General features: G+C 64.5%; 98 protein-coding genes and 1 pseudogene (2 of these 99 cut by a window edge). 57 read left to right on the top strand and 42 right to left on the bottom strand.

Annotated features, from left to right (window positions below; all coding sequences use genetic code 11):
• The 3 genes from IGS61_RS07345 to IGS61_RS07335 all read right to left on the bottom strand — a co-directional run.
• A protein-coding gene (locus IGS61_RS07345; protein WP_230538987.1) for a cytochrome-c peroxidase crosses the window boundary here: on the bottom strand, positions 1 to 494 show its 5' end (the start). The gene continues 649 nt to the left of window position 1, outside the view; the window shows 494 of its 1,143 coding nt (coding positions 1–494); its start codon is at positions 492 to 494; its stop codon lies off the left edge, out of view.
• A 216-nt stretch (positions 495 to 710) separates the two neighbouring features.
• Entirely contained in the window at positions 711 to 2,420 is a 1,710-nt protein-coding gene (locus tag IGS61_RS07340) for a methyl-accepting chemotaxis protein (protein ID WP_230538986.1), read from the bottom strand.
• Positions 2,421 to 2,786: 366 nt separating this feature from the next.
• Entirely contained in the window at positions 2,787 to 3,911 is a 1,125-nt protein-coding gene (locus IGS61_RS07335) for a M14 family metallopeptidase (RefSeq protein WP_086137170.1), read from the bottom strand.
• A gap of 141 nt (positions 3,912 to 4,052) precedes the next feature.
• On the opposite strand from IGS61_RS07335, the gene IGS61_RS07330 reads away from it, so the two are divergent.
• Positions 4,053 to 4,307 (top strand): hypothetical protein, encoded by a 255-nt coding sequence (locus IGS61_RS07330; RefSeq protein ID WP_230538985.1) that lies wholly within the window; start codon positions 4,053 to 4,055, stop codon positions 4,305 to 4,307.
• 235 nt (positions 4,308 to 4,542) lie between these two features.
• Here IGS61_RS07330 and paaX read toward each other — a convergent pair whose 3' ends face one another.
• Positions 4,543 to 5,472 (bottom strand): phenylacetic acid degradation operon negative regulatory protein PaaX, encoded by a 930-nt coding sequence (gene paaX / locus IGS61_RS07325; protein WP_230538984.1) that lies wholly within the window; start codon positions 5,470 to 5,472, stop codon positions 4,543 to 4,545.
• A 267-nt stretch (positions 5,473 to 5,739) separates the two neighbouring features.
• Here paaX and paaA point away from each other — a divergent pair, with 267 nt between their 5' ends.
• The 20 genes from paaA (at position 5,740) to IGS61_RS07225 (ending at position 26,056) form a co-directional block, all read left to right on the top strand.
• Positions 5,740 to 6,729 (top strand): 1,2-phenylacetyl-CoA epoxidase subunit PaaA, encoded by a 990-nt coding sequence (gene paaA, locus IGS61_RS07320; protein ID WP_230538983.1) that lies wholly within the window; start codon positions 5,740 to 5,742, stop codon positions 6,727 to 6,729.
• Positions 6,730 to 6,754: 25 nt separating this feature from the next.
• Positions 6,755 to 7,039 (top strand): 1,2-phenylacetyl-CoA epoxidase subunit PaaB, encoded by a 285-nt coding sequence (gene paaB / locus IGS61_RS07315; RefSeq protein ID WP_070224239.1) that lies wholly within the window; start codon positions 6,755 to 6,757, stop codon positions 7,037 to 7,039.
• Between the two features lie 14 nt (positions 7,040 to 7,053).
• Positions 7,054 to 7,806, top strand: coding sequence for a 1,2-phenylacetyl-CoA epoxidase subunit PaaC (gene paaC, locus IGS61_RS07310; protein WP_230539264.1), 753 nt, complete (start codon positions 7,054 to 7,056; stop codon positions 7,804 to 7,806).
• Positions 7,806 to 8,339 carry a 1,2-phenylacetyl-CoA epoxidase subunit PaaD gene (paaD, locus tag IGS61_RS07305; protein ID WP_230538982.1) on the top strand — a complete coding sequence of 178 codons (534 nt, stop codon included), beginning with the start codon at positions 7,806 to 7,808 and terminating at the stop codon, positions 8,337 to 8,339. The genes paaC and paaD overlap by 1 nt, the downstream gene beginning before the upstream one ends.
• Before the next feature lie 40 nt (positions 8,340 to 8,379).
• Complete coding sequence (gene paaE / locus IGS61_RS07300; protein ID WP_230538981.1) at positions 8,380 to 9,459, top strand: 1,2-phenylacetyl-CoA epoxidase subunit PaaE; 1,080 nt, start codon at positions 8,380 to 8,382, stop codon at positions 9,457 to 9,459.
• 51 nt (positions 9,460 to 9,510) lie between these two features.
• Positions 9,511 to 10,302 (top strand): 2-(1,2-epoxy-1,2-dihydrophenyl)acetyl-CoA isomerase PaaG, encoded by a 792-nt coding sequence (gene paaG, locus IGS61_RS07295; protein WP_230538980.1) that lies wholly within the window; start codon positions 9,511 to 9,513, stop codon positions 10,300 to 10,302.
• A gap of 1 nt (position 10,303) precedes the next feature.
• A complete protein-coding gene (gene paaH, locus IGS61_RS07290) occupies positions 10,304 to 11,869 on the top strand; it encodes a 3-hydroxyacyl-CoA dehydrogenase PaaH (protein ID WP_230538979.1) in 1,566 nt (521 codons plus the stop codon).
• Entirely contained in the window at positions 11,862 to 12,314 is a 453-nt protein-coding gene (gene paaI, locus IGS61_RS07285) for a hydroxyphenylacetyl-CoA thioesterase PaaI (RefSeq protein WP_230538978.1), read from the top strand. The genes paaH and paaI overlap by 8 nt, the downstream gene beginning before the upstream one ends.
• 47 nt (positions 12,315 to 12,361) lie before the next feature.
• Positions 12,362 to 13,690: a phenylacetate--CoA ligase PaaK gene (gene paaK, locus IGS61_RS07280; RefSeq protein WP_230539263.1), complete on the top strand. Its 1,329-nt coding sequence runs from the start codon at positions 12,362 to 12,364 to the stop codon at positions 13,688 to 13,690.
• Positions 13,691 to 13,712: 22 nt separating this feature from the next.
• The gene (gene pcaF / locus IGS61_RS07275) at positions 13,713 to 14,918 is read left to right on the top strand and encodes a 3-oxoadipyl-CoA thiolase (protein WP_230538977.1); all 1,206 of its coding nucleotides are present in this window, start codon (positions 13,713 to 13,715) and stop codon (positions 14,916 to 14,918) included.
• Between the two features lie 84 nt (positions 14,919 to 15,002).
• A complete protein-coding gene (locus IGS61_RS07270) occupies positions 15,003 to 16,154 on the top strand; it encodes an ABC transporter substrate-binding protein (protein ID WP_230538976.1) in 1,152 nt (383 codons plus the stop codon).
• A 72-nt stretch (positions 16,155 to 16,226) separates the two neighbouring features.
• Positions 16,227 to 17,105, top strand: coding sequence for a branched-chain amino acid ABC transporter permease (locus tag IGS61_RS07265; RefSeq protein ID WP_230538975.1), 879 nt, complete (start codon positions 16,227 to 16,229; stop codon positions 17,103 to 17,105).
• The gene (locus IGS61_RS07260; protein ID WP_230538974.1) at positions 17,102 to 18,085 is read left to right on the top strand and encodes a branched-chain amino acid ABC transporter permease; all 984 of its coding nucleotides are present in this window, start codon (positions 17,102 to 17,104) and stop codon (positions 18,083 to 18,085) included. The genes IGS61_RS07265 and IGS61_RS07260 overlap by 4 nt, the downstream gene beginning before the upstream one ends.
• Before the next feature lies 1 nt (position 18,086).
• Positions 18,087 to 18,842 carry an ABC transporter ATP-binding protein gene (locus IGS61_RS07255; RefSeq protein WP_230538973.1) on the top strand — a complete coding sequence of 252 codons (756 nt, stop codon included), beginning with the start codon at positions 18,087 to 18,089 and terminating at the stop codon, positions 18,840 to 18,842.
• Positions 18,842 to 19,573 carry an ABC transporter ATP-binding protein gene (locus IGS61_RS07250; RefSeq protein WP_092796538.1) on the top strand — a complete coding sequence of 244 codons (732 nt, stop codon included), beginning with the start codon at positions 18,842 to 18,844 and terminating at the stop codon, positions 19,571 to 19,573. Before IGS61_RS07255 ends, IGS61_RS07250 begins: the two co-directional genes overlap by 1 nt.
• A gap of 91 nt (positions 19,574 to 19,664) precedes the next feature.
• Complete coding sequence (gene paaY / locus IGS61_RS07245; protein WP_046684302.1) at positions 19,665 to 20,279, top strand: phenylacetic acid degradation protein PaaY; 615 nt, start codon at positions 19,665 to 19,667, stop codon at positions 20,277 to 20,279.
• A gap of 23 nt (positions 20,280 to 20,302) precedes the next feature.
• The gene (paaZ, locus tag IGS61_RS07240) at positions 20,303 to 22,354 is read left to right on the top strand and encodes a phenylacetic acid degradation bifunctional protein PaaZ (RefSeq protein WP_230538972.1); all 2,052 of its coding nucleotides are present in this window, start codon (positions 20,303 to 20,305) and stop codon (positions 22,352 to 22,354) included.
• Between the two features lie 393 nt (positions 22,355 to 22,747).
• Positions 22,748 to 24,010, top strand: a complete 1,263-nt coding sequence (locus IGS61_RS07235; RefSeq protein ID WP_230538971.1) for a hypothetical protein — start codon at positions 22,748 to 22,750, stop codon at positions 24,008 to 24,010.
• A gap of 10 nt (positions 24,011 to 24,020) precedes the next feature.
• Positions 24,021 to 24,425, top strand: a complete 405-nt coding sequence (locus IGS61_RS07230) for a hypothetical protein (protein ID WP_230538970.1) — start codon at positions 24,021 to 24,023, stop codon at positions 24,423 to 24,425.
• A gap of 59 nt (positions 24,426 to 24,484) precedes the next feature.
• A complete protein-coding gene (locus tag IGS61_RS07225) occupies positions 24,485 to 26,056 on the top strand; it encodes a methyl-accepting chemotaxis protein (protein ID WP_230538969.1) in 1,572 nt (523 codons plus the stop codon).
• A gap of 107 nt (positions 26,057 to 26,163) precedes the next feature.
• On the opposite strand, the gene IGS61_RS07220 is transcribed toward IGS61_RS07225, so the two are convergent.
• The 12 genes from IGS61_RS07220 to IGS61_RS07165 all read right to left on the bottom strand — a co-directional run bounded on the left by IGS61_RS07220 (position 26,164) and on the right by IGS61_RS07165 (position 38,872).
• On the bottom strand, positions 26,164 to 27,387 hold the full coding sequence (locus IGS61_RS07220; protein WP_230538968.1) for a M24 family metallopeptidase: 1,224 nt from the start codon (positions 27,385 to 27,387) through the stop codon (positions 26,164 to 26,166).
• 45 nt (positions 27,388 to 27,432) lie between these two features.
• The gene (locus IGS61_RS07215) at positions 27,433 to 27,969 is read right to left on the bottom strand and encodes a type II secretion system protein (RefSeq protein WP_230538967.1); all 537 of its coding nucleotides are present in this window, start codon (positions 27,967 to 27,969) and stop codon (positions 27,433 to 27,435) included.
• A complete protein-coding gene (locus IGS61_RS07210; protein ID WP_230538966.1) occupies positions 27,956 to 28,339 on the bottom strand; it encodes a type IV pilin protein in 384 nt (127 codons plus the stop codon). Before IGS61_RS07210 ends, IGS61_RS07215 begins: the two co-directional genes overlap by 14 nt.
• Positions 28,340 to 28,344: 5 nt before the next feature.
• The gene (locus IGS61_RS07205) at positions 28,345 to 28,827 is read right to left on the bottom strand and encodes a type II secretion system protein (RefSeq protein ID WP_329958044.1); all 483 of its coding nucleotides are present in this window, start codon (positions 28,825 to 28,827) and stop codon (positions 28,345 to 28,347) included.
• Positions 28,824 to 30,716, bottom strand: coding sequence for a secretin and TonB N-terminal domain-containing protein (locus IGS61_RS07200; protein ID WP_230538965.1), 1,893 nt, complete (start codon positions 30,714 to 30,716; stop codon positions 28,824 to 28,826). Before IGS61_RS07200 ends, IGS61_RS07205 begins: the two co-directional genes overlap by 4 nt.
• A complete protein-coding gene (locus IGS61_RS07195) occupies positions 30,713 to 31,252 on the bottom strand; it encodes a hypothetical protein (protein WP_230538964.1) in 540 nt (179 codons plus the stop codon). The genes IGS61_RS07200 and IGS61_RS07195 overlap by 4 nt, the downstream gene beginning before the upstream one ends.
• Positions 31,249 to 31,869, bottom strand: a complete 621-nt coding sequence (locus IGS61_RS07190) for a hypothetical protein (RefSeq protein WP_230538963.1) — start codon at positions 31,867 to 31,869, stop codon at positions 31,249 to 31,251. Before IGS61_RS07190 ends, IGS61_RS07195 begins: the two co-directional genes overlap by 4 nt.
• The gene (locus IGS61_RS07185) at positions 31,857 to 32,411 is read right to left on the bottom strand and encodes a hypothetical protein (protein ID WP_230538962.1); all 555 of its coding nucleotides are present in this window, start codon (positions 32,409 to 32,411) and stop codon (positions 31,857 to 31,859) included. The genes IGS61_RS07190 and IGS61_RS07185 overlap by 13 nt, the downstream gene beginning before the upstream one ends.
• A complete protein-coding gene (locus IGS61_RS07180) occupies positions 32,402 to 33,190 on the bottom strand; it encodes a hypothetical protein (RefSeq protein WP_230538961.1) in 789 nt (262 codons plus the stop codon). Before IGS61_RS07180 ends, IGS61_RS07185 begins: the two co-directional genes overlap by 10 nt.
• Positions 33,177 to 34,874 carry a GspE/PulE family protein gene (locus IGS61_RS07175; RefSeq protein ID WP_230538960.1) on the bottom strand — a complete coding sequence of 566 codons (1,698 nt, stop codon included), beginning with the start codon at positions 34,872 to 34,874 and terminating at the stop codon, positions 33,177 to 33,179. Before IGS61_RS07175 ends, IGS61_RS07180 begins: the two co-directional genes overlap by 14 nt.
• A gap of 22 nt (positions 34,875 to 34,896) precedes the next feature.
• Positions 34,897 to 36,090, bottom strand: a complete 1,194-nt coding sequence (locus IGS61_RS07170; RefSeq protein ID WP_230538959.1) for a type II secretion system F family protein — start codon at positions 36,088 to 36,090, stop codon at positions 34,897 to 34,899.
• A 250-nt stretch (positions 36,091 to 36,340) separates the two neighbouring features.
• Positions 36,341 to 38,872: a M4 family metallopeptidase gene (locus IGS61_RS07165; RefSeq protein WP_230538958.1), complete on the bottom strand. Its 2,532-nt coding sequence runs from the start codon at positions 38,870 to 38,872 to the stop codon at positions 36,341 to 36,343.
• 671 nt (positions 38,873 to 39,543) lie between these two features.
• On the opposite strand from IGS61_RS07165, the gene IGS61_RS07160 reads away from it, so the two are divergent.
• On the top strand, positions 39,544 to 40,200 hold the full coding sequence (locus IGS61_RS07160; protein WP_230538957.1) for a hypothetical protein: 657 nt from the start codon (positions 39,544 to 39,546) through the stop codon (positions 40,198 to 40,200).
• A gap of 52 nt (positions 40,201 to 40,252) precedes the next feature.
• Here IGS61_RS07160 and argH read toward each other — a convergent pair whose 3' ends face one another.
• Positions 40,253 to 41,650: an argininosuccinate lyase gene (gene argH, locus IGS61_RS07155; RefSeq protein WP_230538956.1), complete on the bottom strand. Its 1,398-nt coding sequence runs from the start codon at positions 41,648 to 41,650 to the stop codon at positions 40,253 to 40,255.
• 265 nt (positions 41,651 to 41,915) lie between these two features.
• Between argH and IGS61_RS07150 the strand changes: the two genes are divergently transcribed.
• Positions 41,916 to 42,113: a hypothetical protein gene (locus IGS61_RS07150; protein ID WP_077408563.1), complete on the top strand. Its 198-nt coding sequence runs from the start codon at positions 41,916 to 41,918 to the stop codon at positions 42,111 to 42,113.
• Positions 42,114 to 42,333: 220 nt separating this feature from the next.
• Here the strand turns inward: IGS61_RS07150 and IGS61_RS07145 are convergent, their stop codons facing one another.
• The 3 genes from IGS61_RS07145 to IGS61_RS07135 are packed head-to-tail and all read right to left on the bottom strand — an operon-like array spanning position 42,334 to position 45,553.
• Positions 42,334 to 43,881: a HEAT repeat domain-containing protein gene (locus tag IGS61_RS07145; protein WP_230538955.1), complete on the bottom strand. Its 1,548-nt coding sequence runs from the start codon at positions 43,879 to 43,881 to the stop codon at positions 42,334 to 42,336.
• Positions 43,881 to 44,297: a BlaI/MecI/CopY family transcriptional regulator gene (locus IGS61_RS07140; RefSeq protein WP_230538954.1), complete on the bottom strand. Its 417-nt coding sequence runs from the start codon at positions 44,295 to 44,297 to the stop codon at positions 43,881 to 43,883. The genes IGS61_RS07145 and IGS61_RS07140 overlap by 1 nt, the downstream gene beginning before the upstream one ends.
• Entirely contained in the window at positions 44,294 to 45,553 is a 1,260-nt protein-coding gene (locus IGS61_RS07135) for an alpha/beta fold hydrolase (protein WP_230538953.1), read from the bottom strand. The genes IGS61_RS07140 and IGS61_RS07135 overlap by 4 nt, the downstream gene beginning before the upstream one ends.
• 314 nt (positions 45,554 to 45,867) lie before the next feature.
• On the opposite strand from IGS61_RS07135, the gene IGS61_RS07130 reads away from it, so the two are divergent.
• A complete protein-coding gene (locus IGS61_RS07130; RefSeq protein WP_230538952.1) occupies positions 45,868 to 46,071 on the top strand; it encodes a hypothetical protein in 204 nt (67 codons plus the stop codon).
• A gap of 168 nt (positions 46,072 to 46,239) precedes the next feature.
• Positions 46,240 to 46,665 (top strand): GNAT family N-acetyltransferase, encoded by a 426-nt coding sequence (locus tag IGS61_RS07125; RefSeq protein WP_230538951.1) that lies wholly within the window; start codon positions 46,240 to 46,242, stop codon positions 46,663 to 46,665.
• A gap of 24 nt (positions 46,666 to 46,689) precedes the next feature.
• Here IGS61_RS07125 and IGS61_RS07120 read toward each other — a convergent pair whose 3' ends face one another.
• A complete protein-coding gene (locus IGS61_RS07120; protein ID WP_230538950.1) occupies positions 46,690 to 48,078 on the bottom strand; it encodes a YfcC family protein in 1,389 nt (462 codons plus the stop codon).
• A gap of 18 nt (positions 48,079 to 48,096) precedes the next feature.
• Positions 48,097 to 49,233, bottom strand: a complete 1,137-nt coding sequence (locus IGS61_RS07115) for a succinylglutamate desuccinylase/aspartoacylase family protein (RefSeq protein WP_230538949.1) — start codon at positions 49,231 to 49,233, stop codon at positions 48,097 to 48,099.
• Positions 49,234 to 49,433: 200 nt separating this feature from the next.
• Between IGS61_RS07115 and IGS61_RS07110 the strand changes: the two genes are divergently transcribed.
• From IGS61_RS07110 to IGS61_RS07100, 3 genes are all read left to right on the top strand, one after another.
• Positions 49,434 to 50,435: a MurR/RpiR family transcriptional regulator gene (locus IGS61_RS07110; RefSeq protein ID WP_230538948.1), complete on the top strand. Its 1,002-nt coding sequence runs from the start codon at positions 49,434 to 49,436 to the stop codon at positions 50,433 to 50,435.
• A 32-nt stretch (positions 50,436 to 50,467) separates the two neighbouring features.
• Positions 50,468 to 53,254, top strand: coding sequence for a TonB-dependent receptor (locus IGS61_RS07105; protein ID WP_230538947.1), 2,787 nt, complete (start codon positions 50,468 to 50,470; stop codon positions 53,252 to 53,254).
• A gap of 162 nt (positions 53,255 to 53,416) precedes the next feature.
• Positions 53,417 to 54,670 carry a cyanophycinase gene (locus tag IGS61_RS07100; RefSeq protein WP_230538946.1) on the top strand — a complete coding sequence of 418 codons (1,254 nt, stop codon included), beginning with the start codon at positions 53,417 to 53,419 and terminating at the stop codon, positions 54,668 to 54,670.
• Here the strand turns inward: IGS61_RS07100 and IGS61_RS07095 are convergent.
• Both IGS61_RS07095 and IGS61_RS07090 read right to left on the bottom strand, forming a co-directional pair.
• A complete protein-coding gene (locus IGS61_RS07095; RefSeq protein ID WP_230538945.1) occupies positions 54,661 to 55,863 on the bottom strand; it encodes a DUF418 domain-containing protein in 1,203 nt (400 codons plus the stop codon). The genes IGS61_RS07100 and IGS61_RS07095 overlap by 10 nt on opposite strands.
• Positions 55,864 to 55,871: 8 nt before the next feature.
• A complete protein-coding gene (locus IGS61_RS07090; protein WP_230538944.1) occupies positions 55,872 to 56,474 on the bottom strand; it encodes a TetR/AcrR family transcriptional regulator in 603 nt (200 codons plus the stop codon).
• Positions 56,475 to 56,676: 202 nt separating this feature from the next.
• On the opposite strand from IGS61_RS07090, the gene IGS61_RS07085 reads away from it, so the two are divergent.
• The 13 genes from IGS61_RS07085 to IGS61_RS07025 all read left to right on the top strand — a co-directional run bounded on the left by IGS61_RS07085 (position 56,677) and on the right by IGS61_RS07025 (position 74,453).
• On the top strand, positions 56,677 to 58,119 hold the full coding sequence (locus tag IGS61_RS07085; protein WP_230538943.1) for an IgA Peptidase M64: 1,443 nt from the start codon (positions 56,677 to 56,679) through the stop codon (positions 58,117 to 58,119).
• A 422-nt stretch (positions 58,120 to 58,541) separates the two neighbouring features.
• Positions 58,542 to 58,727 (top strand): hypothetical protein, encoded by a 186-nt coding sequence (locus tag IGS61_RS07080; RefSeq protein WP_230538942.1) that lies wholly within the window; start codon positions 58,542 to 58,544, stop codon positions 58,725 to 58,727.
• Entirely contained in the window at positions 58,724 to 59,509 is a 786-nt protein-coding gene (fabI, locus tag IGS61_RS07075) for an enoyl-ACP reductase FabI (RefSeq protein WP_230539261.1), read from the top strand. Before IGS61_RS07080 ends, fabI begins: the two co-directional genes overlap by 4 nt.
• A gap of 10 nt (positions 59,510 to 59,519) precedes the next feature.
• On the top strand, positions 59,520 to 60,968 hold the full coding sequence (locus tag IGS61_RS07070) for an efflux transporter outer membrane subunit (RefSeq protein ID WP_230538941.1): 1,449 nt from the start codon (positions 59,520 to 59,522) through the stop codon (positions 60,966 to 60,968).
• An 18-nt stretch (positions 60,969 to 60,986) separates the two neighbouring features.
• Complete coding sequence (locus IGS61_RS07065; RefSeq protein WP_230538940.1) at positions 60,987 to 62,060, top strand: HlyD family secretion protein; 1,074 nt, start codon at positions 60,987 to 60,989, stop codon at positions 62,058 to 62,060.
• Between the two features lie 2 nt (positions 62,061 to 62,062).
• Positions 62,063 to 64,810: a ribosome-associated ATPase/putative transporter RbbA gene (rbbA, locus tag IGS61_RS07060; RefSeq protein ID WP_230538939.1), complete on the top strand. Its 2,748-nt coding sequence runs from the start codon at positions 62,063 to 62,065 to the stop codon at positions 64,808 to 64,810.
• A gap of 1 nt (position 64,811) precedes the next feature.
• Positions 64,812 to 65,936: an ABC transporter permease gene (locus IGS61_RS07055; RefSeq protein ID WP_230538938.1), complete on the top strand. Its 1,125-nt coding sequence runs from the start codon at positions 64,812 to 64,814 to the stop codon at positions 65,934 to 65,936.
• A 100-nt stretch (positions 65,937 to 66,036) separates the two neighbouring features.
• Entirely contained in the window at positions 66,037 to 68,247 is a 2,211-nt protein-coding gene (locus tag IGS61_RS07050) for a DUF3141 domain-containing protein (protein ID WP_230539260.1), read from the top strand.
• 9 nt (positions 68,248 to 68,256) lie between these two features.
• The gene (locus IGS61_RS07045; RefSeq protein ID WP_230538937.1) at positions 68,257 to 69,672 is read left to right on the top strand and encodes a bifunctional enoyl-CoA hydratase/phosphate acetyltransferase; all 1,416 of its coding nucleotides are present in this window, start codon (positions 68,257 to 68,259) and stop codon (positions 69,670 to 69,672) included.
• A complete protein-coding gene (locus IGS61_RS07040) occupies positions 69,669 to 70,886 on the top strand; it encodes an acetate/propionate family kinase (RefSeq protein WP_230538936.1) in 1,218 nt (405 codons plus the stop codon). The genes IGS61_RS07045 and IGS61_RS07040 overlap by 4 nt, the downstream gene beginning before the upstream one ends.
• 215 nt (positions 70,887 to 71,101) lie before the next feature.
• The gene (locus tag IGS61_RS07035) at positions 71,102 to 71,578 is read left to right on the top strand and encodes a hypothetical protein (protein ID WP_230538935.1); all 477 of its coding nucleotides are present in this window, start codon (positions 71,102 to 71,104) and stop codon (positions 71,576 to 71,578) included.
• Between the two features lie 164 nt (positions 71,579 to 71,742).
• A complete protein-coding gene (locus tag IGS61_RS07030) occupies positions 71,743 to 74,079 on the top strand; it encodes a M43 family zinc metalloprotease (protein ID WP_230538934.1) in 2,337 nt (778 codons plus the stop codon).
• 26 nt (positions 74,080 to 74,105) lie between these two features.
• A complete protein-coding gene (locus IGS61_RS07025; protein ID WP_230538933.1) occupies positions 74,106 to 74,453 on the top strand; it encodes a hypothetical protein in 348 nt (115 codons plus the stop codon).
• Here IGS61_RS07025 and IGS61_RS07020 read toward each other — a convergent pair.
• The 5 genes from IGS61_RS07020 to IGS61_RS07000 form a co-directional block, all read right to left on the bottom strand.
• A complete protein-coding gene (locus IGS61_RS07020) occupies positions 74,450 to 74,638 on the bottom strand; it encodes a helix-turn-helix domain-containing protein (RefSeq protein ID WP_035822224.1) in 189 nt (62 codons plus the stop codon). The genes IGS61_RS07025 and IGS61_RS07020 overlap by 4 nt on opposite strands.
• A 184-nt stretch (positions 74,639 to 74,822) precedes the next feature.
• Positions 74,823 to 77,177 carry a DNA topoisomerase IV subunit A gene (gene parC / locus IGS61_RS07015; RefSeq protein ID WP_230538932.1) on the bottom strand — a complete coding sequence of 785 codons (2,355 nt, stop codon included), beginning with the start codon at positions 77,175 to 77,177 and terminating at the stop codon, positions 74,823 to 74,825.
• A 48-nt stretch (positions 77,178 to 77,225) separates the two neighbouring features.
• Positions 77,226 to 79,031: a J domain-containing protein gene (locus tag IGS61_RS07010; RefSeq protein ID WP_230538931.1), complete on the bottom strand. Its 1,806-nt coding sequence runs from the start codon at positions 79,029 to 79,031 to the stop codon at positions 77,226 to 77,228.
• A 12-nt stretch (positions 79,032 to 79,043) separates the two neighbouring features.
• Positions 79,044 to 80,753, bottom strand: coding sequence for a molecular chaperone HscC (locus tag IGS61_RS07005; RefSeq protein WP_329958043.1), 1,710 nt, complete (start codon positions 80,751 to 80,753; stop codon positions 79,044 to 79,046).
• Positions 80,753 to 82,750, bottom strand: coding sequence for a DNA topoisomerase IV subunit B (locus IGS61_RS07000; RefSeq protein WP_230538930.1), 1,998 nt, complete (start codon positions 82,748 to 82,750; stop codon positions 80,753 to 80,755). The genes IGS61_RS07005 and IGS61_RS07000 overlap by 1 nt, the downstream gene beginning before the upstream one ends.
• A 463-nt stretch (positions 82,751 to 83,213) precedes the next feature.
• Here IGS61_RS07000 and kdpF point away from each other — a divergent pair, with 463 nt between their 5' ends.
• The 7 genes from kdpF to IGS61_RS06965 all read left to right on the top strand — a co-directional run bounded on the left by kdpF (position 83,214) and on the right by IGS61_RS06965 (position 92,183).
• A complete protein-coding gene (gene kdpF, locus IGS61_RS06995) occupies positions 83,214 to 83,303 on the top strand; it encodes a K(+)-transporting ATPase subunit F (protein WP_034746483.1) in 90 nt (29 codons plus the stop codon).
• Positions 83,303 to 85,108, top strand: a complete 1,806-nt coding sequence (gene kdpA, locus IGS61_RS06990; RefSeq protein WP_230538929.1) for a potassium-transporting ATPase subunit KdpA — start codon at positions 83,303 to 83,305, stop codon at positions 85,106 to 85,108. The genes kdpF and kdpA overlap by 1 nt, the downstream gene beginning before the upstream one ends.
• 9 nt (positions 85,109 to 85,117) lie before the next feature.
• On the top strand, positions 85,118 to 87,196 hold the full coding sequence (gene kdpB / locus IGS61_RS06985) for a potassium-transporting ATPase subunit KdpB (protein WP_230538928.1): 2,079 nt from the start codon (positions 85,118 to 85,120) through the stop codon (positions 87,194 to 87,196).
• A gap of 10 nt (positions 87,197 to 87,206) precedes the next feature.
• On the top strand, positions 87,207 to 87,782 hold the full coding sequence (gene kdpC / locus IGS61_RS06980; RefSeq protein ID WP_230538927.1) for a potassium-transporting ATPase subunit KdpC: 576 nt from the start codon (positions 87,207 to 87,209) through the stop codon (positions 87,780 to 87,782).
• A 58-nt stretch (positions 87,783 to 87,840) separates the two neighbouring features.
• Positions 87,841 to 90,594, top strand: a complete 2,754-nt coding sequence (locus tag IGS61_RS06975) for a DUF4118 domain-containing protein (protein ID WP_230538926.1) — start codon at positions 87,841 to 87,843, stop codon at positions 90,592 to 90,594.
• Entirely contained in the window at positions 90,591 to 91,289 is a 699-nt protein-coding gene (gene kdpE / locus IGS61_RS06970; protein WP_230538925.1) for a two-component system response regulator KdpE, read from the top strand. The genes IGS61_RS06975 and kdpE overlap by 4 nt, the downstream gene beginning before the upstream one ends.
• A gap of 147 nt (positions 91,290 to 91,436) precedes the next feature.
• The gene (locus tag IGS61_RS06965; protein WP_230538924.1) at positions 91,437 to 92,183 is read left to right on the top strand and encodes a TorF family putative porin; all 747 of its coding nucleotides are present in this window, start codon (positions 91,437 to 91,439) and stop codon (positions 92,181 to 92,183) included.
• A gap of 73 nt (positions 92,184 to 92,256) precedes the next feature.
• Here IGS61_RS06965 and IGS61_RS06960 read toward each other — a convergent pair whose 3' ends face one another.
• Genes IGS61_RS06960 through IGS61_RS06950 form a run of 3 tightly spaced genes read right to left on the bottom strand, consistent with a single transcriptional unit; the run spans position 92,257 to position 94,119 of the window.
• Entirely contained in the window at positions 92,257 to 92,766 is a 510-nt protein-coding gene (locus IGS61_RS06960; protein ID WP_230538923.1) for a cobyrinic acid ac-diamide synthase, read from the bottom strand.
• A 10-nt stretch (positions 92,767 to 92,776) separates the two neighbouring features.
• Positions 92,777 to 93,814: a 4-hydroxy-tetrahydrodipicolinate synthase gene (gene dapA / locus IGS61_RS06955; RefSeq protein ID WP_230538922.1), complete on the bottom strand. Its 1,038-nt coding sequence runs from the start codon at positions 93,812 to 93,814 to the stop codon at positions 92,777 to 92,779.
• The gene (locus tag IGS61_RS06950; protein ID WP_230538921.1) at positions 93,811 to 94,119 is read right to left on the bottom strand and encodes a hypothetical protein; all 309 of its coding nucleotides are present in this window, start codon (positions 94,117 to 94,119) and stop codon (positions 93,811 to 93,813) included. Before IGS61_RS06950 ends, dapA begins: the two co-directional genes overlap by 4 nt.
• A gap of 216 nt (positions 94,120 to 94,335) precedes the next feature.
• On the opposite strand from IGS61_RS06950, the gene IGS61_RS06945 reads away from it, so the two are divergent.
• The gene (locus tag IGS61_RS06945; protein WP_230538920.1) at positions 94,336 to 95,337 is read left to right on the top strand and encodes a gamma-glutamyl-gamma-aminobutyrate hydrolase family protein; all 1,002 of its coding nucleotides are present in this window, start codon (positions 94,336 to 94,338) and stop codon (positions 95,335 to 95,337) included.
• The gene (locus IGS61_RS06940) at positions 95,334 to 96,413 is read left to right on the top strand and encodes an alginate lyase family protein (protein WP_230538919.1); all 1,080 of its coding nucleotides are present in this window, start codon (positions 95,334 to 95,336) and stop codon (positions 96,411 to 96,413) included. The genes IGS61_RS06945 and IGS61_RS06940 overlap by 4 nt, the downstream gene beginning before the upstream one ends.
• Here IGS61_RS06940 and IGS61_RS06935 read toward each other — a convergent pair whose 3' ends face one another.
• From IGS61_RS06935 to IGS61_RS06900, 8 genes and pseudogenes are all read right to left on the bottom strand, one after another.
• A complete protein-coding gene (locus tag IGS61_RS06935) occupies positions 96,414 to 98,882 on the bottom strand; it encodes a TonB-dependent siderophore receptor (protein ID WP_230538918.1) in 2,469 nt (822 codons plus the stop codon).
• A gap of 95 nt (positions 98,883 to 98,977) precedes the next feature.
• Positions 98,978 to 99,784: a FecR family protein gene (locus IGS61_RS06930; RefSeq protein WP_230539258.1), complete on the bottom strand. Its 807-nt coding sequence runs from the start codon at positions 99,782 to 99,784 to the stop codon at positions 98,978 to 98,980.
• 27 nt (positions 99,785 to 99,811) lie between these two features.
• Positions 99,812 to 100,294, bottom strand: a pseudogene (locus tag IGS61_RS06925) (sigma-70 family RNA polymerase sigma factor); the annotation flags it as partial.
• A gap of 275 nt (positions 100,295 to 100,569) precedes the next feature.
• Positions 100,570 to 101,700 (bottom strand): YbdK family carboxylate-amine ligase, encoded by a 1,131-nt coding sequence (locus tag IGS61_RS06920; protein WP_230538917.1) that lies wholly within the window; start codon positions 101,698 to 101,700, stop codon positions 100,570 to 100,572.
• A complete protein-coding gene (locus tag IGS61_RS06915; protein ID WP_046684256.1) occupies positions 101,701 to 102,888 on the bottom strand; it encodes a cation:proton antiporter in 1,188 nt (395 codons plus the stop codon).
• Positions 102,889 to 103,201: 313 nt separating this feature from the next.
• The gene (locus IGS61_RS06910) at positions 103,202 to 104,371 is read right to left on the bottom strand and encodes a vWA domain-containing protein (RefSeq protein WP_230538916.1); all 1,170 of its coding nucleotides are present in this window, start codon (positions 104,369 to 104,371) and stop codon (positions 103,202 to 103,204) included.
• A complete protein-coding gene (locus tag IGS61_RS06905) occupies positions 104,365 to 105,003 on the bottom strand; it encodes a GNAT family N-acetyltransferase (protein WP_230538915.1) in 639 nt (212 codons plus the stop codon). Before IGS61_RS06905 ends, IGS61_RS06910 begins: the two co-directional genes overlap by 7 nt.
• Before the next feature lie 9 nt (positions 105,004 to 105,012).
• Positions 105,013 to 105,882: an AAA family ATPase gene (locus IGS61_RS06900; RefSeq protein ID WP_219888207.1), complete on the bottom strand. Its 870-nt coding sequence runs from the start codon at positions 105,880 to 105,882 to the stop codon at positions 105,013 to 105,015.
• Between the two features lie 233 nt (positions 105,883 to 106,115).
• On the opposite strand from IGS61_RS06900, the gene IGS61_RS06895 reads away from it, so the two are divergent.
• Positions 106,116 to 106,445: a c-type cytochrome gene (locus IGS61_RS06895; protein ID WP_046684254.1), complete on the top strand. Its 330-nt coding sequence runs from the start codon at positions 106,116 to 106,118 to the stop codon at positions 106,443 to 106,445.
• 11 nt (positions 106,446 to 106,456) lie between these two features.
• Entirely contained in the window at positions 106,457 to 106,798 is a 342-nt protein-coding gene (locus IGS61_RS06890; protein ID WP_230538914.1) for a c-type cytochrome, read from the top strand.
• Positions 106,799 to 106,938: 140 nt separating this feature from the next.
• Here the strand turns inward: IGS61_RS06890 and norR are convergent, their stop codons facing one another.
• Entirely contained in the window at positions 106,939 to 108,498 is a 1,560-nt protein-coding gene (gene norR / locus IGS61_RS06885; RefSeq protein WP_230538913.1) for a nitric oxide reductase transcriptional regulator NorR, read from the bottom strand.
• Between the two features lie 150 nt (positions 108,499 to 108,648).
• Between norR and nirK the strand changes: the two genes are divergently transcribed.
• The 3 genes from nirK to IGS61_RS06870 are packed head-to-tail and all read left to right on the top strand — an operon-like array spanning position 108,649 to position 113,126.
• On the top strand, positions 108,649 to 110,133 hold the full coding sequence (gene nirK, locus IGS61_RS06880) for a copper-containing nitrite reductase (protein WP_230538912.1): 1,485 nt from the start codon (positions 108,649 to 108,651) through the stop codon (positions 110,131 to 110,133).
• Positions 110,134 to 110,163: 30 nt separating this feature from the next.
• Positions 110,164 to 110,841, top strand: a complete 678-nt coding sequence (gene ytfE, locus IGS61_RS06875) for an iron-sulfur cluster repair protein YtfE (RefSeq protein ID WP_230538911.1) — start codon at positions 110,164 to 110,166, stop codon at positions 110,839 to 110,841.
• Positions 110,842 to 110,855: 14 nt separating this feature from the next.
• Positions 110,856 to 113,126 carry a nitric-oxide reductase large subunit gene (locus IGS61_RS06870; RefSeq protein ID WP_230538910.1) on the top strand — a complete coding sequence of 757 codons (2,271 nt, stop codon included), beginning with the start codon at positions 110,856 to 110,858 and terminating at the stop codon, positions 113,124 to 113,126.
• Between the two features lie 5 nt (positions 113,127 to 113,131).
• On the opposite strand, the gene IGS61_RS06865 is transcribed toward IGS61_RS06870, so the two are convergent.
• Positions 113,132 to 113,554 carry a DUF1841 family protein gene (locus IGS61_RS06865; protein ID WP_070218599.1) on the bottom strand — a complete coding sequence of 141 codons (423 nt, stop codon included), beginning with the start codon at positions 113,552 to 113,554 and terminating at the stop codon, positions 113,132 to 113,134.
• Between the two features lie 178 nt (positions 113,555 to 113,732).
• Between IGS61_RS06865 and IGS61_RS06860 the strand changes: the two genes are divergently transcribed.
• Together IGS61_RS06860 and mqo are read left to right on the top strand one after the other, a co-directional pair.
• Positions 113,733 to 114,005 (top strand): hypothetical protein, encoded by a 273-nt coding sequence (locus IGS61_RS06860; RefSeq protein ID WP_230538909.1) that lies wholly within the window; start codon positions 113,733 to 113,735, stop codon positions 114,003 to 114,005.
• Positions 113,998 to 114,273 carry the beginning of a malate dehydrogenase (quinone) gene (gene mqo / locus IGS61_RS06855; RefSeq protein ID WP_230538908.1) on the top strand. 1,323 nt of this gene lie beyond the right edge of the window, so 276 of the gene's 1,599 nt are visible here — the first part of the coding sequence; its start codon is at positions 113,998 to 114,000; the stop codon falls past the right edge of the window. The genes IGS61_RS06860 and mqo overlap by 8 nt, the downstream gene beginning before the upstream one ends.

Raw genomic sequence — 114,273 nt, 5'->3', positions numbered from 1 at the left:
TAGGTGATACGGCGGAATGCCTGTTGCGGTTGCGCAAAGATGGCGTCGCCAAAGACGTGCCGGAATGCTTCTGCGTAACTGCCGTTGCGCAGCCGTTCCACCACTTCATCCGTGCTGGCATTGGCCATTTCGTGAGCTGCCAGGAAAGGCCGTTCCGCCTGTTCCGCCAGGCTGGCGGCGCGGCCGTCGCGGTTGATGCCGCCGTTGGGCGCGCCCTCCTCGTCAAAACGGAAGGGCGGATTGTGTTCCAGGTAGCGCAGCGATGGCGTGGCGCGGTAGCCGTGCGTCTGGCCATCGGCCCCTCCCAGTTGCACGGCCAGCTTGTTGGCTGGCGCGTAAGCATGGGCCGGGTCATGGCAACTGGCGCACGACTGCTTGCCCGAGGCGGACAGGCCGGCATCGTGGAAGATGCGCTGCCCCAGCTGTGCGGCAGGGCTGAGTTCGGCCGCCGTGCCCGGCATGCCGTACGCGCCAAGAAACAAGAATATGCACACGTGTGCAAATCGGGTCGGTGAAAATCGCGCCTCAGCGCGTGGCTGGTCTTTGATGGTCATAGGTGGGGTCGCTATCGGCAAGGGGAGGGACAGGCAATGCTGCGCCCAGTATAGGCAGCAATGGCCGGTGTGGCAACGATTTGCGATGCTGCGCTGCGCCATGGCGGTGCCGCCCGCCGTGCCAGAGGGCGGCACGGGCGGCTGGCTGCGGCTCGGTCAGTATTGTTCCCACTCGCCTTCCTCCGCCATGGCGGGTGCGGCGCTCTTGCGGCTGGCGGGCGCCTGGGCGACGAGACGGGGCCGGACCGCCTTGGTGGCTGCGGGCTGTGGCGCCGGCTTTGGCGCCGGCCGCGATGCTGGCGCGGTGGCTGGCAGCGCCTGCGTGCCGTCGAGCTTGAACACGCTGACGGCTTCGGCCAGGATGCCTGCCTGATCCTGCAGCGCTTCGGAGGCGGCAGCCGCTTCTTCCACGAGGGCGGCATTTTGCTGGGTCACGGCATCCATTTCCGTGATGGCCTGGTTGATCTGTTCAATCCCCGCTTCCTGTTCGTTGCTGGCGGACGTGATCTCGGCCATGATGTCCGTGACGCGCCGCACGCTATTGACGATCTCTTCCATCGTGCTGCCCGCCTGGTTCACGAGGGTGCTGCCGAGACTGACCTGGTGCACGGAATCATCGATGAGGATCTTGATTTCCTTGGCGGCGGAGGCGGAGCGGTGGGCCAGGTTGCGCACTTCCGTGGCTACCACGGCAAAGCCCCGTCCCTGTTCGCCCGCCCTGGCCGCTTCCACGGCCGCATTCAGGGCCAGGATATTGGTCTGGAAGGCAATGCCGTCGATGACGCTGATGATGTCGACGATTTTCTTCGACGAGGCATTGATGGAGTCCATGGTCGTGATCACTTCCGCCACCACCTGGCCGCCCTTGCTGGCCACGCTGGAGGCCGATTGCGCCATCTGGTTGGCCTGGCGCGCGTTTTCGCCATTCTGTTTGACGGTCGACGTCAGTTCTTCCATCGACGAGGCCGTTTCTTCCAGCGAGCTGGCTTGCTGTTCCGTGCGCGAGGACAGGTCCATATTGCCGGAGGCGATTTCACGCGAGCCATGGGCGATGGCATCCGTGCCATGGCGCACGCGGGCCACGATGCCTTGGAGATTGTCGTTCATGTCTTTCAGGGCGCGCAGCAGCAGGCCCGTCTCATCGCTGCCGCGCGCGTCGATGCTGACCGACAAGTCGCCGGCCGCCACCCGTTGCGCCACCTTGACGGCTTCGGCGATGGGCCGGCTGATGGAACGGCTGATCAGGACGGCCAGCGCGATGGCAATGGCCGTCGCCGCGATGGACAGGGACAAGGTCAGGATGATGGCCATGCGCCCATCGGCGGTGGCTTGCTTGCCTTCGCTTTCCATCAGCGATTCCTGGAAGCTGGCCATGGCCGCCAGAGCCGTCAAGAATTTTTCTTGCGGATAGCGCAGCTGCGTCAACAGGAAGATGCCCGCCGTTTCCGATTTGCCTTCTTGTAACAGCTTGATATTCGCATCGCGCGTCCTGGCATAGCTTTCGCGGCTGGTCATCACGGCCTGGAGCAGTTCCTGGCCCTTGGGCGTATTGATCATGGTTTTCAGGCGCGCCAGCAGCTCCGCGTTCTTTTTGATCGAGGCCTGAATCTTGGTCACGGAACTGCTGACTTCGTCGGCATCGTTGGCGCCGATGATGGCGATGCTCAGCAGGCGGGCCTGGATATTGACCTCGGACTGTATCGTATTCGACAGCATGACCTTGACGTAGCGGTCGTTGAGAATTTTTTCCGTCGAGGTGTTGATGTTGCGAATGCGGCTGACGGAAACAAATGCCACCATGGCAAGCAGGACAATGATCAGGCCGAAACTGCAGGCCAGGCGGGTGCTGATTTTAAGCTTAGACATAGGTCATTCATCCTCGGCGAAAAGCGGAAAGCGTGCGCAGGGAATCGTCCCGCGGACAGGCGGTGTCCATTCAAGACGATGCTGATGCGGTCAGTTTGCGTTACAGAAAGCTAATTCGGCAGGGACAAGGCCGTGGATGCGTATTGCCGGTGGCCGGGAAGTCATGGCGACCCGCCCGGCGAGATATTCTTGCGGGGCCGCGCAGCGTGGCGCGGCCCGATTCTGTTGCTTAGTGTAGGACGATAATTTCTGGCAAGCAAGATGTTAAGAAAAAAATCTGCTCGGCCAGCAACGCTTGTCGTGCGGTCAAAAAAAAGCCCCGGCGAGCGGGGCATGGGATCAGGCGGGCCGTATCGGCCCTGGCGCTCAGGCGCGCAAGGTGGACAGGATAGGCTGCAGCACGGCCGCGCCCAGTGCGGCGCTGCGGGCGCCGCTCCAGCCCGTTTGCGGGTCGGGATCGTTGGCGTTGTCCTTGAACGGCAATTCCAGGGTCAGCGACAGGCAGCCGAAAGCGTGCGTGATGTGGGGCGAGCCCATGGTCAGCACTTCCGGCGTGAACGGGCCGTCTTCATAGCCATGCTCATCCTGGAAGTCGGGGCTGGCCACCTTGAAGTCGGCGATGAAGCGCTCTTGCTCGGCTTTTTGTGCTGGCGTGAAATTTTCCAGCGCATCGCTGCCGGCCACGAAGACGTAGGGCAAGCCTTCGTCGCCATGCACGTCGAGGAACAGGTCGCAACCGATTTCATGCATTTTCTGTTTCACCAGGAATACTTCCGGGCTGCGCTCCATGGTCGGCGTCATCCATTCGCGGTTCAGGTTGGCGCCGGCCGCGTTGGTGCGCAGGTTGCCGTGCACGGAACCGTCCGGGTTCATGTTCGGCACCACGTAGAAGACGGCGTCCTGCAGGCACTGGCGGGCAAAGGGATTGGCCTGGTCCAGCAAGGCTTCAAGCATGCCTTCGACAAACCACTCGGCCATCGTCTCGCCCGGATGCTGGCGCGCGATGACCCAGACTTTTTTCTCGGCATCGGCGTCGCCGACGACCAGCAGATTCATGTCGCGGCCTTCCACCGTGCTGCCCAGGTCGATCAGGCGCACGAGCGGCGACGCTTGCGCGCTGTCGATCAGGGCCAGGTGGCGGTCCCATGGGTACGGTTCGAAATAGGCGTAGTAGACGCTTTCTTCCTCGGGGGTGTGTTCGATGGTCATCACCGTGCCGTCAAAGCTGGTCGGCACGCGGAACCAGGTTTCGCGGTCGTAGCTGGCCACGGCCTGGTAATCTTTCCAGCCGTCCGGGTAGGCTGACTTGCCTGCGTTCATGAAGCGGATCGTGCACGCCTCGCCTTGCGCGCCTTGCAGGCGGAAATAAAACCACTGCGTGATGTCGGCGTGGGAATCCTTGCGGATGTTCAGCTCGATGGATTGGGCATCGTCGGCGCGCAGCACCTCGATCGCGCCGGCGTCGAATTGCTGGCTGATTTTAATGGTCATGAGTGTTCCTGATAAAAACATATGGGTTTTGCATCGTGTGCAATGGCGCGATGATACCCGTTTTAGCCACGCCTTTGTGCTGGCGCAAACGACGACGGACGTGCTTTGCTAACGTGGAAGCTCCGACATGGGGAGATCATCATGGACGACCATAGCAACCACATACGCGAACTGGAAAAGAAAATCAGCGCCCTCAGCGACGCCCTGGCGCACCTGGGCAAGGGCACGACCTTGCAGGAATTGCTGCGCATCATACGTTTCCCCGGCTATACCACGCCTGCCGAGTTCACCTTCAACGCCGCCATCCTTGACACCATGCTGGTGCAGGCCAATGCGTTGGAAAAGCTAGGGCAGGATTTGCTGGCAGGGGCCAAGCAGGTGGTGGCAAAACAGTGAGCAGGCGGTGACTTACAACACCTAGTAAAACCGTAGCGAGCGGAAGGGAGTTGTGGTTGAGAAGCGCAACTGTACGAAGGTACAGTGAGCATCGCAGGCCGCAAATACCGACGCGCAGTAGGTTTTGATAGGTGTTCTTATTCCTGAACGCCTGAAAAATGGCCAGGGCAAGGCGCAGGGCCGCAGGCAGTACGAACGTACGCCCAGGCCCTGCAACGCCGCCATGGACGTTTTATCAGGTGTTCAGTCCGCCAAAACGTTCAAAAAACCACGGCTCCACGTCGGGCACATGCTCATCCTCGCGCCGCAGGGTGGCCAGGATATGTTCCTCGGCGGCCGCATGGGTGATGCGGTACAGGTCGCGCGCCAGCGCATAGGCTTGCGTGCCGGGCCACGGTTCGGGCAGCAGTTCGACGGGCAGTTGCGGGTCGTGTAATTGCACGCGACGGTAGGCGTGCGTCAGCAGCGAGCGGATGACGAAGGCTTGCTCCGCATCGAAGACGGGCGCTTCCTGTAGCAGGGTCAGCAGGGGCAGGAAGCTGGCGATGAATTTTTCGTAGCCGGCCATCACTTCCGACAAGTCCCAGCATTCGCCCACCATGTCGCGCAGGGGGCGCGTGCTCACGCCAGGCAATTCGGTGGTGTGGCAGACATACAGCTTGCCCTGTACCTCGTTGCGCACGAGGATATCTTCCAGCGCTTCCGTATTGCTGGCCGGGTGGCCGAAGATGCCCGGGGAGATCAAGCCATAGCCGGCCCATAACAATTCCTTGCGCAGCGCCCCCCGTTCGGCCGCGCCGATGCTGCCGGCCGGGCCGATCACCAGGGTCCAGCTGCCATCCCAGTGCACCACCAGCGGCGCATAGATGCGGCGGTAGGCGCGTTCGAAGCGGGCCAGCGCCTCCGGGCGTATCGTATAGGCGCTGCGGCGGCCGTCGCGTTGCGAGCTGAGCCAGCCTTCCTGCGCCAGGCGGAACACGCTGGTGCGTAATAAACGGTCATTCACGCCGAACGGCGCCAGCAGTTCGATCAGGCTGCCCAGCCAGATGGCGCCGCCGCGCGGCACGATGGCGTCGCCGAAAATCGTCATCACCAGGGACTTCGAGCGCGGTGGGTCGCTTTCCAGGAAATCGGCTATCCATGCCGTGCAGCGGGTGTTCTTCATGTGGTTCCGGTCTGGCCGTGTTGCGGTCGGTTCAATAAAAGCAGCAGTTTACTTGGCTGCGCGGGTAGCGCGGCAATAATTTGCCGGAAGCGCAGGGGGCGCTCCGTAGTGTTTTCTGATAAGCAATATCATACGCACAAAAAAGCTGCACAAGATACGATTTTTTAAAATGACTCACATCAAGTGTATGCAAATCGTTTTTTGTATCGTATTATCTGTTCATCGCACCGCGTTACTGCGCAAAATCAAAGACATGGGAGACAGATCATGTACGCACAAATGGTTGAAACCGGCCTCAAGAACGTCCGCTCCATCGACGACATGGGCCAGGAAGAGCGCGCTTTCCAGGCGCGCATCGACGAAGGCATCAAGATCGAGGCCAAGGACTGGATGCCGGACGCCTACCGCAAGACCCTGATCCGCCAGATTTCGCAGCACGCGCACTCGGAAATCGTCGGCCAATTGCCTGAAGGTAACTGGGTCACGCGCGCGCCGACCCTGAAACGCAAGTCGATCCTGCTGGCGAAGATCCAGGACGAAGCGGGCCACGGCCTGTACCTGTACAGCGCTGCGGAAACCCTGGGCGTTTCGCGCGACGACTTGCTGGCCGCCTTGCACTCGGGCAAAGCCAAGTATTCCAGCATCTTCAACTATCCCACCCTGTCGTGGGCCGACATGGGCGCCATCGGCTGGCTGGTCGACGGCTCCGCCATCATCAACCAGATTCCCCTGTGCCGCTGCTCCTACGGTCCGTATGCGCGCGCCATGATCCGCGTCTGCAAGGAAGAATCGTTCCATGCGCGCCAGGGCTACGACATCATGATGTCGCTGTGCAAGGGCACTCCCGAGCAGAAAGCCATGGCGCAGGATGCCTTGAACCGCTGGTGGTGGCCATCGTTGATGATGTTCGGCCCGTCCGACGCCGCCTCCGTCAACAGCGCCCAATCGGCGCAATGGCGCATCAAGCTGTTTTCGAACGATGAATTGCGCCAGCGCATGGTCGACCAGACCGTGCCGCAAATCGAATACCTGGGCCTGACCGTGCCCGATCCCGACCTGAAGTTCAATGCGGAAACGGGCCACTATGAATTCGGCGAGATCGACTGGTCCGAGTTCAACAATGTCCTGAAGGGCAATGGCCCGTGCAACAGCGAACGTTTGCAAACGCGCGTGAAAGCGTATGAAGACGGTGCATGGTTCCGCGATGCCTTGGTCGCGTATGCAGACAAGCAAGCCGCTAGCAAAGCGGCAGCCTGAAATATCTATAAAAGGGGATAGCAACATGAGCAAAGAATGGCCATTGTGGGAAGTGTTCATCCGCAGCCAGCACGGCCTGGCGCACAAGCATGTGGGCAGCCTGCACGCTTCCGACGCCGCCATGGCGGTCAACCATGCGCGCGACGTTTACACGCGCCGCAATGAAGGCGTGAGCATCTGGGTGGTGCGCGCGGCCGATATCGTCGCCAGCAGCCCCGGCGACAAGGGCGCCCTGTTCGAACCGTCGAACAGCAAGGTGTACCGCCATCCCACCTTCTTCCCGATGCCGGAAGAAGTCAAGAATCTGTGATGGGAGCGCCTGCAATGGATGACAAGGTCAACTACCTCCTGCGTCTGGGCGACAATGCCCTGATCCTCAGCCAGCAGCTGTCGCAGCTGTGCGGCAAGGGCCCGGCACTGGAAGAAGACATGGCGCTGACCAACGTGTCGTTGGACTTGCTGGGCCAGACGCGCTTGTGGTTCAGCTATGCGGCCGAACTGGAAAACGCCGGCCGCGACGAGGACGACATCGCCTTTTTGCGCGACGCCCACGACTTCAAGAACTGCCTGCTGGTCGAACAGCCGAACGGCAATTACGCCGACACCATGATGCGCCAGTTCTTCTTCGACAGTTGGCACTACTTCCAGCTGCTGGAACTGACAAAATCGGCGGATGCCCGCATCGTCGACGTGGCGCAAAAATCGATCAAGGAAGTGACCTATCACTTGCGCCGCAGCGGCGACCTGATCGTGCGTCTCGGCGACGGCACGGCGGATAGCCACGCCAAGACGCAGGCGGCCGCCGACAAGCTGTGGATGTACACGGGCGAGATGTTCAAGTACGACGCCGTTGACCAGGCCATGGTTGCCGCCGGCATCGCGCCGCCATCGGACGTGCTGCGCCGGGCCTTCCTCGAACACGTGGCCGAGATCTTCGCCGAAGCGACGCTGGTCATGCCGGCGCCCGACGCCTGGATGCAAAAGGGCGGCAAGCAGGGCACGCACACGGAGCACCTGGGTTTTATTCTGGCCGAGATGCAGTTCCTGCAGCGCGCCTATCCCGGGGCAGAGTGGTAATGAACACGGCCGGTGGCGCCGCGGCGCTGGACGCGGCACAGGTCTGGGCCTGGCTGGGCGAGGTGCCCGACCCGGAAATCCCCGTAATCTCGGTGGTGGACCTGGGTATCGTGCGCGCCGTCGACGTCACGGACGTCGATGCCTGCATCGTGACGATCACGCCCACGTATTCGGGCTGCCCGGCCATGCAGGTGATCGCCGATGCCGTCACCGATGCCTTGCGCAGCCATGGCGTGGCCAGGGTGACGCTGGTGAACCAGCTGGCGCCCGCCTGGACCACGGACTGGATGAGCGAAGCGGGCAAGGCCAAGCTGAAAGGCTATGGCATCGCCCCGCCGCAGCAGCAGGTGATCGACATCAGCGGTTTGCGTGGTGGAGTCAAGCGCCAGGCCATGCCCAAGCTGGACGTGATCTGCCCGAACTGCGGCTCGACGCATACGCAGCTGACCAGCCAGTTCGGCTCCACGCCGTGCAAGGCACTGTACAAATGCCTGGCTTGCCGCGAACCGTTTGACTACTTCAAGTGCCACTAAAAAAATCAGGCACACGTTCCGAAGAAACTGGAGATGAAGCATGAGTAAATTTTATCCGCTGTCCGTGGCCAACGTGCGCAATGAAACGCGCGACACCATCGCCGTCACGTTCGACGTGCCAGCGGAACTGCAGCAGCAGTTCCGCTTCCAGCAGGGCCAGCACCTGACCCTGCGCGCCAATATCAATGCGGAAGACGTGCGCCGTTCGTATTCCATCTGTTCGGCGGTGCAGGACGGCACCCTGCGCGTGGCCATCAAGCGCACGCCGGGCGGCGCCTTTTCCACCTGGGCGAACGATACCCTGAAAGCCGGCGCGACTATCGAGGTGATGCCGCCCATGGGCCACTTCAACGTGCCGCTCGATTGCGTCAACCGCAAGCACTACCTGGCGTTTGCGGCCGGCAGCGGCATCACGCCCATCCTCTCCATCATCAAGACGACTCTGCTGACGGAACCCCTGAGCCGTTTCACCCTGTTCTACGGCAACCGCGCCTCGTCGTCCGTCATCTTCAAGGAAGAATTGACGGATTTGAAGGATGTGTACCTGGAGCGCTTGAACCTGGTGTACGTGATGAGCCGCGAGCAGCAGGACATCGAATTGTTCAACGGCCGCATCACGCAGGAAAAATGCGAGCAATTCCTGCAGCACTGGATCAAGGTCGAAGACTACGACAACGCCTTCATCTGCGGCCCGGAAGACATGATGCTCGGTGTCTCCGCCGCCCTGCAGGCAGCCGGCATGCCCAAGCAGAACATCAAGGTCGAACTGTTCGCCGCCAGCATCCCGAAAAACGCCCACAAGCCACGCGCCCAGCTGGCTGCGGATGCGGTGCAGGAAACGGAAGTGACCGTCATCATGGATGGCAACCACACCACCTTCACGATGGACAAGGACAAGGAATCCATCCTCGACGCGGGCCTGCGCCATGGGCTGGACATGCGCTACTCGTGCAAGGGCGGCGTGTGCTCGACCTGCCGCTGCAAGATCCTCGACGGCAAGGTCGAGATGGACGTCAACTACGCGCTGGAAGACTACGAAGTGGCGCGCGGCTTCGTCCTCAGTTGCCAGAGTTTTCCATTGACCGACAAGGTCGTGGTGGACTTCGACCAGGCTGAATAAAGCCGGCGCAGGGCTGACGCCCTGCCGTATCCATTACAAAAGCGAGACGCCATGACCTACCAAAACATCCTCTTCACCATCGAGCAGGGTATCGCCACTCTGACCCTGAACCGTCCCGACAAGCTCAATAGCTTTACGCAAGCCATGCACGAGGAAGTGCGCGACGCGATTGCGCAAGTGAACGCCGACAGCACCGTGCGCGTCTTCGTGCTGACGGGCGCGGGCCGCGGCTTTTGCGCGGGCCAGGATTTGTCCGACCGCGCCGTGGAACCGGGCTCGAAGGGCGTGGACCTGGGCGAGTCGGTGGAAAAAAACTATGCGCCGCTGGTGCTGGCCTTGAAAGCCTTGCCTATGCCCGTGATTTGCGCCGTCAACGGCGTGGCCGCGGGCGCGGGCGCCAACCTGGCGCTGGCCTGCGACATCGTCATCGCCGGCAAGTCGGCCAGTTTCGTGGAAGTGTTCTGCAAGCTGGGTCTGATCCCGGACACGGGCGGCACCTTCTTCCTGCCTCGCCTGATCGGTTCGGCGCGCGCCATGGGCCTGGCCATGCTCGGTGAAAAACTGACGGCGGAAAAAGCGGAAGACTGGGGCCTGATCTGGAAATGCGTGGACGACGCGCAGCTGGCGGAAGAGACGCGCAAGCTGGCCGTGCACTTTTCCACGGCGCCGACCAAGGGCCTGGCGTATACCAAGCAGGCGCTGGCCGCCAGCGGCGCCAATACCCTGCCGCAGCAGCTTGCGCTGGAAGCGCGCATGATGAGCGATCTCGGTAACAGCGACGATTACCGCGAAGGCGTGGCCGCCTTCATGGAAAAACGCACACCGCAATTCAAGGGACATTGATATGACCGCATTGGCAAACAACAGTATCGTCGCCGTCATCGGCAGCGGCGCCATGGGCGCCGGCATCGCGCAGGTGGCCGCCGCCGCCGGTTACCGCGTCAAACTGTACGACACGCGCGCAGAAGCCGTCAGCAAGGCCTTGCTCGATATTGGCAAGATGTATGCGAAGCTGGCCGAAAAGGGCCGCATGACGGCTGACGATGCGGCAGCCGCCACGGCGCGCCTGCAGGCGGCCGGCAGCCTGGCCGATGTGAGCGATGCATCCTTGGTGGTGGAAGCCATCGTGGAAAATCTCGACGTCAAGCGCGGCCTGTTCGCGGAACTGGAAGCGCTGGTCAGCGACGACTGCATCCTGGCGACGAATACCTCGTCGATCTCCGTCACGGCCATCGCCACCAAGCTGCGCCGCCCGGAACGCCTGGTCGGCATGCACTTCTTTAATCCCGTGCCCCTGATGGCGCTGGTCGAAGTGATCAGTGGCCTGGCCACCAGCGAGCAGGTTGCCGCCACCGTCTACGACACGTCTATCGCCTGGGGAAAAAATCCCGTGCATGCGAAATCGACGCCCGGCTTCATCGTCAACCGTGTCGCCCGTCCGTTTTATGCGGAAGGCTGGCGTTTGCTCAATGAACAGGCAGGCGACGCCGCCACCATCGATGCCGTGCTGCGTGAAGCGGGCGGTTTCCGCATGGGGCCATTCGAGCTGATGGATCTGATTGGCCATGACGTCAATTTCTCCGTCACGCAATCCGTGTTCGGCGCCTATTTCAACGACCCGCGCTTCACGCCGTCCGTGCTGCAGCAGGAAATGGTCAACGCCGGTTTCCTGGGCCGCAAGTCGGGCCGTGGTTTTTATCAGTATGGTGAAGGCGCGGCTGCCCCTGTCGCGCAGGCGGAAGCCCCGCAGCCGAAGCCGGAATTCGTCGCTCTGTCGGCCGCCATCGGCGGTGATGGCCGTGGTCATAGCGGCATCATTCGCAGCCTGGTGCAGCGGCTGGAGCAGGCTGGCATCACGGTCAGCCGCCGGGTGACGCAGGAAGGCCAGACACACGACGAAGCGCCGGCCCTGCATTGCCATGGCGCCGCGATTTATCTGACCGATGGCCGCAGCGCCACCCAGCGCGCGCACGACAACCAGCATCCGGACACGGTGCTGTTCGACCTGGCGCTCGATTACGCCGGTGCCAAGCGCATCGCCGTGGTCCGCGCCGACCAGTGCAGCGACGCCGCCTACGCGGCCGTCGTCGGCCTGTTCCAGGCGGCCGGTTTCATCGTCACGCGGCTGGACGACGTGCCTGGCCTGGCCGTCATGCGCACGGTCGCCATGCTGGCCAACGAGGCGGCCGACGCCGTCAACCAGGGCGTGTGCACGGCGGATGCCGTCGATATCGCCATGCAGAAGGGCGTCAATTACCCGCGTGGACCGCTGGCCTGGGCCGATGCGGTCGGCGTTCAACAGATCGTGACCGTGCTGCACCACCTAGCGCAAGGCTATGGCGAGGACCGCTACCGGGTCTCGCCGCTGCTGCGTCGCAAACTCGCCAATGGAGCCCAGTTTCATGCATAAGGAACACCCTATCCACGCTGCCCAGGCCTTGGCCGAAGCAGCCGCCGCCTCCATGCTGTCGCGCGATAACGCCACTGCCGCCATGGGCATCGCCCTGGCCGACGTGGGCCCCGGCCATGCGCGCATGACGATGACGGTGCGCGCAGACATGCTCAATGGCCACCAGACCTGCCACGGCGGCTTTATCTTCGCCCTGGCCGACAGCGCCTTCGCCTTCGCCTGCAACAGCTACAACCTGAACACCGTGGGCGCCGGCTGCACCATCGACTACCTGGCGCCAGGCCGCGAAGGCGACGTGCTGACGGCGCACGCCGTCGAACAGGCGCTGGCGGGAAAAAGCGGCGTCTACGACGTCAAGGTCAGCAATCAGGAAGGCCGCGCCATCGCGCTCTTCCGCGGCAAGTCGATCCGCGTGGCGGGCGAAGTCATACAAGAGCAGGCTTGAACTGCCAGTACCGATTGAACAGTTAAAGAATTAAACAGGAGACAATGATGGTCCAACGAATTCCCGCCCCGAATGACCTCGAGCCGATCGAGCGCGCCAGCAAGGATGAACTGCAGGCGCTGCAGCTCGAACGCATGAAATGGACGCTCAAGCACGCGTATGACAACGTGCCCCATTACCGCGCCGCTTTTGACGAAGCGGGTGTGCATCCGGACGACCTGAAGTCCCTGGCCGACCTGTCGAAATTCCCGTTCACCGATAAAAAAGTCTTGCGCGACAATTACCCGTTTGGCCTGTTCGCCGTGCCGCGCGAGCAAGTGGTGCGCATCCACGCGTCCAGCGGCACCACGGGCAAGGCCACGGTGGTCGGCTACACGCAGAACGACATCGATACCTGGGCCAACGTGGTGGCGCGCTCGATCCGCGCCGGCGGCGGCCGCGCGGGCGACATGGTGCATATCTCCTACGGCTACGGCCTGTTCACGGGCGGCCTGGGCGCGCACTACGGCGCCGAGCGCCTGGGCTGCACGGTTATCCCGATGTCCGGCGGGCAGACGGAAAAGCAAGTGCAGTTGATCCAGGATTTCAAGCCATCGATCATCATGGTCACGCCGTCCTACATGCTCAACATCATCGAGGAGTTCACGCGCCAGGGCCTGGACCCGGCCGAATCGTCGCTGAAGGTGGGCATCTTCGGCGCGGAACCGTGGACGGACGCCATGCGTTCGGAAATCGAGGCGCGCGCCGGCATCGACGCCGTCGACATCTATGGCCTGTCCGAAGTGATGGGGCCTGGCGTGGCGTCCGAATGCATCGAAAGCAAGGATGGTCCCGTCATCTGGGAAGACCATTTTTATCCCGAGATCATCGATCCCGAAACGGGCGAAGTGCTGCCGGATGGCGAGGAGGGCGAACTGGTCTTCACCTCGCTGTCGAAGGAAGCGCTGCCTGTCATCCGCTACCGCACGCGCGACCTGACCCGCTTGCTGCCGCCCACCTCGCGCTCCATGCGCCGCATCGGCAAGATCACGGGCCGCTCGGACGACATGCTGATCATCCGCGGCGTAAACGTCTTCCCCACCCAGATCGAAGAGCTGATCCTCAAAATGCCGAAGCTGGCGCCGCAATACCAGCTGGTGGTCACGCGCGACGGCCACCTCGACAAGCTCGAAGTCATCGCCGAGCTGCGCATCGACCTGACCGCCACCATCTCGTCCAGCGAAACGGATGCCCTGGCGCGCGAGCTGGAACACCGCATCAAGACGCACGTGGGCGTGAGCACGCGCGTGCGCCTGGTGGCCGCTGCCGGCATCGAACGCACCCTGACGGGCAAGGCCCGCCGCGTGGTCGACCAGCGCCCGAAGATTTTCTCCTGATAGCCCGAACAAGGAAGCAAACATGAACGAAGCCTTTATCTGTGACGCCGTGCGCACACCTTTCGGCCGCTACGGCGGTGCACTATCCAGCGTGCGCGCCGACGATCTGGGTGCGCTGCCGATTGCCGCGTTGATCGCCCGTAACCCGTCCGTCGACTGGTCCGCCATCGACGACGTGTTCTACGGTTGCGCCAATCAGGCGGGCGAGGACAACCGCAACGTGGGCCGCATGGCCGCGCTGCTGGCCGGCTTGCCTGCGGCGGTGCCGGGCAATACCATCAACCGCCTGTGCGGCTCCAGCCTGGACGCCGTCGGCATGGCGGCCCGCTCCATCAAGGCGGGCGAGGCGGAGCTGATCATCGCCGGCGGCGTGGAAAGCATGACGCGTGCGCCTTTCGTGATGGGCAAGGCCGACAGCGCGTTCTCGCGCGCGGCGAAAATCGAAGACACCACCCTGGGCTGGCGCTTCGTCAATGGCAAGATGAAAACGCAGTACGGCATCGACACCATGCCGGAAACGGCGGAAAACGTGGCCGTGGAATTTGGCATCAGCCGCGCCGACCAGGACGCGCTGGCCTTGCGCAGCCAGCAGCGCTGGGCCGCCGCCAACGCGGCTGGCGTGTTCGATCGCGAAATCGTGCCCGTCGCCGTGCCGCAAAAAAAGGGCGAGCCGAAGATGGTGACGATGGATGAACATCCGCGTCCGGACACCTCGCTGGAAATGCTGGCGAAATTGAAAGGCGTGGTGAAAGCGGACGGCACGGTCACGGCCGGCAATGCCTCGGGCTTGAACGACGGCGCCTGCGCGATTTTGCTCGCGTCCGCCGCCGCCGTCGATAAATACAAATTGACGCCCCGCGCAAAGGTGCTGGGCATGGCCACAGCCGGCCTGGCACCGCGCATCATGGGCTTTGGTCCCTCGCCGGCGTCGCGCAAGGTGCTGGCGCAGACGGGACTCACCATCGGGCAGATGGACGTCATCGAACTCAATGAAGCGTTTGCGGCGCAGGCGCTGGCCGTCACGCGCGACCTGGGCCTGGCCGACAATGCGGCCCACGTGAACCCGAATGGCGGGGCGATTGCCATCGGCCATCCGCTGGGCGCATCGGGCGCGCGCCTGGTGATGGCGGCATTGAACCAGCTGGAGCGCACGGGCGGGCGCTATGCGCTGTGCACCATGTGCATCGGCGTGGGGCAGGGTATTGCCGTGGTGATTGAACGCGTATAAAAAAGTAGAAAAACAAAAAAGGCGCAGGCTTGTAAAAAAGCGCCAATATTAATTGACCGTAGTGCCAACCTGGTGGAGACCACAATGATTGCCAATATCTTCAAGAAAACCCTGATCGCCGGCGTGCTGGCCATGACTGCCGCGGGTGCGTACGCGGCCGACAACATCAAGATCGGTTCCGTGCTGTCCGTCACGGGTCCGGCCGCCTTCCTGGGCGACCCGGAACTGAAAACCCTGCAGCTGTACATCGAGAAAATCAATGCGGCCGGCGGCGTCCTGGGACGCAAGCTGGAACTGGTGCACTACGACGACGGCAGCGATGCGGCCAAGGCCAACGGTTTTACCAAGCGCCTGATCGAGTCGGACAAGGTCGACGTGCTGATCGGCGGCACCACCACGGGCGCGACGATGGCGATGGCGCCGCTGGTGGAGCGCGCCAGCGTGCCGTTCATTTCGCTGGCGGGCGCCGTGGTAATCATCGATCCGGTCAAGAAGTGGGTCTTCAAGACGCCGCATACGGACCGCATGGCGGCCGAGAAGGTGTTCGAGGACATGAAGAAGCGCGGCATCAGCAAGGTGGGCCTGCTGTCGGAAACGAGCGGCTTCGGCGCCTCGGGCCGCAAGGAATCGCAGATCGTCGCCTCGAAATACGGCATCACGCTGGTGGCCGATGAAACCTACGGTCCGAAAGACACGGATATCACGGCGCAGCTCACGCGCATCAAGAATACGGCTGGCGTGCAGGCCGTCTTCGTCTTCGGCCTGGGCCAGGGCCCGGCCGTGGTGACCAAGAACTACGGCCAGCTGGGCATGGCCGCGCTGCCGCTGTACCAGTCGCATGGCGTGGCGTCGGACGAATACCTGAAGCTGTCGGGCAAGGCCGCCGAAGGCGTGCGCCTGCCGACGCCGGCCCTCTTGATCGGTGCCATGCTGCCCGATAGCGACGCGCAGAAGGCCATCGTCGTCGGCTACGACAAGACGTATAAAGAGCGCTACAAGATCGATCCATCAACCTTTGGCGGCTATGCGCTCGATGCCCTGAACCTGTCGGTGGACGCCATCAAGCGCGCCGGCGGCACGGACCGCGAAAAAGTGCGCACGGCGCTGGAGCAGACCAAGGGTTTTGTCGGCACCACTGGTGTCTTCAACATGTCGGCCAAAGACCACATGGGCCTGGATCTGTCGGCTTTCCGCATGGTGCAAGTGAAGAACGGCGAATGGCAATTGTCGAAGTGATGTAAGCCAGAGTACCTGCGCGAGGCCGCCCTCGAAGACGGCCCGCGCATAGCCGAACATAATGGAGACACCATGGAAGTCGCTCAATTTCTACAATTTCTGTATTCCGGGATGACGGTCGGTTCCGCCTACGCGCTGGCGGCGCTGGGCTTTACCATCATCTACAACACCAGCGGCGTGATCAATTTCGCCCAGGGCGAATTCATCATGCTGGGCGGGATGCTGGCCGCCGTGATGTCGGCCGCCGGCGTGCCGCTGCCGCTGGCCATCATCCTGGCCGTCGTCGCCACCGGCATCGTTGGCCTGCTGATGGAAAAAACCGTGATCGAACCGGCGCAAAATGCGCAGGTCATCACCCTCTTGATCATCACCATCGGCGCTTCCCTCGTGCTGCGCGGCCTGGTGCAAATCTGGCTGGGCAAGGATACGCACTCGCTGCCGGCCTTTTCCGGCGACGCACCGATTGAATTTTTGGGCGCCAGCCTGCTGCCGCAAAGCCTGTGGGTGCTGGGCGTGACGGTCGTCATCGTGCTGGTGCTGGGCTGGTTCTTCGGCCGCACGCTGATGGGCAAGGCCATGCTGGCCACCTCGCACAACAAGCTGGCCGCGCAACTGGTGGGCATCAACACGCGCAAGGTGCTGCTGTTCTCGTTCGGCCTGTCGGCTCTGCTGGGCGCGGCGGGCGGCATCCTCGTCGCACCGATCACGTACACGTCCTATGACGCGGGCATCATGCTGGGCCTGAAAGGCTTTGTCGCCGCCGTATTGGGTGGCTTGGGCGGCGGCGCGGGCGCGATTGCCGGCGGCCTGATCCTCGGCATCGCCGAAGCCATGACGGCCGGCTACATCTCGTCGGCCTACAAGGATGCGGTACCGTTCGTGCTGATTTTATTGATCCTGTTCTTCCTGCCGCAAGGCTTGTTTGGCGCTAAAAATTCGGAGCGTGTATGAAGAATTTACTCACTCGCTCGCGCCATGGCGGCTTGCTGGTACTGGCGCTGGTGCTGGCCATCCTGCCGCTGTTCCTCAGCAATGCGTTCTACTATGACGTGGCGATCCGCATCGCGCTGAACGCCATCGTCGTCATCGGCCTGAACCTCTTGATGGGCTATACGGGCCAGATCAGCCTCGGCCACGCCGGTTTCTACGGCCTGGGTGCATATGCGTCAGCCGTGCTGACCACGCACTACAACTGGCCGCCGCTCGCTGCCCTGGCCGCCGGCGCCGTCGCCACGGGCTTGCTGGCATTGCTGCTGGCCCGTCCCGTGCTGAAACTCAAGGGCCATACGCTGGCCATGGCGACCCTGGGCCTGGGCATCATCATTTCCATCGTCATCAACAACGAGACGCAATGGACGGGCGGCCCGGACGGCATCGGCGTCGCCGCCTTCAGTGTCGCCGGCCTGGAAATCGCCGGTGAAAAATCGTGGTACCTGGTGTGCGCCGTGCTGCTGTTGCTGGTCACGTGGCTGGCGCTGAACCTGATCGATTCGCCTGTCGGCCGCGCGCTGCAGGCCATCCACGGTTCGGAAGTGGCGGCGCGTGTGGTCGGCGTCGATACGACGCGCTTCAAGGTGCGTGTGTTCGTGCTGTCGGCCGTCATCGCCAGCATCGCGGGCAGCATCAGCGCCCATTACATCGGTTTCATCACGCCCAACCTGGCCGGCTTTTTCCATTCGATCGAACTGGTGACGATGGTGGTGGTGGGCGGCATGGCGTCGATCTTCGGCTCCATCATCGGCGCGGCGCTGCTGACGATCCTGCCGCAACTGCTGTCCAGTTTTGAAGGCTGGGAAACGGTGGTGTTCGGCGTGATCCTGATGGCCACCATGATCTTCATGCCCAAGGGGTTGGTGCCGAGCCTGGCCAGCCGTTCGCGCAAGCGGGCCGCCACGCCGAAGGCGCCCGTCAAAGCTGAGCAGGAGGTGTGAGATGCTGACGATTAATAATCTGAGCAAGAGCTTCGGCGGCGTGCACGCGGTGCAGGACGTGAGCTTCACCGTCAAGGAAGGCAATATCCACTCCGTGATCGGGCCGAACGGCGCCGGCAAGACGACCCTGTTCAACCTGATCACCGGTGTCTACACGCCGACCAAGGGCGAGATCCTGCTCAATGGCGAGAACGTGGCCGCCATGCCGCCCGATGCGCTGGCGCGGCGCGGCATGAGCCGCACCTTCCAGAACCTGCAGGTGTGCATGAACATGACGGCCATCGACAATGTGATGGTGGGCGCGCACCTGCGCCTGAACCAGAACCTGTTCGCCTCCATGCTGCGTTTGCCGTCCGTGCGCCGCGCCGATGCGGCTTGCCGCGACGAAGCGGCGGGCCTGATGGAGTTTGTCGGCGTGGGCCGGCATATCGATGACGAGGCGGGGCAGATGTCGTATGGCGCGTTAAAGCGCCTGGAAATCGCCCGCGCGCTGGCGGCCAAGCCGAAGGTGCTGCTGCTCGACGAACCGGCGGCGGGCTTGAACCACACGGAAACGGGCGAGATCGAAGTCCTGATCCGCAAGGTGGCGCAATCGGGCGTGACGGTGGTGCTGGTCGAGCATGACATGAAACTGGTGATGAATTTGTCGGACCATATCCTGGTGCTCGACTATGGCAAGAAGCTGGCCGAAGGGACCGCCGCCGAAGTGCGCGCCAATCCCGACGTGGTGGCGGCATACCTGGGAGTGGCGGCATGATGAAGATGGAAAAACCTCAGACACCGCTGGTGCTCGATATCGCCGGCCTGACCAGCCATTACGGCCGCATCCAGGCCCTGCACGGCATCGACCTGCAAGTGCGCCAGGGCCAACTGGTGGCGCTGGTGGGCGCGAATGGCGCCGGCAAGACGACCCTGCTGCGGGCGATTTCCGGCGTGCAGCCGATCAGCGCCGGCAGCATCGCCTTCGCCGGCCAGGATGTCAGCCGCATGAGCGCCGACAAGCGCGTGCGCAGCGGCATCTGCCAGGTGCCGGAAGGGCGGCAAGTGTTCGGCCCCATGACGGTGGAAGACAATCTGCGCCTGGGTGCCTTTACGCGTCCGGCGCAGGACGTGGCCGGCGACATGGAGCGCATGTACGGCCTATTCCCGATCCTGAAGGAAAAGCGCCTGCTGCTGGCCGGCACGCTGTCCGGTGGGCAGCAGCAGATGCTGGCCATGGCGCGCGCGCTGATGGGCCGCCCGCAACTGCTGCTGCTCGATGAACCGAGCATGGGCCTGGCGCCGCTCCTGATCGCGGAAATCTTCCGCATCGTGGCCGAGCTGCGCGACCAGGGCATCACCATCTTCCTCGTCGAGCAGAACGCGCACGCGGCCCTGTCGATCGCCGATGTGGGCTATGTGATCGAGACGGGCGCCATCACCTTGTCCGGTCCCGGTCCCGAGTTGCTGCACAACGAGCAGGTACAGAGCGCGTACCTGGGTATGTGAAGACGTAGGTCGGATTAGCGGGGGCGCCGAGCCGCTTGCGCGTAATCCGACATCAGCCGCTACGGCTGGCAATAATGTTTTGGAGAGCAACATGGTCAAAGTCTACGAAATCAACGGCGTCACCCCCGTCGTCCACCCCAGCGCCTATGTGCACCCGTCGGCCGTGCTGATCGGCGACGTGATCGTCGGCCCGCGCTGCTATATCGGCCCGCTGGCCTCGATCCGCGGCGATTTCGGCCGATTGATCCTGGAAGAGGGCGCGAACCTGCAGGATACCTGCGTCATGCACGGTTTCCCCGGCTGCGACACGGTGGTCGAAGTCGACGGCCATATCGGCCATGGCGCCGTGCTGCACGGCTGCCGCATCGGCCGCAACGCGCTCGTCGGCATGAACGCCGTGGTGATGGATAACGCCGTCATCGGCGAGGAATCCATCGTCGCCGCCATGAGTTTCGTCAAGGCGGGCATGATCGTCGCGCCGCGCAGCATGGTGGTCGGCACGCCCGCCAAGATCATCCGCGCGCTGACCGACGATGAAATCAAATGGAAAAGCTCGGGCACGGGCCAGTACCACGAACTGGCCGTGCGCTCGATGCAAACGATGCGCGAAGTGGAAGCCCTGACGCAAGTCGAGGCTAACCGCCAGCGTCTCAATTTCGAATCGGCCTTGCCGCTGCATTTGCACAAGAACGCTGCGGCGCAGTAAAAACCTACATAGGAGTAAACCACATGGCTCACATATCCACCCTGCAAAGCCTGATCGCCGGCCGCTGGCTGGGCGAAAGCGCCGCCGTGCCCCTGCACAGCGCCTTGAACAACCGCGTGATCTATCACACGCATGCGGAAAAGATCGACTTCGACGAAGCCGTCACGTATGCGCGCAGGACGGGCGTGCCGGGCCTGATGGCGCTGGATTTCCAGCAGCGCGCCGCGCGCCTGAAGGCGTTGGCCCTGTACCTGGTCGAGCGCAAGGAAGAACTGTATGCGATTTCGCATCTGTCGGGTGCCACGCGCGCCGACAGCTGGGTCGACATCGAAGGCGGCACGGGCACCCTGTTCGCCTACGCCAGCATGGGCAGCAACGAGCTGCCGTCGTCGAACGTGCTGCACGAAGGCCCGGCCATTGCGCTGGGCAAGAAGGGCGGTTTCGCCGGCACGCATATCCTGGTGCCGCGCGGCGGCCTGGCCGTGCACATCAACGCCTTTAACTTCCCCATCTGGGGCTTGCTGGAAAAATTCGCGCCAAGCTTCCTGGCGGCCATGCCCTGCATTGCCAAGCCGGCCACGGCGACGAGCTATCTGACGCAGGCCGTCGTGCGCATGATGCACGAATCGGGCTTGCTGCCGGCCGGCAGCCTGCAACTGGTGATCGGCTCCACGGGCGACTTGCTGGATCGCTTGAATGGCCAGGATTTCGTCACCTTCACGGGATCGGCGGCCACGGCCGCCAAGCTGCGCACCAATCCGAACCTGATCGCCCAGTCTGTGCCGTTCAACGGCGAAGCCGATTCGCTCAACTGCGCCATCCTGGCGCCGGACGTCACGCCGGACGATGTGGAATTCGACCTGTTCGTCAAGGAAGTCGTGCGCGAGATGACGGGCAAGTCGGGCCAGAAGTGCACGGCCATCCGCCGCATCATCGTGCCGCAACACTTGATGGATGCCGTCGGCACGCGCTTGCGCGAGCGCCTGGCCAAAGTGGTGGTGGGCGATCCGTCCATCGAAGGCGTGCGCATGGGCGCGCTGGCGTCGAAGGAACAGCAGAATGACGTGGCCGAGCGTGTCGCCACCCTGTCGCAGGGTAATGAAGTGGTGTTCGGCGTGGCCGACGGTTTTAGTCCTTTGGGCGATGGCGCCCTTGACGGCAGCTTCTTCTCGCCGACTTTGCTGCTGTGCCGCGACGCCTTCGGCAACGACGCCGTGCATGACGTGGAAGCGTTCGGCCCCGTCAGCACCATGATGGGTTACAAGGATATCGATGAAGCGCTGGCCCTGGCCGCGCGCGGCAAGGGCAGCCTGGTGAGCACCCTGGTGACGCGCGATCCGAAGATCGCCGCACGCGTGGTGCCGCAAGTGGCGGCCACGCATGGCCGCGTGCACGTACTTGAGCGCGTGGCCTCCGTCGACTCGACGGGCCATGGCTCACCGCTGCCGCAACTGAAGCACGGCGGCCCTGGCCGCGCGGGCGGCGGCGAGGAACTGGGCGGCGTGCGCGCCGTGCGCCACTACCTGCAACGGGCGGCCGTGCAAGGCTCGCCGACCATGCTGGCGGCCATCACGGGTGAATACGTGCGCGGCGCGGACGTCAACGAAAGCCCGATCCACCCGTTCCGCAAGCACTTCGAGGACTTGAAGACGGGCGACTCGCTGCTCACGCACCGCCGCACCATCAGCGAAGCGGACATCGTCGCCTTCGGCGGCATCTCAGGCGATTTCTTCTACATGCACTTCGATGAAATCGCCGCGAAGGAATCGCAGTTCGGCAAGCGCATCGCCCACGGCTACTTCGTGCTGTCGGCCGCCGCCGGCCTGTTCGTCTCGCCCGGCGTCGGTCCCGTGCTGGCCAACTACGGTCTGGACAACCTGCGCTTCGTCGCTCCCGTCGCCATCGGCGACACCATCCGCGCGCGCCTGACGTGCAAGCGCAAGGTCGACCGCAACCGCAAGGACGTATTTGGCGTGGGACAGGGCGTGGTCGCTTGGGACGTGCAGGTGACCAATCAGAACGAGGAATTGGTGGCCAGCTACGACATCCTGACCCTGGTGTCCAAGCGCGAATAAGCTTCAGACGCAAGACTGCCTGCATCGGCGCCGCCCGCGATCATCGCGCGGGTGGCGCTTTTTTTATCCGGATTCTTTTCGTCTTGAATTATCCATAAGTGTATGAAAAATATAGGCTAAGTGTGGTTTTGCACGGCGTGCTATTTAGATAAACCCCTCTAGAACGCGTGCTTTTTTCGCAAAAAGTGGCGAATCAACGCATTGCTGCAAGAAAACTTTCCAACGTAAAACCTTTTCTCTGTAGCATGGTTTTACTCACTGGTCACACGCCATGCAGGCCTCATAGGCGATGGCGGCGTGAAAAAAACGGACCCGGCCTGTTACGGCCGGTGAGCCATCGACCTCGAGTCCCATTCCACGATTAACGTTCACCGCTACGGGTATTTAATTACTATGAATAAACACGTCCTGCTTTTCCTGATGGCCATGCCCCTGGCCATCAGTCATGCCTATGCCGAAGAGGCCGTTGGCCCCGCGGTCAAGATCAGCGGTTACGGCACGGCCGCCCTGACCATGGCCGATACGGACAACGCGCAGTTCGCGCGCCCGAACCAGGCTGCCGGTGCCGGCCGCACCACCCGCACGGGCGTCGATTCCAACCTGGGATTGCAAGCCAATGTGACCGTCACCCCGTGGCTGTCGGCCACCGTGCAGGGCCTGGCGCGCAAGGATGGCGAGGATGATGTCGGCGCCGAACTGGCGTGGGCCTTCGCCAAGGCCAAGGTATCGGACAGCTTCAGCGTGCGCGTCGGCCGCATAGGCCTGCCCGTCTTCATGATTTCCGATTACCGCAACGTGGGCTATGCCAACACCATGCTGCGCCCGCCGGGCGAAATGTATTCGCAGGTACCGCTGAACAGCATCGACGGCATCGACGGGACCTACCAGTTCAGCGCGGGCGATACCAGCATCACCACGCAGCTGGCGCTGGGCCGTACCAAGGCCACCCTGGCTACGGGGCCCGCTTCGACCGTGCAGGTGGAAGGCAAGTCCATCGTCGCCCTGAACGTGGTGGCCGAACACGGTCCCGTCACCGTGCGCTTCGGCCGTGCCGAGACCAAGCTGACGATCAACGATTCGCCGAGCCTGAACACCCTGATGGGCAGCCTGCGCACGGCCGGCAGCGGCTACAGGATCGCCCAGCTGGGCGCCCTGGCCGATGCGCTGGAAGTCAAGGACAAGAAGGCGTCGTTCACTTCCGTGGGCCTGGGCCTGGACTGGAACAATGTGCTGCTGCAGTCCGAATATGCGAAGCGCAAGACGGACAGCTATGTCAGCGACAGCACCTCGTGGTACGTGATGGGCGGCTACCGCATCGGTGCCTTCCTGCCCTACTACAGCCACGCCAGCCTGAAGGCCGATGGCCGCGTGAACAACACCGTGCCCGCATCCTGCCCTGCCGGCTATCCGGCCGCCTGCATGCCGACCCTGCGCGTCCTGTCGGCCGGCGTCGACACCCTGGCCACCATGCGTAACCAGCTCGAACAATCGACGGACAGCATCGGCGTGCGCTGGGACTTCCACCGTTCTGCCGCCTTGAAGGTGCAGATCGACCGCATCAAGCCGAAGAATGGCCCGGGCCTGTTCGTGCAAGCCAAGCCGGGTTTCCATGGCCCCGTTACGGTGGCTGCCGCCGCCATCGATTTCGTTTTCTGAGGAGCTCCGCATGAAACCCTTTATTTTTGCGGCTGCCTTGCTGGCGCTGTCGACCGCCGTTCCCGCCATGGCCGAAGTGGTCGTGGTGGTCAATGCCAAGAGCGCTGCCGGCGCGATGACGAATGAACAGGTGGCGCAGTTTTTCCTCGGTAAATCGACGGCCATGACGCCGATCGACCAGCCGGAAAGCGCCCCCGTGCGTGCCGAGTTCTACAAAAAGGTGACGGACAAGGAACCGTCGCAGGCGAAGGCCCTGTGGTCCAAGCTGGTCTTCACGGGCAAGGCGACCTTGCCGAAGGAAGTGGCCAATAGCGCCGATGTGAAGAAGGTCGTGGCGGCCGATCCGAAAGCCATCGGCTATATCGAAAAGAGCGCCGTCGACGCCAGCGTCAAAGTGGTGCTGACGGCGCCATAAAGCCGCCCCGGGCCGCGCGCCATGCGGCGGCCCGGTACACATACCATCAGGAGACAGCAATGAGCATCAAACGCAAGATATGGGCGCTGCCTGTCATCTCGGCCGTGATTTTCGGGCTGGGGCTGGCCGTCAGCGCCTATCTGTCCACGGCCACGCTCAATTCCATCCGCGCCACGGAAAGCGCCGACTATCCCGTGCTCGACCTGGCCAAGTCGCTGACCCTGGATGTGGCCGCCGTCGGCGACGCCCTGCGCGATGCCGTCAGCGAAGGCGACAAGGAACGCATCGGGCAAGTCGGCGGCCAGGCAGTCAAGTTGCGTGCCAGGCTGGGCGACTTTGCGGCGATCCCCGGCCAGCGCGAGCACGGTGCGCGGCTGGCCAAGGAATTCGATGCGTACTATGCGCCGGCCCTGAGCGCGGCGCGCATCATGCTGGAAATGGAAGAGGGCGACCCGCAAGCGGCCGTGGCACGCATGCAGGGCGCGCTGGCGGTACTCAATGCCGACCTGGCAAAGACCAATGAACAGGCGCAAGCGCAGTTCAGGCAGGGCATAGAACGCAGCGCGGCCAACGTGCGCAATGCGCTCAATACCAGCATCGCCGTGGCGCTGGCCGTCATCGTCTGCCTGGTGGCCGTGTCGCACTTCGTCGTGCGTGCCATCTGGCAGCAGCTGGGCGGCGAACCCGAATATGCGCGCCAGATCGCGCGCGCCGTGGCCGATGGCGACCTGTCGATGCATATCGTGACCGAGGCGGGCGACCAGACCAGCTTGCTGGCGGCGCTGAAGGACATGCGCGCCAAGCTTGGCGGCATGGTTTCCGACATCAAGGCGTCAGCAGAGACCATCCAGGTGGCCAGCGCCGAAATCGCCCAGGGCAATGCAGACCTGGCCGCGCGCACGGAATCGCAGGCGGGCAGCCTGGACCAGACGGCGCGCAGCATGGACAGCCTGACCTCCACCGTGCGCGACAACGCCGCCAACGCGGGCCAGGCGCATGCGCTGGTGGTGTCGGCATCGTCGGTTGCCGTGAAGGGCGGGCAAGTTGTCAGTCAGGTGGTCACCACCATGGGCGAGATCAACGATTCATCGAAACGCATCGTCGACATCATTGGCGTCATCGACGGCATCGCTTTTCGGACGAATATCCTGGCCTTGAATGCGGCCGTGGAAGCGGCGCGCGCCGGCGAACAGGGACGCGGCTTTGCCGTGGTGGCGTCCGAAGTGCGCAACCTGGCGCAGCGCAGCGCGGCTGCGGCGCGAGAAATCAAGCAATTGATCGGCGATTCGGTGGCCAAGGTCAACGTGGGTTCGAAGCTGGTCGATGAGGCGGGACTGACCATGGGCCAGATCGTTGACTCTGTGAAAAAAGTGGCCGATATCATGGCCGAAATCAGTGCTGCCAGCCAGGCGCAAAGCGCCGGCATCGGGGACATCGGCGTGGCCATCGGCAGCATGGATCAAATGACGCAACAGAATTCCGCGTTGGTGGAAGAAGCGTCGGCGGCGGCCGAATCGTTGCAGGAGCAGGCCGTGCAGCTGGGTACGGCGCTGGCCGTGTTCAAGCTGGCGCAGGGGGGTGTGTCGGATTACGCGCTACGCGCTAATCCGACCTACCTGGCGTTGCGGTGATGTCGGATTACGCGCCATGCGCCTCGGCGGCCCCGCTAATCCGACCTACCGGGCATTGGCGGCGTAGGTTGGATTAGCGCAGCGTAATCCAACACAGGAGTGCCGGCTTACGCGCGCAAACCGAACGGATCGTCGATGCTGTGCGCCGGTTGCGTGAACCAGCGCGGACCGTTTTCCGTCATGTAGAAATGGTCTTCATGGCGGATGCCGAATTCGCCGGGGATGCAGATCATCGGCTCGTTCGAGAAGCACATGCCCACGTCGAGCGGCGTCGTGTCGTTGCCCACCAGGTAAGGCCACTCGTGGATATCGAGGCCGATGCCGTGGCCCGTGCGGTGCGGCAGTCCCGGCAGCTTGTAGCCGGGGCCGAAGCCGTCCGCTTCCAGGGACACGCGCGCCGCGCGATCCACGTCGCCGCAGGGCACGCCCAACCGGGCGGCGGCGAATGCGGCGGCCTGCGCCGCCTTTTCGCTGTTCCACACGCTGCGCTGGCGTTCGCTGATGGCCCCAAACACGTAAGTGCGCGTGATGTCGGAGATGTAGTTCATCACCTGGCAGCCCGTGTCGATCAGCACCGTGTCGCCCGCCTTCAGGGTTTGCACGTAGTTGACGCCATGCGGGTAGGCCGTCGCCTCGCCGAACAGCACGATGCAAAAATACGAGCGGGGCGCGCCCACCTTGCGGTGCGCGCGCTGGATGAATTCCTCCACTTCCACCGTCGTAATGCCTTCGTACAGCATGCTGGCCGTGGCCACGTGCACGGCCAGGGTCATGTCCATCACGCGCTGCATCAGGGCGATTTCAGCCTGCGATTTTCTGCTGCGGCAGTACGCCGTCACGGTGCGCGCGTTTTCCAGCGCGTAGCCGGGGGCCAGCGGGCGGATGCCGTCATAGATGAAGAAGGCGGCGCTTTCGCAGATGCCCACGCGCGGCGGTTGATTCGCGTCCTGGGCTATCCCCATGCGCGCCAGCACGTTGGCGAACAGCTGGTACGGGCTTTCATGCTCTTCCCAGCAATTGACACGGCCTTCGACGAGCATGAAGCCCGTCAAGGTGCTTTCCTCGAAGGCGGGCGCGATGTATTCGATCTCGCCGCTGGCAGGCAGGATGGCGCCCACCATGCGTTCGCTGGCATACCATTTGGTGCCCGTGAAATAGGTGAGGTTGGCGCCTGCATTCAGGTAGATCGCGGCGATGTCCTGCTCGCGCATGAATGCTTGCGCCCTGGCGATGCGCTGCGCATGTTCGTCCTTGCCGATGGCGGCCATGCCGACCGTCATGTCCGACAGCGATGCCAATGCCTGTTCGATGGAAGTGCCACCTATGCTCATGCCTGCTCCTTTGCTCGATGCTGAATATGGAATGCGGGCATGATATCAGTTCGCGCCTTTCGGCTTGAGCCCGGGCGCGCCGCCGGCCGCATCGGGTGGGGCCAGCACCAGGTCGTGCGGATACGTGAAGTGCCAGTCCGCGTAGCGCTGCTTGCGGCGCAGGCTGGCGTCTTCGTCAAGAAAATTGTCCTGCTTGATGGGCAGTTGCGGCGACAGCGAATGGATGCCGACGATGCGCCCCTCCTGCCGCAGCACGCCCCATTCGGCCTTGCCCGTGACGGGGTCCGCATACAGGCGTCGCAAATGCCGCCGGGCGTTGGCAAAGCGCGGGTCGCGCAGCAGTTCCTGCAGGGTCAAGGGATAGCGGGGCCTCCCGTCGCCCGGCGTGCTGTCGTAGTAGCGGCCCAGCGCGTTGCGGAATTCATGGCCGATGAACAGCAGCTCGCGCTCCTTGTCGCGCCGCGCGGCCGTGGCATGCAATTCGCTGGCCAGCACCAGGCCCACGCCCATGAAGGCCACCAGCATCAGGGTCCAGATATACGCGAAGCCGCGTGCGCGGCTCAGGAAACTAGAGCTGCTCAAAGGGGATGCCCTCGCGCGTCTTGCCCTTGGCGCCGCTGCGCACGTCGGCCACGCCGCCGATCTCGCCATTCGGCGAAGGGATCAGCTGCCAGGTGGCGGCCGATTCCGTGACGGGATCCAGCGGCACGCTGCGGAAGTAGTGGTGGGTCACCAGGTCGGCCAGCGCGGCCGGGTATTCTCCCTTGTCGGCATAGTATTTATCGAGGCCGCTCCTGAGCACCTGCAGGTTTTCCTTCAAGGCGACCTCTTTCGACTTTTCCACCGAGCCGAAATAGCGGGGGATGGCGATCGTCAGCAGCAGCGAGATGATCGCCAGCACCACCAGCAGTTCGACCAGGGTAAAGCCGCGGCGTATGGTCGTGGTCTGCATGGCGGTCACCATTGATTGAGCGGCACGCCGTTCAGGCCCGCCTTGGTCGAGCGCGAGGCGACGTCGAATACGTCTTCGCCTTCGCTGGGATTGTCGGGCGGCGAGGCATACGCGCGCTTGCTCCAGCTGTCGGCCGCGCTGCCGGCTTCCCTGGGCTGGAACGGGTCGCGCGGCAGGCGGCGCAAAAAATAGATGTTCTGCTTCGAGGGACTGCGCTGGTCGGGCACGCCCTCGACCAGTTCCTCAAGTTTTTTCGGATAGCCGGAGGCGCCCAGCGACAGCTTGATGCGGCCATTGTCCGAGGCGCGCTTGTAGGCGTCGATCGCTTCGCGCATCTCGATCAGGGCATTGCGCAATTGCTGCTCCTTCGCCCTTTGCAAGGCCACCTGCGCCATCGGCACGGCCACCGTGGCCAGGGTCGCCATGATCGCCAGGGTGATCATCAGTTCGATGAAGGTAAAGCCCCGCTCTTTCACTGGCCACCTCACTGGCCACCTTTGCCGGACTTGTCGCCTGCCGCGGGCGCCTCGTCGCCGCCCGTCATGGGCGAGCCGGTGCGCGGTGCGGCTTGCTCGGGCGCGGCGATGGCCTCAGGGCTGCCACCGACGCTGGCGCGGCCGCCCACGGACGCCTCGGTGCCGGAATTGAATTCGGCCGTCATCAGGTCCGGGCGGCGGATGCTGCGCAGCAGGCGCGGCGTGATCGACAGCACGATCTCGCTGCGCATGGCATCATCCTTCTGGCTGCCGAACAGGCGGTTCAGCACGGGCAGCTCGCCCACGCCCGGTACCTTGTTGGCCGTGCCCCGGTCCTCGTCGCTGATCAGGCCCGCCAGCACCTGCGTCTCGCCATCCTTCAAACGCAACACGGTCGAGGCGCTGCGCGTGCCGATCTGGTAAGCCTGCGTGCCCGTCTTGCTGATCACCTCCTTGACGACGTTCGACACTTCCAGGTTGATCTTGATGGCCACCTCGTCGTCCAGGTAGACGTTCGGTTCCACGTCGAGTTTCAGGCCCACGTCGATGTAATTGACGCTGTCGGAACTGACGCCGTTGTTCGTCGTGACGGTGATGACGGGCACGCGGTCGCCGATGAGGATCTTCGCCTTTTCCTTGTTGCGCACGCGGATGCGCGGGTTGGCCAGGATATTGCTGTCGCTGTCCGTCTTGTTGGCGTTCAGGGTGACGCCGCCGATGCCCAGGTTGATATTGTCGCCATTGATGCGGTGCAGGTCCGCCACCTTCAGGCCGCCCAGGCCTCCCGTGCTGCCTGCGACGCCGGCCAGGGTCAGGCTGGCCTGGTCGGGCCAGCGCACACCCAGTTCCATCAGGCGCGTGCGTTTCACTTCCAGTACCTCGACTTCCAGCATCACTTCCGGGTCGGCCAGGTCCTGCACGTTGATGATGCGCTCGGCCATGCGCACCATTTCCGGCGTATCGCGCAGCATGATGATGCCCAGGCGTTCATCGGTGACGACATCCTTGGCCTTGAGCAGAGTCTTGATGGAAAACGCCACCGTCTTGACATCCGCATTGGCGAGGAAGAAAGTGCGCACCACCAGTTGCTGGTAATCCTTCACCTTTTGCGGCGTGTTCGGGTAGATCGTGATCGACTTGTCGCTGGTGACGCTTTGCTCGAGCTGGTTGGCGCCCAGCAGCATGGCGATCGCCTCTTCGATGCTGGTGTCGCGCACGGAAATGGTGGCGCGCAGGGCCGGGTCGACCTCCTTGTCGAAGACGAAGTTCAGGCCCGACACCTTGCTGATGAAGTCGAACACGGAGCGCAGGGGCGCGTCGCGAAATTCCAGCGTCACGGGTTTGCGGTAGGCGGCCGCCAGCTTGCCGCCGGCCGGACGGCTTTTGGCCAGCTCGTCGCCGATGCGGCCTTTCAGGGCCAGCGCTTCGCGCTGCGCGGGCCGTTCCTGCAGCACCTGGCGCAAGGCTTCCTGCGCCTGCGCGACATTCGCTTCGCCGCCGCGCTGGTAGCTGGCCTGCGCCTCCTGCACCAGCTTGCGGTGCCGTTCATCCTGCGCCACGCCGGCTAGGCCCCGCTGCGCCACGTCGTTGCTGGCGTCCAGCGCCAGCGCCTGCTGGTACAGCGCTTGCGCTTCGGGCAGCTTGCCCTGCTGGCGCAGCGCCTCGGCGCGGCCATTCAGGTTGTTCAGCGCGCGCATCCTGCCATTGGTGACAGCTATGCGGTACTTGGCGTTGGTCGGTTCGGCCTGCGCCGCCTGTTCCAGCAGGGCCAGGCCCTGTTCCGTGCGGCCGGCGCCCAGCATGGCCTGCCCGTCGGTATAGGCCTGGTTGCCGGCGCAGGCGGCCAGCAGGGACAGCATCGGCAGCAGGGTGATGCCGGTACGTGGTGTGCGTCGTTTCAATTGAGGTCCCCTACGGCGAGTGTCTGTTTCAGGTTGAGCGGCAGATAGGTAAATTGCAGGGCGCCTTGCACCACGCCGTCGAAGCGGTAGCGCTCTTCCAGCGTGTCGCCGGGCCGCGCCACCACGTTGCGTTCGCCCGCCTGGAGAAAATAGGCGGCCTTGCCTTCGTCGACGAAGCGGCCGAGGAAGTGAAAGGGCAAAGGCGGCGGCGCATTTGCGTCGACGGCGGCGACAGTGCGCGTGGCCTGCGCGGCCTGCTGGTCGAGCATGATCTTTTTCGGCGTCTCGGGCTGCCAGCTTTGCTTGGCGAACAGCGTGGCCGCTTTCTCGTCGTCCAGCCCCCGGCGCGGTTCGATGGCCAGCGCGCGATTGGCTGGCGCAGCGGCAGCGGTGGCGACGAGGGGCGCGACCGCCACCCGTCCCACCTGGCGCGGCGTGGCCGTGGCCGGCCCCACGATGCTGCCTTCGTCCTCCGGGGCGAAGAGGGCGGCCAGCAGGGTGGCCACGGCAGCCGTCCCCAGTACGGCTTTTTTCATCGGCGCGCCTCCGGCTTCTTGACCAGCAGGATGAACTGGATGCGCGCGTCGATCTCGCCCGCCTCGATCTGCTCGCGCTTGAACAGCACGGAGTCGAGGGTCAGGGTGGGCAGCGTCTGCAGGGCGTCGACAATAAAGGTTTGCAGCTGCGCGTATTCGGCTTTTACCGGCAGGGTGATCTGGTAGCGCAAAAAGGCCGTGTTACCGTCTTCCTGCGGCTTGTAGTCGGCCTTGGCCAGGGTGACGCTGCTCTGTTGCGCCACTTCCAGCAAGGTTTTCAGCTGCTCGGGAATGCTGTCGTGCGCGGGCAGGTAGGCGTGAAAGGCGGCCAGGCTGTCCGCGTCGGCGTCGAGCGTGACGGGCGCCGGCGGCAGCGCCGCCTGTTTCGCCATCGCGGCCAGCTGCGCGTGCAATGGCTGCTGGCGTTCGGCCAGCGCCTCGCCCTGCTGCACGGCGAAAGCGGCCAGCGCCAGGCCTGCCGCACCGATGGCGCTGGGCCAGCCCAGCATGCGCCACAGACGCTGCGCTTCCCACGCCATGCGCGGCGGCATATGCAACTGGCGGCGTGCGCGGGCCACGGGCGCGCCTGCTTTCAGTACGGGTTTTATTGCCGCCATTGCGCCTCCAGCTGAAAACGGTAAGGATGTGCGGGCGCGTTTGCATTCGCGTTACTGTTCATCTCGTGCTTGAGCAGATACACGGAACTGAACATGGGCTGCTGGTTCAGGAAGGCCAGATAATTAAGCATGTCCTGCGGGGTTTCCGCCTCGGCGGCGATTTTCAGGACGCTGGCGCCATCCTGTCCCTGCTGCGCGTTCAGGTCCAGTCCCAGCAGGGCCACGCGCACGTCGCGCGGCGCCTGCACCGTCCTGACCAGGCGCGTGACGGGCAGGTTGAGCTGGCGCACGGCGGTGGCCACCTGTTTCAGTTCGAGGTCGCGCTCGCGCTGCTGGTTCGCCGAGAGGGGCGCACGCACGGGACGCACCGGCTGCAGCTGCGCCAGCTGCGCTTCCAGGCGTCGCGTTTCCTGCGCCTGCACCAGCCAGTACACGGCGGCCGGTAGCAACAGCAAGCCGCCCCCCAGGCACAGGGCCAGGCGCCATCCCTTGAACGTCTGCGCGGCGCCGGGCGGCAGGAATTCCAGGCGGCTCAGGCCCATGCGGCCTCCCGCATCAGGTGGGCGGCGCCGGCCACGGCGATGGGCACGAAGCGTTCCGGCACGTTCGTCTGCGGCACGCCGCTCAAGTCGATCAGGGCCACCTGTTCGATGGCGTCGAGCTGCGGCGCGCGCAAATTCCAGCGCCGCCACGCCCGCTCCAGTTCGTCGCCCCAGGCCGCGGCGCAGGACTGGCTGTGCAGGGCCGTGATACGCCCGCCGCTGCTTGTCGCCAGCAGCAGCCGCCCCGCCTCCACCAAGGCGAAGGCGGCAGGTTTTGCACCGGCGATGCCGCGCCAGGCCGGTCCGGCGATCGGTTCGATGGACAGGCAGCGCCGGCCATGCGCGGCGGCCGCGTCCTGCACGCCCTGCAGCAGGGCCGCATCGATGCCGCAGGCCAGGCGCGGCATGCCGTACGGGGCATCGTCGGCGGCCAGGCGCCAGGCGCGCGCGCTGTCGCCATACACGGCGCCGAACTGGCTGTGCAGGAAGCGCTGGGCGCTGCTCCGGTCGAGCAGGGCGCCGCTCCACGGCACCATCAGCATGGCGCACCAGCGGCTGGCCAGGCTGACGGCCAGCGGCAGTTTTTTTTCATTGTGCTGTTCGAGCCAGCCGCGCAGGGCGGCCAGCGCCACTTCCCAACTGGCGTCGGGATTCGCAATGGGCAGGTGGAAGGCGCTGTCGGGCACGGGGCGGCCGGCGCGGCGCAGCACGCCGTGCAGCCCGTGCGGCGCCAGGTGCAGGCACACGGTGGCGCGGGTAAGGCGTTCAATAAGTGACACGATTGAGCTCCGCTAAAGTGGTTTCGCCGCGCCGCACCAGATCCAGGCCCGCCTCGCGCGCCAGGCGAAAACCGTTGCGCGCCGCCTCTTCCTTCATCTGGCTCAGGGGCGCGCGCGTGCAGATCATTTCGCGCATCGTATCGCTGAGCATCAGTACCTCGGCGACGGCCTTGCGGCCCTTGTAGCCGGTGCCGCGGCAGTGGCCGCAGCCCTTGCCGGCCATGAATTGCCAGTCCTGCACCTGATGCAGGGCCAGGCCGCTGTCGCGCAGCTGCTGCGCGTCGGCCAGCACCTCGGCGCTGGCGTCGACGGCGCAATGGGCGCAATTGAGGCGCAGCAGGCGCTGCGCCACGATGCCGTTCAGGGCCGCCGCAAAGCTGTAGGCATCGACGCCCATGTGCAGGAAGCGGCCCACCACGTCGAACACGTTGTTCGCGTGCACAGTGGTAAATACCAGGTGGCCCGTGAGCGCGGCCTGCACGGCGATCTGCGCCGTTTCATCGTCGCGGATCTCGCCAATCATGATCTTGTCGGGATCGTGGCGCAGGATGGAGCGCAGGCCGCGCGCGAACGTCAGCCCCTTCTTTTCGTTGACGGGAATTTGCAGCACGCGCGGCAGCCGGTATTCGACGGGGTCTTCGATGGTGACGATCTTGTCGCGCCCCGTGTTGATTTCCGTGATCGCCGCGTACAGGGTGGTGGTCTTGCCGGAACCGGTAGGCCCCGTCACCAGCAGCATGCCGTGCGGCTTGGCGGCCAGGCGGCGGATCTGTTCGATGGCATCCTCGTTCAGGCCCAGGCTTTCCAGGCGCAGCGCTTGCGCCGCCTCCGTCAGCGCGCGCCGGTCGAGCAGGCGCAGCACGGCGTCCTCGCCAAAGATATTGGGCATGATGGAAACGCGAAAGTCGATCTCTGCCCCTTTGACGCGCACCTTGAAGCGGCCATCCTGCGGGATGCGCCGCTCGGCGATGTCCAGGTCGGCCATGACCTTGATGCGCGAGATGATCTGTTCGGCCATCTGCAGCCCCTGCACCTGGCCCGCCTGCACCAGCACGCCGTCGACGCGGTATTTGATGACCAGGCTGGCCACGTCGCATTCGAGGTGGATGTCGCTGGCCTGGAATTTCAGGGCATCGTAGATGGTGGAGTTCACCAGTTTCACGACCGGGCTGCTGTCCTCGCTGATGCGGATGAGCGAGATGTCTTCGATGCTCTGGTCGAGTCCCGGCACGTCATCGCCATGTTGCATCTCCTGCATCGCCTGCTGCACGCTTTCCTGCTGCAGCAGATAGGCGGCCAGGTCGTCCGGATGCGCCAGCGCCACCGTGAAGGGCGTGGACAGGGCGAAGTCGGCCCATTGCAGCAGGTCCTCGCTGAAGGGATTGCCGATGACCAGCACGGGCGGCGTGCCCGGAGCATCGGGCTGCAGCAGCACGCAGTCGCGCTGGGCGCAATCGGTGTAGGGCAGCAGGGCAAAGGCGGGCAGGGCGGCCTGCAGTTCGGCCATCGTCCAGGCCGGATAGCGGAACAGGGCGGCCAGCTGGCGCAGGAAGACTTCGGGCGGCAGGGCCGCCGTTTCCTGCAGCACGGCCATCTGCGGGCGGCCCTGTTCCAGCGCGCTCGCATGGGCGCGGCGCAGCATGGCCGCATCGAGCACGGCCCGTTCTTCGTCGCGTGCGTTCATGGCAGCACCTTCACGATAAGGTTCAAGACAAGCTCCCCGCCAGTTCAAAGATCGGCATGTACATCAGCACCACCACGCCGCCAATGACGACGCCGATGATGGTCATCAAGAGCGGCTCGAGCAGGCGCGACGCCCAGTCCACCCAGCGGGCGAATTCCTCGTCGTGGAATTTGGCCGAGCGTTCCAGCATGTCGCCCAGGCGGCCCGTGTTTTCTCCCACCTTCAGCAGCGATTGCGCCACCGGCGTGGCCATGCCGGCCTGTTCCAGCGCGGTGGAAAACGGCATGCCTTCCTGCACCGCGCGGCGCGCCTGCGCCAGCTGCTCCTGCTGCGCCGGCAGCAGCATCGGCGCGACCATGGCCAGCGCCTTGTGCAGCGGGATACCGGCATGCAGCAGCAGGCTCAGTGCCCGGTAGAAGCGGGCCAGGCGGAATTCCGCCGCCTTGTCCGCCAGCACGGGCAGGCTCAAGAGGCGTAGCACCAGCGCCATGCGCATGGCGCGGTTGGCGATGCCGAAGACCACGGCGCCCACTGCCGCGGCCAGTGCGCCGGCGCACAGCAGCGGATGCGCGGCCAGGGTCTGGCCAAAGCCCAGCAGCATCTGCGACATCCAGGGAATCTCGCGACCCGAGCTTTCGTAGACGACGCTGAATTTGGGCACCACGTAGCCGAGCAGGAACAGGGTCACCAGGCCGCCGACGACGAGCAGCATGCACGGGTAGATGGCGGCGGAAATGAGTTTTTTGCGGATGGCGTCGAACTGCAGCTGGTAGGCAACGAAGCGCGCCAGCGCCTCGGGCAGGTTGCCCGAGCGTTCGGCCGCGTGCACGGTGGCGATGTAAATGTCGGGGAAGATGTCGGGGAATCCGGCCAGGGTGTCGGAAAAGCTTAGGCCCTGCTGCAGGGTGAGCACGATGGCAGCCAGGGTGGCCCGGGCGCCGGGGCGCGTTTCCTTGTTGTGCAGGGTGGCCATGGCTTCGCCCAGGTTCAGGCCCGCTTCGAGAAGGGCCAGCAGCTCCTGGCTGAATTGCAGCAGGGGCAAGCCCTGTTTTCCGGGGCGCAGCGCGGCACCCGTCTCCTGTGCGACGCCAGCGTCGACGGCCAGCACGCGCCAGCCGCCGCGCACGGCCGCGCGGATCGCCTCGGCCTCGCTGGCGGCGTCGATGGCCAGCGCCTGGCTGCCCGCCGGGCCCTGCACCTGGAGGTGGAACTGCATGTCCGGCTCAGGCGAGCATGGTGGTGGCCTGGGGCGTGAAAATGGGGTGATGTGAAAAGGGGAGAGCGCGTGCGGACAAGGTCGAAGTAGGCATCGGTCAGGAACCATCCAAAAAAAGTTCAATTCGTCGCGGGTACCGGCAGCAGGCAAGATGCAATCACTGCCTCAGGGTAGACTGGAATTGCCAGGAAATCAATCGTGTCGTGCGGGCAAGCCGATACATCGATGGCTTGCCCGCATCTTCAGCCGCTTACTGGGTAACCAGGCTGACCTTGTCGATCACGAACGAGGTTTGCAGCGACGCGTCCTCGGTGGCGGCAAACGAGAGCTGCACGGTCTGGCCCTTGTAGGCGATCAGGTCAAACGTGCGGATCTGGTAGCCGGCCGCCTTGTTCACGTTCGAGTACGAAGCCAGGGTGCCCAGCACCGTGCCGGCGCTGTTCTTCACGGTGACGACCAGCTTGTCGTACACGGTATTGCCCGTTTCAGCCGTGTCGATATGCAGCGCAAAGGTCAAGCTGGCGGACGTGGCGGTGGCCGGAATGGCCACGCTTTGCGTCAGCGATTCGCTGGCCGTGACGCCATTGCCGCCCAGCCAGGCGTACTGCGTGCCTTCGTATGCGGCTTGCCCCGTAAACGTGCCGATGGCGCCCGTGGTGCCGCTCCAGCCCGTGGCGCCGGCCTCGAAGCCGCCGTTCGTCACGCGTTCGGTGGCGCTGCTGGTGCCCACCGTCAGCGTGGCGTTGTTCGACGTGGCCGTCACGGCGGGCGATGAGGAATCCGTCACCGTGGCCTTGAAGACGGCGCCGCTGTCGGCCGCCATGGCCGTGAAGCTGTAGGCGGGCGAGGTGGCGCCGCTGATCACGGCGCCGTTGCGGTACCACTTGTAGGTGTACGGCGCCGTGCCGCCGCCCGCGCCCACGGCGAACGAGGCGGTGGCGCCTGGTGCGACGGTGATGCTGGCCGGCTGGCTGGTGATGGTCACCGCGCCGCCCGTCGTCGATTCATCGACGTCGGTACCCACGTTGATGGCCGCATACGCGCGCTTGACGGCGATCGATTCCGCGCTGCCCACGCCATACAGTTCCTCGGCTGCCTGCAGCACCTTGTTGCGCGCATCGGCATAGTTGGTCGACGAGGTGAACTTGGTGGTGGCGGCCTTGAACCAGATGCGGTAAGCCTTGTCGCTGCCGATACCGGTCATGGCCAGCGGGCTCTTGTTCAGGTAGGAGCTGTAGTAGTCGCTGCTGGACGTGGAATTCGAGCCTTGCGACAGGAAGTAGAACATGCGGTTGTTCGGACCGCTGCTGTAGTGGACGTCGAGGTTCTTGATGGTGCTGCTCCACGCATTCGGGCTGCTGCCATCCTTGCTCGGCTTGTACAGCCAGCGCAGCGGCTGGCCATTCTTGGCGATCTCCTTGCCCGTCATCCAATCGTTGCCCGTATTGGGAATCGTGCTGCCCGTGCCGCCGGCGCGCGCATACGCTTCCACCATCTCGCCGGCGATGTCCGAGCTCGATTCGTTCAAGCCGCCCGACTCCTGCGAGTAGATCAGGCCCGAGGTGGCGTCCGTGATGCCGTGGCCCATCTCATGGCCGATCACGTCGATGGAGCCGAGGTTGTTGAACGAGCTGCCGCCGTCGCCGATGTACATGCATTTGCAGTTGCCGTCGTAGTAGGCGTTGTCGTAGGCCGTATTGACGTGGGCGGCGATGTGAGTGGCCGTGTTGTTGCCGTCCAGGCTGGACCAGCCCAGCACGTTCTTGTGCGTGTCGTAGGTGTTCATCAGGCCCCACATCGCATTGACGGCCGCCGTCTGGCCGTTGGCGTTGGTGGTGCTGCCGCCGTTGATGTATTGCTGGCCGTCGCCCCAGGTATTGCTGGTGCTGCTGTACACGCTGCCCGAGGTGGTGCCATGGTTGGCATTCGTGATGGCCATGCCGCCGAAGCTGCCGCCCGTGCCGCGGCTCGGGTCTTTCATGGTGTAGGTGCTGCCGGTCAGCGTGGTGTTGAGCGGCACCTGGCCGTTGTACTGGCTGTTGCCAATGCCGGCGACGGTTTTCAGGGCTTTCCACTGGCGCAGGATGCGGCCATCCCTGGCGCTGACGACGGTGTCGTAGTAGACCGGCTTGCTGCCGCTGATCATGCGCGTCTGCACCAGGTAGGCCAGCTCATAGTGGTCGACTACATCCTGCACGTCGAGGGCGTTGAGCGCCGCTTCCGACTTGTTCTCGGCGCCGGCCACGCGCACGGTTTTCATGACGGGGTAGATCAGCAGCTGCGCATGCGGCGGCACATGGTCGACGGCCGGCACACCGATGCTTTTCACGGCGGCGGCGATGGCGGCGGCGGCGCTGACGGCCGGCGTGGTGTCGATATCGGTGGTGGCGCTGCGGGTGACGGCATTGACGCCGCCGCTACCGAGGCCGGACGCGCGGTCCGAGACGGATTCGCTGACGATGTCGCCGGCGCTGTTGCTGACCACTACCGTCTCGGAACCGAAGACGGGCAAGCCCTTGTAGGTGTGCTGTACGCGGCTCACGCGGGTGCCGCTGACGCCCGGATGCTGGGCGCCGACGGCAAAGCCATGCTCGGTATTCAGACCGCGGCTGCGCGCTTGCGCGGCCAGTTTGTTGACCAGGCTGGCGGTCTCTTGTGGAGAAGCCAGGGCGACCGGCGCGGCCATCAGGGTCTGTGGCAGCGACGTGGCGGCGTCGGCCGTGGTGGCCATCAGCGGCAGGGCGGCGATGGATGCGGCAACTATCGTCAAACGTAAATTCATTTCTGCTCCATGGTATCGGTTAAGGAAATGGTGAATGAGCTGGCCGCGATGCCTGATGGCCACCCCGGCGTGCCTGGCGGCGGGCGGATAGCCTGCCGTTTTGTGGTGGCATGACGCCGGGTAGGGGGACACTAAACTTGTCGAGATCGCCATGTCAAAAAATTCAAGAAATGGGTCACTACGCGAATTTTTGTTAAGAATTGAACATTTTTCGGCAATACATCATATGAAAGTTTGATGTATCGCAAGCTGCAACTTTTGTTTTGGACTACTTCGCCTAATGGTGTGTTCTGTTGGAAAAACACTGTTGCCTTTTCTAAATGTTGCGATCTACACTAGGTCTTCGCGGTGTCCCCAGAGGACCAGGCGAAGACAAAAAAAGCGCACGCGGCAATGACCGCGTCCAGATACAGCGCATCGGGAAAAAATCGGGAGTTTCACATGACGTCAGTTCTGTTTTCTGCTGCAGGTTTCAGCCATTTCCCCTCTGGAGCGGCCTTCATGCTGCATCCGCCTTCCTAGCCGCCGCTAGCCGGCTGTTCCCCCCGCAAGGGGGCTTTTCCGCGAGTCCGACCGCGCCGCCCGGCGTGGCCGCTGGCGCAGTGCATCCTTTTTTCAGGAAGGGTTGCCGGCTCCTGGTGCGTGCACCGGAATCACCGGCCCGACGAACTATGCTTTCGATAGCGACCAAAGTGGAACAGATCGTGATGGAATCGGCCTTTCTCAGCGAGGGATTGGGCCGCGGCTTGCTGAACCTGTCGGAACTGGCGCGCCAGCTGCAGCCGCAATTGCAGAGCGACTTATGGAAACCGGTGGGGCAGGCTGCCGTGGTAATGGCGCTGCGCCGCCTGGCCGAACGGATGCCGCAGCAGAAAGGCGGCGAGATCGTGCTGGCGCACCGCGCGGGCGAGCTGTCCACGCGCAGCGAGCTGATGATTTTTACCTACCGTTATTCCGACCAGACGTATGCCTGCCAGCGCCAGTTGCTGGCGCTGGCAGCACCCCAGCGGGGCACGTTCATCACCGTTACGCGCGGCGTCAACGAGGTGATGGTGATCTGCAGCCGTTCGCTGCACGCGCTGGTGGAAGAGGTGTTCGGCGAAGAGCAGGAACTGGCGCGCCAGGAACGGGTGACGGCCGTGACTTTGCACCTGGCCGCCGAAACCTGCTATACGCCGGGCGTGTATCACGCCATTCTCAAGCGCCTGGCCTGGGAGCGCATCAATCTGATCAACATCATCTGCACATATACGGAGCTGACCTTGCTGCTGGAAGCGTCGCAGACGGGCGCCGCCTTTTCCGTACTGTCGAAAATCGTCGCGCAATGAAAAACGCCCCGCTGCATCGCTGCAGCGGGGCGTCCGGAGGCGCAAGCGCGGTTTATTTTTCCAGCTGCGTGCGCACGCGGGCGATCGCTTCGCGTACCTGGCGCGGCGCGGTGCCGCCCACGTGGTCGCGCGCGGCGACGGAGCCTTCCAGCGTCAGCACCTCGAATACGTCTTCGCCGGTCAGCGGCGAAAACGCGCGCAGCTGATCCAAAGACAGGTCGGCCAGGTCGCAGCCGGCGTCGACGCAGGCGCGCACGGCCAGGGCCACCGCTTCATGGGCGTCGCGGAATGGCAAGCCTTTCTTGACCAGGTAGTCGGCCAGGTCGGTCGCCGTGGCATAACCCTGCAGGGCGGCTGCGCGCATCGCTTCCGGTTTTACCGTGATGCCGCCGGCCATGTCGGCGAAGATGCGCAAGGTGTCGATGACGGTGTCGACCGTGTCGAACAGCGGTTCCTTGTCTTCCTGGTTGTCCTTGTTGTAGGCCAGCGGCTGGCCTTTCATCAGTGTCAAGAGGCCAATCAGGTGGCCGTAGACGCGGCCCGTCTTGCCGCGCGCCAGTTCCGGCACGTCCGGGTTTTTCTTTTGCGGCATGATCGACGAACCGGTGCAGAAGCGGTCGGCGATGTCGATGAAGCCGATGCGTGGGCTCATCCAGATCACCAGTTCTTCGGCCATGCGCGACACGTGCATCATCAGCACGGCGGAGGCGGCGCAAAATTCGATGGCGAAATCGCGGTCCGATACGGCGTCGAGCGAGTTGTGGCACACGTCGTCAAAGCCCAGCGTCTTGGCCACGCGCAGGCGGTCGATGGGGAAGGTGGTGCCGGCTAGGGCGGCAGCGCCCAGCGGCAGGCGGTTGACGCGCTTGCGGCAGTCGGCCATACGCTCGGCGTCGCGGCCGAACATTTCGACATACGCCAGCATGTGGTGGCCGAAGGTGATCGGCTGGGCCACCTGCATGTGGGTAAAGCCCGGCATGATGGTGTCGGCATGCTGTTCGGCCAGGTCCGTCAGCGCGCTGCGGAAGGTCGCCAGCAGGGCGGTGATGTCGTCGATGGCGGAGCGCACGTACAGGCGGATGTCGGTCGCCACCTGGTCGTTGCGCGAACGGCCCGTGTGCAGGCGCTTGCCCGCATCGCCGACCAGTTCGGTCAGGCGTTTTTCGATATTCAGGTGGACATCTTCCAGGTCCAGCAGCCATTCGAACTGGCCGGCGGCGATTTCCTGCGAGATTTGCGCCATGCCGCGCTGGATTTCCGCGTAGTCGGCCGGGCTGATGATGGCTTGCGCATGCAGCATTTCCGCATGGGCCAGCGAACCTTCGATGTCGAACAGCGCCAGGCGCTTGTCAAAAAATACAGAAGCTGTGTAGCGCTTGACGAGGTCCGAGACCGGTTCGGAAAACCGGGCCGACCAGGCTTCGCCCTTTTTGGAGAATTGATCAGTCATGAAAGAAGTCCTTTAGTGTACGGCGATTATAAACAAGGTTGGCCAGCGGTAGGGCTTTTAGGGGCTTGCAGGGCGCTGAAATGGCCGGGAATGGGGCTGGCAAGCCTCAAATGCCACGGCAACGGCCTGTTGCGCGTTTCATCCGGGCTGTTTGTATTCTGTCCCGCGAATCGTGCGTTTGGTCGCAATCCGATGGCAGTTCAGGGGGGATCGGCCTACAGTTCAATCATCGCAGCACACAACCAGCCACTCAAAGGACATCATCATGAACATCGCCAAAAACATGGAAGCCATCTTCGTCGCCATCATCGCCATCGCCGCAGCGACCAGCCTGGCCACCGCCGCCGTGCCGAAGTTCCGCGCCGCGCCAGCCCCCATCGCCGCCAGTGCCGAGCAAGTCACCATGCATACCGTATACGTCAGCGCCAAGCGCCTGAGCGCCGAAGAAAAAGCCGCCCTGTAAGCGCGGCTATGCCATGCGGGCAGTAGCAGTAACTCGCAGTATCCCATCACGGGCCATTCGAACGGGCGGTACCCCGGTTCGCTCCAGCCCCGGTGACAGCAGCAATCTGCAACACAGCGTAGCAACGGGCGGAACGCACGCTTCCAGCCAAGCCCCCTATTTTTATCAGTCAGCCCTCATCAGCCATCGGCATCGCGCCGGCGGCAGTGGACAGCCACGCCTAGCGCATTTCGCCCAGCGCCCAGCGCACTTCGCTGGCCACGTCGGGGACGGGGTCGTTCAAGCGGCTTTGCAGCATGGGCATGGCGGCGCCGGCTTGCAAGTCGCCCAGCGCATGGGCCACGCGGCGGCGCACCAGAGCGTCCTTGTCGCCCAGCATGGCGATCATGGGAGCGAGCCAGCGCCGCTCGTCCATGTCGCCCAGCGCGGCGGCAGCTTCGGCGCGCACCGCGGCGTCGTGATCGGCCAGCAGCGCCGCCACGGCGGGCGCCGTTTCCGCAAAACGCATCTCGCCCAGTGCCCAGACGGCAAGCTGGCGTACGACAGGCTGCGGGTCGCGCAAGGCCAGCAGCAGTGCCGGTATGGCGGCGCGCTGGCGGAACGATTCTGTCTCGGCCGCATGGCGCAGGGTGTAGTCCCTGGCACGCATCGCGCTGGATAACTGGGTGAAATTCGGGTTGCCGAGCGCATGCAGCAAGGCGACCGGATCTTGCTGCTGGCCGTTCGGGGCCGGCAACAGGCTGTCCGGCCACAGCACCTGTTCCCCTTGCAGCGTGATACTGCCGATCACGCACACCAGCGCCACGCTTGCCAGCATGCCGCTCCACCATTGACGCAGCGTGACGAGCCCGCGCGGGCGATGGGCTTCCAGCAGCGCCGCGATGCGTGTGCCCAGCATGGCGCCGCGGCTGGCAATGCGATTGGCCATGCCCGCTGCCGGCTGGCCTGCCTGTTCTGCGCCGAAGGCCTGGCGCGAGACCATGAGCAGGGTGTGGGCGTAGCGCGATGGCGTGGCGCCGGCAGCCAGTACCGCGTCATCTGCGGCGCATTCCGTATCGTGTTCGAGCATGCGCAGCAGCGGATACATCAGAGGGTGCCACCAGTACAGGGCGAGCAGCATGCGCGCCAGCAGCAGCATGGGCCAGTCGTGGGCGCGGATATGCGCCAGTTCGTGGGCCAGCACGGCATCGGCTTCCGCATTGCCGACGCTATGCCGGTCCAGCACGATGACGGGATGGCGCCAGCCCCAGCTGTATGGCGATGTGGCCGGCTCGGAGACCAGCAGACGCACGGAACGGCGCAGCCCCAGCGACAGGCGCAGCCTTTGCAGGGCCATGCTCCATGCCGGTGCTTCGAGCACCTGCGCGGCGGCGGTAGCCTGGCGCAAGCGCACTAGGTTCAGCGCCAGGCGCAGCAGGTGGCAGAGCACTCCTACGGCATATGCGGCCAGCAGCCAGCGGCCAAGCCATGCGGCACGGGCCGGGGCGGCCAGGGCGGCATCGATGTCGGGCAGCGCAGCCGTCGCCACGCTGGCGGGGATGCGCAGCGGAGGGTCGAGCAGGGCCGACATGGCCAGCGGCATGCGCATGGACAGCTGCGGCAGCCATAGCCAGAACAAGGGCATCAGCAGCAGCGCCACCAGGCCGCAGCGCGTGGCAAACACGCGGCGCGAGGCCGACGCGCGGTGCAGCAGGCGCAGCATGCAGAACAACAGCATCACCGTCACGCTATGCTTCAGGAGAAGCTGCGCGAGATCGGTTCCCGCCATCAGCGGCCTTCCTGGCGCGCCTTCGCGATCATCGCTTCGAGATCATCGAGCTCCTGCGCACTCAGCTCACCGGACATGCCGAGCAAGGCCGTCGCGGCGCTGGCCTTGGAGTTATTGAAAAAGGTGCCGACCAGTTTTTTCAGTGCCGACTCGCGCACCTGTGCCTGCGGCGCCACGGCGCTGTACAAATAGCGCTGACCGTCGACGCGATGCTGCAGCACGCCCTTCGTTTCCAGGCGTGCCAGCATGGCGCGTACCGCCGAATTGCTCAAGTCCGGCCCCAGTTCTTCCTGGATCTGCGTCGCCGTCGCTTCCTGCAGCCGGTACACGCATTCGACGACCTGGCGCTCGCGCGGTGCCAGGTCTTCCAGTCCGCGCATCCCGGCGGGGACAGTGGCCAAGGGTTTCTTTTTCATGGTGATTTCAATGCTTGCTCTGCTTGTGAAAGATGCTGGCGGTAGCCGGCCATGGCCTGTTCGCGTGCGCCGTTGGCCTGTCCCAGCGCAAGCGCCCGCGCGAACTGGCGCTGCGCCTCCGCGGGGCGGGCACCTGCCAGCAAGGCTTCGCCGTAGCTGTCCGCGGCATTGTCGGACTGCGCATAGGCCCGGACATTGTACGCCAGCACCAGCGTGGCGAGCGCCGTCTGCTTCGCCTTGGTCAGCAGGTCGAAACCCAATGCATTGATCTCCGCTTCGCTCAATGCGCTGTCCCGCAGTGCCGCCGCGGTGTGATCCATGGCTGCGTCATTCTGCTGCTTGCCCAGCATGGCGGTGCTGTGCTCCAGCTCACCCATCAGCTTTTTTTTGGCCTGCGCCTTGGCCGCGCGCGCGGCACCCTGCGTGGCCAGGGTCATGACCTGGCCGATGGCGGCAATGACCAGGTCCGGTTCCTGCATCTGGATGCCATGGCCACTGTTCGGCGTGAAGACGTGCGCGCCGCTTGAAAACTGGCTGAGGAAGGCAGCGTGCCGCTCGCGCTTGATCTTGATGACGGCCGGCGTCTCCTGGAAGAAGTCCGAGCCGGCACGCGCCTGCACGGACGTGAGCAGCACCGCAGGCACGTCGGGCAGCGCCGGCATCGCCGGCAGCTGGCCCGCATCGAGGAGCGCCTGGATCGTTTGCAGCTCGCCCTGCCACTTGGCCGGAATGCTGGCAGCGAGCATGCGCTGGTCCTGCCGCAGGCGCGCCGGATCGATGTGTTTGAGTATGCTTTCCAGTCCTTCATCGGCGGGGTCGACCAAGACCAGGCCCGCGACCCGCTGCGGATGCGTGGCCGCGAAGTAGCGGATCAGGAAGCCGCCATAGGAATGGCCCACCAGGATCAGCGGGCCCTCCACCTTGCGCTGGCGCAGCACGTCGGCCAGCTCGGCGACGCTTTGCTCCAGGCCGAGCGGCTGTGGGCGTGCCGGCGACTTGCCGTAGCCGGCGCGGGAATAGACCAGTACTACCGCATTTTTCGCCACCTCCGGCGCCACTTTGCGCCATACCGACAGGTCGCTGGCGAAGCCCGCCTCGAAGACGACGGTATACGAGCCTGCGCCAGCCTGCGCCACGTGCAGCGGGTGTCCGCCGACGCTGACCATGCCGTCAAAATCGGCGGCAACCGCCGGCGTTGTCAAGACGGCGGCAGACAGCAGGCCGGCCAATGTCCACTTCCATGCGAATGAGAGCATCGTATTCCTTGGTGATTGGATAAGCTACAAATGTAGCATGCCGCATTTGTAGCATGCCTGCAAGAAATACATTCAAGGGCATGTCCGCCGCAAGGAATGGCGATCAGTCTCTTGTGCAATGACGATGGCCCGTCGTTGCCGGAGCCGGAACAAGGTGCTGCGCGGGGCCAGCCTGGCTTTCTGCCTTTCATCGGGCCGCTCGGTATTCTGTCCCTGTTTTTGGGCTGTTTGTCGCAATCCGGTGGCGATCGCGGAGCAATGCGCCTACAGTTCCATCATCGCAGCACACAACCAGCCACCCAAAGGACACCATCATGAACATCGCTAAAAACATGGAAGCCATCTTCGTTGCCATCATCGCCATCGCCGCCGCGACCAGCCTGGCCACCGCCGCCGTGCCGAAGTTCCGCGCCGCGCCGGCCCCCATCGCCGCCAGCGCCGATCACGCCACCATGCACACCGTGTATGTGAGCGCCAGGCGTTTGAGCGCCGAAGAAAAAGCCGCCCTCGCCCTGTAAGCGCGGCGATGGCATGCAGGCAGTATCGGTAACAGTATTGGCAGCACCTTATGGCATCCCATCATGGGCAATCGGAACGGGCGGCGCCCCCGGTTCTATGCATCCCTGGTGACAGCCGCGGCAAAAAGGCCGATGATCGTGTTTTTCAACGATAGCAGGGCTTGCGCGATGTCGCATCTGATAATCAGCACCGACAAGGCGGAACTCGACGTTCCAGCCATCCACCATTTTCTCGGCACGCAATCGACATGGGCCATCGGCATCCCGCTGGCCACGGTACAGCGCGCGATCGACCATTCGCTCTGCTTTGGCGGCATGCTGGACGGCCGCCAGGTGGCGTTCGCCCGCGTGGTCACCGACTACGCCACGTTTGCCTATCTGGTCGACGTGTATGTGCTGGAAGAATACCGCGGCCGTGGCTACAGCAAGCGCCTGATGGAGGCCGTGATGGCGCATCCCGGCTTGCAGGGCTTGCGCCGATTCATGCTGGCCACCAGCACGGCGCATGATCTATATGCACGCTACGGCTTTACGGCGCCGCTCAGGCCCGAGACGCTGATGGAGCGGTATGTGCCCGATATCTACCAGCGTTGATTTCCTGAGCCGCCAGGTCGGCGCTCACTGCCAGTGCATCAGGCAGGGCGGAATCAAGAGCAGCAGCGCCAGCACCAGGTAGATCAGCTGCAGCGGGATCATCCATTTGGCCCAGGTAATCCACGGCACGCGCGCCAGCGCCAGCACGCCGACGGTGATGCCGGACGTGGGGATCATCGGCGTGGTGAATTCGCCGAACTGGAACGCCAGGATGGCCGTCTGGCGCGTCACGCCCACCAGGTCGGCCAGCGGCGCCATGATGGGCATGGTCAGCGCCGCCTGGCCGCTGCCCGAATGGATGAAGAAGTTGATCACCGACTGCATGAAGAACATCTTTTGCGCGGCGAAGACGGGGCTCGACGAGGCCACCAGGGGCGTCAATGCATGCAGCATGGTGTCGATGATCTGCGCGTCGCGCGCCAGGATCATGGTGCCGCGCGCCAGCGCGATGACGAGCGCCACGCTGACCATGTCGCGCGCGCCCTGCACGAACGACGCCACCAGGCTGTCCATGTCGAGCCGGCCGACCAGGCCGACGATGATGGCCATCACCAGGAACAGGGCGGCGATTTCATCGATGAACCAGTCGTACTTGACGACGCCGACGACCATCGTCAGCAGGGTCGCCATGAAAATCCACAGTACCGCGCGGTGCGTGCGCGTCATGCCGGCAAAGCTGTTCAGGTCCAATGTGTGCTCGCTGCGCTTTTCGATGTCGAGCAGGTAGGTCGGGCTTTTTTCCGGATGGCGCTTGATGCGCGCCGCGTACCACATCAAGAACACGATGCTGACGGCAGTGGCGATGGCCCACACGATCAGGCGGTAGCCGATGCCGGAAAAGATCGGCACGCCGGCGATGCCCTGCGCGATGCCGACGTTGAACGGATTTAAAAAGGCGGCGGAAAAGCCCACCTGCGAGCCGATGAAGGGAATCGACACGCCGGTGATGGTGTCGTAGCCCAGGGCCAGGGCCAGCGGCACGAAGATCAGGATGAAGGGAATCGCTTCCTCGTTCATGCCGAAAGTGGCGCCGCCCAGCGAAAACATGGTGAAGAAGACGGGGATGATGGCGGCGCGCACGAAGCGCGAACTGGTGTGCGCCTTGGCGATGGCCTTGATCAGCGAGTCGAAGGCTTCTGTTTTTTGCAGCACGGCGAAGGCGCCGCCGACGATCAGCACAAAGCCGATGATCAGGCTGGCGTCGACGAATCCCTTGATGGGCGCCATCATCAGCGCGGCCAGCCCCTGCGGCTTGTTGGCTACGTAATGAAACGTGCCGGGGATGATCAGCTGCTTGCCGTTGACCAGCTGGGTGTCGAATTTCCCGCCTGGCACCAGCCAGGTCGCCAGGGCGATCATGGCCAGGATGGCGCACAGCAGGACGAAGGTATTGGGGAGCTTGAATTTTCGCATGGCGCTTTTTTGTGACATTTATTGGCTCAGCAGGCTGCCGCCGCGGAAGGCGACGGCCCCGGCGACCTTTCCGACGTTCATGCCGCGCAGGACGTGGCGATGGGCGCTGCGCGCAAAAAAGACGCCGGCGACCGTGCAGCGCAAGGTCGTCGTCTCGCCGCTGACAGGGTCGATCAGGTCGGCCACCGCGTCGCCGGCGGCCAGCACCTCGCCCATTTCGCGCAGGTAGACCAGCACGCCGTGATGCGGCGCGAGGATCGGTTCAACGCCGGCCAGCGGCGTCGGCGTGCATTGCGGCGCGGGCAGGTCGTCGCCGGCGCCGGGGATGTCCAGCACGCCCTCGATGGCGAGAAAACGCAGCAGGGCGGCGGCGTCGCGTTCGGCCAGGGCGTAGCTCACTTCCACTTCGCCGCGCAATTCGACGGTGGTCGACAGGCAGGCGGCGGGAATCGGATAGCGGCCGCCGAAGTGCGCGTCGAGATCCCACCACAATCGGCTGCAGGCTTCGTCGAACGGCTCTTCGCCGGCCGCCAGCTCCAGCAGCACGGCGCGCGCGCCCAGCAGCGCGGCCAGCGGCGCGATCTGCGCGGCCAGCGGCGTGCCCGTATAAATGTGCAGGGCCGCCTCGTTATCGCAATGCAGGTCGAGCACGATGTCGGCGTCGATGGCCATGCCCAGCAGGGTTTTCTTCAGCGCCTCCGCATCCGTGCCCGGCCGCCAGGCGGCGACGGCGGCGCGCGCATGCTCGCGTATCAGCGCCACGTTGGCTTGCGCATCCTGTCCCAGCTGGCCATCGAGCGTGATTTTCAGTTCATCGGCCACGTGGCGGTAGGCGCGGTTGAAGTTGATGCCGGTGGTCAGGTCGAAGCGGCCGAACGGCGCGCCATGGATGGCTTGCGCCAGGCCGATCGGGTTGGCGGCCGGCACCAGGATGATTTCGCCGTGCACCTTGCCCGCCGCCTCCAGCGCCAGCAGTTCGCGGCGCAGGAACTGCGACACCAGCATGCCCGGCACCTCGTCCGCGTGCAGCGCCGCCTGGATATACACCTTCTTGCCGCTGCGGCTGGTGGCGGCCGCAGTGCCGAAGTGGAAGCTGCTCAATTGGCATGACATGCTGGCGTGCGCGGTGGAGATGGAATGCTGTTGTACTTGCATGGTGGGCGCCCCGAAAAGGTGCATGGTTGATGGATTCCGGTCGATTATGTAGCAATATTTTCACGAAGTAAATCAATGAAAATCCTTTTACAAATATTTGTTGAGTTTTCTTTTTGATATGCGTACAGTAAGTTCCAGCGACCCGTTTTCGCCTCCTTGTCCGTCATTCGCCACACACTAGAACACAGGCCGCCAGCGATATGAGCGCATCCGCCAGTCCTGCCAGAAGCAGCACCCCCACGCCACCTGCCAACACGCTGGCGTCGCCCGACGCCGCGTTCGCGCAATCGCCGCTGGGGCAGGCGCTGATGCACGTGCTGGCCGGCGGCTCGGCTTCGCAGCGGCAGATCGCCGACTATTTGCTGCGCAACCAGATGCGCGTGACGGCGCTGGGCATCGAGGAACTGGCCGACAGCTGCCAGGTATCGACGGCCACCATCAGCCGCTTCGCGCGCGACATCGGCCAGAAGAATTATTCGGCCATGCGCGGTGCCATGGCGGAAACCCTGCAATCGCTGTTGCAGCCGGTCGACAAACTGCGCCGCACGATACAGCGGCGCGCGCGCGCCACCTCGCCTATCACGGAAAGCCTGGAATATGCGGCCGCGAACATCGCCGCCACGTCCGATGCCCTGTCGCCGCCCGCCATGCAGGCCGTGGTGCGCCGCCTGACGCGGGCCAAGGTGGTGTATGTGATGGGTTTTGGCCTGTCGGCCAACCTGGCAGGCATGCTGGTGCAGCACCTGCAGCCGTTTTGCCCGCACGTGGTGGAAGTGGTGGGCATCGGCGGCTCGGAAGTGGCGGCCGGCCATCTGGTCAACCTGACGGCGCACGACGTGCTGGTGGTGATCTCGTTTCCCCGTTATACGCTCGACTGCATCGGCCTGGCCGGCTTCGCGCGCGACCGCGGCGCCTGTATCGTGGCGCTCACCGACTCGCCCGCGTCGCCCCTGGCCGAACTGGCCGACCACGCGCTGTATGCGCAAAGCACGCATCCCGTCCTGCCCAGCAGCGCCAGCACGGCGCTGGCCATGATCGAGGCGCTGGCCGTGGCGCTGATGGTATCGAACAGGAAGAACGTAGAAAAAGCGGCCCGCTTGAGCGAAGTCATCGCAGCCTATCTGTATGGCGGCGAACATGGCGTGCAGGGCCCGCGGAAAACAGCTTCAAGGCAACGCAAGGCAGTCCCAAAATCATTATAAAAATCAGGCATCAACATCCGGGGAGAGTGACCATGCAGATGAAAAGACGGGACGGTGGCTTCTTGCCACGCGAGTCGGTATTGGCGCAAGGCGTGCGGCTGGCGCTGGGCGCGCTGAGCGTGTCGGCGGCGCTGGGCGCGCTGAGCGTGTCGGCGGCGCTGGGCATGCTGGCCGGCGGCGCGCAGGCGCAGGAGCAGGGGCCGGACGTGGAGCCGGCGCCAAAAAAAATGCAGCGCGTGGAGATCACGGGGTCGGCCATCAAGCGCCTGGAATCGGAAACGGCGCTGCCGGTGCAGGTCATCACCCGTGCCGACATCGAAAAGGCGGGCGTGACGACGGCGGCCGAGCTGATGGCGCGCGTCTCGGCCAATGTGGGCGGCCTGACCGATGGCGTCAGCATCAACGTGGGCGGCGACCAGCGCGGCTTCAACAGCGCCAACCTGCGCGGCGTGGGCACCTCGTCCACGCTGGTGCTGCTCAATGGCCGGCGCATGGCCAACTTCGCCTCGCCCGGCGACGATGCGGGCGTGGACCTGAATAACATTCCCGCCGCCGCCCTGCAGCGCGTGGAAGTGCTGCTCGACGGCGCCTCGGCCCTGTACGGCACGGATGCCATCGGCGGCGTCATCAATTTTATTACGCGCAAGGATTACCAGGGCGTGGAGCTGAACGCCTACGGCAGCGGCACGCAGGAAGGCGGCGCCGGCAAGCGCACGGCCAGCATCACGGCCGGAACGGGCGACCTGGCCACGGATGGCTACAATATCTTTGCCGTGGTCGACCTGCAAAAAACCGACCGTCTGAGCACTTCGCAGCGCAAGTTCATTCCGCACCTGCATGTGCCGGAACGCCTCGGCCATTTGCTGTCCAGTTACGCCAGTCCGGCGAATATCCGCCTCTCCAGCGACCAGCGCGACTACCTGCAGGAACAGGGCTTCCTGCTCAATGGCCAGCCGATCACGAATCGCCTGATTAATCTGTCGATTCCAGGCTGCAGCGGACCGGCCAATGTGTATCTGCCGGCCGGCACGGGCGGCGTCGATGCGTGTACCTATAACTACATGGGCGACACCGAGCTGTATCCGAAAACGGACAAGCAGAACCTGCTCACGCGCGGCGTCCTCAAATTGAACAACGATCACCAGTTGTATGCGGAGGTGGCGTTGAGCCGTTCGCGCAGCTATTACGTGGGATCGACGGCGCGGCCGGATGGCGAAATCGACGCCAGCATGGTGCCGCAGCTGAACGCCGCCGGGTTGACTGGCACGCTGGCCCTGCGCATCCGCCTGAACGAAGCGGGCATGCGCACCAGCGAATTGACCAGCGAAAGCCAGCGTTACGTGGTGGGCGCCACCGGCACCGTGGGCGGCTGGGATTACGACGTGGGCTTGAATCACAGTGTCAATGTGGTCAGGGACAAGGACACGCACGGCTACCTGCTGGCCGACCAGCTACAAAAGGGCATCACGGATGGCACCATCAATCCTTTCGGCCCCTCCAGTGCGGCGGGTAAGGCGCTGCTCGAGAGCATCCAGGTCAACGACGAAGTGCGGCACGCGCGCGGCGTCATGGATGCGCTCGATTTCAAGGTGTCGCGTCCCTTGATGTCCATGGACGGCGGCGACATGGCGTTGGCGGTGGGCGGCGAAGTGCGGCGCGAGCGCACGGATTTCCGGCCATCCGCATTGCTAATGAGCGGTAATATCACCAACGATGACGCGCCCGAAGGAGGCGTGGCCACCAGCGACAGCCGCAATGTGCAGGCCATCTATAGTGAATTGCTATTGCCGTTCAGCAAGCAATGGCAGGCGCAGCTGTCCGGCCGCTATGACCATTACCAGCAAGTGGGTGGCGCCCTCAGTCCGAAGGTAGGCCTGACCTACATGCCCAGCAAGGAGGTGCTGCTGCGCGCCTCGGCCGGCAAGGGTTTCCGCGCGCCGTCGATGTCGGACCTGCATCGGCCCACCGTCTATAGCCAGACGGCGACCCTGCCCGATCCCGTGTACTGCGCAGCCGAGGACAACGACTACTCCGTCTGCGCCGACAACTGGCGTACGCGCCGCTACAGCAATGACAAGCTGAAACCGGAGCGCAGCCGCCAGTTCACGGCCGGCGTGGTGCTCGAACCCAGCCAGCACTGGACCTTCAGTGCCGACTACTGGAACATCCGGCGCACGAACCTGATCAGCGAAATCGGCGACGACATCATCCTGTCCAACCTGTCCAAGTACGGCGACCTGGTGCACCGCGACGAAGACAATGAAATCCGCTACATCGAACTGCGCAAGGAGAACCGCGGCGCGCAAAAAGCTTCGGGCATCGATATCACGGCCGACCTGCACAGCGTGAAAACGGCATGGGGGCGCTTTGGCGGCCACCTGAGCGGAACCTATGTGCTAGGCTCAAAAATCCAGACCAGCCCCGGCGACGTCTTCATCAGCAATCTGAACAAGTTTGTCACGGACGGCGTGGTGCAGCGCTGGCGCCATACGATCACCTTCGACTGGGACAATGGCCCGTATTCGGCCAGCCTGTCGAACACGTATTCGAGCGGCTACGATGACCAGAACTCGGCCATCAATACCGACGATGGCAGCGTGGTCAAGCCGAACCGGGTGAAGGCCTACACGCTGTGGGACATGTCGGGCGCGTATGCGGTCAGCCAGCAGTTCAAGCTGCGCGCCGGCATACAGAATCTGTTCAATACCAGTCCGCCGTACTCAAACCAGGCCTACTATTTCCTTTCCGGCTATGACCCGACCTACGCGGACCCGCGCGGCCGGCGCTTTTATGCCAGCGCCAATTACAGCTTCAAGTAAGCAGTTTTACATAGAAGCGTGGAGATAGCGCAACAACGCTGTCATATGCGGCAAGTAGTATCGTAGTTCGAGGCAATTGGGTTACAAGCAGCAGTTTTGGCAGCAAGGGTGCGCGCCTGTGTCAGCAAGCGCGCGCCACTTTCCTTGTATTCGAAAGGCACCATGAAATCATCCGCAAGCCTGTATCACACATTCCGTGCCGCGCTGCTGTTCGCACTGGCATTGTGCAGCTTCCATGCCGTGGCGGCGCCTGGCGGCAGCGCCATCGGCAGCGCGCCGCAGGGCACCCTCGTCATCATCGGCGGCGGCCTGCGCGCCGACAATGCCGAAGTGTGGCAGCGTATCGTCAAGTTGTCCGGCGGTCCCGGCGCGCGCATCGCCGTGCTGGCCTCGGCCGCGATGAACCCGGAAAAATCCGGTGAAAGCATCATCAGGAAGCTCAATCAATATGGCGCCGATGCCTTTTTCGTGCCGCTGGCTGTCAAGCTTGCCAATCGCGATTACCGCAAGGCGGCCGAAGACCCTGCCATCGTGACGCAGATCAAGTCGGCCACCGGCATCTATTTTGCCGGCGGTGACCAAGGGCGCATCACGCAAGCCTTGCTGCGCCCGGACGGCAGCCGCACGGCCGCGCTGGAAGCCATCTGGTCGGTCTACCGCAACGGCGGCGTGATCGCCGGCTCCAGCGCCGGCGCGGCCATCATGAGCACCACCATGTTCTACGACGCCAAGCCCGTGCTCGACATGCTCAAGATGGGCGTGACGGATGGCCGCGAGATTGCGCCGGGCCTGGGCTTCATCGGCAGCGACGTCTTCGTCGACCAGCATCTGCTGGTGCGCGGCCGTTTCGCGCGCATGATTCCCGTGATGCTGAAAAAAGGCTATCACCTGGGACTGGGCATCGATGAAAACAGCGCCATGGTGGTTGACGCCATGCGCGACGTGGAAGTGATCGGCTACAGCGGCGCCTTGCTGATCGACCTGTCGGGCGCCATCAGCGACCGCGGCGTGAAAAATTTCAATATCAGCAACGCGGCCATCAGCTACCTGGACCGGGGCGACAAATTCAACCTCGTCACGCGTGTCTTCACGCCCTCGCCGGACAAGGCCGACAACAAGCTCGATCCGAACCAGCCGGACATGCGCGAACCCGTGTTTACCAACGATATCCTCGGCAACAACGCCGTGCTGGACCTGATGGGCAACCTGATCGACAACGCGCAGCAGGAAGCCATCGGCATCGCCTTCGGCAACCCGCGTGACCCGTACCCGGACCTGGGCTTCGAGTTCCGCTTCAGTAAAACGGTCAACAGCGTCGGCTACAGCTCGACCGAGGCGGAAGCGTATTCGGTGCTGAAATTGCGCCTCGACATCCGCCCGATCCAGCTGCGCCAGCCCCTGTACCGCTACAAGTAGCTTGCACTGGCGCGCCGCCAGCGCGGCCACGCGGCGATCGTCAAGGCCCGCAACAGCCACTCGACGGGGCCATACGCGTGGCCGCGCAGCCACCAACGGCTCAGGGGCAGCTGCAGGCTGTAGATGATGACGGCCAGCGCCAGGGCGCCCAGCGGCGAGACGCTGCCCATCAAGCGCGCGCCATACGCGAGGAACAGCCAGGCGCAGATGGCCGACTGCAGCAGGTAGTTCGACAGGGCCATGCGGCCCGTGTCGGCCAGCAGGGCAAACAGCCTGCCGTCGCGCAAGCGCTCGAACAGGGCCAGCGCCAATGCCAGGTAGGCGCCCGCCAGCAGCGGCGCCGTCGCCAGGCCGACGGCCAGTCCCGCCACCTGCCATGCCGGGCTGTCCCCATAGACGGAGGTCCATGCATACAAGACTGCGCCGGGCAATCCCGCCAGGGCGCCGGCCCACAGCAGGCGCCGGCGCAGCGGCAGATAGTCGGCCGCGTGCAGCAGCATCTCGCGCTTGCCGGCGGCCAGGCCGCACAGGAACATGGCCAGCGCGCACGGTGCCTGCACCAGCAGCAGGACGATCCAGATGTCGCTCAGTTCGCGCAGGTGCTGATTGACGACGGTTGCCGGCGTGGCGCGGTAGGCGGCCAGCGCCGATGCCGCCTTTTGCGCCATCGCCACGGCGTTGTCCGCCGCGTCGCCCGCCGGCTGCAGGCTTTGCAGCCAGGCCATGCCTGCCCAGAATGCGGCGCAGACGGTAATCAGAAGCAGCGCCACGGACAGTGCCTGGCGTTCGCCGCAGCGGTGCAGCGCCAGCAGCACGATGCCCAGCACGGCGTAGGTGGTGAGTATGTCGCCATGAAACAGGAACACGGCATGCAGGGCGCCGATCAGCCACAGGCCCGCTTGCCGGCGCAGCATGCGCGGCACGAACGGCGCGTCGGCGCGCGCGGCCGCCTGCATCTGCAAGGTGAAGCTGTAGCCGAACAGGAAGGAAAACAGCAGATAGAACTTGGTCTCGAACAGCAGCGCGACGAGAAAATGCGCGGCGCGGTCCACGCCGCCGTGAAAGGCGGGATCGGTCAAGCCCAGGCCAAACCAGGGCGTGGCGAAGGCGCCGATATTGACCACCAAAATGCCGAACAGGGCGCAGCCGCGCAGGGCGTCGACGTCGGCGATGCGCGTGGGCGGAGTTGTCATGGCGGCGCTCATGCCAGGGCAGGGCGCAGGAAGCGCGCCAATAGCAGGTGCAGGCTGGCGCGCTGCGCCAGCGGTACATAATCGGGATCGACGGCGACCCGGTTGAAGATGCCGTCGATCAGCGCTGCGATCCAGCCGGCCGTTTGCGCGGCGTCTAGCGCGGCGTCGACCTGGCCCTGTGCGGCCGCCTCTTCCAGCAAGGTTTGCAGGCCGCCGCGCAGGCTGGCGTCGTTGCGCGCCACCCTGGCCGCGATATCCGTGTCGCGCATCGCTTCGGCGGCAATGTCCAGCGCCAGTCCCGCAAAGTCCCCGTCGGCCGCCAATGCCAGCACCAGGTCCATGAAGTCGAGCAGCGCGCCGTACGCATCGGCGCTGCCTTGCACGCCGGCGAAATAGGCCGCCGTCTCGCTGCCTTCCTGGTCGACGATGGCGGCGATGATGGCTTGCTTGGTGGGGAAGTAGTGAAACAGGTTGCCGGGACTCATGCCCGCTTGCGCGCAGATGGCGGCGGTGCTGGTCTGGTGGAAGCCCTTGCGCGCGAAGCAGTGGCGCGCGGCGGCGAGGATGGCGTCGCGGCGGGCCGCGTGTTTGCCGGGATCGATGGTGCGCATGGCGGTTGGCTCTCCTTTTAATTAATCGACTAGTCAGTCTAATATAAATGGATTGCGCGGCGCGGTCAAGCTGGATGCTTTGCAGTACCTATTCCTGTCGCTACAATGTGCCGCACCGGATTTTTCCATGCCCGCCGCTGGCGCCGCTGTTTGTTTGGAAAACCGCTTCTTTTACCCGTTTTTCTACCGTGTTAGGAATGAGATGCAGCAGACTCCGATTCGATCCTTCCTCTGTGCGCTGGCGCTGGCCGCCGGCATTGTCCCCGCCGCGCAGGCCGATAATGCCCCGCTGCCGGCCACCATGCGCCTTGACTACCAGCACAGCGGCAATGCGCTGGGCGAGCATTATGCGGTCGAGCGCGTGCTGGTCGAGCCCTTGCCATGGCCGGGCAACCTGGCGCGCCCCATCGACGACAGCAACCGCGGCAACAATATGCTGGAAGTGGTCGACATCAAGTCGGGCAAGGTGCTGTATTCGCGCGGCTTTTCCACCATCTTCGGCGAGTGGGCCAGCACCGACGAAGCGAAAACCACCACGCGCGCCTTCCAGGAATCCGTGCGCTTCCCGCAGCCCGAGCATCCCGTACGCGTGCGCATCCTCAAGCGCGACGAACGCGGCCTGTTTTCCATTGTGTGGAGCACCGATGTCGATCCTGCCGCGCAGGACGTGATCCGCAAGCAGCCGCCGGCGCCCGTCAAGCCGATCCCGATCCGCATCAGCGGTCCGTCGTCCGGCAAGGTCGACCTGCTGATCATGGGCGACGGCTACACGGCCGCCGAAATGGGCAAGTTCGAGGCGACGGCGCGGAAATTGGCCGAGCACCTGTTTACCGTCTCGCCATTTCGCGAGCGGGCCAGTGACTTCAACGTGTGGGCCATGGCCGCGCCGACGCCGGAGTCGGGCGTGTCGCGTCCATCGACGGGCGTGCATCACGCTTCGCCGCTGGGCACGCGCTACGACATCTTCGGCAGCGAGCGCTATGTGCTGACGACGGACAACCGCGCGCTGCGCGACCTGGCGCAGTACGCGCCGTATGAATTCATCGAAATCCTCGTCAATAACGATACCTATGGCGGCGGCGGCATCTTCGGCCAGTTCAGCACAGCGGCAGCGAACAACGACTGGGCCAATTACCTGTTCGTGCATGAATTCGGCCATCATTTCGCCGGCCTGGCCGACGAGTACTACACCTCGCCCGTGGCCTACCAGTCGAATGGCGAACGCCAGGAGCCGTGGGAGCCGAACGCCACGGCGCTGCGCGATCCGGCCAAGCTGAAATGGAAGAGCCACGTCAAGGCGGGCACGCCGCTGCCGACGCCCTGGCCGAAGGAAGCGTACGACGGCCATGCGCGCGAATACCAGAAGCAGCGCGCCGCCCTGCGCGCGGCCAACCGCCCGGAAAGCGAGATGAGCGATTTGTTCAAGGCCGACCTGGCATACACGCAGCAGCTGTTCTCGACGGCGCCGCAGCGCCATGCGGTGGGCGCCTTTGAAGGCGCGAACTACGAATCGTCCGGCTATTACCGGCCCGAGATGCAATGCATCATGTTCGACCGCAGCGAGACGTTCTGCTCCGTCTGCCAGGATGGCATCAGCACCATCATCGACCTGTATTCGCGTGGCGCCCCGGCGCCGGGCAAATAATGCCGCTGCCGTCATTCCAGTAATGGGGCCATGCTGCATCGCAATAGCATGGCCCCCTTTCCGCCCCTTCCCATTGCCGGCCTTGTGCCATCGCCCGGCGCTGCTTGTTTTCCAGACAATCGGCATTGGCGCCGGCATGCTCCCTTTTCTTCCCGCCAGCCCGGTAGTATTATCAAATACGTATGCTCGCACGCTTGCCTGAAAAATATTTCATTTAGATAATATTGAGGTAAAATTTGATTTACATCAATGTTGCATTGCCGCAATCGCACTTATAGTTGACCTAGCTCAAAACGATAAGCATGCGGACCGGACTCATCGCGAATCACGTATCTAAATGCTGTAGAGTAATTTTCGCCCTGTACCAGTTCCCCGACAATGCACTGGTGCCGGCCTCGAATTTCAGTGACGGAAGCCGATTCATGAAGATGCACACCCCCGCGCCTGACGCGTGCAATACCCTCCATCCCCACACGCCGATTGCCTTGCCGTATGCGCGCGCCGGCGGCGTGACCCTGGCCATGAGCGCGGCCGCCATGCGTACTGGCGCGGTGCGCTGCGTGCATGCGGCCACGCCGTGGCCCGCCCTGCGTCCCGTCCAGGCATGACGGCCGACTTGCGCCCGCACTTGCCCTTGCAGGGCAAGCGGGGCCTGGTGGTGGGCATCGCCAATGCGCAAAGCATCGCCTGGGGCTGTGCCAGCGCGCTGCGCGCGGCCGGCGCCGAACTGGCCGTGACCTGGCTCAATGACAAGGCGCGTCCGCATGTGGAGCCGCTGGCGCAGCAAGTGCAGGCGGCCATCATGGCGCCGCTCGACGTGGCCGTGCCGGGTCAATTGGAGGCGCTGTTTGCGCAGATCGAGCAGCAGTGGGGACGGCTCGACTTCGTCGTCCATTCCATCGCTTACGCGCCCAAACAAGACTTGCATGGCCGCGTCACGGACAGTTCCGCCGACGGCTTCGCGCAGGCGATGGATATCTCCTGCCACTCCTTCATGCGCATGGCGAAGCTGGCCGAACCGCTGATGCCGGACGGCGGCAGCTTGACCACCATGAGTTACCTGGGCGCCGAGGAAGTCATCGCCGACTATGGCCTGATGGGGCCCGTGAAGGCGGCGCTGGAAGCGTCGGTGCGCTACCTGGCCGCCGAACTGGGGCCGCAAGGCATCCGCGTCAACGCCATCTCGCCGGGGCCACTGGAGACGCGGGCCGCTTCCGGCATCGCCCATTTCGACCGCCTGATGGCCGACGCCATCGAGCGCTCGCCCATGCGCCGCCTGGCCACCATCGAGGACGTGGGCGCGCTGTGCGCCTTCGTCGCCGGCGACGGCGCGCGTGCCATCACGGGCGGCACCCTGTATGTCGATGGCGGCTACAACATTCTGAATTGACTGGAAGAAGATGATCATGGCTGTTTCTGTTTTGCCCAACCGCGCCAGGATGGCCGCGCTGGCCACCGCGCTGGCCCTGGCCGGCTGCGCCTCGCTGGCGCCGCCGTACGCGCCGCCGCCGTTGCCCGTGGCGGCGCAGTATCCGGAAGCCGATCCGGCCGGCGCGCAGGCGCCCGACGTCGCCTGGCAAGCCTACTTTGCCGACCCGCGCCTGCAGGCGCTCATTGCGCAGGCGCTGGCCAGCAACCGCGATATCCGCATCGCCGCCCTGCGCGTGGAAGAGGCGCGCGCCGCGTATGGCATCCAGCGCGCGGAGCAGTTCCCCACCATCGCGCTGGGCGCCTCCGGCAGCCGCGCGCGCGTGCCCGGCGACCTGAGCGTGACGGGCCACCCCATGACGAGCGCGCAGTACCAGGCGGGCTTGAACGTGAGCGCCTGGGAGCTCGATTTCTGGGGCAGGGTGCGCAGCCTGAAGGACAGCGCGCTGCAAACCCTGCTGGCCAGCGACGCAGCGCGCCGCGCCGTCGGCGTGGCCCTGGTGGCGCAGGTGGCGAATGGCTACCTGGGCTTGCGCGAACTCGACGAACGCGTGGAACTGGCGCGCGCCACGGTCGACAGCCGCGCCGAATCGCTGCGCATCTTCACGCGCCGCTTCGAGGTGGGGGCGATTTCCAAGCTGGACCTGACGCAGGTGGAAACCTTGCTCAGCCAGGCCCTGTCGCTGTCGGCCCAGCTGGAGCAGGCGCGCGCCGTGCAGGCGCACGCGCTGGCCCAGCTGGTGGGCGGCCCCGTCGACCTGACGCCGGTGGCTGGCGAGGTACGCCGCTTCGACGATGCCAGCGTGCTGCAGCCGCTGCATGCGGGCCTGCCCTCGGCTTTACTTACGCAGCGTCCCGACCTGATGGCGGCCGAGCACCAGCTGCGCGCCGCGCAGGCGAATATCGGCGCCGCGCGCGCCGCCTTCTTCCCCACCATTTCGCTGACGGCCGGCTATGGCACGGCCAGCGCGGAATTGAGCGGCCTGTTCGATTCGGGCAGCGGCGCCTGGAATTTCGCGCCGCGCCTGGTGCTGCCGATCTTTGACGCGGGCCGCATCCGCGCCAATATGGATCTGGCCGAGGTGCGCCGCGACGTGGCCGTGGTCAATTATGAAAAGAGCGTGCAGGGCGCCTTCCGCGAAGTGGCCGACGCGTTGTCGAACCGGCGCTGGCTGGCGCTGCAGGTCGATATCGGCAAGACCACCTTGGCCGCGCAGAGCGAACGCGCGCGCCTGGCCAAGCTGCGCTATGACAATGGCGCCGCGCCCTACCTGGAAGTGCTCGATGCGCAGCGCGACCTGCTGACGGTCGAGCAGCAGCTGGTGCAGACGCGCCGCGCGCTGCTCGCGAGCCAGGTCAGCCTGTATGCGGCCCTGGGCGGCGGCGCGCCCGCCGCCTCTGCCGCCGCTTCCACCCACTAATTTGATCGCCCCGATACCATGACCCCACAACTGCAGAAAAAACTCATCCCCGCGGCACTCGTCGTGGCCGTTCTCGTGCTGGGCTATGCGGCCTGGCAAAAAATGCGCCCCACGGGCCCTGGCGAAGGTTTTGTCAGCGGCAATGGCCGCATTGAGGCGACGGAAGTCGACGTCGCCACCAAGCTGGCCGGCCGGGTCAAGGAGATCCTCGTGCGCGAGGGCGACTTCGTCAAGGCAGGGCAGCCGCTGGCCACCATGCAGGTGGACTCGCTGACGGCGCAGCGCGACGAGGCGCGTGCGCGCCAGCAGCAGGCGTCCGACGCGGTGGTCGGTGCGCAGGCGCAGGTGGCCGTGCGCGAGAGCGACAAGGCGGCCGCACTGGCCCTGGTGGCGCAGCGCGAAAGCGAACTCGATGCGGCCCGCCGCCGCCTGGCCCGCTCCGAAACCTTGTCGAAAGAGGGGGCTTCCTCGGTGCAGGAACTCGACGACGACCGCGCCCGCGTGCGCAGCGTGGCCGCCGCCCTGAATGCGGCCAAGGCGCAGGTGACTGCGGCGCAGGCGGCCATCGACGCGGCCAAGGCGCAAGTGGTCGGTTCGCGTTCGGCCGTGACGGCCGCCGAAGCGACCACCGCGCGCATCGACGCCGACCTGGCCGATGGCCAGCTGGCGGCGCCGCGCGACGGCCGCGTGCAATACCTGGTGGCGCAGCAGGGCGAAGTGCTGGCCGGCGGCGGCAAGGTGCTCAACCTGGTCGACCTGTCGGACGTCTATATGACCTTCTTCCTGCCCGAGACGGCGGCCGGCAAGGTAGCGATGGGCGGCGAAGTGCGCATCATCCTCGACGCGGCGCCCAATTACGTGATTCCGGCGACGATTTCGTTTGTCGCCGCCAGCGCGCAGTTCACGCCGAAGACGGTGGAAACGGCCAGCGAGCGCCAGAAGCTGATGTTCCGCGTGAAGGCGCAGATCAGCCGCGAGCTGCTGCAAAAGCACCTGGCGCTGGTCAAAGTGGGTTTGCCGGGCGTGGCCTGGGTGCGCCTCGACGCGAAGCAGCCATGGCCCGCTGAACTGACGGCGAAGGTTCCGCAGTGAGCATGGACGTGACTTCCTTTGTCGTCAGCATCAAGGGCGTCAGCCAGCATTACGGCAAGACGGTGGCGCTCGACGGCGTCGACCTTGACGTGCCGGCCGGCCGCATGGTGGGGCTGATCGGCCCCGATGGCGTGGGCAAATCGAGCTTGCTGTCGCTGGTGGCCGGCGCACGCGCCGTGCAGCAGGGCAGCGTGATGGCGCTGGGCGGCGACATGCGCGATGCGCGTCACCGCGACGACGTCTGCCCGCGCATCGCCTACATGCCGCAAGGCCTGGGCAAGAATCTGTATCCGACCCTGTCGGTCGAGGAAAACCTGCAGTTTTTCGCACGCCTGTTCGGCCATGACGCGGCCGAGCGCCGCCGCCGCATCGACCAGCTGACCCGCAGCACGGGCTTGCAGCCGTTCCTGGCGCGGCCGGCGGGCAAGCTGTCGGGCGGCATGAAGCAGAAGCTGGGCCTGTGCTGTGCCCTGATCCACGATCCCGACCTGCTCATTCTCGATGAACCGACCACCGGCGTCGATCCGCTGGCACGCGCCCAGTTCTGGGACCTGATCGCCGGCATCCGCGTGCAGCGCCCGCAAATGAGCGTGATGGTGGCCACCGCCTACATGGACGAGGCGCAGCGCTTCGACTGGTTAGTGGCCATGGATGACGGCAAGGTGCTCGATACGGGCACGCCGGCCGAACTGCTGGCGCGCACGCAAAGCGACAACCTGGAAGCGGCCTTCATCAAGCTGCTGCCCGAAGCCAAGCGCGCCGGCCACCAGCCCGTCGTGATCACGCCGCTGGACCCTGCCAGCGCGCAGGACGTCGCCATCGAGGCCAAAGACCTGACCATGCGCTTCGGCGATTTTACCGCCGTCGACCATGTGAATTTCCGCATCGGCCGCGGCGAGATCTTCGGCTTTCTCGGCTCGAACGGCTGCGGCAAGTCGACCACCATGAAGATGCTCACGGGTCTGCTGCCGGCCACGGAAGGCAAGGCCTGGCTGTTCGGCAAGGAAGTCGATTCCAACGACATCGATACGCGCCGCAGGGTCGGCTACATGTCGCAGGCATTCTCTCTGTACAGTGAACTGACGGTGCGCCAGAACCTGGTGCTGCACGCGCGCCTGTTCCACGTGCCGGAGGGCGAGATTCCGGCCAGGATCGACGAAATGGCGCAGCGCTTCGACCTGCGCGCCGTAATGGACGACTTGCCCGACAGCTTGCCGCTGGGCATACGCCAGCGATTGTCGCTGGCCGTGGCCATGGTGCACAAGCCGGAAATGCTGATCCTCGACGAGCCGACCTCCGGCGTCGACCCCATCGCGCGCGACAATTTCTGGCGCCTGATGATCGAGCTGGCGCGGCGCGACCGCGTCACCATCTTTATCTCCACCCACTTCATGAACGAGGCCGAGCGCTGCGACCGCATCTCGCTGATGCACGCGGGTAAAGTGCTGGTCAGCGATGCGCCGGCCGAACTGGTACGCAAGAAGGGCGCGCCGTCGCTGGAAGCGGCTTTCATCGCCTACCTGGAAGAGGCGGGCGGCGGCACGGCCGCGGCGACAGTGGAGGAAACGGCGGCGCCCGCGCAGCAGGAAGCTGCACCGGCGCCACAGCAGAAGCAGCAGCGCAGCCGCTTCAGCCTGGGCCGCATGCTCAGCTACATGTGGCGCGAAACGCTGGAATTGCGGCGCGACCCCGTGCGCCTGACCCTGGCGCTGGGCGGCTCCGTACTGCTGCTGTTCGTCATCGGCTTCGGCATCAGCCTGGACGTCGAGGACTTGAGTTACGCGGTGCTCGACCACGACCAGACTACCTTGAGCCAGAATTACACGAACAACCTGGCCGGTTCGCGCTACTTCGTCGAGCGCCCGCCGTTGCGCGACTATGCCGATATCGACAAGCGCATGCGCAGCGGCGAACTGTCGCTGGCCATCGAGATTCCGCCCGGCTTCGCGCGCGACGTGCAGCGCGGCGCGCCGGCGCAGGTGGGCGCGTGGATCGACGGCGCCATGCCGATGCGCGCCGAAACCGTGCAGGGCTACGTGCAGGGCATGCATCAGCTGTGGCTGGCCGACCAGGCCTTGCACCGCTACGGCATCACGATGAGCAATCCCGTCGCCATCCAGACGCGCTACCGCTACAACCCGGACGTGAAAAGCCTGCCCGCTATGGTGCCGGCCGTGATTCCCCTGCTGCTGCTGATGCTGCCGGCCATGCTGGCGGCGCTGTCCGTGGTGCGCGAAAAGGAACTCGGCTCCATCATCAACCTGTACGTGACGCCCGTCACGCGCCTGGAATTCTTGCTCGGCAAGCAGGTGCCGTACGTCGTGCTGGCCATGTTCAACTTCGTCCTCATGGCGCTGCTGGCGGTCACCGCCTTCGGCGTGCCGATCAAGGGCAGCTTGCCGACCCTGATCGGCGCCACCTTTATCTTCAATATTTGCGCCACCGGCATCGGCCTGTTCGCCTCGACGTTTACGCGCAGCCAGATCGCGGCCCTGTTCGTGACCATGATCGGCACCATGATCCCGGCCATCCAGTTTTCCGGCCTGCTCAATCCCGTCTCGTCGATGGAAGGCGTGGGCAAGGCCATCGGCCTGATGTACCCGGCCACGCACATGCTCAATATCAGCCGCGGCGTATTCAACAAGGCGCTGGGCTTTGGCGACCTGCACGCCTCGTTCTGGCCCCTGATCGTCGCCATTCCCGTGATCCTCGGCGTGACGGTGGCGCTGCTGAAGAAACAGGAGAGCTGATATGCGCCACCTTGAAAACATCTACCGCCTGGGCGTGAAGGAAATCTGGAGCCTGATCCGCGATCCGATGATGCTGATCCTGATCCTCTACACCTTCACCCTGGCCATCTACGTGGCCGCCACGGCCAAGCCGGAAACCTTGCACATGGCCTCGATCGCCATCGTCGACGAGGATGGCTCGCCCCTGTCCGGGCGCATCGCCTCGGCCTTCTTCCCGCCGCAATTCACGCCGCCGGCCATGATCAACCAGAGCCAGGTCGATGCGGGCCTCGATGCGGGCCGGTACACCTTCGTGCTGACGATCCCGCCCAAGCTGCAGGCCGACGTGCTGGGCGGGCGCCAGGCGGAATTGCAGCTGAACGTCGACGCCACGCGCATGAGCCAGGCCTTCAGCGGCAGCGGCTACATCCAGCAGATCGTCGCCGGTGAAATAGCCGAATTCGCCAAACGCTATCGGGGCGCGACCGTCTCGCCCGTGGATCTGGTGATGCGCGCGCGCTTCAATCCCTCGCTGAGCCAGGCGTGGTTTGGCTCGCTGATGGAGCTGATCAACCAGGTGACGATGCTGTCGATTATCCTCACGGGGGCGGCCCTGATCCGCGAACGCGAACATGGCACCATCGAGCACTTGCTGGTGATGCCCGTGACGCCGGCCGAGATCATGCTGGGCAAGGTCTGGTCGATGGGCCTGGTGGTGCTGCTGGCCGCCGCCCTGTCGCTGAACCTGGTGGTACGCGGCATGCTGCACGTGCCGATCGAAGGCTCGATCGCGCTGTTCCTGTGCGGCGCGGCGCTGCACCTGTTTGCCACCACCTCGATGGGGATTTTCCTCGCCACCGTGGCGCGCAGCATGCCGCAGTTCGGCATGCTGCTGATCCTCGTGCTGCTGCCGCTGCAGATGCTCTCGGGCGGCAGCACGCCGCGCGAAAGCATGCCCGAACTGGTGCAGAACATCATGCTGATCGCACCGACCACGCATTTCGTCGAATTGAGCCAGGCGATCCTGTACCGCGGCGCCGGCATCGACGTGGTGTGGAAGCCGTTCCTGGCCCTGCTGGCCATCGGTACGGCCCTGTTTACCTTCGCGCTGGCGCGCTTTCGCAAGACCATCAGCCAGATGGCGTAGCCCCGCGCCGGAATGGTCCGGCGTTTTTTGCATGAAAAGGATAGCCATGAAGATCGAAGCTGCACCATTTTTCTCCACCGGCGGCTTGCCGTCCCTGGGTATGCTGGGCGACTATGCGCGCGACTCCTGGCAGCGCATTGTGCTGTACGCGGACGTGATGCGCCGGCGCGGCAACCAGTACCAGGAACACCTGGCCGAGGAAGTGCCGAACGTGCTGGACTTCCCCGCCGAACTGGTGATGTCGGGCCTGGAGCTGGCGCGCCCCGTCAACTACGGCCTGGCGCGCATCCTGACGCCCGATGCGCCCGAGCCTGATCCATCGAAGCGCCCTTTTGTTGTCGTCGATCCGCGCGCCGGCCACGGTCCCGGCATCGGCGGCTTCAAGGCGGAAAGCGAGATCGGCGTGGCCCTGCGCGCCGGCCACCCGTGCTACTTCATCGGTTTCCTGCCCGATCCCGTGCCGGGACAGACGGTGGAAGACGTGATGCATGCGGAGGCGGCCTTCCTGGAAAAAGTCATCGCCCTGCATCCGCACAGCGAGGGCAAGCCCGTCGTTATCGGCAATTGCCAGGCGGGCTGGCAAATCCTCATGACGGCGGCCATGCGCCCGGAATTGTTCGGCCCCATCATTGTGGCCGGCGCGCCCGTGTCCTACTGGGCCGGCTGGCATGGCCGCAATCCGATGCGCTACGCGGGCGGCCTGATGGGCGGTAGCTGGGCCACGGCGCTGGCGGGCGACCTGGGCAACGGCCGCTTCGACGGCGCCAGCCTGGTGCAGAATTTCGAAAAACTGAACCCGGCCAACACCCTGTGGAGCAAGCAGTACAACCTGTACGCGAACATCGATACGGAAGCGCCGCGTTACCTGGAATTTGAAAAATACTGGGGCGGCCATGTGTTCCTGAACGACGTCGAGATGCAGTACATCGTCGACAATCTGTTCATCGGCAACCGTCTGGCCACGGCGGAATTGATCACTTCCGACGGCGTGCGGCTGGACTTGCGCAATATCCGTTCGCCCATCGTCGTGTTTTGCTCGAATGGTGACAACATCACGCCGCCGCCACAGGCCCTGGGCTGGATCACGGACCTGTACCGCGACGACAACGACGTGCTGATGCACGACCAGACCATCGTGTATGCCGTGCACGACAGCATCGGCCACCTGGGCATCTTCGTCTCGGCCAAGGTGGGGCACAAGGAACACCAGAAATTCGCCAGCAATATCGACCTGATCAACCTGCTGCCGGCCGGCATCTATGAAGCGCGGATTGTCGACAAGACGCCCGACACGCCGAATGCCGACCTGGCCAGCGGAGATTATGTGCTGCAGGTCGAGCACCGCGGCATCGAGGACGTGCGCGCCATCGTGCAGCCTAGTGTGGAAAACGACCGCAAGTTCGCCGCCGCCGCGCGCGTATCCGAGGTCAACCTGGCCTTGTACCGCACGTTTGCGCAGCCGTGGGTGCGCGCCATGGTCACGCCGCAGTCGGCGCGCTTCCTGCAGCTTGCGCATCCGCTGCGCGTGTCGTACGAGCGCTGGACGGATCATAATCCGCTGGCCAGGCTGGTCGCCAAGGAGGCGGAAAAGGTGCGCGCGCACCGCCAGCCGGTATCGCCCGACAACCCGCTGCTGGCCATGCAGGAAGCCGTCTCCGGCGCCATCACGGCCGGCTTGAACGGCTGGCGCGACTGGCGCGACATGCTGCAGGAAACCACCTTCGACCTGGTGTACGGCTCGCCCCTGGTGCAGGCGCTGACGGGACAGGCCATCGGCGACGCTACGCCGCCGCGCCCCCATCCCGGCATCTCGCCCGAGCATTGCGAATACGTGCGCTGCGAAACGCGCAAGATGGACGAGGACATGCAGCGGGGCGGCCTGGTGGAAGCGGCCGTGCGCGCGCTGTTCTACATCTACCGCTTCCGCATGATCGCCGATGAGCGCAGGGTCAACCTGGCCCTCAAATTGATCAAGCCGCAATACCGGCAGGAGGTCAGCATGGAGGAATTCCGCGGCATCGTGCGCCAGCAGGCGCGCCTGATGCTGCATGATTTCGATACCGCCATCGCCGCCTTGCCGGCCTTGCTGTCGCGCGCCGATCCGGACGACATCGGCGCGCTGGCCGAGTGGCTGCAGCAAGTGCTGCAAGTGCCGGAAGCGCCGACGCCGGACGAGGAAGCGAGCCTGCAGCAGATGCTGGACGTCTTCGACCGCGCGGTCAAGGCGCAGGCGAAGGCGCTGCCGCCGGACGCGCGCGCCTCCCATGCCGGATCCAAAGCCAAACCGGCCAAACACATTACCCCTGCCTAGAAGACCACGATGACTACTACCCAAGACGATGATCTGAATATCGTACGTAACCGCACCTTCGACCAGATCGCCATCGGCGACAGCGCCAGCATCACGCGCACCCTGAGCATGGACGATATCGCCCTGTTCGCGGTGATGTCGGGCGATGACAACCCGCAGCACCTCGATGCCGAATTTGCCGCCGCCAGCCGCTACCAGGGCGTGATCGCCCACGGCATGTGGGGCGCGGCCCTCATTTCCGCCGTGCTGGGTACGCGCCTGCCCGGCGCCGGCACAGTCTACACGGGCCAGACCCTGCGCTTTTTGCAACCCGTGCGCGTGGGCGATACGCTGGCCATCAGCGTCACCGTCACGGCCCTCGAGCCGCGCAGCCGCCACGTGACCCTGGCGTGCCGCTGCGTCAACCAGCATGGCGCCGTGGTGCTCGACGGCGAAGCCCAGGTGATCGCGCCCGCCGAGCAGATCGAACGCCAGCGCGCCACCCTGCCCGAGGTACGCCTGCATAACGGCGACGGCACGCGGCGCCTGCTGGAGCACGCACGCACGCTGGGGCCGATCCGGGTCGCCGTGATCCACCCCTGCGATGAATTGAGCCTGTCGGGCGCGCTGGACGCGCATGCGGCCGGCCTGATCACGCCCGTGCTGGTGGCGCCGCGCGCGCGCCTGGAAGCGGTGGCGGCCGAAGCGGGCCTGAGCCTGGCCGGCATCGCCATCGAGGACGTCGAGCATAGCCATGCGGCCGCCGCGCGCGGCGCCGAACTGGCGGGCAAGGGCGAAGTGGAGGCGCTGATGAAGGGCAGCCTGCACACGGATGAACTGATGTCGGCCGTGCTGTCGGCCAGCGCGGGACTGCGCACCAAGCGCCGCATCAGCCACTGCTTCCTGATGCAGACGCCCGCCTATCCGCGCCCCTTCATCATCACGGACGCGGCCATCAATATCGCGCCCAACCTGGCCATGAAGGCCGACATCGTGCGCAACGCCATCGACCTGGCGCACGTGATCGGCGTGGCCTGCCCGCGCGTGGCCATCCTGGCCGCCGTGGAAACGGTGAACGCGGACATGCCGGCGACTTTGGACGCGGCCGCCCTGTGCAAGATGGCTGACCGTGGCCAGATCACGGGGGCGATCCTCGACGGCCCGCTGGCCTTCGACAACGCCGTGTCGATCGCCGCCGCCACCGTCAAGGGCATCGTCTCGGAAGTGGCGGGCCGCGCCGATATTTTGCTGGTGCCCGACCTGGAAAGCGGCAACATGCTGGCCAAGCAGCTCGAATACATGGGCGACGCGGACAGCGCCGGCATCGTGCTGGGCGCGAAAATTCCCGTCATCCTCACCAGCCGCGCTGATTCGCGCGCCAGCCGCATCGCCTCGTGCGCCATCGCCGTGATGCTGGCCAACCATTACCGGAGCACGCCGCCATGAACGCAGCAGTCCAACATACGGATGGCACCCTGATCCTGGTGCTCAATTGCGGCTCGTCGAGCATCAAGTTCGCCCTGTTCGAGCAGGCGGGCGGCGTGCTGCCGCAGCAGGCGCAATGGAGCGGCAAGGTCGAGGGCATCGGCCGCGAAAACACCACGTACCGCGCCGGCGGCCTGCCGGCAGTCGCCTTGCAGCTGGACCCGGAGCAGCCGCATCACGCGGCCCTCGAATACATCCGCGCGCAAGTGGTGGCGCAGCTGGATGGGCGTGCGCTGCGCGCCGTGGCGCACCGCGTGGTGCATGGCGGCAGCAAGTATTTCGCTCCCGTGCGCATCGATTTCACGGTGCTGGCGGACCTGAAAAGCTATGTGCCGCTGGCGCCGCTGCACCAGCCGTTCGCGCTCGAGGCGATCGAGGTGCTGCTTGAATCGCGCCCCGACATCGCCCAGGTGGCCTGCTTCGACACGGCCTTCCACCACACGGTGCCGCAGGTCGAGCAGATGCTGGCCCTGCCTTACGATGCGTGGGAGCGGGGCTTGCGCCGCTATGGTTTCCACGGCCTGTCGTATGAGTACCAGTCGCTGGTGCTGGAGCGGCGTTTTGGCGCCGTCGCGCGCGGCAAGGTCATCGTCGCCCACCTGGGCAGCGGCGCCAGCCTGTGCGCCATGGACAATTTGCACAGCGTGGCCACCACCATGGGCTTTTCCGCGCTCGACGGCCTGATGATGGGCACGCGCTGCGGTTCGCTCGATCCGGGCGCCGTCATCTACCTGATGGAAATCGAAAAGCTGTCGCTGGAAAAAGTGGCGCATGTGCTGTACCACGAGTCGGGCTTGCTGGGCGTGTCGGGCGTGTCGGCCGACCCGCCCGTGCTGCTGGCGCAGCAGGAGCGGCAGGATGCCACGGGCGAACGCATCCGCGCCGCGCTGGCCTTATATATCCGCCGCATCGTGCGCGAGATCGGCGCCCTGACGGCCGTGCTGGGCGGACTGGACATGCTGGTGTTTACGGCCGGTATCGGCGAGCACAGCGCCGAACTGCGCCAGCGCATCTGCTCCGAGCTCGGTTTTATCGGCCCCGTACTCGATGCCGACGCCAATGCGCGCAACGCCAGCCGTATCTCCACCGACGCCAGCCGCATCGTGGTGGGCGTGGAGCCGGCCAATGAAGAGTGGGTGGCGGCGCGCCACGCGGCCCTGGCCGTGGGCGCATGAGGATCTGACGCGTCCGGCCGCGCTCGATGGGAAATTTGCCGATTTACACATATTTCTCGTTGAGTGCGCTAACGCACTGTGTGGTTTGCCAGTTATCTTTACTATGAAGTCATGCCATTGCGCTACATCAAGAAACAGCGCGATGCCTGGCAAATTTTGAACATTTTGCCCGCCTTTAGTAAGAATAAAATTAAACCATATTGAAAGGTCTCATCATGAACAAATTACTCGCCGCCCTGATCGCCACCCTGTTTGCTACCGCCGCCTTCGCTCAAACGGCACCGGCCACGGAAGCTGTCGTGAAAGCCCAGGCCTCCGCGCAAAAAGACGTCAACAAGGCTGCCGCTTCGGAAGCCAAGGTCGATGCCAAGGCTGACGCCAATGTCGCCAAGGCCGAAATGAAGGCTGACGAAAAGAAAGCCGACGCCCAGCACAAGGCGAACAAAACCAAGGCCAAGGCCCATGACAAGGTCGTCCACGCCGATGCGGAAGACAAGCTGAAAGCGGAAGCCAAGGCAGACAAAACCGATGCCAAGGCCGATGCGAAAGCCACCAAGGCTGCCGTGAAAGCGAACGCCAAGGTCGCCAAGGAAAAAGTGGAAGCGAACGCCGACAAAGCCCTCGCCGCCACCAAGACGGAAGAAGCCAAGGCCAAGGCCGACGCTGAAGTCAAGGCCGCCGCCGCCAAGTAATTCCCCGTTTGCGGGCCACGGCCTGCAAATCCCAAAGACAGCTTCGGCTGTCTTTTTTTTTGTCTGCCACTTTTTTTGGGCACCGCTTGCCAGTCTTGATCTGGCACAAATGCTGTTCTTTTCGCCGTGCCATAGTGAATTGGCAAACAGACGAAGGAGACATCATGAGCACCGCTAAAACGAAAAAATCACCGGCCACCGGTTCGGCTGAAGGCGCGCCGGCCATGCAGTCCATGCAATCCATGCCGGTCGAGGGCGACGTGCATGCCGGCACTGATGCGGCCGGCGCCAGCGCCATGCCGGGGCCGCGCCTGGGCATGTCGTACGCGGATCAGGCGTCGCTCACCCAGGGCGCGGCCGCAGTGCATGCCGGCGACATGCCGGGCGGCGCCATGCAGCAGGCATCGCAAGGCATGGCGGGCGCCAGTTGCATGCACGTGGGCGATGGCGGCGGCATGGGGGGCGACCGCGATGGCGATGGCGGGGGCGGTGCAGGCGGCATGGGCGGCGACGGCGGCGGCCAGGGCGGCGGTACGCCGCAGGTGCGCACCTGCGCCACGATGGATGTGCATCGTCGCCTGCTGACGGAAGATCCGTCCTATGCGAACATCCGCGCCGATATTGAAAACCAGGCTGGCATGTACGAGGGGGCCGGCAGCAGCGCCGGACGTTCCGGCGTGACGCAGATACCGGTGGTCGTGCACGTGGTGTGGAATACGGCCGCGCAGAATATTTCGGATGCGCAGATCGCCAGCCAGATCGATGTGCTCAACCGTGACTTCCGCCGCGTCAATCCCGACGTGAACAGCACGCCGGCGCCGTTCCTGCCGCTGACGGCCGATGCGCGCGTGGAGTTCGCGCTGGCCACGATCGATCCGCATGGCGCGGCCACCAGTGGCATCGAGCGGCGCCAGACGACGGTGGCCTCATTTGGCGCCGACGATGCCGTCAAGTCGCAGGCGACGGGTGGCATGGATGCCTGGCCTGCCGACAGCTACCTGAATATCTGGGTGTGCCAGCTCGGCGGCGGCTTGCTCGGCTACGCGCAGTTTCCCGGCGGCCCGGCCGCCACCGACGGCGTGGTGATCCTGCAATCGGCCTTCGGCACGACGGGTACGGCGGCGCCGCCGTTTCACCTGGGGCGCACGGCCACGCACGAAATCGGCCACTGGCTGAATCTGAACCATATCTGGGGCGATGACGGCACCGGCTGCTCGGGCACGGACAACGTGGCCGACACGCCGAATCAGGGCGGGCCGAATACGGGCCAGCCCTCGTTCCCCCACATTTCTTGCAGTAACGGGCCGAATGGCGACATGTTCATGAACTACATGGATTATGTGGACGACCCCGCCATGTTCATGTTCACGGCGGGCCAGGTGGCGCGCATGCAGGCCTGTCTCGATGGTCCGCGCGCCAGCATCGGCACGGGGACGGGCGGCACGGGCGCCACGCCGCGCCAGAGCTCTTCCCCTGTCGTGGCCTGGGGCGCGAACCGCCTCGACGTCTTCGTGCTGGGCACGGACCGCGCGTTGTACCACAAGGCCTGGAACGGCACGGCCTGGGCGCCGTCCGTCACCGGTTACGAGGGGCAGGGCGGCATTTGCACCAGTGCGCCGCAGGTGGTGTCGTGGGGGCCGAACCGGCTTGACGTGTTCGTCACTGGCACCGACAGCGGCTTGTTCCACAAATGGTGGAACGGCACGGCGTGGGGTCCGTCCCTGACGGGCTATGAAGCGATGGGCGGCTTGTGCGTGGGCGACCCGCGCGCCGTGGCCTGGGGCCCGAACCGCCTTGACGTGTTTGTCGTCGGCACGGACCGGGCCCTGTACCATAAGTGGTGGAACGGGGCCGCCTGGGGGCCGTCGCTGACGGGGTACGAATCCATGGGCGGCATCTGCCTGGGCCAGCCGGAAGCTGTGGCGTGGGGACCGAACCGCCTCGATGTCTTCGTCATCGGCACGGACCGGGCCCTGTATCACAAGTGGTGGAACGGCACGGCCTGGGGACCGTCGCTGACGGGCTACGAGCGCCTGGGCGGCATCTGCACCTCGTCGCCGAAGGCGGTGGCGTGGGGACCGAACCGCCTCGACGTTTTTGTGACGGGCACCGATGGCGCGCTGTATCATAAATGGTGGGATGGCGCGAAATGGGGCCCTTCCAACGATGGCTTCGAGCGCCTGGGCGGCATTTGCGTGGGCGAGGTGGAAGCCGTGTCGTGGGCGGCCAACCGGCTCGACCTGTTCGTCATCGGCACGGACAGCGCCCTGTACCACAAGGCGTGGAATGGATCGGCCTGGTCGCCATCAGTGACGGGGTTTGAAAACCTGGGCGGCATCTGCACCTCGCGTCCGCGCGCCACAACATGGGCGCCGAACCGCCTCGACGTGTTTGTCACGGGTACGAATGGGGCTCTGTTCCACAAGGCGTGGAACGGCACGGCCTGGTCACCGTCCGTGAGCGGCTATGAAAGCCTGGGCGGCGTGGTATCGTGTTTCTGACGTCAATATATTAAACGGGAGGCGGCATGCACGGCATGACGATGGCTTTGCCCAGCGGTAGCTGGACGCATTCCTTCGAGGAGGATGCAGACGGTATCGAGGTGTACCGGCCCACGGCCACCTTCGCCTTTCCTCCCAGCCGCAAGGGCCGCAAGGTGCTCGAATTCGGCGCACCCGCCGGCGCCATGGCGCAAGGGGAGGTGACATTGACGTCGATGGCACCCGGTCCCGACGATCGTCCCCGCGCCGGTTTTGTCTCCCTGCTGGTGCCCCTGGGCATGGGCCGCTATGCGCTCAGTGATGCCAGCGGGGCACAGGACGTGATCGACATCGTCGAAGCGACACCCGACGTGCTGCGCCTGGCGCGGCATTAAGGCTGGCCGCGCAGCTTGTGCGCGAGCGCCGTGCGGTTGCCCACGCCCAGTTTCTGGTAAATTGCATGCAACTGGTTGCGCACGGTGGCCGGCGACTTGCCCAGTTCCCTGGCGATGCTTTTGTACGGCAAGCCTTCGGCCGCCATGGCCGCTACCAGCCGTTCCGCGGGCGTCAGGCGCTGCATGGCCGCCTGCCTGAAACGTTGTGTGTCATCCTTGCTCTCCTGTTCGTGGGCGGCATGCCGGTGGCATGCCTGCAGGAGTAACGGGAACGGGGGACGTATTTGTAAAATTGTTTTCTCTGCTGCCAGATGCGATGGGCGAAAAAAAAGACAGGCGAACCTGTCTTTTCGTAGGAATCGATGGCGCTTAGCCGATGGCTACCATGGACACCGGTTTCAGCTTGGCCGCCAGCGCCTTGCCCTTCTTGGCGCGCTTGCCGAAGTGCTCGGCCAGGGCCGTGGCACCGAGCGACGCATCCTGCGGTTTCGACGCGCGGCCGATGCCCGAGACCACCAGGCCGCGCTGGGTGATCGGCTGCACGGCCAGCAGCTTGTCTTTGGCATCGAGGTCGATCAGCTTGACGCCGGTGCCGCCCTTGGACAGTGTTTTCATTTCATCGAGGCCGAACACCAGCAGGCGAGCGCCTTCCGTCAAACAGGCCAGGGCGCTGGCCGCCTCGGGGATGACTTTCGGCGCCAAAGGCACGTCGCCATCGTCCAGGGTGATGAAGGCCTTGCCGCCTTTCAAGCGGCTCGTCATGTCGCCCGCCTTGGCAATGAAACCGTAGCCGGCGCTCGACGCCAGCAGCAAATTGGTGGCGCCATTGCCCGCGAAGTAGTGCAGGATGCGCACGGCGTTGCCCGGCGTACCGCCGCTCAGGTCGCACAAGGTCGTGATTGGCACGCCGTCGCCGCGCGCGTTGGGCAGCGCCGAGACGGGCACCGAGTAGATCTTGCCGTTGTTGCCAAAGCCCAGCAGGGTGTCGACCGTGCGGCACTCGAAGGCGCCATGCAGGGAGTCGCCCGCCTTGAACGTGAACTGCGCCGCATCGTGGCCGATGCCGGTGCGCGCGCGCACCCAGCCTTTCTCCGAGATGATGACGGTGACCGGTTCATCGACCACTTTTTGTTCCGCCACGGCTTTTTGCGCTTCCTCGATCAGGGTCCGGCGCGCATCGCCAAACTGCTTGGCATCCGCTTCGATTTCGCGGATGATGGCGCGCTTCATCGAACCCGGGTTGTCGAGCAGGTCTTGCAGCGACTTTTCTTCCTTGCGCAGCTCGGCCAGTTCCTGCTGGATCTTGATCGTTTCCAGGCGCGCCAGCTGGCGCAAGCGGATTTCCAGGATATCGTCGGCCTGGCGTTCGGACAGCTTGAACGCCTCGATCAGGGCCGCCTTCGGTTCATCCGAATTGCGGATGATCTGGATCACCTTGTCGATATTGAGCAGGATCGCCTCGCGTCCTTCCAGGATATGGATGCGGTCCTTGACCTTGCCCAGTTTGTAGCCGGTGCGGCGCGTGACGGTCTCGAAGCGGAAATCGATCCACTCGCGCAGGATGTCGCCCAGCCCTTTCTGGCGCGGGCGGCCGTCGCCGCCGATCATCACCAGATTGATCGACGTCGACGATTCCAGCGAGGTGTGCGCCAGCAGCATCAGCATGAATTCCGTCTGGTCCTGGTTCTTCGACTTCGGTTCGAAAACGAGGCGCACGGGCGCAGCGCGGCCCGATTCGTCGCGAATGGTGTCGAGCGAATTGAGGATCAGCGCCTTCAGGGCCACCTGGTCCGGCGACAGTGCCTTCTTGCCCAGCTTGATCTTTGGATTCGTCAGTTCCTCGATTTCTTCCAGCACCTTTTGCGACGAGGTACCCGGCGGCAGTTCCGTCACGACGGCTTGCCACTGGCCGCGCGCCAGTTCTTCGATCTTCCAGCGCGCGCGCACTTTCATGCTGCCGCGGCCGCTCGCGTACATGTCCTGAATTTGCGATGGCGGCGTGATGATCTGGCCGCCGCCGGGGAAGTCCGGGCCGGGAATGATGGCCATCAGTTCGGCGTGCGTCATCTTCGGATCGCGGATCATGGCCACCGCTGCCTTGGCCACTTCAGCCAGGTTGTGCGACGGGATTTCCGTCGCCAGGCCCACGGCGATGCCGGAGGCGCCGTTCAGCAGTACCATCGGCAGGCGCGCCGGCAGCAGCTTCGGCTCTTCCGTCGAGCCGTCGTAGTTGGGCTGGAAATCGACCGTGCCCATGCCGATTTCATCCATCAGCAGCTTGGCGATCGGCGTCAGGCGCGCTTCCGTGTAACGCATGGCCGCCGCGCCGTCGCCATCGCGCGAGCCGAAGTTGCCCTGGCCATCGATCAGCGGGTAGCGCAGCGAGAAATCCTGCGCCATGCGGACCAACGCGTCATACACGGACTGGTCGCCGTGCGGATGCAATTTGCCCAGTACGTCGCCGACCACGGCCGCCGATTTGCGCGGCTTCGCCGTGGAATTCAAGCCCAGCTCATTCATCGCATACAGGATGCGGCGCTGCACGGGCTTCTGGCCGTCGCATACGTCGGGCAGGGCGCGGCCCTTGACGACGGAGATGGCGTAATCGAGATAGGCGCGCTCGGCAAAGGTGGACAGGGTCAGCGCTTCGCCGTCGAATACCGGTTCATCCGGCTCGATCGGCTCAGGCTGGGCATCGTCAAATAAATTGGTTTGTGTGGACATGGCGCTTGTTTCGGTGTTAAGTGGTTGCGGTTGAATTCATGGGGGCGATTATGACAGCCCGGATTTGGAGAAGGATTTGCCGTAGGTCTTGTAGATGTAGCACATGGTGAAATACAGCACGGCCAGGGCCAGCTCCACGCTGTTGTGCATCATTTGCATGGCGCGGATGGCCGGGGCGTGGCCGGCCAGCACGACGCTGGCGAGGGACGGCACCAGCACCACTGGCCAGATCGTCTTCCATTTGAAATCGGTGGGGGAAAACAGCAGGCCGGCACACGACCAGGCATACAGCGCGGCGCCCACGAGGACGGCCGGCAACTGCTGCACGTACAGCAAGGACAGCAGGCCCGTGCAGCCGATCAGCCATGCCGCGCGCAGGCGGGGCAAGAGCGCCTCCGGCCAGCCGCAATCGCCATACAGGCCGGTGGCGCTGCGCAGGGCCAGCGCCGCCAGGCAAAACATCAATGGCATGGCTTCGCCGATGGCCAGCGCCGACTGGCCCTTGCCGCTCATGAACATGGCGGCGAACAGCGACAAGCCCAGGACCAGGAGCAGCAGCATGCCATGCAGCAGCTGGCGGTTCATCGCATACGCGAGCAGGGCCGACGCGCACAGGCCGCCCGCGGTGACGAGGCGCATGGTGTCGCTGCGTTCGGGCAGGAACAGCATCAGCGCCAGTACGAGGTAGGGCACTATCCAGCCCAGTTGCCGCAAGCCGGGCCGCTGCCACAGCACGGGCAGGCGCTCCTGCAGCGCTTCCTGCAGCGAGTCCAGCCGCGCGAACAGGGGCGCCGGCCAGCGCAAGGCATGCATGGCCAGCACGGCAAAGGCCAGCGCCTGGAAGCCGAGCAGGCTGGCATAGGCGGCCGTGTCGCCGAGTTTGAAGCCGGCCGCATCGAGCACGCCCGCGAGCATGAAGTGCAGCACGAAGCCCAGGCCGCCCGACGCGAGCGCCGTCTGCTTGAAGTAGCGTTTGCCATGGACGGCGTGTTCCCACTGCTCGAACAGGTCCGTATCGAGCTTGTAGGCCAGCATCTCGCCGTGCTGCCAGCGTATCGCGTGCAGCAGCTCGCGCAGCTGCAGCGTGAATTTTTCATCGAACAGCTGGCGCGCGTAGGCGCTTGGCGGCTGCTGCGACATGATGCAGTCCAGGCCCGGGTAGCTGTCGCGGTTGTCGCTGAAATGGGCGAACGAGCGGTCGGCCCGGTAGCGCTGGACGGCGCTGCGCACCAGGTCCGCATGGCTGCGCGCCAGGTAGGAAAAGTCGTGCTCCCAGTCCAGTTGCTGGAACAGGGCCTGACGCAGCGCCAGGTCATAGTCGGCGCTGGCGCAGTAGCGCAGCGCGCACAGCTCGAATTCTTCGCGCACGTCGAGGTTCAGCATGGCATCGTCCTGCAGCATGCGGGCCAGCGCGTCGCCCGCATCCGCCTGCCGCATCCATGCCAGGCAGCCTTGCCACAGGTACTCCGCTTCCTGCGCCGGATCGACGGCGATCACACCCCATTGTTCCGGCTGCGGTGCCGGTTCCTGGGCAATGATGCCCCATAATTCTGTGGGTGCTTGCTGCGCCGCGTCGTCAATGACGCCCCACAGGTCGGCAGGTTCCAGGGGCGGTGCTTCTGGCACTTCCGCCGCCTCGGCACCGGCCGATTCCGCTTCCGGCAGTTCCTCGGCAAACAGGTGCGCATGGCGCAGCGCGTATTCATACGCTTCGCGCAGCTCCTGGAAGGCGGCAGGATCGTCTTCGGGCCGCGTCACCTTCAGGCGCTTCGCATACGCGCGCTTGAGGGCGCGCTCGTCGCCGGTCGGCTCCGTGCCCAGGATCTCCCACAGGCCGCGCTGGCCGTTGTGCATGCCGCCGTCCATTTACAGGAAGCTCTCGCTCTCGACCTGGCGCAGCACCTCGTCGAGCGCCTGGCGCGCCTTGCGGATGGTGGCCGGGTCCTGCGTTTCCAGCGCGGCCTGGAAATTGGCCGTGTGCGCCGCCAGGTACTGGCGCACGTCGCCCAGCGACTGTTCGTACAGGCGGTCGGCGCGCGTGACGAGGGTGCGGTTTTCCATCTGCTCGCGCGGGTGGATCTTCAGGTCGGCCAGTTCCGCAAAGCGCTGCTCGATCTGTTCCGGCGTCATCACGCCCGCGTTGTCGCTGATGATCATCTTGTGGCGTTCCTGCGTGGCCAGCACCGTCACTTCCGCTTCCAGCACGCCGCTGACGTCGTAGGTGAAGCGCACGTCGATGCCGATCTCGCCCGCCTTTTTCGCGGGGATCGGGAAGCTGATCTTGCCCAGGAAGACGTTGTCGGCCACCAGGCGCGACTCGCCCTGGAAGATCGCCACGTTGATTTCCTTCTGGTTGTCGTGGATGGTGGTGATGTTTTCCGTGCGCGAGACGGGCACCACGGAGTTGCGCTCGATGATGGGCAGGTAATGGCCGCCCTCATACTGGTTCGCGCCGACCTGGCGCGAAATCGAAATGCCCAGCGAATACGGCGCCACGTCCGTCATGACCACTTCGTCGAGGGCCGCGTCGCGCATCTTCAGGCCCGCCTGCACGGCGGCGCCCAGCGCCACGGCTTCGTCCGGGTCCAGGTGGATGGCGGGGAAGCGGCCGAACATGCGCGAGACGAGTTTACGCACCAGCGGCATGCGCGTGGCGCCGCCGGCCAGCACCACTTCATTCAATTCCGCCGCGCGGATGGTGGCGTCGCGCAGCGCCCGTTCCACGGGCAGGCGCAGGCGTGCCAGCAGCGGCTCGCACAATTGCGCCAGCTTGTCTTCGCCGATCTCCCAGCTATATTCCTTGTCCTGGTAGCGCGTGGCCATGCGCACGGACGGCTGGTCCGACAGCAATCGCTTGACGCGCTCGGCTTCGTCGCGCAGCAGCTGCTGCTGGCGCGGGTCGAGCAGGCGGCTGCCGACGGCGTCGCGCAGGCCGCTGCCTTCCATGAAAGCGTCGACCAGCACGGTGACGAAGTCTTCGCCGCCCAAAAAATTGTCGCCGGCCGAGGCGCGCACTTCCATCACGCCTTCGAACAGTTCCAGGATCGACACGTCGAACGTGCCGCCGCCCAGGTCGAAGACGAGGAATTTGCTTTCCTGTTCCTTGTCGCGGATGCCGTAGGCCAGCGCGGCGGCCGTCGGTTCGTTGAGCAGGCGCTCCACGCGCAAGCCCGCCAGCTGGCCGGCGATGCGCGTGGCCTTGCGCTGCGCATCGCTGAAATACGCGGGCACGGTGATGATGGCTTCCTCGACCTGGTGGCCGAGGAAAGCTTCGGCATCTTCCTTCAGCGCGCGCAGCACCATCGACGACAGTTCTTCCGGGCGGAATTGCTGCGTGCCGAGGGTGATCTTCTTTTCGCTGCCCATGTAGCGCTTGAAGACGGCCGCCGTCAGCTGCGGGTGCGTCTGCAGGCGCTCGCGCGCGGCGCGGCCCACCAGCACGGTGCCGTCGTCGTCGATGCTCACGCACGACGGCGTCAGGTGTTCACCGAGCGCATTCGGGATGATGGAAGCCTTGCCGTCGCGCCAGATGGCGACCAGGCTGTTGGTGGTGCCCAGGTCGATGCCGATGATCATCAGATATCTGCCTCCGCCTCATTGCCGTGTTCCTCGATCCAGGCGCGGCGTCCGGCCGCTTCGCCCTTGCCCATCAACATATTGAAGCGGGAAGCCGAGGCCATGTGGTCGATTTCACCGAGGGTCACGGGCAGCAAACGGCGCGTGTCTGGGTTCATCGTCGTTTCCCACAGCTGCTCGGCGTTCATCTCGCCCAGGCCCTTGAAGCGCGAGATCGACCAGGCACCCTGTTTCACGCCTTCCTTGCGCAGCTTGTCCTCGATGGCCAGCAGTTCGCCGTCGTCGAGCGCATAGATTTTCTGCATCGGCTTCTTGCCGCGCGCCGGTGCATCCACGCGGTACAAAGGCGGACGGGCGATGCAGATATGGCCCTTGTTGATCAGGACGGGGAAATGCTTGAAAAAGAGCGTCAGCAGCAGTACCTGGATGTGCGAGCCGTCCACGTCCGCATCCGACAGGATGCAGATCTTGCCGTAGCGCAGGCCCGACAGGTCGGGTGAGTCGCCCACGCTGTGCGGATCGACGCCGATGGCCACCGCGATGTCGTGGATCTCGTTATTGGCGAACAGGCGGTCGCGGTCCGTTTCCCACGAGTTCAACACCTTGCCGCGCAGGGGCAGGATCGCCTGGAATTCCTTGTCGCGGCCCATCTTGGCCGAACCGCCCGCCGAGTCGCCCTCGACGAGGAACAGTTCATTGCGCGTGATGTCCGACGATTCGCAGTCGGTCAGCTTGCCCGGCAACACGGCCACGCCCGAGGATTTTTTCTTTTCCACTTTTTGCAGCGAGCGCTGGCGCGACTGCGCCTGCTTGATCACGAGCTCGGCCAGCTTCTTGCCATAATCGACGTGCTGGTTCAGCCACAGTTCCAGCGGCGGCTTGGTGAAGGTCGAGACGAGGCGCACGGCATCGCGCGAATTGAGGCGTTCCTTGATCTGGCCCTGGAATTGCGGGTCCAGCACCTTCGCCGACAGCACGAACGAGGCGCGCGCGAACACGTCTTCGGGCAGAAGTTTCACGCCTTTGGGCAGCAGCGAGTGCATTTCGACGAAGTTTTTCACGGCGCCGAACAGGCCGTCGCGCAAGCCCGATTCGTGCGTGCCGCCATTCGAGGTGGGGATCAGGTTGACGTACGATTCGCGCACGATGGCGCCTTCTTCCGTCCACGCCACGACCCAGGCCGCGCCTTCGCCTTCGGCAAAGCCTTCCGAGTCCGGGCCAGCGTATTGCGCGCCTTCGAACAGGGGAATCAGGGTTTCGCCATTCGATACCTGCGCCAGCGTTTCGGTCAGGTAGCCGCGCAAGCCCTCGGCGTACTGCCAGGTCTGCGTATCGCCCGTCTTCGCGTTGGTGAGCGTGACGGTGACGCCCGGCAGCAGCACGGCTTTCGAGCGCAGCAGGCGTTGCAGCTCCGTTTGCGAGATGTTGGGAGAATCAAAGTATTTTGCATCGGGCCAGGCCGTGACGCGCGTGCCGGATTTTTTCCCGTCGCGGGGGGCGGGGCGGGAACTCAGGGGCTCGATCACGTCGCCGTTGGCAAACACCATGTGGTGCAAGCCGTTGCCGTCGCTTTCCTTGCGCCAGACGGTGATTTCCAGGCGCGTCGACAGCGCATTCGTGACGGATACGCCGACGCCGTGCAAGCCGCCCGAGAACGCGTAGGCGCCGCCCGAACCCTTGTCGAACTTGCCGCCCGCGTGCAGCCGTGTAAACACGATTTCCACCGTCGGCACGCCTTCTTCCGGGTGCAGGCCGACGGGAATGCCGCGGCCATTGTCTTCGACGGTGATGCTGCCATCCGTGTTTTGCGTTACGGCGATATGCGTGCAATGACCGCCCAGCGCCTCGTCGGAGGCATTGTCGATCACTTCCTGAATGATGTGCAGCGGATTTTCAGTGCGGGTGTACATCCCCGGGCGCTGCTTGACGGGTTCCAGTCCTTTCAGGACACGGATGGATGATTCGCTGTAGTCGGATGCTGGTTTTTTAGTGGCCATACGTGTTCAAGCTAAGTAAAGACAGTGGTTGGAACGCCAGGCCAGGGCACTGCGGGGCGCAATGACAGCGGCGGCGATAACTGTATGAATATACAGTATATCCCGTCCAGCGTCACTGGGGGAGGGCAGTGCGGCAGGTTTGGCGTCCTTGTGCGGACGCTCGCGCATTCTATCTTGTCCGGCGAGCAATAGCGCTACTCCAAGGCAACAACAGTGCGCCGCGCGCGTGGTTTTGCGCCAATTGTGATGGATTTTATGCGGTAAAGCCGCCATTTTTACATCTTGTTTACAGCTGCCTTCCCAGTCTTTACGAATTTTTTAGACCCTTTTGGCTAATCTGCTCACTATCAAAACAAACCTGAATGAGGGTGGGAATGGATCTCGTGTATCTCGGCTTGATTGCCGTGTTTTTCGTCGTGGCGGCCGGCTTTGCCGTCGCCTGCGACAAATTAGGGAGCGTCAAATGAACGCGTTTTATGTGCTGGGCGCCGTCGTCTCGGCCGGCCTGCTCGTGTATTTGCTGGTGGCGCTGCTGAAGGCGGAGGAACTGTGATGACGACGCAATCGATACTGTTATTGGTGGCCTTCCTGGCCGTGCTGCTGGCCGCCGGCTATCCGCTGGGCCTGTACATGGCCAGGGTGGCCGGCGATGGCCCCGTGCGCGGCCTGGGCTGGCTGCAAAAGCTGGAAAATCTGCTGTACCGCTGGTCCGGCCTGCCCGCCGACAAGGCCATGGGCTGGAAAAGCTATGCCATCGCCCTGATCGTCTTCAATACCGTGGGCGCCGTCTTCGTGTACGGCCTGCAGCGCCTGCAGGGCTTCCTGCCCCTGAATCCCCAGGGCCTGGGCGCCGTCAGCCCCGACTCCTCGTTCAATACCACCGTCAGCTTCGTCGCCAACACCAACTGGCAGGGCTACGGCGGCGAACAGACCATGAGCTACTTGACGCAGATGCTGGGCATGGCCTGCCAGAATTTCTTCTCGGCGGCCACCGGCATCGCCGTGATCTTCGCGCTGGTGCGCGGCTTCGCCTCGCGCTCGGGCAAATCGATCGGCAATTTCTGGGTCGACCTGGTGCGTTCGACCCTGTATATCCTGCTGCCGCTGTCCCTGGCCCTGTCCGTCGTCTTCATGGGCGAAGGCATGATCCAGAATTTTTCCGCCTACAAGGAAGTGACTCTGCTCGACCACGTGGCGTATGAAACGCCGAAAGTGACAGCCGATGGCCAGCCAGTGCTGGATACGGCCGGTCAACCCGTGATGGAAGCGCAAGTGGCGGCGACGCAGACGATCGCCATGGGCCCCGTCGCGTCGCAGGAATCGATCAAGCTGCTGGGCACGAACGGCGGCGGCTTTTTCAATGCCAATTCTTCGCATCCGTATGAAAACCCCACCGTGCTGTCGAACTTCCTGCAGATGCTGGCCATCTTCATCATTCCCGCCGGCCTGTGCTTCACATTCGGCCGCATGGTGGGCGACCTGCGCCAGGGCTGGGCGGTGCTGGCCGCGATGAGCCTGATCTTCGTCGTCATGACGGCCGGCGTGATGAGCGCCGAGCAGCAAGCCAATCCCGCCTTGCAAGGCCTGGGCGTTGACCAGCAGGCAAGCAGCCTGCAATCGGGCGGCAATATGGAGGGCAAGGAAACGCGCTTCGGCATCAGCTCCTCGACCCTGTTCGCGGCGGTGACGACGGCCGCATCGTGCGGTGCCGTCAATTCCATGCATGACTCCTACATGCCCCTGGGCGGCATGGTGCCGATGCTGCTGATGCAGTTCGGCGAAGTGGTGTTCGGCGGCGTGGGCACGGGCCTGTACGGCATGCTGATGTTCGCCATCCTGGCCGTCTTCATCGCCGGCCTGATGATCGGCCGCACGCCTGAATACCTGGGCAAGAAAATCCAGGCCTATGAAATGAAGATGGTGTCGCTGGCCATCCTGATTACGCCAGCCCTGGTATTGACGGGCACGGCGATCGCCGTGATGGTCGGACCGGGCAAGATCGGCGTGGCCAATCCGGGCGCGCACGGCTTCTCCGAGATCCTGTATGCCTTCACGTCGGCGGCCAACAACAACGGCAGCGCGTTTGCCGGCCTGTCCGCCAACACGCCGTTCTACAACGTGATGCTGGCGATTGCCATGTGGTTCGGCCGCTTCGGCGTGATCGTGCCCGTGCTGGCGGTGGCCGGTTCGCTGGCGGCCAAGCAGCGCCTGTCGGCCAATGCCGGCACCATGCCCACGCACGGCCCCATGTTCATCGGCCTGCTGATCGGCGTCGTCGTGCTGGTTGGTGTATTGAATTACGTTCCCGCGCTGGCCCTGGGCCCGATCGTCGAACACCTGCAACTTTTCATCAAATAAGAGGCTACCATGTCACGCACAAGCCTGACTTTGTTCGATTCCGCACTGATTGGCCCCGCCATCGTTGATGCGTTCAAAAAACTCGACCCCCGCACGCAGTGGCGCAGCCCCGTGATGTTCGTCGTCTATGTGGGCAGCATCATCACGACCCTGCTGGCCATCCAGGCCCTGAATGGCCAGGGTGAAGCGCCGTTCGGCTTCATCGTCGCCGTCGCCGTGTGGCTGTGGTTTACCGTGCTGTTCGCGAACTTCGCCGAAGCGCTGGCCGAAGGCCGCAGCAAGGCCCAGGCGGCCTCGCTGCGCGCCCTCAAGCAGACGGTGATGGCAAAGAAAATGCAAACGCCGAAATACGGCACGTCCTGGCTGCCTACGCCGGCCACCGACCTGCGCAAGGGCATGACGGTGCTGGTCGAGGCGGGCGACGTGATTCCCGCCGACGGCGAAGTGACGGCCGGCGTGGCCTCCGTCGACGAAAGCGCCATCACGGGCGAATCGGCACCCGTGATCCGCGAATCGGGCGGCGACTTTTCCGCCGTCACGGGCGGCACCCGCGTGCTGTCCGACTGGCTGCTGGTGCGCGTTTCCGTCAACCCGGGCGAAGCGTTCATCGACCGCATGATCGCCATGGTCGAAGGCGCCAAGCGCCAGAAGACGCCGAACGAGATCGCCCTGACGATTTTATTGGTGGCCCTGTCGATCGTGTTCCTGATCGTCACCGTGACCTTGCTGCCGTACTCGTTGTTTTCCGTGGCGGCGGCCGGCAGCGGCACTCCCGTCAGCATCACGGTATTGATCGCGCTGCTCGTGTGCCTGATCCCGACCACCATCGGCGGTTTGCTGTCCGCCATCGGCGTGGCCGGCATGAGCCGCATGATGCAGGCCAATGTGATCGCCACGTCGGGGCGCGCCGTGGAAGCGGCCGGCGACGTGGACGTGCTGCTGCTCGACAAGACGGGCACCATCACCCTGGGCAACCGCCAGGCATCGAGCTTCGTGCCGGCGCCCGGCGTGACGGAGCAGCAGCTGGCCGATGCGGCGCAGCTGGCCTCCCTGGCCGATGAAACGCCGGAAGGGCGCAGCATCGTCGTGCTGGCCAAGCAGAAGTTCAATATCCGCGAACGCGAAATGGCCAGCCTGCACGCCACCTTCGTGCCCTTCACGGCGCAAACGCGCATGAGCGGCGTGGATATCCCTGGCGAGCAGCAGGTGCGCCAGCTGCGCAAGGGCGCGGCCGACTCCATGAAAAAGTATGTGGAAGCGCTGGGCCAGCCGTATCCGGCCGAGGTGGCACGCGCCGTCGACGACATCGCCCGCCGCGGCAGTACGCCGCTGGTGGTGGTCGATGATGGCCGCGTCATGGGTGTCGTGGAACTGAAGGATATCGTCAAGGGCGGCATCAAGGAACGCTTCGCGGAATTGCGCCGCATGGGCATCAAGACCGTCATGATCACGGGCGACAACAAGCTGACGGCGGCGGCGATTGCCGCCGAAGCGGGCGTGGACGATTTTCTTGCCGAAGCGACGCCGGAAGACAAGCTCAAGCTGATTCGCAGCTACCAGTCCGAAGGCCGCCTGGTGGCGATGACGGGCGACGGCACCAACGATGCGCCTGCGCTGGCCCAGGCCGACGTGGCCGTGGCCATGAACTCGGGCACGCAGGCGGCAAAGGAGGCGGGCAATATGGTCGACCTGGATTCGAACCCGACCAAGCTGCTGGAAATCGTCGAAATCGGCAAGCAGATGCTGATGACGCGCGGCTCGCTGACGACGTTCTCGATTTCGAACGACATCGCCAAGTACTTCGCCATCATCCCGGCGGCGTTCGTGGGCACCTATCCGCAACTGAAGGCGCTCGACATCATGCACCTGGCCAGCCCCGCCTCGGCCATCATGTCGGCCGTGATCTTCAATGCCTTGATCATCGTCGTGCTGATTCCGCTGGCGCTGAAAGGCGTGCAATACCGGGCCATCGGCGCGGCCAGCCTGTTGCGCCGCAATCTGCTGATCTACGGCCTGGGCGGGATTATTTTGCCCTTCATCGGGATCAAGCTGATCGACATGCTGCTGTCCGCCCTCAATTTAGTTTAAAGGAACCATCATGAGCACTATCGTACGTCCCGCCCTGGTCCTGTTTGCCGCGCTGACCGTGATCTGCGGCGTCGTCTATCCGTTTGCCACGGCCGGCATCGGCCAGCTGGCCTTCAACGATGAAGTCAACGGCAGCATCGTCGAGCGTGGTGGCAAGCCGGTCGGCTCGATGCTGATCGGCCAGTCCTTCACCTCGCCCAAGTATTTCTGGGGCCGTCCATCGGCCACCGCGCCGATGGCCAATAACGGCGCCGGTTCGGGCGGCTCGAACCAGGGGCCGACCAATCCGGCCCTGGTGGACGCCGTCAAGGCGCGCATCGCCGCCCTGACGGAAGCTGATCCCGGCAACCGCAAGCCGATCCCCGTCGACCTGGTGACGGCGTCGAGCAGCGGCCTGGACCCGGAAATCAGCCTGGCGGGCGCCCTGTACCAGGCGCCGCGCGTGGCCCGCGTGCGCGCCGTGCCGCTGGCGCAGGTGGAAAACGCCATCGCCAAGGTGCAGAAAACCGCGTATATCGGCTTTTTCGGCGAACCGCGCGTGAATGTGCTGGAACTGAATCTGGCGCTCGATGCGGCCGCGAAGTAAGATGATGCAGGGGCAGAGCCGCCGGTTTTGCCCCTGGTTTTGACCTTAAAAGATACCCATGCTCCCCAACGACAGCCAACGCCCCGACCCTGATGCCCTGCTGGCGCAAGTGCAGGCGCAGGAACAGAAAGCCGCGCGCGGCCGGCTGCGCATCTATTTTGGCGCCTCGGCCGGCGTCGGCAAGACTTACGCGATGCTGGCGGCCGCCCGCAAATTGCTGGCCGATGGCCAGGACTTGCTGGTGGGCGTGGTGGAGACGCATGGGCGCCTGGATACGGCAGCCCAGCTGGACGGCTTGCCCGTGCTGCCCCTGAAGGCCATCGAGTACCGGGGCAAGACCCTGTACGAGTTCGACCTGGACGAGGCCCTGTTGCGCGCGCCGCCGCTGATACTGATGGATGAACTGGCCCATTCGAATGTGGCCGGTTCGCGCCATCCGAAGCGCTGGCAGGACGTCGAAGAATTGCTGGCGGCCGGCATCGACGTGCTGTCGACCGTGAACGTGCAGCATCTGGAAAGCCTCAATGATGTGGTGGGGGGGATTACGGGCGTGCGCGTGGCCGAGACCCTGCCCGATACGGTGTTCGACCGTGCCGATGAAGTGGTGCTGGTCGATATCCCCGCCGATGAACTGCTGCGCCGCCTGAAGCAGGGCAAGGTGTATCAGCCGCAGCAGGCCGAACGGGCATCGCAGCATTTTTTTCGCAAGGGTAACCTGATCGCCCTGCGTGAACTGGCCTTGCGCCGCACGGCCGACCGGATCCAGGATGACGTGCAGGCCTACCGCGTTGAAAAATCCATCAATCCCGTGTGGAAGACGGGCGCCGCGCTGCTGGCCTGCGTGGGACCGCACGCGGGGGGCGAGCACGTGATCCGCAGCACGGCGCGCCTGGCCAGCCAGCTGAACGCGGAATGGCACGCGCTGTACGTGGAAACGCCCCGTTTGCAGCGCTTGCCAGCGGGCCAGCGCGAACGCATCCTGAAAACCCTGAAACTGGCGCAGGACCTGGGCGCGCGCACGGCCATCGTGCCGTCCGCCGACATCGCCGGTGCCGTGGTCGAGTATGCGCGCGGCGCGAATATCTCGAAAGTCATCGTCGGCCGTGGCCGCGGCCGTGCCAACTGCGGTGCGCTGGCACGCCTGTGGCAGGCGCCGCCGGCCGCGCGCATGGCCAGCCTGGCGCCCGATATCGACCTGATCGAGGTGGGCTTGCCGCCGGCCGATGCGGCACCCCGGCGTGCGGCGGGCAAAGACGAGGAGGCACCGCGCCGGCCATCGCGTCATTGGCGCTATATCCTGGCCGCCGGCGCCAGCCTGGGCACGGCCCTCGCCTCGGTGCCGCTGCAGCCTTATCTTGACCTGGCCAACATCGCCATGCTGTCCTTGCTGACGGTGGTGCTGCTGGCCGTGCGCCTGGGACGCGGGCCGGCGGCATTGGCCAGCCTGGTGGGCGTGGCCAGCTTCGATTTCATCTTCGTGCCGCCGCGGTTCTCGTTTGCCGTCGGCGATTTCCAGTATGTGATCACCTTTGGCGTGATGCTGGCCGTGGGCCTGATCACGGGCCACCTGACGGCCGGCCTGCGCTTCCAGGCGCGCGTGGCATCTCACCGCGAAGCGCGTGCCCGCGCACTGTATGAATTCTCGCGCGAATTGTCCGGCGTGCTGCAAACGGAGCAGATTTTCGACATCACGAAAAGCGCCATCGAGCGGGCGTTCCGCGCGCGCGCTACCTTGCTTTTGCCTGATGATGAGGGCAGCTTGCAGACCCCGAACGGCGGCGAGCCGCTCGATATCGGCATCGCGCAGTGGGCTTTCGACCATGCGCAGGCGGCGGGGACGGGCACGGATACCTTGCCGGCGTCGCCCATTTTCTACCTGCCGCTGATCGCGCCGATGCGCACGCGGGGCGTGCTGGCGCTGCTGCCGCTGGAGGCTGCCCAGCACGGGCGCTGGCTGCTGGTGCCGGAACAGCGCCAGCACCTCGATACCTTTGCCGCCCTGGCGGCCATCGCCCTCGAACGCGTGCACTACATCGACGTGGCGCAAGGCGCGCTGCTGCAGATGGAGTCCGAGCGGCTGCGCAATTCGCTGCTGGCGGCCCTGTCGCACGACTTGCGCACGCCCTTGACGTCGCTGGTGGGCCTGGCCGAATCGCTGGCCCTGTCCCGGCCTGCGCTGTCGCCCGCGCAGCTGGACATGGCGCGCTCGCTGCAGTCCGAAACCGTGCGCATGAGCGCCCTGGTGGCGAACTTGCTGGACATGGCGCGCATCGAGAGCGGCCAGGTGCGCCTGAATTTGCAATGGCAGGCGCTGGAAGAGGTGGTGGGCAGCGCGCTGCGCGCCAGCGGTCCGCAATTGCAGCAGCATGCCGTGCAGACGCAGCTGGCGCCGGACTTGCCGCTGGTGCGCTACGACGCCGTGCTGATCGAGCGCGTGCTGTGCAACCTGCTGGAAAACGCCGCCAAGTACACGCCGCCCGGCAGCACCATCACGGTCGCGGCCGGAGTGCACGGCCAGTTCCTGCAGGTGACGGTGCTTGACGATGGCCCGGGCTTGCCGCCCGGCCGTGAAGAAGCCATCTTTGAAAAATTCACGCGCGGCGAGCGCGAATCGAACAAGCCGGGCGTCGGCCTGGGGCTGGCCATTTGCCGCGCCATCGTCGAAGCCCACGGCGGCACCATCCACGCGCAGCCGCACGCGCCGGGACAGGGCGCCGCCATCGTCTTCAGCCTGCCCCTGGGTACGCCGCCGGCCTTGCCGGAAGCGGAGCTGGACGACGCCAACGTAAATGAAACAGGAAAACCATCATGAACGAACCTTCCGCCACCGCCTTGCTGGTCGAGGATGAACCGCAAATCCGCCGCTTCGTGCGCGCCGCGCTGGAAGACGAGGGCTGGCAGATTTTCGAGTCCGCCACCATGCAGCGGGGCTTGATCGATGCCGGCACGCGGCGGCCCGACCTGATCGTGCTGGACCTGGGCCTGCCCGACGGCGACGGCATCGACTTCATCGCCGACATCCGAAAATGGTCGGCCGTGCCCATCATCGTGCTGTCGGCGCGGGTCGACGAGCAGGACAAGATCCGCGCGCTCGACGCGGGCGCCGACGATTATCTGACCAAGCCGTTCGGCGTGGGCGAGTTGCTGGCCCGCGTGCGCGCCACCCTGCGCCGCCAGCGCCAGCCCGCCGCCAGCGACGATGGCGTGGTGCAGTTCGGCGACGTGCGCGTCGACCTGAAGGACCGCCTGGTGATGCGCAGCAAGCAGCTGGTGCACATGACGCCGACGGAATTCCGCCTGCTCTCGGTACTCGTGAAGAATGCGGGCAGGGTGGTCACCAATCCGCAGCTGCTGCGCGAAGTGTGGGGGCCGTCGAACAGCGAAAACGGCCATTATCTGCGCATCTACATGGGGCATCTGCGCCAGAAGCTGGAAGCCGATCCGGCCCAGCCGCAGTACCTGCTGACGGAAACGGCCGTCGGCTACCGGTTGCTGCTGCCGCTCTAACACCTTTTATTTTCCCCCGTTTGCAAACAGGCGCCGCGCGCGCCGGGGGGACGCTTTACTTTAAATTTTTGCAGCGAATTTTTGCAGCGGCGGGCCAGCTGCGCCATGTTGGCAAAGGCCCATACCACCCATGAAGAAGAAAAAACCATGAATAAAATGCTACTTGCACTTGCCGTCGCGACCGCCTTTACGGGCAGCCTGGCCCACGCGGAAGAGGCCAAGCCGGACAATGAAGTCAGTTTCAATGTGGCCGGCGTGTCCGACTACCGCTATCGCGGCATCTCGCAGACGCGTTTGAAACCCGCGCTGCAGGGCGGCGTCGACTATGTCAACAATCCGACCGGCCTGTATGCGGGCGCATGGGCTTCCACCATCAAATGGACCAAGGATGCGGGCGGCAGCGGCGACGTGGAAGTGGACCTGTATGCGGGCAAGCGCGGCCAGCTGACCAGCGACGTCGGCTATGACGTCGGCGTGCTGGCGTATGTGTATGCCGACAACGGCTTGAAGAATATCGGCCTGGCCAACGCGGACACGCAGGAAGTCTACGGCCAGTTGTCGTATGGCCCCGCCTACGTCAAGTATTCGCACGCCGTCTCGAACCTGTTCGGCATCGTCAACAGCAAGAACAGCGGCTACCTGGACATCGGCGCGACGATCGACCTGACGAACGGCTGGACCGGCAACCTGCATGCGGGCCACCAGAAGGTCAAAAACAATGATGCGTTGAGCTACACGGACTGGAAAGTGGGCGTCACGCGCGATTTCGGGTTTGTTACGGGCGCGCTGGCCGTGATCGGCACGAACGCGGGCAAGTCGGCCTATGCCTCGCCAGTGAATGGCAAATTCATGGGCAAGACGGCGCTGCAGCTGACGGTCAGCAAGACGTTTTAATGGACTGAGTTGACTGAAAGGAGAGGCGGCGCATGCGCCGCCTTTTTTGCGTGCTTAAGCGGCGGGCAGGTTGCTAAGCGGGCAGGTTAAAAACGGCGCAATACAGCTGTCCCAGGCCGACCACGCGGGCGGCTGGAATCTGCGCGGCCAGGGCATGGGCGGGCGCCGCCTGCGTGTCCGTTGCCAGCAGCACGCGCAGGCCGGGATTGGCGCCGCGCGCGTGCGCGATGCGGCGCGCCAGGCCCGCCTGCGCGGCGCCATCGACGACGCCGTCGAGCGGCACCACCAGCACGCGCGCGGCGATCAGGGCCGAGCGGCTGCCCATGGAGTCGCGGCCTTCGCTGTCGATGACGATGTCGTGGTAGTAGTGCACCAGGTGTTCCAGCTCCGGCTGCAAGCCCTTGGCGCTGATGGCGCGCGCCATCAGGCGCGGCCGCGTCAGGCTGCCGTGCATGGCGCCGTCGTGCAGGTTCCTGGCTTGCGCCATGGCGCCCTGGCGCGGATCGGCATCGAGCAGCAATACCTTGCGGCCGGCCAGCGCGCGCGAGGCGGCCAGCCGCCCGGCCAGGATGGATTTCTCCATGCCCCCGCGTTCATCCGTGATGGCGATGATCATCTTGGCGCACGGCTGGCATGATGTTGGCGGGGGAGACCAGCTGCAGCAGACAGCCTTCGCGCGGCGCATCCCTGTCGCTGACGGTCCAGACGGGCAATTCCATCAGGGGTTCGAGCGCCGCGGCCAGGGCGGCCTGGCCGGCGGCGGACATCGGCGTCATCGGCAGGCGCAGCTCGTCGCGCACCTTGCCCTGCATGGCCAGCGCTGCCTTGACGGGAGCGGGATTCGGTTCGGAAAACAGCAGGCGGATGACGGGCAGCATGGTCTTGAACAGGGCGCCTGCGGCGCCGTGGCGGCCCTGCCTGACGAGGTGGTACAGCTGCGCATACAGGTCGGGACGCACCTGGGCGGCGGCCGACATGGCGCCGTGGCCGCCCATGGACAGGCTGGCCAGCAGCAGCGCGTCGTCGCCGCACAGCACGTCCAGGCGCGTGTCGAGCAGCAGTTCGCCCAGCTGCTGCAGCTTGCCGCCCGCTTCCTTGATGGCGACGAAGTGCGAGTCGCGCGCCAGCAGCGCGGCCGTCTGCGGTTCGATATTGACGCCCGTGCGGGCCGGCACGTTGTACAGCACGATGGACTGGTCGGTGGCGGCGGCGATGGCCTGGAAGTGGCGCACGATGCCATCCTGCGAAGGGCACACATACGCTGGCGCCGAGACCAGCAGGCCGGCCAGCGGATGGTCGTTGTAGCGCTGCACGGCGGAGACGACGCTGCGCGTATCGCTGCCGCCTATCCCCATCACGATGGGGAAGCGGGGGCCGACGGCTTCGAGCACGCTGTCGAGCAGCATGGTCTGTTCCGCGGCGCTCAGCATGGCCGCTTCGCCCGTGGTGCCGCACACCACCAGGCCATCGATGCCGCTGGCGGCCAGTTCGCACGCCAGCTGCTGGGCCGCGTCGAAGTCGATGTCGCCATCGCCATCAAGGAAGGGCGTGACCATCGGCACCCAGATGCCTTGGAAGTGCGCGGTGATGCGCGAGGAAGACATCGCCTGCTCGCAGGAGTACTGGTTCATAGCGATTTCCCCTGGCTGATGCGGCCAAATTCCGCCGCCGGCAGCAGGCGCATGACGGCATCCATGGTCAGGCGCAGGGCCGGTTCCGTCACGCACAGCCAGACTTTCATGCGTTCGGCATGGTCGACCGCCTCGATGCGCATGAACGACAGCATGCCGCCGCAGGTCCTGACGACCAGCTGGCGCAGCTCGGCCAGGCAGGACTTGTCTACCGTGATATGCATGAGGAAGGTGGGCAGGCGGGGATGGCGGTGGGGCAGTGCTTGATGCGCTTGATGCGTTTGCAGGCGTGAATGGGGTTCCATGGTGGCTTTGCAGCGGTGGTTGAGGTAAGTTCAAGATTAGCAGCGGGGGCGTAAAGATTCTCTAAAAAGCGGGGCCGCCAGCGTAAACGGGCTGTATGCATCGGGCGTGGACGTGTTGCGTGGATGCCCCGCGTGGCCTTTTGTTACAAAATTGAATCGTGCTTTCCGAGGCAGGGGTTTATATTGAAAACGTCTCCGCTTTCAGTCAGCCTTGCCATGTCAGACGAAAAAGATCCCCAGCAGCCCCCATCCACCGATCCCGCAGCGCCGGCGCCGTCGCGGCCAGACCGGGTGGGCCGCCGGGCGCCCGATGAGGAGCACCGCGCGCGCGACGCGGCCCCCCGCTACCTGAAGGATAACGACACGCCGCTGGCGCTGGCCTGGCGGGTGATCTCGTCGCGCTACCGCTCCATGCGCGACAAGGCCAGCCGCGATTTCATGCGGCGCACCCTGCGCATCGGCATCTCGGCGCGCATTTTCCACCCCGAGCCGGGCGCTACTGGCCTGCGCAGCAAGAACCTGCAATACCTGGAAGAGTCGATCGCCCAGTGGGTCATGTCGCGCGACGTGCTGGTGTTCATGATCCCGACCGTCAATACCAGCGGCCAGCTACACCCGAGTAACATCACCCTGCGCCACTATGCGCGCCACCTGGACGGCCTGGTGCTGCAGGGCGGCGCCGACGTTTCGCCGCAGACGTATTCCGAGGCGGCCACGCGCCCCGAATGGAACGGCGACCGCGCGCGCGACCTGTATGAGCTGGAACTGCTGCACGAATTCGTCGACGCGGGCAAACCCGTGCTGGGCATATGCCGGGGCTGTCAACTGATCAACGTGGGCTTTGGCGGCACCCTGTACCAGGACATCGCCTCGGACGTGGCAGGCGCCACCTCGCACGTCAACGACCTGTATGACCGCCACCGCCACACCATCGTCTTTCCGAAAGGCTCGTCGCTGGCGGGCATGTTCCCGAAGACGGGCGAGGCGCTCGTCAATTCCATCCACCACCAGTCGGTCAAGGACCTGGGGCGCGACGTCACCGTGGAAGCGTATTCGCAGGGCGACAACATCGTCGAGGCCATCCGCTACCAGCGTGCCCGCTTCGTCATGGGCTTGCAATGGCACCCGGAATTCCATTCGGCGGGCGGCGTCGAACTGCTCGATTGCACGCCCATCCTCGATAACTTTTTGCGCGCGGCGCGCGAGACGCGGTTTTGAGTACGCATCTGATGCGCCGGCGCACCTTGCTGGCCGGCTTGCTGGCGCTGCCCCTGGCCGGCTTGCGCGCGGCGCCGCGCCCGCATGAGGGTGCGCTGCCGTTTGCGCTGACGTCCGCCGCGCGCGCCCGCACGCTCAAGGCGCGGGTGGCGCCGGCCGTTGCCGAACAAGTGGTCAAGGCGGCGCGCAAGGATGCGGCGCGCCCCGTGCACCTGATGGCCGAAGTGCGCACTGGCGGCTTGCTGAAGGGAGAAGGCGGGCGCGAGACCAGCCAGCAGGCGCAGGAGGACTGGCGCCAGGCGCGCTTGCAGGCGCTGGCCTGGAGATTATCGGGTGAGATGGCGCATTTCGAGGCGGCGCGCCAGCTGTTGCTGGCCTGGAGCGGCGGCTATGCACCCTCGTTCAGTCCCGTCGACGAGACGGAGCTGGCCAGCCTGCTGATGGGCTTTGATCTGGTACAGGAACGCTTGAGCGGCGTCGAGCGCGAGCAGGTGCAGGCGTTTTGCCGCACCCTGGCACACGGGTACTTGAGTGATCCCGTCAAGGTGGGCGGCCCGTCCACGGCGCGCAACAACTGGCACAGCCACCGCATCAAGATCGGCACGGCCGCCGCGTATGTCACGGGCGAAGCCTTGCTGATCGCGCGCGCGAAGGAGCGCTTCCTGGCGCACGTGCCGCGCAATATCGGCGCCGGCGGCGTGCCCTTCGACTTCGAGCAGCGCGATGCCCTGCATTACACCACCTACAGCCTGGAGCCGCTGCTGACGACGGCCCTGATGGCGCAGGCGCATGGCGACGACTGGTATGGCGCGCCGGAAGCGCGGCGCCTGGCCGAAGCGCTGGCCTGGCTGGCGCCGTATGCGCAGGGCAGGAAAACGCACGAGGAATTCGCGAAAAGCGCCGTGCCCTTCGACCGCAAGCGCGTGGCGGCCGGCGAAAAGGGTTTTACGGGGAATTGGGAGCCCAGGGGCGCCGCCAATGTGTACCTGCTGGCGGCGCGCTTCGATCCCGCTTATCTGTCTCTGGCGCTGGAACTGCGTCCGCCAGCCTGGGCGCTGGCGCTGTATGGCAGTTAGTCAGAACTTCGTGCGCACGGTGAACATCACATTGCGCGGTTCACCGTAGAAGCCTGTTCCGAACAGGCCCAGACCCGTCAAGTACTTCTTGTCCAGCAGATTGTTCACGTTCAGGCTGGCCGTGACGTTCTTGCTGATCTCGTAGCGGGCCAGCAGGTTGACCAGTGCATAGCTGCCTTGCTGCAGGCGCGCATTGTCGTTGGCGGCAGGGTTCCTGACCTCGCCGTGGAAACTGCTTTGCCAGGTCAGGCCGCCGCCCACCGTCACTTTGTCCAGGCTGGCAGGCAGGCGCCAGCTGCCTTGCACTCTTGCCAGGTGGGCCGGCTGCGTGGTTTGCAGCATGGTGGAAAACACGTCCTTGCCATCCTTGTCGCGCACATGTGCATACGTGTAGCCGGCGCTCAGTTTCACATCTTTCAGCACCTCGCCTGTCACCTCCATTTCCACGCCGCGGCTGGTGACGCCATCGATGGCTTTATACGCTTCTTCGCCGTTGACTTCACCCACAGAGCTGGCCACATTGCTCTGGCGGATCTGGAACAGGGACGCGCTGGCATTGACCTTGCCGTCGAGATACTCCGCCTTCACACCCGCTTCCACACCCTTGCCGCGCACGGGTGCGAGGAAGTTACGCTTCACGTCGCGGTTGCTTTGCGGCGCAAAGATGGTCGTGTAGCTGCCGAACACGGAATAGGTCTTGTCGAGGTCATACACGACGCCCGCATACGGCGTGATGACGCCGCTTTCGTCCATGCGCGTATGGCTGGGCGTGGCATTGTCGAATAAGCTGCGCTTCTGATCCATCTTGTAGTTGCTGATCCGCGTGCCGACGATCACCGATAGCGCATCGCTCGGGCGCAGGCGCACGGCGCCATACAGGCCGCTCTGGCGCGTGCTGTCATCATCGTTGCCCTGGTGTTCGAACGCCGGCTCCGCATACTGGCCGCGCCAGTCGAAGTAGCTGCCGTCCAGGGGCGGATAGACCGATTTGTAGACGGGGGCGTCCTGCTTGGCCGTCGACGAAGAATAGCCCAGCATGGCTTCATGCTGGCGGCCGAACAGGGTAAACGGGCCGCTGGCGTCGACGTTGACGGTGGTCTGGCGGCGGTCGCCCTTGTATTTTCCCATGAAGAAATAGGCGCCTTCGCCCGTGACGGGGTCGGGATTGCCGCTGCTGGCCGAGCCGAGCACGCTGTCATGCTTGCTGCGCAACTGGTTGGCGCTCAATTTCACTTTCCACGCGTTGGCGAAGCTGTGTTCCAGCGACGAGAACAGCGTGGTGTTCTGCATGTCGCGGCGGCTCCAGTCGGTGGCAGGATTCCACGAAGTGGGAAAGTTCGTGCGCGTGCCGTCGGAAAACAACAGGGGAAAGCCCGTCCAGGTGGAGCCGCGCGGCTTGTAATCCTGGTGCGTGAAGCCGGCCGTCAGCAGGGTGAGGGGTGTCAGGTCCGCTTCGATGATGCCGTAGGCGACGGATTTCTGCTGCGTGTAGCGGTCGAGGTAGGAGTGCTTGTCCTGGTAGGCGGCCACCAGGCGGCCGCGCAGCGTGCGGCTGTCGTTCAGGGGGCCGGAGACATCGGCTTCGCCGCGGTAGTTGTCCCACGATCCCGCGCCTAGGGTGGCCGAGCCCTCGAAGCTGGCAGTGGGGCGCTTGCGCACCATGTTGACGGTGGCCGACGGGTCGCCCGAGCCGCTCATCAAGCCCGTCGCGCCCTTCAGCACTTCGATGCGGTCATAGATGGCCATGTCGCTGTTGGTCGTGCCCCAGTCGTACACGCCGTCATAGATGGCCGACACGCCGTCGTACTGGAAATTGGTGACGGCAAAGCCGCGCGCCTGGAAGCTCCAGCGGTCGCTGTCATAGTTTTGCACGCTCACGCCATTGACGTTTTTCATGACGTCGGAGACGGCGTTGCTGTTCTGGTCATCCATCTGCTGGCGCGTGACGATGGTCAGCGACTGCGGCGTTTCGCGCTGCGTCAGGGCCAAACCCGTGGCACCGCTGGCGGGTCCGCCCGTATAGCTGTCCGTGCCGCTGGTGGCGGCGTTGCGCTCGGCCGCCGCCACCACGGTGACGCCGCTCATGACGGCCACGCCACGGCTGTCCGCCGTGGGTGCGCTGGCGCTGGCGGGGACCTTTTGCAGCAGGTAGCCGCCATTCGATTGCGGCACGGCTTGCAGGCCGCTGCCGGCCAGCAGCACGCGGAAACCGTCTTGTACGCCATAGCTGCCTTGCAGGCCGACGCTGCGCAAGCCTTGCGTGGCGTCGCTGGAGAACGACAATAAAATGGCGCTGTCGCTGCCGAAGCGCGTCAGCACGTCGCCCAGCGCGCCGGCCGGGATGCCATAGACGCGCACTTGCTGGCTTTGTGCCAGGGCTGGCGCCGGCAGGGCCAGCGCCATGCCGATCTGCGACAGGGCACAGGCCAGGACGGTGCGGGTAAGGAGGGAACGCGAAGCGTGGTGCATGGAATAAAACCTTTCGTGGATGCGCAAGATGGAGACTACCTGTCTACCAAGTCACGCGAGCACGGCGAAACAGCTCACTTTGCAGAAAATATTTTTCAGTGCGCCGCCAGTTCGATCCTGACGATTTGCCGGCCCCAGAAGCGCGTGACGGTATTGCGCCGCAGTTGCAGGCTGGCGCTGACGGCGTCGAGGATGGCGCCCACGTCGGCCAGCGGGTAGGAACCGGACACGCGCAGGTTGGCGACGGCGGGCGTACAGTCCAGCGGATGCTCGCTGTAGCGCGACAGCTCGGCGAGGAAATCGGCCAGGCGCATGTCGCGCGCCACCAGCATGCCATCGAGCCAGGCGCCGCCATACGGCGCCAGCGCCTGGCGGTGGCAGCTCGTGCCGTCGAAATGCGCGCCTTCGCCGGGATGCAGCACCAGGCGCTGTGCTCCATCGCCGGCCAGCACGGCGACGGCGCCTTCGAGCACGCCGGCGCTGGCGTATTGCTGGTGCAGGCGCACGGTGAAGCGCGTGCCCAGCGCCTGCAGGCTGCCATGCGGCGTGCCGACGAAGAAGGGCCGCCGTGCCGTATCCTTGCCGGTGGCGATGAAGATTTCACCGGCCAGCAGGTCGATGCGGCGCTGCGCGCCGTCGTAAGCGATATTCACGGCGCTGCTGGTGTTGAGCGTGAGCTGCGTGCCGTCATCGAGGGTCACGACGCGGCGCTGGTTGACACCCGTGCGGTAGTCGGCCTTCCAGCCGCGCCATGGGCTGCGGCGTTCGAACGCATACAGCGAGGCGCCGCAGGCCAGCAGCAGGGCCAGCGTCTTGACGGCATGGCGGCGCGGGGCGTTGGCTTGCACGCAGGCGCGCAGCAGGCTCGCGTGCGCCGCGGGCGGCAGATGCTCGTGCTGCATTTGCAGCTGCTGCCACGCCTGCGTGGCGCTGCCGGCCCGTTGCAGATGGCGTTTGACTGTCGCCAGCGAGATGCCGAGCTCGCGCGCGATGTCTTCCTGCGGCAGTTCGTCGAGCTGGCGTAGTAAAAAAGCCCGTTTCACGGGAGGCGGTAAGCCGTCGAGCATGCGGTCGAGTTCAAACACGGTGGCCAACAGCAGCGCGCGCTCCTCGGGCGATGGTGTGTGCAGGGGCGGCAGCTGTGTCAGCACGTCCAGATAAGCCTGTTCCAGCTTCTGACGACGGTAATGGCTGAACAGCACGCGCTGCGCCACGGTAGCGAGAAAGGCGCGCGGCTCGCGCGCGGCGACGGCGTCTTCGCGGTCGAGCAGGCGCATGAAGGTGTCCTGCGCCACATCGGCCGCGCACGCCGTGCTGCCCAGCTTCTTGCGCAGCCAGCCCTGCAGCCAGCCGTGGTGGTCGGCATACAGTGTCGCGATGTCCTGGCGTTGTAGCGGCTCTGCCAGCGGCATCGCGTTCCCCTTGCAAGACCGGTCCGGCTGGACTGGTGTTTTTAAACAATAATAAGAATCATTCTCACTTATTGTAACAAGCGGGGGAGGTGGCTGTAAATGACGGGCAGGCGGGGTGTGGTTTTTTGGGTTGCGTTGTTGGGGTAAAAATCACGATGACTGGCAAAACCGTCGCGAGCGGAAGGGAGAGGTGGCTAAGAAGCGCAACCGTACGAAGGTACGGTGAGCATCGCAGGCCGCCTATACCGACGCGCAGCAGGTTTGGCCAGGCATCCTCAGTAATTCATCGGTTCACCGCGAAAACATCGGATGGCCGAATCGACCATGCCCTCGGCGCTGCCCTGCAGGCTGTGCTGCTTGCGCAGGTATTGCGCGTCGCTCCACTGCTTGGCCACGTCCGACAGGTGTTTCAGGGCCGGCGTGCTGCCCAGCGCCTCGGCGTGCGGTTCCATTTTGCGCAGGGTGGTCATGATGTCTTCGCGCAGCGACATCGTTTCGTAGGTTTTCGGATGCGTGATGGCGCCATCGAGGCCGAAGCGGCAGGCCTGGAAGCGGTTGTAGTTATATACGAGGTAATCGTCTTCCACCGGCGGGGTTTCGCGGCGTTCGAGCAGGTAGCGGCACAGCGCCTGCAGGTAGGCGGCCAGCGCGGCGGCCCGCTCCACCGTCAGCGGCGTGTCGCACACGCGCAGTTCGATGGTGCCGAATTCTGGCTTGGGGCGGATGTCCCAGTAAAAATCCTTCATGCTCTTGATGATGCCCGTGTTCTCCATCTTGGCGAAATACTCGTTGGAGAACTGGTCCCAGCTCAGCGTAAACGGCGCGCGTCCGCTCATGGGAAACGCGAACACGGAATTCAAACGGGCCGAATCGAACAGGGTGTCGCGGCCCTGCACGTAGGGCGAGGACGCCGACAGGGCGATGAAATGGGGGATGTAGCGGTTCAGCGAATGCAGCAGGAACATGGCGTCGTCGCCCGAGGCGCAGCCGATGTGCACGTGCTGGCCGAAGATGGTGAACTGTTTGGCCAGGTAGCCGTACAGTTCCGAAATCTCCTGGAAGCGGGGTTTGGAAAAGATCTTTTGCGACGACCATTGCTGGAACGGGTGCGTGCCGCCGCCCGCGATGCCGATATTGAGCTTGTCGCCAGCCGTGACCAAGGTGTCGCGGATTTCCTGCAACTGCTCCAGCAGGGGGCCATGGTGCGTGTGCACGCTCGAGTTGATCTCGATCATGCTCTCGGTGATTTCCGGCGTGACGTTGCCGGGAAACGGTTTCTTGTTCAGCAGATGCAGCAGGTCGGGGCTGGCGGCCGTCAAGTCATAGTCCGACAGGTTTACCAGTTGCAGTTCGAGTTCGACGCCGAAGGTCAGCGCGGCCGATTGGCCAAAGGGTTCCAGCGGCATTTAGCGCTCCTTGATTTCGTGGGTTTCTTTGGCCAGCATCAGCACGCGCTGCACCAGCACGGGGCCGACCAGTTCCAGGCCCAGGGTGATGGCGGCCAGGGCGTTCAATTCGTCGCCGAAGTTCACGCCGTGCTGGCGCGCGTGTTCGAGCAGCAGGATGATGAAGACGGAGACGGGCGTCAGGGCCACGCCCGTCAGCACGCCCTTGCGCCAGGAAATGCCGCTGACGTGCGAAAACGCGGCTACGCCGGCAACCTTCGTCAGCAGGCGTCCGCCGACGACGGCCAGGGCCAGGCCCGCGCCCGCCGTCACGCTGGCCCATTCCAGGGTCGAGGCGGCATACACGAACAGCAGCACCGTCAGCAGCTCGCCCATGGCGCCGAAATTGCGCTGCGCCTGGCTGAAGGCGACCCTGCGGTGGCGCGCCACCAGGCCGAAGGTGAGGGTGGCCAGCAGCGGCGACAGGCTGGTGGTGTAGGTCAGGGCGACGAGCAGCATCACCGACAGCGCAAACGCCACAGTGGCATCTTGCGCCATGTTGCCCAGGCGGCGCAGCATGGCCGGCACGACGATGCCAAAGACGGTGCCGGCGGCCACGGAGGCGGCCAGCACGGCGGCGCTGCTGCTGCTCGCCTCGATCAGGTCGGTGGAGCTCTGGAACATCCAGAAGCCGACGATGATGTTGAACGTGAAGACGGCCAGCACGCAGTTCAGGGCGGTGAGGTGGACGATGCGTTCCGTGACCTGGCCCGAGCTGCGTTCCTCGTTGATGACGCGCATGATGGTGGCCGGCGAGGTGGACATGGCCAGGGACGCCAGCAGCAGCGCCGTCATCGAGGTGCTGCCGAATTCGATGCCGATGAAGTAGACGACGGCAAAGGTCAGCAGGGATTCGACCAGGCCCGTGACGGCGATCCACGGATTGTTCTTCAGCCAGCGCAGGTTGATGCGGTAGCCCACCTCGAACAGGATCAGGCCGAAGGCCACGTCGGCCAGCACCAGCATGGGGCCGGCGTCCGTCTGCGGCAGGATGCCTACCTGCGTCTGCGCGAGGACGAAACCGATCACGCCGTAAAAACTGATGCGCGGCAGGCCAGTCCAGCGGTGGCCGAATTCGCCCACTACCCAGGCCAGGGTAATGGCGAACGGCCAGGACAGGTCGGCGGCGATCGAGATCAGACTTTGCATGCTCATTCCTTTGAAAATGGCGCTGGCACCGGCCGGCAGCACGGGGGCTGGCGCAGCAATAGCGTGGTGCAGCGGTGGTGCATGGTTTGCGCAGAGCGATGCGCCGATTCTACCGGAGCAGAAGGCGCGCACGATGTGCGCAATCGAACAGTGTCGCGGTCATGGCGGCCGCGCACGGGATGCAGCAGGGTAGGGCAGGGCTGGTATCGGCGTATGCTACCCGCCCGCGGCGGAGATGCACCGCACGGTAGTGCCGTGTCGCAGTGTACGGCATGGCGGCCCCCTGCCGCCATGGACTTTTTGTTGCGTGCTTTTATTTACTGAGCAGACGCATGCCCCGTTCCAGCCCGTCGATCGACAGGGGGAACATGCGGTTGTTCATCAACTGCCGCATCACGCCGATCGACTGGCGGTACTGCCATAAGCCTTCCGCTTCGGGATTGAGCCAGATGAATTTCGGGAACGCCTGGGTAAAGCGCGCCAGCCACGCCGATCCCGCTTCCTCGTTGTTGTATTCGACGCTGCCGCCCGGCTGCAGGATTTCGTAGGGGCTCATGGTGGCGTCGCCGACGAAAATCAGCTTGGTGTCGGGCGGGTATTTGCGCAGCACGTCCCAGGTGGGAAAACGCTCGGCGTTGCGGCGCCGGTTGTTCTTCCACAGGTAGTCGTAGACGCAGTTATGGAAGTAAAAGAATTCCATGTTCTTGAATTCCGTCTTCGCCGCCGAAAACAGTTCCTCGGTGCGCTCGATATGGTCGTCCATGCTGCCGCCCACATCAAACAGCATCAGCACCTTGATGCGGTTCTTGCGCTCGGGCCGCATCCTGATGTCCAGGTAGCCCGCGTTATTGGCCGTGGCGGCGATGGTGGCGTCGAGCGCCAGCTCATCTTCCGCGCCTTCGCGCGCGAACTTGCGCAGGCGGCGCAAGGCCACCTTGATGTTGCGCGTACCGAGTTCGCGCTCGCCGTCGTAATCCTTGTAGCTGCGCGCTTCCCACACTTTCACGGCCGTGCGGTTGCCGCCCTTGCCGCCGATGCGGATGCCTTCCGGGTTCGTGCCGCCATTGCCGAACGGCGAGGTACCGCCCGTGCCGATCCACTTGCTGCCGCCCTCGTGGCGCTCCTTCTGCTCCTTCAGCAGCTCGTTCAGGCGGTCCATCAGCTTGTCGTAGCCGAATTTCTCCAGCTGCGCCTTTTGCTCTTCGGACAGCTCACGCTGCATGCGTTTCAGCAGCCAGTCGAGGGGAATCGCCGCGTTCGTGTCGAAAGCCGCGTTGACGCCCTTGAAGTACTGGGCAAAGGCGCGGTCGAACTTGTCGAAATGGGCCTCATCCTTGACCAGGGTCAAACGCGCCAGATAGTAGAAATCGTCCATCGAGGCGTCGATGACGTTCTTTTGCAGCGCCTCCAGAAGCGTCAGAAATTCCTTGATCGAGACGGGAATCTTCGCATCCTTGAGCGTGAAGAAGAAATCGATCAGCATGGCGCGGGTTCTCCCGCGCGTGGCAGTGCGGCGATGGGGCGCTGCGCCAGCTTGTAGCGCAAATGGGCGGCAATTTCCGGCCACTCGCCGCGCGTGATGCTGTACATGACCGTGTCGCGCACGGTGCCGTCGCGGCGCAGCGCATGGTGGCGCAGCACGCCATCCTTTTTCGCGCCCAGGCGCTCGATGGCTGTTTGCGAGGCGTGGTTGAAATTGTCGGTGCGCAGGCCCACCAGCGCGCATCCGAGGTTATCGAAGGCGTGCGCCAGCAGCAGCAATTTGCAGGTGGTGTTGACGTGGCTGCGCTGGCAGCGCTTCGCGTACCAGGTGTAGCCGATTTCCAGGCGTCCGATGGCTGGCACCACGTCGTGGTAGCTGGTGGTGCCGAGCACCTCGCCGCTGGCCGCGTCGATGACGGCAAAGGCGAAGCGCGTGGGGCGCATCTCGATGCCCTTGAAAATGTACTGATCTACCTGGTCCGGCTCGGGCACGGAGGTGACGCGCAGATTCCACAGTTCGCCATCCATGGCCGCCGCACGCAGGCCGGGCGCGTGATGCGGCGCCAGCGCCTCGAGGCGGATGCCGTGCAGTTCCAGGGGGACGAAGACCTTGTCCGGGCTGATGTCGTTCACCGGCGCTCCTTAGCGGTTGGTGCGCGACATGAACATCAGGCGCTCGAACAGGTGCACGTCCTGCTCGTTTTTCAGCAGCGCGCCGTGCAGCGGCGGCACGACGGCTTTATTATCCTTGCTGCGTAGCGCCTCGGCAGGGATGTCTTCGGCCAGCAGGAGCTTGAGCCAGTCGAGAAATTCCGACGTCGACGGCTTTTTCTTCAGGCCCGGCACGTCGCGCACCTCATAGAAGGTTTGCAGCGCCTGCGCCAGCAATTCCTGTTTCAGGTGCGGGTAGTGGACGGCGACGATCTGCTCCATCGTGTCCTTGTCCGGGAATTTGATGTAATGGAAGAAGCAGCGGCGCAGGAAGGCATCCGGCAATTCCTTTTCGTTGTTCGAGGTGATGATGACCAGCGGACGATGGCGCGCCGTGACCATTTCGCGCGTTTCGTAGACATAGAATTCCATGCGGTCCAGTTCGCGCAGCAGGTCGTTCGGGAATTCGATGTCGGCCTTGTCGATTTCATCGATCAGGAGCACCACCGGCTCGGGTGCCGTGAATGCCTGCCACAGCACGCCCTTGACGATGTAGTTCTGGATGTCGCGCACGCGCTCGTCGCCCAGCTGCGAATCGCGCAGGCGCGACACGGCGTCGTATTCGTACAGGCCCTGCTGCGCCTTGGTGGTCGATTTGATATGCCATTGCATCAGCGGCATGTTCAGCGCGGCGGCCACTTCCTCTGCCAGCATGGTCTTGCCCGTGCCGGGCTCACCCTTGATCAGCAGCGGGCGTTGCAGGGTCAGCGCCGCATTCACGGCCAGTTTCAGGTCGGCGGTGGCGACATAGCTGTCGGAACCTTCGAAGCGTTGGCCTTGCTGGGGGTGCTGTGCTTGCATGAGCGGTCTGCCAAAGTAGGGAAATGGTGAGTATAAACAGAACTGTGGCGCAGCGTCACGCGGACGGCCTGTGCCTGCCTGCCTACAATGCGGGTTTTATAGGTGGACTTGCAAGAATATCTTGGCTAGAATCGGCAAGCAGCAGATTAATTGTCAACCTTAATTGTCAACACATAAAATCAATAAAAACCAGCTCTGGCGTTTCTCCGATTACCTTTGTTCACATTGCCACTATGAAAAAAATATTTGCACTTCTCGTGCTTGCCGGCATAGCAAATGCCGTCACAGCGGCTGACATTGTAGGAAACGCCAAGGCAGCCCCTGCCAAGGTGGAAATGTGTATCGGCTGCCACGGCATCCCCGGTTACAAGGCGACCTTCCCCGAAGTGTTCCAGGTGCCGATGATCGGCGGCCAGCCGGCAAAATATATCGAGAATGCGCTGCAAGCCTACAAGAAGGGCGACCGCAAGCACCCCAGCATGAAGGGCATCGCCAGCAGCCTGTCTGACCAGGATATCGCCGATGTCGCCGCGTATTATGCGCAACAAGCCAAGCCGAACTGAGGACCAGCCAGATGACAAAATTACTCGCCGCCCTCGTTTGCGCCACCGTCTCGTTTTCCGCCAGCGCCGCCGGCAATATCAACACGGGCAAGGCCCTGGCCGAAAAATACAGCTGCGCCACCTGCCACGGCAAGGATTACGGTTCGCCCATCGACCCGTCCTACCCGAAGCTGGCGGGCCAGCACAGGGATTACCTGGAACACGCCTTGACGGCGTATAAACGGGGCGACAAGGCCAACGGCCGCAACAACGCCATCATGACGGGCCAGGTGAAACCGCTGAGCAACCAGGACATCAAGGATCTGGCCGCTTACCTGCACAGCCTGCCGACCACACTTGTGACCCACCGCTGAGTTTTAGCGCCGGATTGATTGGTTGTTCTGACACCTGACAAAACCGTAGCGAGCGGAAGGGAGAGGCGGCCGAGACGCGGAACTGTGCTGAAGCACAGTGAGCATCGCAGGTTGCCTATACCGACGCGCAGTAGGTTTGGTTAGGTGTTCTTCAGTCCGACCCGGCGCGCCAGCTTGTGCAAATTGCTGGCGTCGAGTCCCAGTTGCCGCGCCGCGGCGGCCCAGTTATCCTGATGTAACGCCAGCGCTTGCCGGATGGCCTGGCGCTGGCTCGCTTCGACGATCTGATGCATCGATAGCAGCGGCGCCGCCGGCGTGCCGCACGCGGCCGGCGCCGGCAGCAGCGCGTCCGTACTGGCCGGCGCTTCCAGCGCATCGAGGTCGAGCATATCCGTTTCCAGGGTCACGATGTCCTTGCGGTCCGCGCCGCGGATCACGGCTTTCAGCGCGGCCCGGCTGATCACATGTTCCAGTTCGCGCACATTGCCCGGCCAGCGGTAGTGGCACAAGGCGTTTTCCGCCGCGGCGGACAGGCGCAGGCTGCGCAGGCCCAGGCGCGCGCGGTTCAGTTCCAGGAAACCGCCGGCCAGCAGCAGCACGTCATTGCCTCGCTCGCGCAGGGGCGGAATCGGCACGGGATACACGGATAAACGGTGGTACAGATCGGCACGGAACGAGCCGTCGCGCACATGTTCGCGCAGGCTGCGGTTGGTGGCGGCGATCACGCGCACGTTGACCCGGCGGGGCCGGTCCGCGCCCAGGCGCTGGATTTCGCCATTTTGCAAGGTGCGCAGCAGCTTGGCCTGTATCGACAGCGGCAATTCCCCCACTTCATCGAGAAACAGGGTGCCCCCTTCGGCCGCCTCGAAACGGCCGGGCCGGTCGCTGACGGCGCCGGAAAACGCGCCGCGCACATGGCCGAACAATTCGCTCTCGGCCAGCGATTCCGGCAAGGCCGCGCAATTGACGTGGATCAATGGCTTGCCGGCGCGACGCGATAGCCGATGCAGGCGGTGCGCGCACAATTCCTTGCCCACGCCCGTCTCTCCCAGCAGCAGCACGGGCAGCTCGGAATCGGCGACCACCTGCAATTCGTGCAGCAAGTGCGTGATGGCGCTGCTCTGGCCGACGAAATCGTGTTCCTCGCGCGGCGCCTGCGCATCGGCCAGCATGGCGCCGCCCGACAGGCGCAGGGCGCGGATTTCCGTCTCCAGACGCGTGACGCGCACGGCCGCCTCGATGGCGCAGGCCAGCTCGCCCAGGTCGCGCTGCGCCTGCCCGTCGAAGGTGCCCACCCGCAGCGCGTCGAGCGTGATCACGCCCCAGCGTTCGCCTTCCAGGTCCAGCGCCATGCCCATGCAGTCGTGCACGGGCAGCGGTTCGCCGGCCCGCTCGGCGATCAGGCCGTCGTAGGGATCGGGCAGGGAGCTGTCGTGATGGAAGCACAGCACGCCGCGCCGCTGCAGGATGGCGGCCAGGCGCGGATGGTCGGCGACGGCGAAGCGGCGTCCCAGCGCGTCGCTGGCCAGGCCGGCCATCGCCACGGGGCGCAGGTGCTCGCCATCGAGCTTGAGCAAGGCCACGGCCTCGCAGCCGAAGTGCGCGCGCAGGCTGCCGACCAGGCGCTGCAGGCGCACGGCCACGGGCAGGTCGGCGACCAGGTCGGTGAGCAGCAGCAGGTGGATGGCGGTGGTGGTCATAAGTACCATGCAGGGTACAACGGACCACGCTTGAAAAGGGTCATACCGACCCTGCATTTTTCAAATCATTGATTTAAAACAAGTTTTTCCTGGCACACGGTTTGCCTAGGTAAGGGTGCCAAACCGGCATACAAGACCAAGGAAAGCCTGATGAAAACGACTCCCTCCCTCCGCGCCATTGCCGCCGCCGTCTGTGTCCTGGCCATGCCCCTGTCCGTGCAAGCCCAGGCGAGCCTGCCGGCCAGCGCCGCCGCCACTGCGGCCAAAGCCGCGCCTGCGACGCTCAAGCGCTATGAGCTGCAAACCAATATCGTCGACGGCAAGATGGTCTTCATCGACGCCAAGGGCCAGGTCAACCCCGTGCTGGCGGCCAAGGTGGGCGACACGGTCGAACTGGTGCTGAAAAGCGGCGAAGGCGCCGAGCACGACCTGCTGATCCCGGAACTCAACGTGGCCTCCGCCAAATTCAGCGCCAACAGCGGCAGCACCACCGTGCGCTTCAAGGTCACGCGCGCCGGCACGTTCACCTATTACTGCTCGATTCCCGGCCACCGCCAGATCGGCATGGAAGGCAAGCTGGAAGTCGCCGGCACTTCGCTGGCTGAAGCCGGGGCACCGAAGGCCGCCGGCGCCGGCAGCGCAGCGGGCGAATCGAGCCAGGCCGCCGCGCTGGCCCTGTACACGCCCGCGCCGTCGCCGATGCGCGGCCCCGATCCATCGGCCGTCAGCGTGGCCGCCAATCCGGCGCAGGTGCCTTCCGCCATCGGTGCGCGCGCGCCGCAAACCCTGAAATACCGCATGGAGACGGTGGAACTGCCTGGCAAGCTCGATGACGGCACCAGTTTTACCTACTGGACCTTCAACCGGCAAGTACCGGGCCCGATGCTGCGCGCCAAGGTGGGCGACACGGTGGAACTGACCCTGTTCAACGCCAGGGACAGCAAGATGATCCATTCGATCGACCTGCACGCGGTGACGGGCGGCCATGGCGGCGGACAGCACACGCAGGTGGCGCCGGGGCAGGAAAAGACGGTCACCTTCAAGGCGCTCAATCCGGGCCTGTTCGTTTACCACTGCGCCACGCCGCTGGTGCCGCAGCATATCGCGGCCGGCATGTACGGCATGATCCTGGTCGAACCGGAAGGCGGCCTGTCGAAAGTGGACCGCGAGTATTACGTGATGCAGGGCGAGATGTATACGGGCCGTCCGCACGGCGCCCCCGTGCATCAGGAACCGAACCTGGAAAAAATGGCCAATGAACTGCCCGACTACTACGTCTTCAATGGCGAAGTGGGCGCCCTGAGCAAGACGCACAAATTGCAGGCGAAAGTCGGCGAGACCGTACGCATCTATTTCGGCGTGGGCGGCCCGAACAAGATTTCGTCGTTCCACATCATCGGCGAGATCTTCGACAAGGTGTACAGCGAAGGCTCGATCAGCAGCCCGAAAAACGACGTGCAAACCACGCTGGTGGCGCCGGGCGGCGCGACCATCGTCGAACTCAAGGTACAGCACCCTGGCAGCTATCTGCTGGTCGACCATGCGCTGTCGCGCGCCGGCAAGGGCGCTGTGGGCGTGCTGGAAGTGACTGGCGAAGCCGTGCCCGGCGTCTACCACGCGGGCGCCGTCCAATAAAACAACCCCCCCATTCATCAAGGAACTGCTATGGAAATGATCGAACAATCCCTGGGCCAGCTGGCCCGCCGCATCCCTGGCGCCACGCGCCTGTTCGATGCGCACCGCCTGGATTTCTGCTGCGGTGGCAACAAGACCCTGCGCGCCGCCGCCGAAGCGGCCGGCGTGGACACGGCGCCCATCGTCAAGGAACTGGAAGTGCTGGCCGGACGGATTGACGCCAGCGGCGCGCGTGACTGGCAGGACGCCCCGGCCACCGAGCTGGTGGAACACATCCTGGCGCGCTACCACGCCGTGCACCGCGAGCAGCTGCCCGAGCTGATACGCCTGGCGCGCAAGGTCGAGCAGGTGCATGGCGACCGCGCCGACTGTCCGCACGGGCTGGCGGAACACCTGTCGGCCATGGCGCAGGAACTGGAAAGCCATATGCGCAAGGAGGAAGACGTGCTGTTCCCCATGATCGTGCGCGGCCAGGGTCCACGCGCCGGCGCGCCCATCAACGTGATGCGCATGGAGCACGACGACCATGGTGTGGCCTTGCGCGCGATGGAGGCGATGACGAACGATATCACCGCACCTGGCGGCGCCTGCACCACCTGGCGCGCGCTGTACACGGGCTTGCGCACCTTCCGCGAAGACCTGATGGCGCACATCCATACTGAAAACAATATCCTGTTCGAGCGCTTCGCGCCGGCCGTGGTGCACTGACAAAGGAAAGACCCATGGGTCCCTACAAAAAACTCTGGTTCACCCTGATCGGTGTGCTGATCGTGACGTTTTCGCTGCTCGGCTATTACGGCACGGAAGTGTATCGCCAGGCGCCGCCGATTCCCGCGCAAGTGCTGGCGCAGGATGGCAGGCAGCTGTTCGACCGCGAGGGCATCCTCGACGGCCAGACGGCCTGGCAATCCGTGGGCGGCATGCAGCTGGGCTCCATCTGGGGCCACGGCGCCTACCAGGCGCCCGACTGGACGGCCGACTGGCTGCACCGCGAATTGACGGCCTGGCTGGAACTGGCAGCGCAAGAGCAGCATGGCAAGGCGTACGCGGCGCTCGACGGCCCCGCGCAGGCGGCGCTGCGCGAAGCGCTCAAGCAGGAATACCGCGGCAATCGGGTCGATGAGGCGCAAGTGCTGCGCCTGTCGGCGCGCCGCGTGCAAGCCATCGCCAGCACGGCGTACTATTACGACCAGCTGTTCTCGGACGCGCCTGCGCTGCACGCCAGCCGGGAGCATTTCGCCATGAAGGAAAACACCCTGCCCAGCGCCGCGCGGCGCGCGCAGATGACGCAGTTCTTCTTCTGGACGGCGTGGGCCGCCGCCACCGAGCGCCCTGGCCAGAAAGTGACCTATACGAACAACTGGCCGCACGAACCGCTGATCGGCAACCAGCCCAGCGGCGAAAACCTGGTCTGGTCGGTCGCTAGCGTGGTGGTGCTGCTGGCCGGCGTGGGCTTCCTCGTCTGGGGCTGGGCCTTCTTGCGCGACCATGACGAAGCGCTGCCGGCCGCCGGTCCGCGCGACCCGCTCACCACTTTCGCGCTGACGCCTTCGCAGCGGGGACTGGGCAAATACCTGTTCCTGGTGGTAGCGCTGTTCATCTTCCAGGTCTTCATCGGCGGCTTCACGGCGCACTACACGGTGGAAGGGCAGCAGTTCTACGGCATCGACGTGTCGCGCTGGTTCCCGTATGCGCTCACGCGCACCTGGCATATCCAGGCGGCGCTGTTCTGGATCGCCACGGGCTTCCTGGCCGCCGGCCTGTTCCTCGCCCCACTGATCAATGGCGGCAAGGACCCGAAGTGGCAGCGCCTCGGCGTCGACGTGCTGTTCTGGGCGCTGGTCGCGGTCGTCGTCGGCTCATTTATCGGCAATTACCTTGCGATTGCACAAGTCATGCCGCCCGAATGGAATTTCTGGCTCGGTCATCAGGGTTATGAATATGTGGACCTGGGACGTTTGTGGCAAATCGGCAAATTCATCGGCATCCTGCTGTGGCTCGTGCTGATGCTGCGCGGCGTTGTGCCCGCCCTGCGCCAGCCGGGGGGCGACAAGAACCTGCTGGCGCTGCTGACCGCGTCCGTGGGGGCCATCGGGCTGTTCTATGGCGCCGGCCTGTTCTACGGCGAACGCACGCATTTATCGGTGATGGAGTACTGGCGCTGGTGGGTGGTGCACCTGTGGGTGGAGGGCTTCTTTGAAGTCTTCGCCACCACGGCGCTGGCCTTCATCTTCTCGACCCTGGGTCTGGTATCGGTGCGCATGGCCACGACGGCCAGCCTGGCGTCGGCCTCGCTGTTCATGCTGGGCGGGATTCCCGGCACGTTTCACCACCTGTACTTTGCCGGCACCACCACGCCCGTGATGGCCATTGGCGCGAGCTTCAGCGCGCTGGAAGTGGTGCCGCTGATCGTGCTGGGGCATGAAGCGTGGGAAAACTGGCGCCTGAAGGAACGCGCGCCGTGGATGGAAAACCTGCGCTGGCCCCTGATGTGCTTTGTCGCCGTCGCCTTCTGGAACATGCTGGGCGCGGGCGTGCTGGGCTTCATGATCAATCCGCCCGTGGCCTTGTACTACATCCAGGGCCTGAACACGACTCCCGTGCATGCGCATGCGGCGCTGTTCGGCGTGTACGGCTTCCTGGCGCTGGGCTTTACCTTGCTGGTGCTGCGCTATCTGCGGCCCGACTACGGCTTCAGCCCTGCCTTGATGAAGACGGCGTTCTGGGGCTTGAACGGGGGGCTGGCGCTGATGATCTTTACCAGCCTGTTGCCGATTGGCATCATCCAGTTCCACGCCAGCGTGACGGAAGGCCTGTGGTATGCGCGCAGCGAAGGCTTCATGCAGCAGCCTTTGTTGCAGAACCTGCGCTGGATACGCACCTTCGGCGACGTGGTCTTCATCGTCGGCGCCGTCGCCATGGCATTGCAGGTGGTGCTGGGATTGATGGGCAAGGCGCCGAAGGCAGCAGTACTGCAGCCTTCAGCGGTGTAGCCCGGTTAACGCCTGCGGACGCAGTCGATATACGCGTCCGTATCGGGCGGCAAGCCCGAGCGCTGTGAAGCCCAGATCATCTGGCCCAGGCATTCCATCACTTCGTGCTGGGCCGCATGGGCCGAATCGAGGCGCTGGGTCAGTTGCTGGACGGCCGGGCGGATGCCGCGCGGCTGGTCCACCTGTACCTGCTCCGTGATCGACAGATGCATGGACAGGTGCAGGAAGGGATTGGCCTGGCCCCCTTCGACGGAGTAATCGCGCGCCAGCGCCGCTTCGACATCGGAGAGCTCGTTTTCATACTCGGGGTGTTCGAGGATCCAGTCGAGCGCGATGGCTTCCATCGGCGTGAGGATTTCATGGGCGCGGTGCTTGCGCAAGGTGTCGCAAAAGAAGCGGCGCACGTCGTCGGAAGAGGGGTTGAACATGGCTGAAGGACTATGGCTAAAGGGCAGCCGGCATTGTACCGCGTACATCAAGCAAGGGCATCGAGGATGCCCTTTTTGCCGTCTGGCGGCCGCGGGCATGACCCGAAAGTCACCGCAATTTAATACCCTGCAGTAAGTATTATCCACTACCGCCACGGCCCGGCGGCAGCAAATAACGGTGATAAAATCGCCGCTCTTGATATTTGCACTGGACACGATGGCGATTTTGTTGCCATTCCGTGCTTCCATTGCCCGCACCTTTGCCACCAGATCTCGCTCCTGGCTTATCCCGGAGCGCGGCAGCATGCCTATCACCATCGACCTTGACCTGTCCGGCCGCCCTGGCGTTCCGGCTGGCTGGCTGTTTTTCATTCAACACAGCGATGGTGCCGCCACGGTGGCGCGCAAGAATCATCCTTCAGTATCCAAAAATGGAGTTACGAATGCGTAAATCGCTATTACTTTTGATGTCGTGCCTGATCCTGGCGGCATGTAACAAGACCCCTCCGGCCTCGTCCGAAAAACCGGTCGACGTGCTGCTGATCGGCGCCGGAACCATGAGCGCCACCCTGGGCAGCATGCTCAAGGAACTCGATCCCTCGCTGACGATGGAAATGGTCGAGCGCCTCGATTCCGTGGCGGCCGAAAGCTCGGACGCGATGAACAATGCAGGCACGGGCCACTCGGCGTTTGCCGAACTGAACTACACACCGGAAGCG

Source organism: Janthinobacterium sp. FW305-129, assembly GCF_020858115.1.
In the GTDB taxonomy this organism is placed as follows: domain Bacteria; phylum Pseudomonadota; class Gammaproteobacteria; order Burkholderiales; family Burkholderiaceae_D; genus Janthinobacterium.
This window is presented reverse-complemented; position numbering and strand designations above follow the sequence as displayed.

What these genes read in the sequence shown, in the direction of transcription:
- IGS61_RS07020 (WP_035822224.1), bottom strand. Translation starts at nt 74,638, where the DNA reads ATGCAGCGCCTGACGCCCGCGGAACGGCTGGTAGCGGCCATGGCGGCC.
- IGS61_RS07125 (WP_230538951.1), top strand. Translation starts at nt 46,240, where the DNA reads ATGTCGCATCTGATAATCAGCACCGACAAGGCGGAACTCGACGTTCCA.
- IGS61_RS06965 (WP_230538924.1), top strand. Translation starts at nt 91,437, where the DNA reads ATGAATAAAATGCTACTTGCACTTGCCGTCGCGACCGCCTTTACGGGC.
- paaX (WP_230538984.1), bottom strand. Translation starts at nt 5,472, where the DNA reads ATGAAGAACACCCGCTGCACGGCATGGATAGCCGATTTCCTGGAAAGC.
- pcaF (WP_230538977.1), top strand. Translation starts at nt 13,713, where the DNA reads ATGAACGAAGCCTTTATCTGTGACGCCGTGCGCACACCTTTCGGCCGC.
- IGS61_RS06890 (WP_230538914.1), top strand. Translation starts at nt 106,457, where the DNA reads ATGACAAAATTACTCGCCGCCCTCGTTTGCGCCACCGTCTCGTTTTCC.
- IGS61_RS07195 (WP_230538964.1), bottom strand. Translation starts at nt 31,252, where the DNA reads ATGAAAAAAGCCGTACTGGGGACGGCTGCCGTGGCCACCCTGCTGGCC.
- paaD (WP_230538982.1), top strand. Translation starts at nt 7,806, where the DNA reads ATGAACACGGCCGGTGGCGCCGCGGCGCTGGACGCGGCACAGGTCTGG.
- paaZ (WP_230538972.1), top strand. Translation starts at nt 20,303, where the DNA reads ATGGCTCACATATCCACCCTGCAAAGCCTGATCGCCGGCCGCTGGCTG.
- IGS61_RS07120 (WP_230538950.1), bottom strand. Translation starts at nt 48,078, where the DNA reads ATGCGAAAATTCAAGCTCCCCAATACCTTCGTCCTGCTGTGCGCCATC.
- paaB (WP_070224239.1), top strand. Translation starts at nt 6,755, where the DNA reads ATGAGCAAAGAATGGCCATTGTGGGAAGTGTTCATCCGCAGCCAGCAC.
- IGS61_RS07230 (WP_230538970.1), top strand. Translation starts at nt 24,021, where the DNA reads ATGAAACCCTTTATTTTTGCGGCTGCCTTGCTGGCGCTGTCGACCGCC.
- IGS61_RS07095 (WP_230538945.1), bottom strand. Translation starts at nt 55,863, where the DNA reads ATGACAACTCCGCCCACGCGCATCGCCGACGTCGACGCCCTGCGCGGC.
- paaC (WP_230539264.1), top strand. Translation starts at nt 7,054, where the DNA reads ATGGATGACAAGGTCAACTACCTCCTGCGTCTGGGCGACAATGCCCTG.
- IGS61_RS06900 (WP_219888207.1), bottom strand. Translation starts at nt 105,882, where the DNA reads ATGCAAGCACAGCACCCCCAGCAAGGCCAACGCTTCGAAGGTTCCGAC.
- IGS61_RS07045 (WP_230538937.1), top strand. Translation starts at nt 68,257, where the DNA reads ATGACTACTACCCAAGACGATGATCTGAATATCGTACGTAACCGCACC.
- IGS61_RS07115 (WP_230538949.1), bottom strand. Translation starts at nt 49,233, where the DNA reads ATGCAAGTACAACAGCATTCCATCTCCACCGCGCACGCCAGCATGTCA.
- IGS61_RS07170 (WP_230538959.1), bottom strand. Translation starts at nt 36,090, where the DNA reads ATGCAGTTCCACCTCCAGGTGCAGGGCCCGGCGGGCAGCCAGGCGCTG.
- IGS61_RS07225 (WP_230538969.1), top strand. Translation starts at nt 24,485, where the DNA reads ATGAGCATCAAACGCAAGATATGGGCGCTGCCTGTCATCTCGGCCGTG.
- IGS61_RS07130 (WP_230538952.1), top strand. Translation starts at nt 45,868, where the DNA reads ATGAACATCGCTAAAAACATGGAAGCCATCTTCGTTGCCATCATCGCC.
- kdpB (WP_230538928.1), top strand. Translation starts at nt 85,118, where the DNA reads ATGTCACGCACAAGCCTGACTTTGTTCGATTCCGCACTGATTGGCCCC.
- IGS61_RS07165 (WP_230538958.1), bottom strand. Translation starts at nt 38,872, where the DNA reads ATGAATTTACGTTTGACGATAGTTGCCGCATCCATCGCCGCCCTGCCG.
- IGS61_RS07050 (WP_230539260.1), top strand. Translation starts at nt 66,037, where the DNA reads ATGCTGGGCGACTATGCGCGCGACTCCTGGCAGCGCATTGTGCTGTAC.
- IGS61_RS07010 (WP_230538931.1), bottom strand. Translation starts at nt 79,031, where the DNA reads ATGCACAACGGCCAGCGCGGCCTGTGGGAGATCCTGGGCACGGAGCCG.
- IGS61_RS07160 (WP_230538957.1), top strand. Translation starts at nt 39,544, where the DNA reads ATGCTTTCGATAGCGACCAAAGTGGAACAGATCGTGATGGAATCGGCC.
- IGS61_RS07235 (WP_230538971.1), top strand. Translation starts at nt 22,748, where the DNA reads ATGAATAAACACGTCCTGCTTTTCCTGATGGCCATGCCCCTGGCCATC.
- paaK (WP_230539263.1), top strand. Translation starts at nt 12,362, where the DNA reads ATGGTCCAACGAATTCCCGCCCCGAATGACCTCGAGCCGATCGAGCGC.
- IGS61_RS06950 (WP_230538921.1), bottom strand. Translation starts at nt 94,119, where the DNA reads ATGGAACCCCATTCACGCCTGCAAACGCATCAAGCGCATCAAGCACTG.
- IGS61_RS07085 (WP_230538943.1), top strand. Translation starts at nt 56,677, where the DNA reads ATGCAGCAGACTCCGATTCGATCCTTCCTCTGTGCGCTGGCGCTGGCC.
- IGS61_RS07030 (WP_230538934.1), top strand. Translation starts at nt 71,743, where the DNA reads ATGAGCACCGCTAAAACGAAAAAATCACCGGCCACCGGTTCGGCTGAA.
- IGS61_RS07040 (WP_230538936.1), top strand. Translation starts at nt 69,669, where the DNA reads ATGAACGCAGCAGTCCAACATACGGATGGCACCCTGATCCTGGTGCTC.
- argH (WP_230538956.1), bottom strand. Translation starts at nt 41,650, where the DNA reads ATGACTGATCAATTCTCCAAAAAGGGCGAAGCCTGGTCGGCCCGGTTT.
- paaA (WP_230538983.1), top strand. Translation starts at nt 5,740, where the DNA reads ATGTACGCACAAATGGTTGAAACCGGCCTCAAGAACGTCCGCTCCATC.
- IGS61_RS07035 (WP_230538935.1), top strand. Translation starts at nt 71,102, where the DNA reads ATGAACAAATTACTCGCCGCCCTGATCGCCACCCTGTTTGCTACCGCC.
- fabI (WP_230539261.1), top strand. Translation starts at nt 58,724, where the DNA reads ATGACGGCCGACTTGCGCCCGCACTTGCCCTTGCAGGGCAAGCGGGGC.
- nirK (WP_230538912.1), top strand. Translation starts at nt 108,649, where the DNA reads ATGAAAACGACTCCCTCCCTCCGCGCCATTGCCGCCGCCGTCTGTGTC.
- paaY (WP_046684302.1), top strand. Translation starts at nt 19,665, where the DNA reads ATGGTCAAAGTCTACGAAATCAACGGCGTCACCCCCGTCGTCCACCCC.
- IGS61_RS07055 (WP_230538938.1), top strand. Translation starts at nt 64,812, where the DNA reads ATGCGCCACCTTGAAAACATCTACCGCCTGGGCGTGAAGGAAATCTGG.
- IGS61_RS07070 (WP_230538941.1), top strand. Translation starts at nt 59,520, where the DNA reads ATGATCATGGCTGTTTCTGTTTTGCCCAACCGCGCCAGGATGGCCGCG.
- IGS61_RS07250 (WP_092796538.1), top strand. Translation starts at nt 18,842, where the DNA reads ATGAAGATGGAAAAACCTCAGACACCGCTGGTGCTCGATATCGCCGGC.
- IGS61_RS07335 (WP_086137170.1), bottom strand. Translation starts at nt 3,911, where the DNA reads ATGACCATTAAAATCAGCCAGCAATTCGACGCCGGCGCGATCGAGGTG.
- IGS61_RS06960 (WP_230538923.1), bottom strand. Translation starts at nt 92,766, where the DNA reads ATGGAGAAATCCATCCTGGCCGGGCGGCTGGCCGCCTCGCGCGCGCTG.
- IGS61_RS07220 (WP_230538968.1), bottom strand. Translation starts at nt 27,387, where the DNA reads ATGAGCATAGGTGGCACTTCCATCGAACAGGCATTGGCATCGCTGTCG.
- norR (WP_230538913.1), bottom strand. Translation starts at nt 108,498, where the DNA reads ATGACCACCACCGCCATCCACCTGCTGCTGCTCACCGACCTGGTCGCC.
- IGS61_RS06945 (WP_230538920.1), top strand. Translation starts at nt 94,336, where the DNA reads ATGTCAGACGAAAAAGATCCCCAGCAGCCCCCATCCACCGATCCCGCA.
- IGS61_RS07025 (WP_230538933.1), top strand. Translation starts at nt 74,106, where the DNA reads ATGCACGGCATGACGATGGCTTTGCCCAGCGGTAGCTGGACGCATTCC.
- IGS61_RS07100 (WP_230538946.1), top strand. Translation starts at nt 53,417, where the DNA reads ATGAAATCATCCGCAAGCCTGTATCACACATTCCGTGCCGCGCTGCTG.
- IGS61_RS07065 (WP_230538940.1), top strand. Translation starts at nt 60,987, where the DNA reads ATGACCCCACAACTGCAGAAAAAACTCATCCCCGCGGCACTCGTCGTG.
- IGS61_RS06895 (WP_046684254.1), top strand. Translation starts at nt 106,116, where the DNA reads ATGAAAAAAATATTTGCACTTCTCGTGCTTGCCGGCATAGCAAATGCC.
- IGS61_RS06930 (WP_230539258.1), bottom strand. Translation starts at nt 99,784, where the DNA reads ATGCAGCACGAGCATCTGCCGCCCGCGGCGCACGCGAGCCTGCTGCGC.
- IGS61_RS07260 (WP_230538974.1), top strand. Translation starts at nt 17,102, where the DNA reads ATGAAGAATTTACTCACTCGCTCGCGCCATGGCGGCTTGCTGGTACTG.
- paaH (WP_230538979.1), top strand. Translation starts at nt 10,304, where the DNA reads ATGACCGCATTGGCAAACAACAGTATCGTCGCCGTCATCGGCAGCGGC.
- kdpE (WP_230538925.1), top strand. Translation starts at nt 90,591, where the DNA reads ATGAACGAACCTTCCGCCACCGCCTTGCTGGTCGAGGATGAACCGCAA.
- dapA (WP_230538922.1), bottom strand. Translation starts at nt 93,814, where the DNA reads ATGAACCAGTACTCCTGCGAGCAGGCGATGTCTTCCTCGCGCATCACC.
- IGS61_RS07080 (WP_230538942.1), top strand. Translation starts at nt 58,542, where the DNA reads ATGAAGATGCACACCCCCGCGCCTGACGCGTGCAATACCCTCCATCCC.
- IGS61_RS07270 (WP_230538976.1), top strand. Translation starts at nt 15,003, where the DNA reads ATGATTGCCAATATCTTCAAGAAAACCCTGATCGCCGGCGTGCTGGCC.
- ytfE (WP_230538911.1), top strand. Translation starts at nt 110,164, where the DNA reads ATGGAAATGATCGAACAATCCCTGGGCCAGCTGGCCCGCCGCATCCCT.
- IGS61_RS07190 (WP_230538963.1), bottom strand. Translation starts at nt 31,869, where the DNA reads ATGGCGGCAATAAAACCCGTACTGAAAGCAGGCGCGCCCGTGGCCCGC.
- IGS61_RS07340 (WP_230538986.1), bottom strand. Translation starts at nt 2,420, where the DNA reads ATGTCTAAGCTTAAAATCAGCACCCGCCTGGCCTGCAGTTTCGGCCTG.
- IGS61_RS07105 (WP_230538947.1), top strand. Translation starts at nt 50,468, where the DNA reads ATGCAGATGAAAAGACGGGACGGTGGCTTCTTGCCACGCGAGTCGGTA.
- IGS61_RS06915 (WP_046684256.1), bottom strand. Translation starts at nt 102,888, where the DNA reads ATGCAAAGTCTGATCTCGATCGCCGCCGACCTGTCCTGGCCGTTCGCC.
- IGS61_RS06935 (WP_230538918.1), bottom strand. Translation starts at nt 98,882, where the DNA reads ATGCACCACGCTTCGCGTTCCCTCCTTACCCGCACCGTCCTGGCCTGT.
- paaI (WP_230538978.1), top strand. Translation starts at nt 11,862, where the DNA reads ATGCATAAGGAACACCCTATCCACGCTGCCCAGGCCTTGGCCGAAGCA.
- IGS61_RS07135 (WP_230538953.1), bottom strand. Translation starts at nt 45,553, where the DNA reads ATGCTCTCATTCGCATGGAAGTGGACATTGGCCGGCCTGCTGTCTGCC.
- IGS61_RS06910 (WP_230538916.1), bottom strand. Translation starts at nt 104,371, where the DNA reads ATGCTGATCGATTTCTTCTTCACGCTCAAGGATGCGAAGATTCCCGTC.
- rbbA (WP_230538939.1), top strand. Translation starts at nt 62,063, where the DNA reads ATGGACGTGACTTCCTTTGTCGTCAGCATCAAGGGCGTCAGCCAGCAT.
- IGS61_RS07185 (WP_230538962.1), bottom strand. Translation starts at nt 32,411, where the DNA reads ATGGGCCTGAGCCGCCTGGAATTCCTGCCGCCCGGCGCCGCGCAGACG.
- parC (WP_230538932.1), bottom strand. Translation starts at nt 77,177, where the DNA reads ATGTCCACACAAACCAATTTATTTGACGATGCCCAGCCTGAGCCGATC.
- kdpA (WP_230538929.1), top strand. Translation starts at nt 83,303, where the DNA reads ATGACGACGCAATCGATACTGTTATTGGTGGCCTTCCTGGCCGTGCTG.
- IGS61_RS07000 (WP_230538930.1), bottom strand. Translation starts at nt 82,750, where the DNA reads ATGGCCACTAAAAAACCAGCATCCGACTACAGCGAATCATCCATCCGT.
- IGS61_RS07330 (WP_230538985.1), top strand. Translation starts at nt 4,053, where the DNA reads ATGGACGACCATAGCAACCACATACGCGAACTGGAAAAGAAAATCAGC.
- IGS61_RS07175 (WP_230538960.1), bottom strand. Translation starts at nt 34,874, where the DNA reads ATGAACGCACGCGACGAAGAACGGGCCGTGCTCGATGCGGCCATGCTG.
- IGS61_RS07265 (WP_230538975.1), top strand. Translation starts at nt 16,227, where the DNA reads ATGGAAGTCGCTCAATTTCTACAATTTCTGTATTCCGGGATGACGGTC.
- IGS61_RS07005 (WP_329958043.1), bottom strand. Translation starts at nt 80,753, where the DNA reads ATGATCATCGGCATCGACCTGGGCACCACCAACAGCCTGGTCGCCATC.
- kdpF (WP_034746483.1), top strand. Translation starts at nt 83,214, where the DNA reads ATGAACGCGTTTTATGTGCTGGGCGCCGTCGTCTCGGCCGGCCTGCTC.
- IGS61_RS07140 (WP_230538954.1), bottom strand. Translation starts at nt 44,297, where the DNA reads ATGAAAAAGAAACCCTTGGCCACTGTCCCCGCCGGGATGCGCGGACTG.
- paaG (WP_230538980.1), top strand. Translation starts at nt 9,511, where the DNA reads ATGACCTACCAAAACATCCTCTTCACCATCGAGCAGGGTATCGCCACT.
- IGS61_RS07090 (WP_230538944.1), bottom strand. Translation starts at nt 56,474, where the DNA reads ATGCGCACCATCGATCCCGGCAAACACGCGGCCCGCCGCGACGCCATC.
- IGS61_RS07255 (WP_230538973.1), top strand. Translation starts at nt 18,087, where the DNA reads ATGCTGACGATTAATAATCTGAGCAAGAGCTTCGGCGGCGTGCACGCG.
- kdpC (WP_230538927.1), top strand. Translation starts at nt 87,207, where the DNA reads ATGAGCACTATCGTACGTCCCGCCCTGGTCCTGTTTGCCGCGCTGACC.
- IGS61_RS07145 (WP_230538955.1), bottom strand. Translation starts at nt 43,881, where the DNA reads ATGGCGGGAACCGATCTCGCGCAGCTTCTCCTGAAGCATAGCGTGACG.
- IGS61_RS07110 (WP_230538948.1), top strand. Translation starts at nt 49,434, where the DNA reads ATGAGCGCATCCGCCAGTCCTGCCAGAAGCAGCACCCCCACGCCACCT.
- IGS61_RS06975 (WP_230538926.1), top strand. Translation starts at nt 87,841, where the DNA reads ATGCTCCCCAACGACAGCCAACGCCCCGACCCTGATGCCCTGCTGGCG.
- IGS61_RS06870 (WP_230538910.1), top strand. Translation starts at nt 110,856, where the DNA reads ATGGGTCCCTACAAAAAACTCTGGTTCACCCTGATCGGTGTGCTGATC.
- IGS61_RS06920 (WP_230538917.1), bottom strand. Translation starts at nt 101,700, where the DNA reads ATGCCGCTGGAACCCTTTGGCCAATCGGCCGCGCTGACCTTCGGCGTC.
- IGS61_RS07210 (WP_230538966.1), bottom strand. Translation starts at nt 28,339, where the DNA reads ATGCAGACCACGACCATACGCCGCGGCTTTACCCTGGTCGAACTGCTG.
- IGS61_RS07150 (WP_077408563.1), top strand. Translation starts at nt 41,916, where the DNA reads ATGAACATCGCCAAAAACATGGAAGCCATCTTCGTCGCCATCATCGCC.
- paaE (WP_230538981.1), top strand. Translation starts at nt 8,380, where the DNA reads ATGAGTAAATTTTATCCGCTGTCCGTGGCCAACGTGCGCAATGAAACG.
- IGS61_RS06865 (WP_070218599.1), bottom strand. Translation starts at nt 113,554, where the DNA reads ATGTTCAACCCCTCTTCCGACGACGTGCGCCGCTTCTTTTGCGACACC.